Below are 115,343 nucleotides of genomic sequence, written 5' to 3'. Positions count from 1 at the left end.
TGCCCGTTATTCAGGATGTCTGGCTAGAAGATCAATTTTTTCAGGTATTTTCGAGTATTTTAAGTGAAACTCAGCTTGGGCAGCCGATTGGTCTAGTCGTGATTAAAGACCCACAAATTAATGCTTTCGCTGTTCCAGGTGGCTTATTTGCGCTCAATACAGGGCTTATTGCCTCAGCACGAAATATTGATGAAATTGCTGGTGTTATGGCGCATGAAATTGCGCATGTATCGCAAAGGCATTTTAGTCGCTCTGAAGAAGCCTTTAAAGGTCAAACATTGCTAAGTCTAGCAGGACTTTTAGCGGGGGTGGCTATAGCTGCACAGGGTGGTGGCGATGCGGGTGCAGCAGTGATGCTTGGAACTCAGGCTGCACTCATGGATAAGCAATTAACATATAGTCGAAATCAAGAGCGTGAAGCAGACCGCATCGGCATGCAATATATGTATGCAGCAGGTTATAACCCTCAAAGTATGGCTGATTACTTTGAAACAATGCATAGAGCTACAAGTCGGGTAAGTTTTTTACCGGATTTCTGGTTGACTCATCCATTGACGACTGAGCGTATGAGTGAAGCTAGGCTGCGTGCAAACCAGATGCCTCGAGTTAAAAACCGTATATATGATGCAGATTTTGAGATTTTAAAATGGTACACCATGGTGGTTGCCAATCAGGCAACTGAAAACCAACTACAAAGTTTGGCGTCCCAAAAAAATATTGCTGGTCTGATTGCTTTAGCAGCATTTTACACAAGACAAGGTGATTATGTGCAAGCGCAGTCTACTTTAGATCAAGCGAAATCTAGTGGAAAGCCTCTTGTCACATTGTTGCAGACAGATATTTATCTCGGCCAAAATAAATTAGATCAAGCTTATACAACAATTGCTTCTACACAAATGACGATGCCTGAAAATAAAGCTTTTAGTTATAAGTTGGCTGAGGTGCTGCTACGCCAAGGTAAGTTTGCGCAAGTTCAAACTTTGGTTCAAAGATTTATTAATAAGAATCCAAGAGATATACAAGGTTGGCAATTTTTACAGCAAGCTGCGAATTTGGATAAGAATGGACCTTTAAGAGCGGTTAATGTTCTACGCTATCGGGCTGAAGCAGAATATTGGTCAGGTAGTGAGGAAAATGCAATAAAATCAATGTTGCATGCTCAGCGATTGGCAAAAGATAATCAAGCAATGTCGGCAAGAATAGACAGTCGTTTGAAACAGATGCAAGATGAGCGAAGAATGAAGATTTAAAAGTTATATCTTACTTAATTTGCAGGTGTGCAAATATATACAAACTAAAGAAGCTTGATTAGAAGAAATATAAAATTTAAAAAAGGGGGGAATTAAGCTAACTTAGCTTTAATTTTTGCTGAAACTTGAGCAGGATCGGCACGCCCGGCTATGATCGGACGTAGAGAATTCATCACCTTACCCATATCTTTCATGCTAGTTGCTTCTTGAGCAGCAATCGTTTGCTCAATGATAGAATCAAGCTCTTCCTCAGTCATAGCTTCTGGTAGAAACTGAGAGATAATCTCAGCTTCGGCTTGTTCTTTACTAGCTAAATCATTACGACCAGCACCTTCAAAGGCTTTGATCGATTCTTTACGTTGTTTAATTTGCTTTTCAATGACCGCAAGAACCTGAGCGTCGTCAAGCTCTTTGCGCTCATCGACTTCGATTTGCTTAATTGCCGCTTGTAGACTACGCAAAACCGTCACTGTTGCCATATCTTTGGCACGCATAGAAGTTTTTAATGCATCAGTAATTTGGTTTTTTAAAGTAGTCATAATTCAGCAGTCAATCACAAATTAATTAGTAAAGGCGAGTAGTACGTACAGATTCGCGAGCCAATTTCTTTTGGTAGCGTTTAACTGCTGCAGCTTTTTTGCGCTTACGTTCTTGAGTTGGTTTTTCGTAGAATTCGCGTTTACGAACGTCAGCTAAAACACCAGCTTTTTCGCATGAACGTTTGAAACGACGGATAGCTACGTCAACTGGTTCGCCTTCTTTCAACTTAACTTGTGGCATGTAAAATCCTCTAGATTATGGATAAGATCAGGCACACCATTGCGCCAGATCACAAGTGAAGGTCAGTATTTTACTCATTTACAACTCATATCACAAGTCTATAATAGCGATTGCAATATTTTGACTCATATAAAAGGCAGTTTTGATGATTGTTTTAGGCTTGGAAACTTCTTGTGATGAAACAGGGTTGGCACTTTATGATAGCGAACTCGGCTTACGGGGACAGGTTCTTTATAGCCAGATTAAACTTCATGCCGAATATGGTGGCGTAGTACCTGAACTTGCTTCTCGTGACCATGTTCGTAAATTAATTCCTTTAATGAATCAATTGCTTGAACAAAGTGGTGTAACAAAACAAGAGATTGACGCGGTTGCTTATACGCGTGGTCCTGGCTTAATGGGAGCATTAATGACAGGTGCATTGTTTGGCAGAACTTTAGCTTTTTCTTTAAATAAGCCTGCAATTGGTGTTCATCATATGGAAGGTCATATGTTGGCCCCATTACTTTCAAGTCAACCACCTGAATTTCCGTTTGTAGCATTGTTAGTTTCAGGTGGACATACACAATTGATGGCAGCCCACGCTATTGGTCAATATGAACTATTGGGTGAGTCTATTGATGATGCTGCGGGCGAAGCTTTTGATAAAGTTGCAAAAATGATGAGCTTGCCATATCCAGGTGGGCCAAATATCGCAAAACTTGCATTGTCTGGAGATCCATTAGCTTTTGATTTTCCAAGACCTATGCTTCATCAGGGCCTAGATTTTTCTTTTAGTGGTTTAAAAACAGCTGTTTCTGTTCAATTGAAAAAATTGAATGGTGAAAATCGTGACGCTGACATTGCTGCTTCATTCCAAGAAGCAATTGTAGATACCTTGGTAAAAAAATCAGTAAAAGCTTTAAAGCAAACTGGACTTAAACGTTTAGTGATTGCAGGTGGAGTTAGCGCAAATTTAAGACTACGCGAGCAATTAGAATCTTCTTTGGCGAAAATTAAAGCGCAAGTTTATTATGCCGAGCCTGCTTTATGTACTGATAATGGGGCAATGATTGCTTTTGCTGGTTATCAGCGTTTAAAAGCAGGTCAGCATGATGGTTTAGCGGTAACGACCACGCCGCGCTGGCCGATGACTGAACTCACTATTCCTGAGTAAAATTATTCATCGTCAAAGGCCTGTTGGTTTTCAATATCAATGTATTCGATATAACCACGGCCTTGTACTTCATTACCAAAATAATGACCTGTAAATATATAGCTACTCGCATAACCTCGCCCATGACCATAACGGAATGGGCAGTCAATTTCTGCCTGAATGTTTAAGATAATTTGCTTTGCATCATTTCGAGCGATCCAAGAAAAATATTTTGGAAGTCGCATTTTTTGCCCAGTAGGTGAAATGAAGTCATCAACTTGATGCGAAATAATATCAAAGCTTACATCTGTGTAGATTTCAGCTGGCTGGTCTAGATATCGAATATGCAGGGTGTATGCAGCTGTTTGTCCTGCAATATCGGCTTTGGTAAGAAGAAGTTGGGTGGTTTCGTTTAAATTGATGATTTGATAAGTGAAAAAATCAAGTGGCAGTTTATATACATCAGGAATAAGTTTATTTGTAATGGAGTGAGGACCAACTGCTCGAGCATATTCGTAAGTGCAAAGTCCTTGGGTTTCAATGCGTTCTGCTTGATAGTTTAAAAAACCTTTAAACTTTGCCAATAAACTAAAGTGATCATAGATTGGTGTTTTTATAAACCATGAAACATGTGAAGTGATATCGATATCAAAGTTGAAATCAAACCCATCATAATGTCCATTAATATGAATTTGAGGGAATTTTCCTTGAATTGAAATTTCCTGACCTAGTTCTATTAAGGTCCCATCTTTATTAATTTTTGTATCTTCGGGAATGATATAGGCTTTCAGTAAAGCTTGTTCCAGAGCAGCTGTACTTGAAAAGAAAGTAGCTGTTTTTCTAGGATTTCCAGTGATGATATCATCATGGTCAAAAGCAAGTGCACCGGGCGTACCGATTAAAATCATAATATTTAAGTAACGATGCGGCTCTGGTAAAAGCGGGAAAAAGATACCGTAATGTGTCCAGCTATAATATTTTTCGTCAACTCGTGGACGGATGATATGGGCTTGAGTAAAAGGAAGAGTTGAATATTTTTTTGCTTGGTCTAAAACACCTTGTGCAAGTAATAAACTTTTACCAAGCGTTTTACTTGTTGTAGAAATTTTTGGCAATTGCTTTTTCATATATAAACCTAAAGAAGAACTATCTTTGTTTTAGGTTATGAAAAACAACTGCCAAAGCTAAGCGGTTTATAGGCCAAAGCTAAGGCTTTGCAGGACATTTTATTTAATTGTTAGACAAATCTTTTAATGCGTTTAAACCAATCCAATGCTTAGAAAACTGATAAGCAGCTCGACCAGAGCGCTGACCACGCATCTGACACCAACGTAGACTTTCTGCACGAACTTCATCATTGAAAGGCATGTTTGCTTTATCAAGATAATGCTTAACGATTTCTAAATATAGGTTTTGATCCATTGGATAAAAAGATAGCCATAGACCAAAACGATCCGATAAAGAGATCTTTTCTTCAATCGCTTCTTGTGGGTGTAATTCAGTATATTGGGGGACGTCCACCTTAGTTACAGGTGTATTTTCATGCATGAATTCTGGTAACAGGTGGCGACGGTTACTGGTTGCGTAAATAATAAAATTACTTGAACCTGACTGTAATGAACCATCTAATACACTTTTTAGACTACGGTAATTTTCATCTTCGGCATTAAAAGCCAAGTCATCACAATAGACGATATATTTTTCAGGACGATTTTGAATGAGTTTTTGAATTTTAGGTAAGTCTGATAAATCATCACGTTCAATTTCAATTAAACGTAATCCCTGAGGGGCATACTCAGTGAGTAAAGCACGAACAATAGATGATTTTCCTGTACCACGTGAGCCGGTTAACAGTACATCATTTGCTGGTAGGCCATTTAAAAATTGCAAAGTATTTTGAATAATTTTTTCTTTTTGACGCTCAATGCCTTTTAAGTCATCAAGATAAATATTTTTTGGTGCATGGATGGCATTAAGTTGCTGATTTTCCCATCTAAAAGCAGGTGCAGTAAAATCTGTTTCTTGTCGAGGCTCAGGCAAGACTTGCTGTAACTGATTTAATACAAGTGATAATGTTTGAACTAAATTGTCCGGTAAATCAATGGTAGCCATGGTAAGTCAATCATGTTAAACAGTGTTTGATAGGATACTAACACCGAAATTAATAGGCTGACAAAAAACTTATTGCCTATACACTTTATCGGTTTTGCAATTGATTGAAATGTTCAGACCGAGCATAGTGTTGTGATGTCTATTCAGTAAAATCATCTGTGAAGATGAGGACGAAATATGTTTGAAAAAATACGAAGTGATATGAATCCACATCAGGCTTACCGTATCAAAAAATTACAACGTCAATTAGACATGGCTGAATCTTATGAGGAATGGAAGTCTTTTGCATTAAAACTAGATGAAGAAACAGGTGTGCAAGAGTGGAAGTTTGATAATAGTTCACCTTACTTCGATGCCGAACTGATTTCTTATCGATACACTTTGCTCAAAAGATATCGTCAGCAACATCGGACATTAGACCTCATCTATTTACTTAAAGAAGGTCTAACTTACGATATTGCAAATATTGGTCATCCAATGCTTTTTGCCGCAACACATGTCGGTACAAAAAAGTTAATTGAAGACTATATTGAAGAAGTTAGCCAAAGCTTAGCTTACATTGCTTCAAGTGAATGCATTACGTTTCAAAGAAAAGAAAAAATAGAGTTTTTTGAAAACTGTGAAAAGGCATATGGACAACCCGCACTTATGTTTTCGGGTGGGGCGACTTTAGGCCTTTTTCATACAGGTGTATGTAAGGCTTTAATTGAACAAGACTTAATGCCTAAAGTGCTCTCTGGCTCAAGTGCAGGGGCAATTATGACAGGTATGCTTGGAACCTCTGCCAGTGAAGATATCCAAAACTTATTAAATGGTGAGCAATTTTTTAGTGATGCTTTTCATTTTAGGAAATTCCGTGAACTTATTAAAGGCAATGGTGGAATTGCCGATGTTCAATATTTGAAAAAATTCCTCATTGAGAATTTAGGTGATCTTACGTTTGAAGAGGCTTTCAAAAAATCAGGTTTAAACATTAATGTGGCAGTAGCGCCGTATGATGCAACAGAAAACCCAAGAATTATGAACGCCATTATGACGCCGAATGTTTTGGTGTGGAGTGCGGTATTGGCTTCATGTGCTGTGCCAATTTTATTCCCACCAGTACGCTTAACCAGTAAACGTTATGACGGTGAACATACACCTTATATGGCAAATACAAAGTGGGTAGATGGAAGTGTAAGAAGCGATTTCCCGCAAGAAAGAATGGCACGGCTTTATAATTTAAACTACACCATTGCGAGTCAAGTTAACCCACATATTGTTCCATTTATGCAAAATGATGCGGATCGCTTCCGTAAAGACGTTTTAAGCTGGCCTGAAAGAATTCTAAGACGCCAAGGTAAAGTGCTATCAATGGGTATCATGGATTTTACGCGTCAACGACTTGGTTCTATTTCTCCAGTTAGAAGATTGTTAGATCATGGATATGGAGTAATGGGACAGCGTTATTATGGTGATGTAAACATCATTGCTAAATATAGCCTAAGTCACTATACCTACACTTTGCAAAACCCGCGTCCGCATCTGTTTAAGCGTTTGCAAAGAGAAGGGGAACGTGCAACTTGGCCAAAAATTTCTTCAATTGAGACCCATGCTCGTATTGGTAAGACAATTCAGCATTGTTTAGAAGTTTTGCGTTTTGAAGAAAAGAAACAACAGCCTGAGTCTTATTATGCTGAAGCATGATTTTGCTTCGTATATAGAAAATTTAACATGTGTAACAAAGCCAACAAGTGCAGCGTTAGGGCGGTGTTTATGGACATGTACCATAGATACCAAGAATTACTGGTTAAAATATCATTTGCCTGAAACCCATGCTCAAAATGAGCAAGATTTCATGCATGAGCAATTATTTTACGAAGAAATTCACTTTAAAAAACCTGCATGGCTTTTACCTTATAAATTAATTGAGGTCAGTTTAATCCCTCAGCTAGGCCATTCTTTTGGTAAGGTTTTAATTTTACCTAATAGTGACGTGTGGTTCGGTTCATTGGTTCATGAAAGTGATTTAACTGATGTATACCGTAAGATTTGGTTCGCAATAAATAAGCTTGCAGAACTTCATGAAATTGGCTGGATTCATGGAGACGTTAAGGCAGAGCATTTTAGAAAGTTTCAGCAAAAGCCTTATTTAATTGATTTTGAGAAAACGAGACCGATCTCAAGTTGCGATACAGTCATGGATGCAACACCTCGTTATATGGCTCCTGAGCTATTTAGAGGAGGGCATAAGGGAATACAAAGTGATTTATATGCTTTTGGCATCATTTTATATGAATGGTTGACTCAAACTCGCTTAGAAGCAAGTAGTTATCGTGATTGGGCAGTCTTACACTGTCAAAATTTAACCATTCAATTACCCACGCAGTTTTTGATTTTTTTACCCTTACTTGTAGGTTTATTACAAAAACAGCAGCAAAATCGGTTTTCAAATGCTGATGAAGCAATAAATTGCTTAAAACAGATTCAAATTGATAAAAATCATTGATCTAGTATCTGTATACAATTTACACGGTTAGTTTTTTTTAGAAAAAAAACACTTGTCACTGTCAGATCTTATCGCTAATATACACAGCCATCGGGGGCGTGGCGAAATTGGTAGACGCACTGGATTTAGGTTCCAGCGCCGCAAGGTGTAAGAGTTCGAGTCTCTTCGCCCCCACCACTTTAAGTTAATAACTTAAAGTTTGATGTAGATGTTAGGTCATCTAGATCTTGGAAGAGGATTGGTGTAATGGTAGCATGACGGTCTCCAAAACCGTTCGTCAAGGTTCGAGTCCTTGATCCTCTGCCACATTTATTTTAAATAAATGTCCCAGATGGGGGCGTGGCGAAATTGGTAGACGCACTGGATTTAGGTTCCAGCGCCGCAAGGTGTAAGAGTTCGAGTCTCTTCGCCCCCACCACTTTAAGTTAATAACTTAAAGTTTGATGTAGATGTTAGGTCATCTAGATCTTGGAAGAGGATTGGTGTAATGGTAGCATGACGGTCTCCAAAACCGTTCGTCAAGGTTCGAGTCCTTGATCCTCTGCCACATTTATTTTAAATAAATGTCCCAGATGGGGGCGTGGCGAAATTGGTAGACGCACTGGATTTAGGTTCCAGCGCCGCAAGGTGTAAGAGTTCGAGTCTCTTCGCCCCCACCATTAAAAAAGCAAGATTATGATCTTGCTTTTTTTGTGATTAAATCTTGAGTGTTTAATCATGAATATAGAGGATTGGTGTAATGGTAGCATGACGGTCTCCAAAACCGTTCGTCAAGGTTCGAGTCCTTGATCCTCTGCCATAAAATAAGGCTCCTGATCAGGAGTTTTTTTATTATCTATATTTTTAAAAATAACTTTTCATTCGTGCTCAAGCAATTTTCTAAATAGATATTTTTATAGCAGTTGCTTTTCAATGTTTTTATCACATCATAGATTGTTTTTTAATTAAGCAATATACTGAATTTCTTAATCTTTTTATTAAGTTATTGTTTTATATTTATTTAACTTAAGTTTTGGAAATTATTTATATAAAAGCCTTGAATACAATTTTATTTCATGTATGATGCTGTTAACTAGAAAAAAGACTTGTTAGTAAATCTTCTTTTAAGTATCGTAGTTTTAGTCATAATCCTTCGTTTTTTAAGATATTAAGCTCAATTTGTTATTCTTTTTTCAAAGTTATGATAGGGTCATTATTTAATGATTCTAAAATATTAGAAATCAGTAGGATATATCATGTCTAATACAGTAAGTGGTACAGTAAAGTGGTTTAACGAAACTAAAGGTTTTGGTTTCATTCAACAAGACAACGGTCCAGATGTGTTCGCTCACTTCAAAGAAATCGCAGGTTCTGGTTTCAAAACTTTGCATGAAGGTCAACGTGTAACATTTACCGTTACTCAAGGGCAAAAAGGCCCAAATGCTGTAAATATTATTCCACAATAATATAACAGCAAGTAAAAAAAAGCACTTTTTAGTGCTTTTTTTTATTTTAGCTTTTAAAGCAATTTATTGTTCTTTTAGAGCATTAGAAGCCCTCAATAGTAGGGCTTTTTATTTTCTTGTGAATATAAATCATTAGTTATTAAGCTCTTATAGTTAATAATCAAACATATTTTTAAAATAAACTTTAGAATATGTGTGAAATATAAATTATTAGTAATAAAGATATGGTAGATTAAAAAATCTTTAAATAAAGAAATTTTATATTTCACGGAACTGCTAATGAACGTTCGCCTGTGTTATGCCAGTCAACGTAACGAAAAAAATGAAGATTTGTTGCAAGATTTACGTGATATTTTGACAGAAGCACGAGATTTCAATGATTTGAATCAGATCTGTGGGGTGCTCTATTATGCCGATAATGCTTTCTTTCAATGCTTGGAAGGTGAGCGAGAGGTGGTTGAACGATTATTTGAAAAAATTACAAATGATGAAAGACACCACAATGTTAAATGGTTGTGTACATATTCCATTGAACAAAACTCGTTTCAACGATGGTCAATGAAATATGTACAACGTAATACAAATATCGAATCTTTCTTTCTAAAAATGGGAGAAAGTACTTTTAATCCTATTCGTCTTGATGAGCAAAACTTAAAAGCTTTCATCAATGAATTAGTCATTGCCGAACAAACTAAAATTAACACAGTTAAGAAAGTGGGTATGGTGAATCGTGGGGTGAAACCATTTTAGCTATTTGGCTATCACGCCAATATGGATGGTCTTGAGTTTAGGTAATATTTTAGTCATGACTAAATATACAATAACTGAACTTGCGAGCATCCATATTACTTCTAAGCTTTGACTAATCACAAACATTGCCCAATAAAAAAAGCTAAATAGGGCGAGACATAGTCCACTACCTTTGAAATACCACGTAATAAATATGCCGAAAAGCGCGGATGAGAGAAGAAGATTAATCGTCTCGTTCATTCCTATGTAATTAAAGAAAATAATCAGTAAGCATAAAGCTAACATTGATAGTAAATATACAAATATATTTTTTGCAATAAACATTTTCTATACCCTATCTGATGATTAAAAAAGTATCTTTCCTCTGTTTCCAGAGGAAAGATAGTACATATTAATTTTTGAGATTCTTTTTCTATTATTAAGAGTTTTTATATTAATAAAGATGACTTTATCATTTTCTCCAGATCTCTTTATTAATATTCAGCTTTCTATTTAATAGTAAAGAGTGCTTATATGTACTGAAATTAATTATAAGAAAAACAATCATTTGAGTTGTAAGCTTTGGCTTACATAATTGTGAGAGATTGCCTACATTTGTATAAATAATGATCAAATTTTACAAAATTAAATTTATAAAAAAAATTGTTTAACAATAACTTAAGTAAATATATTGTTTAGATGAGCTTTACATAAATAACAAAAAGTAACATCAACTTTAAGAGGTACTTTTCTTAAAATTTATAAATATTAATAAGCGAAAATTAATTTATTTAAAAAATTTTAACATTTGATAAATATTGTTTTATTAAATTGTATTTCTAATAAATAAAATTTATGTGTTGAAGGGTTTTAATGTGATTAATAGTGAGGAAATTATATTTATATTTTTGTGTCATCTAGTAATGAGCTGCTTTTGAATTAAGAGAAAAAACTACTGCAATATAAATGAAACTAGAATATCAGATTTATAAAATTTAAATTTTGGCCAGCATAGAACTGACTACACTGGCTTTACTGCTTTTGAATTAATTATTCTGAACGAGTAGCTAACCAAGTACTCACTTCTGGCCAGACCGTAGTGGGTGCTTGACTACCTGAAACTACGCCCATATGACCCCCGGGTACCACCTTAAATGTTTTGTCTTGGCTACTAATTAAATCCATGAGTGGTTTAACAGCATCAGCTGTGACAATAATATCTGTGTTGCCACCAATAGCTAATACAGAGCATTTAATATCTTTTAGATAGGCGGTAAGTTCACCAAATTTAACTACACCTTTAGACAGTTCATTATCAATCCAGAAACGGAGAATAATATCGCGCATGACACCGCCCGGATAGGCCAACATATTATCGATAAATGAGCTTGAGGTTGCATGGTCGACAATAAACTCTCGGTTATCTAGATTCTTAAAAAGTTCCCAATATGTTTTCAGATTTCCAATCGGATCCGTTAATTTAAAACCAAGGGTATTTTGCCAGCCATGAATATGAAATGCTTCACTTGGTACATGATGGCGAATACGAAATGGCGTATGTTTACGAACCCACTCGGCAGGTTTGGTGAGGCTACCGTAGAGTTTCCCCATATAACCCGCTTTGTGTGTGTCGATAGGTGAAGCAAGAATAATTAGATTTTTAATATCTTTATCTTTAAACAATGCGGTATAGCAGAGTGAAAGTGCGCCGCCTAAACTCCAGCCATGTAAAGAAAGCTGTTGCTGACCGCTGTGCAAGCGAACTTGCTTTAACATCTCTGGCATGAAAACTTTAATATAAGTACCGAAGTTATATTTTGCTTGGTGTCGGGTTGGTACGCCCCAGTCAATTAAGTAAACATCAAACCCTTGGGCCAAAAAGAAACGTACAAAACTGCGAGTAGGGAACAAATCGTAAATGAGCATGTTCACTGCTAGCGGTGGAACAATAACTAAAGGTACGCGGTGTTTAGGAGTAGAGGTATCAGTCTCATTTTTATAATGGCGTAAGGTAATGATTTCATGCTTATGAATCACTTCAAAAGGTGTTTTTCCTGACAAAGCTATTTGAGGGCCTCGGAAAAATAGATCTGATGCATTGATCAGCATGTGAGGTATTTTTTGACCAGCACGTGTCTGAAGAGATTTTTTAATAGATTGTAGCTGTGGAACGTTCTGACGAACTTTAAGCAATAAACTCATTGAATATAAAACCTATAAAGATGTTGCCCAGAACAGTAAAGAGCTGGTCTTTGAAGGATATTAAAGTGAATGATGGAGAAGTTCAGTGACCCAAAAGACAGGATTTTTCTTTAAATGTATCAAGTAGAGCTTAGCTTAGCCCAACATACTCTTACTTAAAAAATCGGTAATAAGATTGAGGCAACCAGATGTCTTGATTTCATCGCTTGAGCATTTAAATGTTTAAAAAATTAATTATCAAAGCAATATAGAAATTTAAGAGAGGATACATTGTGATTTTTTACTAAATACTCAAAATAACAAATTGACTTATATGATTATTATTAAATAAAGATGGTTTTTGTAAAGTTTGTTTGTGTTTTTTTTAAATAATAAAAAATAAAATATAATTATTTTACAATCCATTAGGAATGTAATCAGAAAGTAGTATATATGGAATTTGTTTTTAATGGTTTTTATACACTAATTTCGGCGGTTATCGTCTTATTGTTGGGCCGCTTTCTTGTTAATCGTATTGATTTTTTAAAACGTTATAATATCCCTGAACCTGTAGCTGGTGGTTTGGTTGCTGCTGTAGTTTCTTTACTTGTCCACACTTTGTGGGGGTATAGCATTGTTTTTAGTAGCGAATTACAAACCAGCTTTATGCTCGTGTTCTTTGCTTCAATTGGTTTAAGTGCCAATTTTATGAAGCTTAAAGAAGGTGGTACTGCTTTAATCATCTTCTTAATTTGTGTAGCCTCATTTATTGTTGTGCAAAATGCTGTTGGTATGAGTCTTGCGACATTATTAGGTCTTGACCCACTTATTGGTTTGATTGCTGGTTCAATTACCTTAACCGGTGGTCATGGTACAGCTGGCGCATGGGGTGAAATTTTAGAAAGTCAGCATGGTATTCAGGGTGCTTTAGCATTAGGTATGGCGAGTGCTACTTTTGGTTTGATTATTGGTGGTGTGATTGGCGGGCCGTTAGCGAAACTACTTATTAATCGTTACAGTCTTGCTCAACCAAAAACCAATGCTGAAATCCAAAATCGCGACACTCATCTTGAACAAAATTCAGATGACCTTGCTCCGTTTGAAAACCCGCATCAAGTTCGTTTAATTACTGCCGATAATGCAATTACTACACTGGGTATGTTTGCAGCATGTTTAGCGTTTGCTGAATTTATGACTGGTTTTAGTAAGGGAACTTGGTTCGAGTTACCAACTTTCGTTTGGGCACTTGGTGGTGGCGTAATTTTAAGAAACATTTTAGAAAGCGTGTTGAAAATTGATATTTTTGACCGTGCGATTGATGTATTTGGTAATGCGTCTTTGTCACTTTATTTAGCCATGGCATTGCTTTCGTTAAAACTTTGGCAACTTGCCGACCTAGCTGGCCCGTTAGTTGTAATTTTAGGTGCGCAAACCATTACGATGGCTTTATATGCAGCATTCGTGACGTTCCGCGTTATGGGCAAAAACTATGATGCAGCAGTGTTAGCAGCAGGCCATTGTGGTTTCGGTATGGGCGCAACTCCAACCGCCGTTGCAAATATGCAGGCCATTACTAATATGTATGGTCCATCGCATAAGGCTTTCTTGATTGTTCCGCTTTGTGGCGCATTCTTTGTCGACTTAATTAATGCAACGGTTATTCAGCTCATGTTGAAATTCATTGCTTAATTTGAAAAAAGCCCGTTAGGGCTTTTTTTTATGGGTGTTTGTCTATGAATATTTGATTCCTATTTATAGGCTCAATTTTTATTTTCGTATGACTCAAGCCATTTTATTTTTAGGATGCTTTTTCTCAAAACTAATAATCGCCCTTAAACCTCGTTTCACATAGAATAAATTGCAGATAAATAAAATGAGAAATGTATGAGCTCAGAAGCACATTCAATTAGCTTGGTTGCCCCTGTGGTTTTATTGGCGGCTGCTGTCATTGCAGTTCCTATTTTTAAACGTATTGGTTTAGGTTCAGTACTTGGTTATTTAATTGCGGGTCTAATTATTGGCCCATTCGGTTTTGCTTTTTTTCAAGATTCTGCCGCAATTTTGCATATTGCCGAGTTAGGAATTGTGATGTACCTCTTTGTGATTGGTTTGGAAATGCAACCCTCACATTTGTGGAGTCTTAGACGCGAAATTTTTGGCCTTGGTACATTGCAGATTATTATTTGCGCGCTGGCTTTGACTGGCGTTGGGCTGTTATTTGGCTTTACATGGCAAGTTGCTTTTATTGGTGCCGCAGGGTTTGTATTAACCTCGACTGCGATTGTGATGCAGTTATTGGGTGATCGGGGTGATTTGACTCAGCCCCGTGGGCAAAAGATTGTAGCCATCTTACTATTTGAAGATTTATTGATTGTACCTTTGCTGGCTATTGTTGCTTTTATGGCACCGAATCATGTGGTCGAAAGCACATCGGTACGTCTAGAAAATATAGGGATTGGTTTGCTCGCAATTGCAGGACTTATTGCGGCAGGGTATTGGTTACTGAACCCATTATTTAGACTGTTGGCCGCTGCTAAGGCCCGAGAGGTCATGACGGCTGCGGCTTTACTGGTTGTGTTGGGAGCCGCGTTACTCATGCAAGTCAGTGGTTTGACTATGGCGATGGGTGCTTTCTTGGCGGGCGTGCTTTTATCTGAATCAACATTTAGACATCAAATTGAAGCGGATATTGAACCATTCCGAGGAATATTACTGGGCCTGTTTTTCCTTGGGGTCGGCATGTCGTTGGATTTGTCAGTTGTTGCTCAGAACTGGCAACTGATTGTGAGTGGTGTAATTGCCCTAATGTTTGCCAAAGCGCTCATGATTTATATGGTCGCCCGAGTAACGAAAAGCTCTCATACTGAAGCATTAGACCGCGCTTTACTTATGGCTCAAGGTGGAGAGTTTGCTTTTGTACTATTCTCGGCTGCGCTAAGTGCACAAGTTATTGATAGCACCGTTAAATCTAACTTAACCGCTATTGTTGTGCTTTCAATGGTGTTGACCCCAATTGTCGGTATTATTTTCAAACGTTTTACTCAAACAAAAACGAAGGTTTCATTAGAAAACATCGACATTGCTGACGGGCTAAGCGGTAGTGTTTTAATGATCGGTTTTGGGCGCTTTGGACAGGTCACCAGTCAATTATTATTAGCAAGAGGTGTCGATGTCACCATTATTGATAATAATACCGACATGATTCGAAACGCCGAAAAATTTGGTTTTAAAATTTATTATGGCGATGGTTGCCGTTTAGATATTCTGCATGCGTCTGGTGCTGCAACAGCACAAGCGATTGTGGTGTGTGTAGATAGTAAGGAAACGACCAATCGAATTGTAGAACTTGTCACCCATGAATTTCCTTTAGCAAAACTATTAGTCCGTTCATATGACCGTGAGCATTCACTGCATTTAGTTAAACAAAAAGTGGACTTTATGATTCGTGAAACGTTTGAATCTGCCATTAAGTTTGGCGGCGTGATTTTGCAAGAGCTTGGTGTGGATGAAGATGAGGTAGAAAGAATTACCGAGGAAATTCGTGATTTGGATAATGAGCGTTTTGAAACTGAAATCGCGGCAGATGACGTCAATGCGGGAGTAGGTATGCAATATACACATACTCATCACCCAAGACCAACTGCGCCATTGATTCGACCAAAACAAGAAGGGCGGATTTTAAATAAGGAAGATACCTCAGAGAATGAAAGCCTCAATTAGTATAAAAATATCTGTAAAAGCTTTGTTTAGCAGAGCTTTTACGGAATGACTATAAATGCTCTAAGGCTGTGCCTTTAACTGGGGAGTTATATAAATAAAATCGCAAATAGGAGAGTTGAAGAACTTTTTATTTTGAACTCTTAAAAATTTACTCAAGTTCCAACTGATTATCATCTTTGGTAATTTTAATTTTTAACTTTTTATATTTTCGCTTATTTGGATCTAGGGCTGAGTTCATCACTTCATCCGCGAAAGGCGGACACTGCATCAGTTTTGCATAAGCCCTATAGCCGATGCGTATTCGAGTAGGCGGGCAATCGGTTCTTTTTGAGTAGTATTCAATGAGTGAGTTCAGTTCTTGTAATAAAGTTTGCTGTTCCATCATACATACTTAACAATTAGATGACTTAAGCATAATAGACTTGGCCGTTTAGCGGAATATGCCTTTAAAATGTACAGCTCTGTAAATTGTGATTTAGTTCTCTAAAACACATATTTTATGTATGAAGTTTGTTTAGGAGAGATTTTGGATGTTTTTTTAATTGAAATGTCATAAAGAAAGGCTAATTTAGACTCATAACAAAAATGATGAAGATTGTTGCGAACAATAAAATCAAAAGCAATTTTCACAGACGTGGTCGTGAGGTAATTAGGGCTAATTCGAAAGAGTTGGCTTTTTTGTTTTAATCAATTTTTTGTTTGCAAATATGGTTTTGGTTTAAATGTTTAGCTTCTTTAAAGCAGAACTTCGCTATTATTAAGCTTTAGTATCTAATTGAATTTTAATAATAATGAAAGAGATATTTTATGTTCGGAACCAAATTGACGGTCTAAAAATTAAAGATTATCCTTCTTTTTTATGGCAAAACGGAAGTAGGACACTTTAGGGTGTGCTAGGGTCTAACTAGTCTGTCAACCTTCTTTCGTCTTGCCACCATTCGTTAGCAGTATTTGTATATCTTTAAATTTAAGTTGAATTAGAATTTAGCTTAACTATCTAATTGAATGAAAAACAATAATTATTTAACTATTTTCTATTCAACCTTACATTGACACTCTAAACCTTGCCGATTATCCTTTGCCTGCTGGCCTACATTGCCAGTCGGTTTTAGCAGACCGTCTACAAAAGGCGCACAACAATGCTGTTTTGGTTTTTGTGCGTTCTCTTAAGTCACGCCTTTATGGTGAGGCTAGGAGGGACACCTTCGGGTGTGCTGGTTTCCTTTTGTACCAGTCTGCTAACCCTTCTAGTCTTGCCACCATTATTTAGCAGTAATTGGTAAGACTCTTCTAAATCAAAAGGAGTCCGCCGTTATGCGTACTATTTCTTCTTTCTCGTTGGCAACCTTTGCCAAATTCTCTCTATCCATACCGTTTAAACAGTCTTTAAAACGATTTAACCGACTATAGGTTTCTACACCTTAAGAATCGTTACGACTAAAACATAGCAACAATAAACCAGAGATAGGCGAGCACATCATTATTGTGCGGCTTTTGCATGCCTGTATTTAGCACTCATTTTAAGAGTGACGGCATTTCTATCTCTTTTATATACAACAAAAAATTATTTTAAGCGGTATACATGAAAAATTTAGAAGTTTCATTTAGAGCGACGCGAGCGCTTAACACAGCAGCAGACTTATTTAAAAAATACGGCTTTAACAAGGTTGGGGTGGACCGAATTGTTAGTGAAGCCAAAATGACTAAAGCCACTTTTTACAACTACTTTCACTCCAAAGAAAGATTAATTGAAATGTGTTTATTAGTTCAAAAAGAGCACTTAAAAGAAAGAGTGAGGGCGGTAAGTGAGTCTCGTCAATATCCAGATTTGGCTCTTAAGCTTAGACAAATTTACCTTTTACATGCGGACTTAAAGGGGGCGTATTATCTGTTGTTTAAAGCGATTTTTGAAATTAAAAAGCTTTATCCAAACGCCTACCAAACCGCAATTCGGTATAGACGATGGCTTAAAAATGAAATTTTCTGGGTTTTGCGAGACTCTAAAAAAAGGGCTACGTATGAAGAGTCGGATATTTTTGTATTTATGATTGATGGTGCGATTTTGGGGCTTTTAGATTCAAGCCAAAATGAAGAGCCTGATCAGTTGCTGACTTACTTTTTAAAGATAAATGCTTAAATTGAACCATTAAATTGAAAAACTGAAATAGTAAATTAAAGAACAGAAAGGAAAAAGTGAGGCTGCTAGAGCCTCACTTTATATAGGTGCTTATTTGCCTTTTTTAGTTTTTAAATACTCTGCATAAGCTTCATCTGCAAAGCGTCTTAAAGAGTCACCAATTGCAGCATATTGATATTCATTCAGGTTAGCTAAAGATGCACGGGCAGAAGGGTGCTGCACACCGAAGCCAGAACCCGGTAATAAAACTACGCCCGTTTCATCGGCAACTCTAAACAATAGCTCGGTCGGATTTTTATTTTTCATGACCCAATCAGCAAACTCATCTCCATAGAGAGTCCGTGATGTGTTTTCAAGGTTGACTAGCGTGTAGTAGTCCACAGCATTTGGATCTGTTGGAACCTCGACACCAAGCTGTCTATAAAGTGCTGCGTCGCGTTCACGAACAACAGATTTAACAGCTTTTTTATAGCTCTGGCGTGAGTCCATCATATTAAACAAGGCAAATAAAACCATTTGAACTTGCTGCGGGGTAGACAGACCAGCGGTATGGTTCAACGCAACATTTCGGCTATCGGCAACTAAGCGGTCAATAAATTTAATGCTTGCTGGGTCGGTGGTTAAAGATGAATAGCGTTCTTCAAGCTCTTTCTTCTCTTTTTTCGATAAGTTCGCAATTTGTTTATCAAGCACATTGTTATTTGAAAGCGCAATGACACCAAGTCGCCAACCAGTCGCACCAAAGTATTTAGAGAATGAATAAACCAGAATCGTATTGTCAGGACAGATCGCAAATAGTGATTTGAAGTTATCGGCAAATGTACCGTAAACGTCATCTGTCAAAATGATCAGATCAGGGCGTTTTTTGACGATATCAGCCAAAATTGCAAGTCCTTCATCGCTCATTTTTACCGATGGCGGGTTACTTGGGTTGACTAAAAAGAACGCTTTAATAGACGGATCTTCTAACTTTCTAAGCTCCGACTCTGGATATTGCCAGTCGAGTTTAGGGTCTGCCGCAATTAAAACTTCTTCAAGTTGGTAGTCATTGAGTTTTGGAATCTCAAGATATGGCGTAAAAATAGGGCTACCAATGGCAATGCGGTCACCATTTTTTATAATTTTATTTTCTTTTAATGAGTTAAAAATATAGGCCATTGCGGCTGTTCCGCCTTCGACCGCAAACAAATCTAAGTCTCTTTTTTGCATGCCTTGTACGCCCATTTCTCGTAAGACGTACTCTTTAATAATTGTTTCACTCACTCGAAGCATTCGGTCTGGTACTGGATAGTTACAGCCTAAAATCCCTTCAACCATTTCAAGTAAAAAAAGATCTGGGTCTAAGCCTAACTGGTCGCGCACATAAGACACGGCTTTACCTAAAAAGACTACACCGGGTTTGTCACGGTTTTCCAAAATGAAGTTATCAAAACGTGACTGGAGTCCAACGGGGCGCGGGAAGCCACCTAAACCTTCCGGCATATAGGAAAATGAAAATTCGGATTCGGTCGCAGAAAACAAACCCAGTTGAAAGAACGCTCTACGTGGGATGGTAGCAAGAAAGTTCGGATTACCACGCCCAGCATTTAACATCATTCGGTCAGTTCTGCTTTGAGCTAATTCTATTAAATTATCTTTAAGTTCAAATGGGCTGAGTTTTGCGTATTTAGAATAATCGACTTTCCCCATGGGACGTCTCCTTAATTATAGTGAGATGAATAAAATTTCTAATTCAATGTATAAAATCAGGCCAAGCCTACAATCAGTGGTCCGAGCAAGGTTAAGAACACATTTGCCAAGGCATAGGTAATTGCAAATGGAACGGTCGGAATCGAGTTTCCTGCTTTGTCTAAAATTGCACCAAATGCAGGGTTTGCACTGCGTGAACCAGATAGTGCCCCTGCCATTACTGCAACGTTGTCATAACGCAGAACATAACGAGCAAAGAGCATGGAAAGTAGGAGAGGAACCAGTGTTACCACAACTCCAATCATAAAGAGTGAAAGACCACTTTCTTTAATGGTTTGAATTGCTTGCAAACCTGATTGTAAGCCGACAGCAGCAACGAAGCCTGCAAGTCCCAAATCTTTAAGAAGCTGTGAAGCCGCTAAAGGCATATTGCCATGCACTTGATTTCTGCTTCGAATCCAGCCAAACAGAAGACCTGATAGTAAAGCTCCGCCACCGGCACCAAGAGTTAAGGGCACATCACCTAAACGAATCACAAAAAGACCAATCACTAAGCCAACCATAAGGCCAGCACCATGGAAAATCCAGTCCGTTTTTAAGCTTTCAGGTAGGGCTTTACCTGCTTCTTTCACCAAACGGTCGAGGTCACTTTTTGTACCGTATACGGTGACCACATCGCCTTGTCGTAAAACGGTGTCATCACTTAAAGGTTGTGTCTCATCGTTACGCTTAATTGCAAGTACATAAATACCGTGCTTTAAATACGCAGGCGTATTGGCCTTAATGTCTCCTAAGGTGCGGTTGAGATATTTGGAATTTCTTAGGATGACATCGCTGGTATCCATAATCATTTCCATACCTTGCGATGACTGTAATTCGCTACCGATTTGCTCGGCAACTGAAACTACATTCGCACGGCGACCAACCAGTAAAATGACATCGTCTGTTTGTAAAGTTAGCTCGGGAGCGACATCAATAAACTGATCTTTACGTTTTAACCGTTCAATCGTAATACTCGGCTCTTTTGCTTCAATTTCCGCAATAGTTTGCCCATTGGCTTGTTTAACTTTATAAATACGGCCAACAATTTCGGGCATTGCCAGTTCTTGGCCTGGGGCTAATTCAAAAGCACCTTTCAGTCGTTCACTTTGAGCTTTTAAAGCATCGTCGTGAATTTCTTTACCCATAAATTTAGGCAAGATATTCACACAGACAATAATTGCTCCCAATGAACCGAAAATATAAGTGACCGCATAGCCAATCGCGACATTTGCTTGAAGTCTTTGAATTTCTGCGAGTGGGAGATCGAGTCTAGAAATTGCATCTCCCGCAGTCCCAATAATGGCTGATTGAGTCATGCCGCCCGCAGCGAGACCCGCAGCCAAGCCTTTATCGAGATGAAAAATTTTAGCCATTACTAAAACAGTGACTAAACCACACACTGCCATGAATACTGCTAATAAAATTTCTTTTATGGACTGTGGACCCAGTGATTTAAAAAACTGTGGACCACTTTCAAAGCCGACTGCGTAAATGAAGAGAGCAAATAAAATTGCTTTAACGCCGTTATCGACAGGTACGCCAATAAGGCTTAAAACAACTGCGACGAGTAAGGAGCCTGCGACTCCACCAAATTGAAATTTTCCAAACTGGAATTGTCCAATCCAGAAGCCTATTGCGAGTGATAAGAACAATAATATTTCGGGGCTGTGCTTTAAAACACCTTGTAACCATTCAATCATTTTGATCTCACTTTTATTATTAGCTCTATCTTTAATATATAAATTTATTTATTTTTCATTTTTAAAATACAGTATGAAAATTACTTAAGCAAACCTTCAGGTTTAGTGGTTTTCTTAAGTTTAATTATAAAAAATAATGTGCTTAAAATACGTGTGAACTAAGGTCTGGTGGTAATTCTGAGTGTTTAAATCAACTATTAATTTTTTAATGAAAGGTAAAATTTATTTACAATAATATAAAGAATATTTTATGAGATTAAAGCATCTTGCTTATATCTAATCTTGAAAATAAATTTTTAATATATTGATATTTAAATAATTAATTTTTAATTGTTAGGCTGGTCTTAATTTTTATATAAATTAAAAAACAATCTACTTAAAATTAATTTTTTGATAATTATGTCGCATAAATTAATTTTTAATATATTTAAATTAATCTTTATAATGACATTTATTTTTAAAGAAAAATATAAGATTTGAAATTGCTGTTCTTAAATGGAATGTATATTTGAATATAGAAGTGATTAATATTTTTGTTTTATATCTTAATTAAAATTATCATATTAAAAAGAGAGGGTTAAGGATTTATAACCTTGAGAGTACTCTATGAGTGCTCATATTTTTAAGTAAATCTCTGTCCGCGTGTATAACCAACACGCTATTCTTTTGTACTGTTTTCCCAATGACTCACATGCCGTACTGTTCAGAAATGCTAAATTTCTGATGATTCTGTGCTGTCACATGCTGATCTCAGATATTTTGGTCATAAAACTGTACTATCTCAGCTTAAGCCTTTGACTTTTAGGTTCTATTTTAATTTGGCCACAGAATTTGTACAGATTATTCAGCAGTTTCAATAATATATTGAACAGTACACGGTAATTTTCATCTCAAAATTTATGATGACTTGGATAGTTTTTCGATTGATTTATATTTTAATTTACCTTAGTAATAAAAAGAGTTTTGTGTGACACAGTTAAAACTATAAATCTCAGAGTATAACTATGAAGCTTAAAGAATTAGCAGGTTGTGAGGAATGCGATACTGTCTATCGTAGAACCCCGCTTGCTTATGGAAAAAGAGCTTATTGCTTATGCTGCGGTGCTGAACTCTATCGGCACACCAAACCTTTTTCGACGCTGTTGGCTTTAATATTAACGGCATTAATCGTATTTATTATTGCCAATAGCTTTCCTATTGTAAAAATTGAATTGCAGGGCAACATCTCTGAAACCACCTTACTGGGTGCGGTCTGGGTAATGTTTCATTATGATCGGGCTTTCGTTGGCATTCTTATATTAATCACCACTTTTATTGTGCCGCTTTCCTATCTGTTATTACTTTCCTATGTGTTGGGCACAGTAAGTATATTGAAGAAAAGACCCACATTTTTGGTGATTGCCTTACGTACACTTTTTTTTATGAGAGTGTGGGGAATGGTTGAGGTGTTCTTAATCGGGATTTTAGTTACGCTTGTGAAGTTAATAGGAATGGTGTTGGTGATTCCCGAGATTGCGTTATGGGCATTTGCGATCTTGAGTGTATTGTTGGTTTATATTACTTCCATCAAGGTGAGTGATATATGGAACGAAATTGATAGGTCACTGCCATGAAAACGATAAAAAATGTGACCCAAACACAAAGCTCGCAGCAAGGGTCAGTGCTTAAGCAATACCCAAGAGCCAAAGATCTCTCATTAATTGTGTGTCATTGCTGTGGTGTTGTAAATTCTGCTCAAAATGAAAAGAGACGAATCAACCAAAGCTATCAGGTGTTACGTTGTACTCGTTGTAATAGCGTACTGCATTCACGTAAGCCCGCGAGTTTAAATCGAACTTTTGCCTTAGTGGTGGCTGCGACCATTCTCTATATCCCCGCCAATGTACTTCCAATGACGGTGACAGACTCACTGTTGGGTAGCCAGCAAGATACCATCATGAGTGGGGTCATTTACTTTTGGCAAAGTGGAGACTATCTGGTTTCAGCGGTCATTTTCATGGCCAGTATTTTTATTCCCATGCTAAAGCTACTGATTTTGTATTTTTTATTGGTGGCGGTATATCTTCAACAATCGTCAGCTTGGAAGTTTTTACCTGAGCAATGCGTTAAATTATATCGAGTTGTCGAATTTATCGGCCGTTGGTCAATGATTGACGTATTTGTGGTGGCACTCTTAACAGCACTCATTCAGATTCAATCGCTTGCTACGATTTTAGCAGGGCCGGGTTCGATCGCTTTTGGTGCGGTTGTAGTGTTAACCATGTTTGCATCTTTAAGTTTTGACCCACGACTTATTTGGGATAACTTCTACGCATCTCAAAATACAAATAAGCCTTCTTCTTTTGCCTCAAACAAAACAAAGATTATTCAGGCAGACCCCCCGCCGTTGAATAATGATTCCATTAATCCCAGTCAATAAAAGAACAATGAGTATGTCTGAAAATGAAATAACCCCTGGTAACTCAGATCGTCGTGATCCGGATGTTGAACTGGATAGCATGAATGATTTGCCAGAACCCCAAGAAAAGAAAAGTCGATGGAAGCCTCTTTTAATTTGGCTCATTCCACTGATTGCTCTTTTAATCGCGCTTTCATTAGCGATAAAAGCGCTCTTGTCTCACGGCCCGACCATTGACGTGTCTTTTAGAACGGCTGAGGGATTAGTCGCAGGTAAAACAACGGTCCGTTATAAACAGGTGGATATTGGTGTAGTACGGCAGATTGATCTTTCAGAAGACCGTTCACACGTGATTGCCAGAATTGATTTGCGCAAAGATGCCAGTAACTTTGCCGCAAAAGATTCACGCTTTTGGGTCGTGCGACCACGTATTGGGACGAGTGGGGTTTCAGGAATAGACACATTATTGTCAGGTTCATATATTGAAGTGGATGGTGGCAAGTCGGAAGAGAAAAAGCTTGAATTTACTGGCTTAGAAATACCGCCAGTGATTACTTCCGATGTGCCGGGCAAAGAATTTTTCTTAAATGCAGATGACTTGGGGTCTTTAGATGTCGGTTCCCCAATTTATTATCGTCGAATTAATGTGGGGCAAATTACAGCCTATAAATTGTCTAACGATGGTAAAACTGTAGAGCTGCAAACTTTTATCCGTGCACCATATGACAAGTTTGTCACCACCGATGCACGTTTTTGGCAGGCGAGTGGTATCGATGTGAGTTTGAATGCTTCAGGATTTAGTTTAGATACTCAATCGCTGGCAAGTATTGTCGCGGGCGGTATTGCTTTTGGAATCCCTGAAAGCTCTCGTGCTACTACAGCGGCAAATCATAGTCGCTTTAATCTGTGGGACTCGAAATCTGAGGCATTAAAAGACCCTGACGGGCAACCTCGCGGTGTGATTATGTACTTTGATCATTCATTACGTGGACTGTCTGTTGGCGCACCAATTGATTTCATGGGCATTGAAATTGGTAATGTTAAATCGATTAATGCAGAGTTTTATAACAACTATAAGCAGATTCGTATGCGTGTTGAGGCGGTCATCTATCCGTCACGCGTTGAGAATGGACAGGCACTCAATCCAAACAGCAATATTTTCAAAGATTTTGTTGAACATGGATGGCGTGCTCAAATGAGAACAGGCAACCTTCTCACGGGGTCAAAACTATATTCCCCTAGATAAGTTCCCTAAACCCAACCCAGCCACATTACAAATTTTGAGTGATGACCGTGTGGTGATTCCAACTACACCAACTGAACTGAGTGGCTTACAAGCACAAGTTTCTCAGATTGCTGACAAGTTAACCAAATTCCCGTTAGTTGAGATTGGGCAAGATGTACGTAAAACGCTCAACAATATGAACACAGCCATTGAGTCTACCGACAAACTGGTTAAACAGTTAGATGGAAAAGTTGCACCTGGTTTACAAGCAACCTTAGACGATGTTCGTAAAACTGTAAGATCGTCTGAGTCTATTTTGTCGAGCGATGCGCCGTTACAACAAGACGTACGTAAAGCATTGCAGCAAATGACACGTGCGGCTGCTTCATTACAGTTAATGGCAGACTATATTGAGCAACATCCTGAATCAATTATTCGTGGTAAAACACCAGAGACCGATGATGAAAAATAAAAACATTCTACCTTTTCAACATCCTAAAGCAGCCAACTGGCTGCTTGGGAGCGGCCTGTTTTTAACGGCTGTTGCCATGACGGCATGTTCGAGTTCGCCAACGCCAAATTATTATACAATGTCCCCTAAAATTACTGCGGCTATAAAATCAACTGTGCAGGTGATTGAGGTATTACCCGTCGGGATTCCAGACCGATTGGACCGAGCGCCTTTGGTGCTCCAAGATAGTAGTGGTAAGTCTACGGTGTTAAACAATGAACGCTGGACATCGACCATGGGTACGCAATTACGCGATACCTTGTCGGCGGGTTTACAGCAAAAATTAGGGGCAATTGACAGTTATAGCAGTGGGCTAGCTGGAAACAATCAGCCTTTATATCGAGTTTCTACAGACTTTTCTCATTTTGATATTGTAGATAAAAGCTATATTAATATTGCGGTGTCTTGGGTGGTGAAGCGTCAAATACCGCCCACTCAATTAGAGTCAAATAATGCAAAAGTCATCACGAATGCAGGATCTCAGCTCAATTGTCGAATTGCTTTTAGGCAACCGATTGATCAAAAAGCTAAAAAGATGGAAGGTATTGTGAATGCTTCAAGTGAAGCGATGACCCAAATTATTAATACGGTTTCTTCTTCAATTGTGGCGCTAGATTCAAACAAAAAATTGGTTATTAGCAATGGTGTTTGTTCGTAGTTAAGAATTTTGAAATCACTTCAAATTAAAGCTCCTTACATTTAAGGAGCTTTTTTTAGTTAAAAGCACGTGAGGAAAAAATTACTCAATGTGAGTGTTTTAAATCCCATCCTTTTTCAATACAGATTTGATCAAATGATCTTGCAAGATCGGCTAGGGTAGTGTCTTTTAAACGCTGAATTAAAATCGCCTGTGCAGCTTGAATACTTGAATCTAGAGCTGCATTGACAACTTGTTCTACAGCACATTCCGGATTTTTTCTTTCATTGCCCATTGCAAAAATTTTTGGTTCACCAACAGCATTATAAATATCAAGAAGCGTAATTTTTTCGATATCTCCTATTAAGTGCCAACCACCACCAGGTCCTTTTTCTGACTGTACGAAGTTAGCCTGTTTTAATCCAACCATGGTACGACGGATAACTACAGGATTAGTTGATAGCATTTTTGCAATTTCTTCAGAAGTAAAACTGCGATTTTGCCTCGCCATATGTAAAAGCACATGAAGTATTCGGGAAAGTTTATTGTCGGTACGCATAAGCACAAAAAACAGCGCGATTAATAGAATATATAAAATGTAACATGAAAAGTTGCAAATTAAAATAAAAAGCATTAATGTAACTTCATAAGTTACTTATTAAGGGTGGACAAAATGCTGTACGACGTTGCGATTATTGGCGGCAGTTATGCGGGTTTATCGGCAGCAATGCCGTTAGCCCGTGCACGTAGAAACATTGCGATAATTGATGCAGGGCAAAGAAGAAATCGTTTTGCTGAAAATTCTCATGGATTCCTTACACAAGATGGAACTCAAGCTAGTGAAATTATTGAAATTGCAAAAAAACAATTAGAAGCATATAGCACTGTTCACTGGCAAAATGGAGGAGTTAAAAAAAATCGCAAAAATAGATGAAGGCTTTTGTATTTGTATTGATGGGGTGTATTCCATTCAAACTAAAAAAATTATTATTGCGGCAGGAGTGACCGACCAGTTGCCCGAAATACCGGGTTTAGCTGAAAGATGGGGAAAAACAGTTTTTCACTGTCCATATTGTCATGGATATGAATTAGAACAAGGAAAAATCGGTATCTTGGCCACTTCAGAACACAGCTTACAATTGGCAATGATGCTACCTGATTGGGGCCCAACCACGCTTTTACTTAATGGAAATGATCAACTCATTCATACAGAATGGCATACTTCCTTACAAAAACGTGGAGTGATTGTAGAGCCATGTCTTATTCAGGAAATCAGAGGTGAGGCAGAGATTGTGTTTACCGATGGAAAGGTTATTGCTCTGGATGGACTGTTTATTCCAACACGTACATATATTACTCAACCTTGGCTGGCCGAGCTTGGATGTGAAGTCGAAGACACGCCGTTTGGACAAATAATCAAAACAAACGCGACAAAAGACACCACGGTAAAAGGGGTTTTTGCTTGCGGTGATATTGCACGTTTAGGTGGTTCGGTACCATTCGCAGTTGCAGATGGAATGATGGCAGGGGTAAGCGCTCACCGTTCGCTTATTCTTAATGGTTCATCGTAAATTAGGAAAACTGCATTCTACTAAGATCATTACGAATGTAGGGTCTCAGTTGAATTGTAGAAATTGCTTTTAACCAACCCCTTTATTTTTGCATAACAGATAAAGGGGTTTTTTATTTTAATTGCCGCGATAAGTTGAATAACCGTAAGGGCTAAGTAGTAACGGAATATGGTAGTGATTTACGCTTCCATCGACTTTAAAAATTACAGGTACTTCGGCAAAAAAAGTTTGTTGTTTGTTCTTTTTAAACCAGTCTTCAGTTTTAAAAGTAACTTTATAAACACCTTGCTCTAGTTTTTTATTTTCTGGATAGAGCGCAGTAATACGACCATTTGAATCGGTCACTTGCTGGTTGAGCTTAACCCATTGGTTATTGGTGTTTTTCTCTAAAACGACTTCAACCTGAGAAGAGGGTAAACCCGTTTCTAGATTTAACACGTGCACACTTAGCGGATTAGTTTGTGCAAATGTAGCCGAAGCAATAAATAACGAAGATAAAGCAATAAATGATTTAGTCATGGTGAACTCCTTATGAATGAAAAACGGTTTCAATGGCTTTGCTTGCGCATTGATTGTCATTTTGTGCACCGCCAGCACCTGCAACCCCAATGGCTCCGATCACTTGGTTCCCAAAACGAACAGGTACGCCACCGCCTAACAAAAGTAAATTTGCTACGGTAGTTAAATTTTTTGCATCGGGGTTCTGGTTACTGTTTTGGCTTAAAACTAAGGTCGATGTTTTGGTTGTTAACGCGGTATAGGCTTTTTTCTCGGCAGCCATTAAATTATGTGGACCTACCAGCTCATGCCGTTCGGCAGTTAAAGGATTACCGCCGTGATCTACAACAACAACCGCAATATTTTGGTTTAGTTTTTTACATGCCTCTTTCGCACTGTCGGCTAACAGGTGGGCAGTTTTGAAATCTAATGAATAAACTTGATTCAAAGCAGGGGGCTGTGCAAAAGTACTATTACCGAATAGCACGACTGTTAACATCAGCCAGTTCAATTTTTTCATAATGATTGCCTCTAAGTCGCTTTGAAAATCTTAAACAAATTGCTTAATTTCAAGCATGACAATCACATTACAAAGTTGTCATCTTTCAAATGAGTCTCTACAAAATGCGTATCCTTATTATTGAAGACGAGATCAAGATCGCCACTTATTTGGTCAAAGGATTAAAAGAGTCTGGATATCAAGCGGAGTGTGTTCACTTAGGGCTGCAAGGTTTGGAAATGCTAAAGAGAGATCAATATGACTTGCTTATTCTTGACGTCATGTTGCCGGACATAGACGGCTGGAGCGTATTACAGGTTCTACGCCAGTTTTCAAAAATTCCGGTGATTTTCTTAACGGCGAAAGATCAGGTGATGGATAGAGTGAAAGGGTTAGAGTTGGGTGCAGATGATTACTTGGCTAAGCCTTTTTCCTATATTGAACTATTGGCACGTATCAAAAGTCTGTTAAGACGACAGCAATATCTGCAAGAAAATGAGCTATCTATTAGCGATTTAAAAATGGATGTGGTCAGTCATAAAGTATGGCGTAGTGGCAACTTAATTGAGCTGAGTAAAACCGAATTTAATTTGTTGCGTTATCTATTGCTCAACAAAGAGCAAATCGTGACACGCAGACAAATTGGTTCCGAAGTTTGGAACATTAACTTTGACACTGATACTAACTTTATTGACGTTGCAGTACGCCGTTTACGAAGCAAAATTGATGAGGGATATGAGTTAAAACTCATTCATACCATACGTGGCTTGGGCTATAAAATTTCGGTTAGCTTATGAACTTTAAATTTCTACGTTCTCTTGAAGTCCGTATTACATTACTGGTCACGCTTTGTTCTGCCTTAATTTTATGTTCCGTCGGCTTTATGACCTATTTGGGTATTAACCAGATTTTATTGAAGCAGCAAGATAAAGCTTTAGCAGAGCGAATTAACCGTTTGGAAATTTTGTTGCAAGATAGCGAAAATGTAGAGCAAATCATTGCGCGTCCTAAGCTGTATCAAAACATGCTCGGCAACCAAGACAACTTGTTTCTGCTCATCCATAAAGATAAAACTTTAATTAATATCAATCCGCTCCACATTCAACTGCCTGAACTTGCACAGCGCAACAGTCTTCAATTTCAAGATTTAGTTAACAACTCATATCCAACACGCATTGCTTGGAAAACCATAAAAATTAATAACGAGCCTTATCTGCTCATTGCAGGTAAACAGTGGTCGGAACGCATCAATATTCTTTTACCTTTTCAAGAAAGTCTCTTGATGTATGTGGTCGGGGGCGTGTTTGCAATCTTTGTGCTTTGTATTTTAGCGTGTCATTTAGGTTTACGGTCGCTACAACAGCTTCGTAAGCAAACTCATTCTATTAACGTAAATCAGCTCCAGAAAAGATTAAATCTATCAAATTCATCTTTAGAAGTTGAGCTACTTTCTAAAGATATAAACCACATGCTTGAGCGTATTGAGAAAGGCTATACCCAGCTCAACCGTTTTTCTGAAGATATCGCTCATGAGTTCCGTACGCCTTTAAATAATTTGATTGGGCAAACCGAGATTGCTTTAACTGGCGAACGTTCGATTGAGCAATATGAAGATTTGCTGGTGTCTCATTTAGACGACTACCACAGATTAAAACGCATGATTGATAGTATGCTTTTCTTGGCAAGAGCCGATCAGAAAATGGTTCTTGTAAACAAACAGGAAATAAACGTCCAAGACGTTATAGATGGTCTATGCCAGATTTTTGAATATCAAGCTGAAGATCAAGACTGTCATTTTAGTTTTAATCTAGAAGCTCAAAAGTTATTTGCAGATCCTGAGCTATTTCAACGAGCCGTTTATAACCTTGTTTTAAATGCGCTGGTTCACGGTGGTAACAAGCGAACTATTTATATCGCAACAAAACATAAAATGATTGAACATAGGCAATGGGTAAGCCTAACTGTGGTAACGGGTGGTATTTCAATTGCTGAACATCAACTTGAGCATCTTTTTGAAAGATTCTACCAATGCCATTCAAATCGAAGTGATGAGAATCAAACAGGTGGATTAGGCTTATCGATTGTTGCTTCAATTATGGACTTACATCATGGCTTCTATCGAGTTTATAACACGGTTGAGGGTGTGTGCTTTGAGCTTGATTTTCCAGTTGCCGATGCTCTAAAGAAATACAATTAAATCCTTATTAATGTTGCTTAATTTTTAAAATTCACACTTTGTTCACAGCCCTCTGACGTATGTTTAAACGTATTAAATAAACAGAAGAGGGCAATCATGAAATTATTATTTAAATCACTTGTCATTAGCAGTAGCCTTGCAGCAGTGAGCTTAATGCTTCCTTTGAGCACCTTTGCAGACACTAATACTAAACCTGTCGCTGTTGATTCTATCGATATTAATAAATACGCAGGTAAGTGGTATGAAATTGCACATTTACCTATGTTTTTTCAGCGTAATTGTGTAGCCAATACAACTGCAAACTATTCTATTAACGCGGACAAAACCCTTGGTGTTTTAAATAGCTGTACGACAAAAAAAGGCGAAATGATCTCATCTGAAGGAGTTGCTTATCCGCAAAATGAAGGCAACAGTAAATTGAAGGTGAGCTTTTTACCTTCTGGCCTCCGATGGATTCCTTTTACAAAAGGCGATTACTGGGTTTTAAGAGTTGACCAAGATTATCAGGTTGCTTTAGTCGGTGGCCCAAGCCATAAATATTTATGGATTCTTTCTCGTAGCCCTCAACTTGATGAGGCGACATTTCAGTCTTATCTGCAAACTGCAAAAAGCTATGGCTACGACGTTTCTAAACTCGTTAAGACAACACAGTCTAAATAGTGAAATGTTAGTTGCGTAGATGCTTATATTTATCTCGTAACCGAGTGAACTTCACATAAAATTCATTGCGCATTTTCTAAATTAGAACCAAAAGAAATGCTTTAGATCAGGAAGAATCAATGTCTAAATTTTTTCTGCGCTGGATCGATAGCTGGTCAGATTCAGAAAATGCGCAAGTGGGTGCTTCTAGCGAATATGTCATTGAAAAGAACATTCAATGGTTAAGAATTATTCCTTTTATTTTATTACATATCGCTTGTTTAGCAGTGTTTTGGGTGGGCGTATCTTGGTTCGCGGTTGTTTTCATGCTGGGTTTTTATTTTCTTCGCATGTTTGCAATTACCGCTTTTTTTCACCGTTATCTTTCGCATAAAACTTTTCAGACATCACGTATTGTTCAATTCATTTTTGTACTGATCGGGACCATGAGTGCGCAGCGCGGACCGTTATGGTGGGCAGCACATCACCGTTATCACCATCACTTTACCGACACCGACCAGGATCCACATTCAGCGAAAGCAGGCTTTTGGTATTCGCATGTAGGCTGGTTTTTAAATGAGCAAAATTTTGCTACTCGAAAAAAAGTCATTAAAGATTGGTTGAAATATCCAGAGCTGATTTGGCTAGACCGATTTAGTTTGCCTATTGTGATTTTGACGGCCTTAGCAATTTATGGATTAGGTTCATGGCTTGCGCAACATTTTCCTGACTTGGGTACCAATGGCTTACAGCTTTTGGTGTGGGGATTTGTGATTTCCACTGTTCTATTAACGCATGCAACCTTGTGTATTAATTCACTCGCTCATCGTTATGGCTCACGTGAGTTTAATACCCCAGATGATAGTCGTAATAATTTTCTACTTTCTTTAATTACCTTGGGTGAAGGATGGCACAACAACCATCACTTTTACGCAGGCAGTGTGCGTCAAGGCTTTTATTGGTGGCAGATTGATATCACTTTTTATGTGCTCAAACTGATGTCTCTATTTGGTTTGGTGTGGGGGTTAAAGCCAGTACCAGAGAAGGTTTATCAATATAAAAAGATTAAAAACCTATCGATAGAAAAAATTGAAAACGGTGAAGTGTTATGAAAATTGCCATTATTGGTTCAGGTATATCTGGACTTTACGCAGCTTGGAGATTGTCGGAACAACATCACGTCACTGTGTATGAAAAAAATAATTATTTTGGCGGTCATACTGACACTCACGAGCTAGAGATAGAAGGCACTAAAGTCGCGGTAGATAGTGGTTTTATTGTGTTTAACGACTATAACTATCCGTTATTTACTGACATGCTTAAAAAATTAGACGTAGAAACTCAAAGCAGCGATATGAGTTTTTCGGTGAATAATCTGGTGAGTGGACTTCAATATAACCCTTCAAAAAAATGGTCGCTCTTTGCCCGTCCGCAGAACTTTTTAAACCGAAAATTTCTGCAAATGCTCTCAGATTTGCTGCGTTTTTATGATGACAATAAAGATATAGATGTGGCGGATATCGATCCTAATTTATCGATTGAAGAGTATTTGGACCTTCACAAATATAGTCATGAGTTTCGTTATGAACATCTTTATCCGATGTGCGGTGCCTTATGGTCGGCACCCGTTGAGCAGGTAGGCCAAATTCCATATCGATTTGCCGTGAGCTTTTTTCAGCATCACCGCATGTTGCAGTTAAAAGACCGCCCACAATGGCAAACAGTTAAACATGGTTCGGCAAGCTATATTCGTGCTATTCAAAAAAAATGCCGATCCATTGAGTGGAAATTTGCAGAAGTAAAAGCTGTGAGTCGTTCACCAGAAACAGTTTTGATCGAAACCGTTGAAGGGCAAGCCCAATATGACTGGGTGATTTTTGCAAGCCACGCTGACGATAGCCTAAGTTTAATTAAAGATGCGTCAGAGCTTGAACAAGAAATATTAAGTCAATTTGGTTATCAAGATAATCGAATGGTCGTCCATCGTGATCTTTCAATTATGCCTAAAAGCCGTTTGCAGTGGGCAAGCTGGCATGTGCATGTAACGCCAACATCTCAAGTTCAAAACGATGAGTCCGACATACATTATGGTTTTACCTACTGGATGAATAATTTGCAGAATTTATCCTGCGCTACTCAAATTTTTTCTACTTTAAATCCGAATATGAAAATCAAATCCGAAGCCATCTTGGTTGAGCGGCAATATCGACATCCCGTATTTGATGCAAAAGCGATTAAAGCTCAATCTCTTTGGCACGAAATTAATGGGCAAAATCGTACTTCATTTTGTGGAGCATATTGGGGCTGGGGCTTTCATGAAGACGGCGCCCGCAGTGCAGCACGTGTTGTTGAGCAACTCTTAGCGTTATAAGAATAAATAAGGAGCTTTCAAATGTTATTAAATAAACTTGCTATCGCTCCTGCGCTTATTAGTCATCGGCGTTATAGCCCTAAACCGCATGAGTTTACATCGACCTTAAATTATTTATGGTTCGATCCAGATCAATTAGTTGATATTACAAACGATTGTTCACTCTGGTCGATGGATCACTGGAATGTATTAAAACTATCTAAAAATGATTTTTTAAACATGTATCACGGTTCTATAAGAGACAGAGTAGAGAAAGCGATACTGCAAAATAATCACTTACATCTTCGGCCAGACTGGCAAATTCGTGTCTTGGCTTTGCCTCGTTGTTTAGGCTTTCGGTTTAATTCGGTCGTATTTTATTTTGTTTTAAATAAAGTCGGAAAACCGTTATTTATTCTTAGTGAAATTACCAATACCCCGTGGAATGAACGAAAAGTCTATACACATGAATGTATAAAACAACAAAGTCAGGTAGGTGATTATCAAAGTTTCGATTTTAACTTTGAAAAATCATTTCATGTTTCGCCGTTCATGCCCATGCAGTTGACTTACCGTTGGCGATTTAGTTTTTCAGATCAGCAGAATGTCATTCATATGCAGCTTTTTGAAGAGCAAAAACAAGTCTTTGATGCCACTATGCGTTTTGAGCTTGTGCCCATCACATTTCCTTCACAGCAATATCGATATGCTCTTATAAACAGCCTAGCGCCTTTTAAAATGTTGTTTTCAATATATTTAGAGGCATTTAAGTTATGGCGAAAGAAAGTTCCATTTTATCGTCATCCTAAAAAGATCAAGGTAGATAAGACATGATAAAAACATTTCTTTATGGTGAAGATGACTCACTGCCGTTATTGCTCAAGAGTCTTCTCAAACTACGTCATGGACAGATCACTTTTCAGGGCGCATGGAATGGAACGGTCGGTGAAGTTTCAGACTTACATGCTGTGATTGAAGTTCACAATCCTTTATTGATGGATCTTATTTTAAAAAATGGTGTTTTGGGAGCAGCAGAAGGCTACATTCGTGGTGACTGGAGCAGCGAGCACCTTGTCGAGTTGATTCAGATCTTGGCACGTAACCGAGCTGTATTGGACCAAATCAACCAGAATGTTATTGCTCAAGCGAGCCAGTTTTTTCTTAAAGCTTGGTATCAAAATCGAAAGAATTCTATAAGTGGTAGCCGTAAAAATATTGCCGAGCACTACGACTTAAGCAACGACTTTTTTAAATTATTTTTAGATCCGTCTTTAATGTATTCGAGCGCCGTTTTTGAAAATGAAAGCATGACCCTCGAAGAAGCATCTGATTTAAAAAAAGAGATCATTTGTAAAAAGTTAGATTTAAAACCACTAGATCATTTGGTTGAAATTGGAAGTGGGTGGGGTGGTTTTGCAATTTATGCAGCTCAACATTATGGCTGTAGAGTAACCACCATTACCATTTCACAAGCTCAATATGATGAAGCCGTTACTCGTGTAAATGAAGCTGGCTTGGCGCATCGAATTGATGTGCAACTTAAAGACTACCGTTTGCTCGAAGGCAAGTTCGATAAGCTGGTTTCAATTGAAATGGTTGAAGCGGTTGGTGCGGAATATTTATCGACATACTTTGATCAATGTAAAGCACTTTTAAAACCAAAAGGTTTGGCATTTATTCAAGCCATTACCATTGAAGATTTCCGGTATAAAAAAGCATTAAATACAGTTGATTATATTAAGCGCTATATTTTCCCGGGTAGCTTCATTCCTAGTGTAAGTGTATTGACACAAACTGCTTCTGAAAGTGGTTTAAGGTTAAAACATTTAAATGATATTGGTTTAAGTTATGCGCACACACTTCATCACTGGCGAGTGCGGTTTTTAGCAGCGCGGGAACAAGTATTGGCTCTAGGTTTTGATGAAAACTTCATTCGCATGTGGGATTTTTATTTATGTTATTGCGAAGGTGGTTTTAAAGAAGGCGTGATAAGCAATGTTCACTTGTTGTTTGAAAGTACCAGTTACTAACTCAAACAGCTCAAGTAAGGAGACTGCTCATGTTTTGGAATTTACTGATTCTAGATTTAATGATCATGTTGCTGAGCTGGTTACTTGCCACTCTAAATGGCCGAGCTGGAATTGTAGATGCTGCATGGAGTTTCTGTCTGGCAGTAAACATTATCGTGTCTTCTTTACTCATTTCAGTTGCCCCAGTTGAAGTGCGTCTTTTTATCGGTATTTTTAGCGGCTTATGGTTTTTAAGATTATTTTGGCATCTGTTAAGACGTTATCAATCTGAACAAAAAGAAGATGGACGTTACGCGAGCATGCGTAAAGCGATGGGTAAGTTTCAGCATATTGGCTTTTTATTCTTTTTTATCTTTCAAACACTTTTAGTGCTTTTGTTCTTTTTACCGATGTGGACGCTACTCAATGTAGAGGCAACTGAATGGAATAGTGGATATAAAGTCGCTTTAGTAATTGCAGCTGTCATCATAGCAATTGCTTTCATTGGAGAGCAGCTCGCTGATCAGCAGTTATACCGATTTAAATTAAATCCAGATCATCATGGCAAAACGATGGATCAGGGTTTATGGCGTTATTCACGTCACCCCAATTATTTTTTTGAATGGTTACACTGGTTTGCCTATCCAATTATTAGTTTAGCGGCAGGCCAATATTTATTATGGATTTATCCGTTACTGATGTGGCTATTTTTATATTACGTCACGGGTATTCCATTTAGTGAAAAACAAGCAATTAAAAGTCGCGGTCAAAATTATCTTGATTATCAACAAAAAACGTCAATGTTTATTCCGCGAAAACCCAAAAAATAGGTGCGCATATGGATTTTATTGTTCATCAGTCTTTGAAAATTGTTGAAAGTGGTGTGATTCCAGATCATGCAATTCGAGCTGCAATTCGTGCTTTAAGTAAAAAGCGCTTAATCCAAGAAGGCCGTTGTGACCCTGAACAAGGGGCGCATCGCTACATGGATGTGCTTAATATGCTGAAGAAGAGCGAAATCGCGGTTGAAACGGATAAGGCAAACGAGCAGCACTATGAATTGCCGACCGAGTTTTTTCAGGCGGTGCTTGGAAAAAGACTTAAATATAGTGCGTGCTATTTCCCGACTAAAACCACAACTTTAGATCAGGCAGAAGAGCTGGCTCTTCAGCTTTATTGTGAAAGAGCACAGCTTAAAAACGGTCAACACATTTTAGAGTTAGGCTGTGGTTGGGGTTCTTTAACTTTGTGGATGGCAGAAAACTATCCACGCTCACAGATTACGGCTGTTTCAAATTCTGCTACTCAGAAAAAGCATATTCTTCGGCAAGCAGAGTTGAGGGGGTTAACCAATGTTGAAGTGCTTACCTGTGATGTGAATGTACTTGAATTAGACCAAGACACGTTTGATCGTGTTGTATCGGTTGAAATGTTTGAACACGTCCGTAATTACCAACGTCTTTTTGAAAAAATTCAGGGCTGGTTAAAGGCAGACGGCTTACTTTGGTGCCATATTTTTTGCCATCGCTTTTTACATTATCCTTTTGAAGTAAAATCAGATTATGATTGGATGTCCAAGTATTTTTTTACTGGCGGTTTAATGCCTTCGACTTCGACTTTTTTGCATTTTCAAGAGCATTTAGAGTTGGCTCAACAGTGGCAGTGGTCGGGTGAGCACTATATGAGAACGGCAAATGCTTGGCTTGATAACATGGATAATCAAGAAGTCGAACTGAAGCCCCTGTTTAAAAAAATCTATGGAAAAGATGCCAATATTTGGTGGCAACGCTGGCGTATTTTCTTCATGGCTTGTGCTGAGTTATTTGGTTTTGAGCAAGGTCAAGAATGGGTCATTGGTCACTTTTTATTTAAAAAGCGATCATAGTAATTTCTATAGCCTATCCCGGCGATAAAGATATGATAAAAACTCGACATGATGGCAAAGCGAGTCATCCATTAGCCCAAATGTTCAATCGATATTACTGGTTGCAGATTGGTCTGATTGCATTATCGATCGTGGTCGGGTTGGCTTGTAGTGCTTGGGTGATTAAGGGCTCTTTACTTAAAACCGCTTTAGAACAGGAAATGGAGCATTACTGGTTACGCATAGAACGTAATCCAAATGCTGATTTACCAGATACTAAAAATTTATATGGATATCGGTGGAATACACAGGTCGCGCCTCAACCTTTTCGGGGCATGCATTTAGAAAGTGGCGTGCACCGAGTATTTGTTGATGGTAAAGAACGAATGACGGTCTATGGTGAGCGTAATGGTCAGCATGTTCTGTTGGTATTTGGCGAAAGCAATGTTAATAAGCTGATCTGGTTATTTGGTCTTGCTCCACTCATGTTCAGCTTATCTGTTTTATATAGCTTTTTGTGGTGGTCAAACCGAAGAGCAAGACGCTATTTTTCCCCAATTACGCGTTTAGCGAATGCTTTAGAAAATATTGATTGGGCACATCAAGATACTCAGGCATCTCCTTTTAGAAATATTAATACTAATGGCAATATGGAAGCTGAATATCTCAAACAAGCTTTAGAAAAATATCATCAGGTTTTAAGTGATTTTATTCGACGCGAAAGAGAATTTACTGGAGATGTGAGTCATGAGTTACGCACTCCACTCACCATTTTGAAAGGTAATGTGCAACTGTGTCAGGCGAAATATGGAGACGATAAATCCCTAGTCCGTCTTCACAATACAATTGAAGATATGCAGTTGCTCGTTGATACCTTACTTGCGATTGCACGTAATACGGTACAGAGCTTGCCATCTGAGAAAAATTTATTATCCAAAACAGTAAAGGATTTAGTTGAAAGTTTAGAAGTGATGAGTGTGAGTAAAGGAATACATATTAGTATTCATCCAGACTCAGCTGAACAGCCACGCTGGTTATATCCTTCTATGACTCAAATGGTTTTAGGTAATATTTTACGTAATGCGCTTAATTATTCTCAAGGTTCACAAATCGACATCATTCAACAAAAAAACAGCCTGATTATTGCAGATAATGGAATTGGAATTTCTTTACCTAACGATGTAAAGGTGCAAGAGCTCAGCGACACACAACTTTCCTTAAAGGCTAAAGGTCATGGCATTGGTTTGCAATTGGTACAAAAGCTTTGCAAGCAATTAGGATGGCGAGTGGAGCTGTTTGATCGGCAGTACTATTTAACCACTCATCCTGAACTCGATTTGGAGCCAACCACAGGCTTAATTGTCGTGGTCTATTTAAGTTAAGTCGCAGAATCTTCCAAAGCAATTTTTAACCCGACCCCTGCCACTGTATGTAATAGTTTAGGATCAAAAGGTTTATCAACCATTTTTCTTAAGTTATAAATGTGACTGCGCAATGCATCGCTTTCAGGTTCTTCATCTCCCCATAATTCCATCATCAGTTCTTGCTTAGTCACTACTTTTGGAGACTGGCGCATCAAAATTTTTAATAATTTAAATTGAATAGGGGGTAACTCGATATTATTTCCGGCACGAACCACGGTTTGAGTTGCACTATCAAGAATTAAGTCGTGAATTTGAATTTTATGGTAAGTAACTTCGCCAGCTGCTCTTTTTATTAATGCACGAATCCGCATTACTAGTTCATTAAAATCAAAAGGTTTTACCAAATAATCATCTGTTCCAGCAGTAAAACCTTTAAGTTTGTCATCTAAAGTATCTCTTGCTGTGAGCATAAGAACGGGAATATCAACGCCTTGTTCGGTACGTAGCCAGTTGCATAGGTCATAGCCAGAGCCATCGGGCAAATTTATATCGAGCAACAAAAGATGATAATGCTGCGATTTGAGAAAAGTCCGTGCAGCATCTAAATTACGTGCATGATCGACAACATAACCATGCACTTCAAGAAATTCGCAGACTGTTGCTGCAAGTTCAAAATGGTCCTCAACCATGAGGATAAAGTGATTACCCATGAGATTTTATTAAGCCATTAATTTAATAATTGTTGTTTTAATTTAGCATTAAACGGTTCACTACCAAACCAGATTTTAAAATATTGATTTGCATTCGGATTGTTCAAAGAACCGAGTAGCTTCTGGTTTAATTTTAGTTCTAGTTTTTGATTTTCATGTTGATAATAGAGACTATAAAGATCTCCACTCTTAATTGGCCTATATAGTTCATTAATATGATTAAGCGGAGATTTCGCATCAAAGCCGCTAACATTTTTCTTCAAAAAGTGGGTGGCTGCGCGTTTAAATGCCCACTCGGGAATATCGCGGTTATAGCTAAAGTCCATTTTGATGCTTTGGCTTTGCCAATTTTTTAGGCAATCTTCAGCAAAATAACTGACATTTCCAACCTTCTTGCTCGTCACCATTAAAGGCGCTGAACTGCATTTTTTTAGTTCAGCCGCATTTGCCTGAGATACGATTAAGATTCCTAGAAATATCAAGATTCGACTTTTTTGAACGGCAATATCCATTTATATACTCCTCCAAATATTGGTAAAGAACGGTAGAGGCCATTCGCTGGATCCCAATAATCTTGCTGGAAAATAATTTTTTGTTGTTCATTAATCTTAATCTGACTAATTCCATAAGAAGCCATGGTTTTTGAACGACCTAGCATTTTAAAGTCATAGGACATGTACCAATGGATGTAAGCTGTATCTTGGTGATGAGTTGCACTAATGAGTTTTACAGTGACATTACTCACTCGGTCATTCATGCCTTCAAAATGCTGAATCAGATCTTTCTTTTGAGAGAACTGTGAGAGTGTATCGTTGATATAGAGCTGATCAGCGTAAAGATTGCTGGCATTATTTACAAATGAAGGGGTGCCGAGCGTATTAAATGCAGCGACAAAACGATTGCCGATTTCTAGCGCCTGTTGGTCATCTAATTCTATACCAGTAATTTTTTGTTCAGCTTTGCCATAGTCACCTGAGTAGCTAGGCACACTTTTACACGCCGTTAAACCTACCAAAGTAATCAACCCTAGGGCTGTAGTTATAATTTTCATGTCGATATCCAAGCCAACTTTATAAGATTAAATTAAAGAGCTGGTCGTGAATTTTGCGTGAATTCTTATGTTTTATGATTTGGCTTTAACACTGGTTTTCTTGAAGCCAATAGATATTCACTCACTTAAAGTTTTTAAGGTAATACGTTATTTTTATCAAAGAAATGACAAGTCTTTTTTGAAAAAGATAACATCCATATTCATGTAACTAGATGAATTTGTTTTTTCAAAACCCAGCTTATTTAATAGATTGTGGGCAGGTAAATTATTTTTTTCTGAAAAAGCGATCACATGCTTAAAGTTTCGATTTTGCATGTCTTCTAGTAATTTAAGTGAAGCTTCAACAACATAGCCTTTATTTCGTTCACTTTTAATGAGTCTAAAACCTAGTTCAGCTTCTGTCTTGCTATCAACCTCACAAGTTTCAAAACCACAATAACCAATAATTTTATGGGTATCTTTTAAAACGATAGCCATTTTGCCAAAATTATAATTTTTATAGTGCTCCAAAATTTCTAAAAATCGTCTCTTGGCGGCTTCAGTCGATAAGGCACCATGAGGTGAAAAGGCCATAAAATCTTTATCTTGAAACATCTCCAACATAATAGGTAAGTTTTCTTCAAGGAATGGCCGTAAAATTAAACGTTCTGTTTCTAACATAGAGTTCTTACTAAGTAGTTTAAAAAAATATAGCTTATAAGATAAATAATAATTTAATAAAGAAAGCAATTTTATTCTAGCTGCGCTTTACTCATAAGAGATATAGATAAGTTTTGAATAAATAGAAAGGTTCAATAATGAAAACAATCGGCTTATTAGGCGGAATGAGTTGGGAATCTACAGCGCTTTATTATCAACAAATCAATAAAATGGTTCATCGTAAATTAGGAAAATTGCACTCTGCTAAGGTCATTATTAATAGTGTTGATTTTGAAGAAATAGCAGCCTTGCAAGCGAAGGGTTTATGGCAAGAAGCTGGCGCATATTTAGCTGAGCAAGCGCTAAATTTAGAAAAAGCAGGGGCAGATTGTATTTTGGTGTGCACTAACACCATGCATAAAATTGCTGCACAGATTGAAGATTCAATTTCGATTCCTTTCTTACACATTGCTGATGCAACCGCAAAAGAAATTTTGGGTCAAAATATTGGTAAAGTTGCACTGTTAGGAACAGTTTTTACAATGGAGCAAGATTTCTATAAATCCCGATTGAGGGATTATGGAATTGATATTGTTATTCCAAATGAAGCCGACCGAAAGACAGTTCATCGCATTATTTATGAAGAACTTTGTTTAGGCGTGATTAACCCCGATTCTCAGCAAAAGTATATCGCTATTGTAGAAAGACTTATAGCTGAAGGTGCACAAGGCATTATCTTGGGTTGTACTGAAATTTGTATGTTAATTGGTGAGCTTAAATTCTCGGTTCCTTTATTTGATACTACGACCATTCACGCCAAAGAGGCGGTGAGTTTTGCTTTAACTTAAGAAGATAAATTAGAAACAATAAATTGTTAGGAATTAATTTTAAAGATGGAGGATAACTTTGAAATTTAGATCAAAAATTGATTGGTGGCTTTTATTAATATTTGTTGTGATCACTGCCAATATCGTTATGAAAATTTATGAAGCAAATTATCATTATTCTTTAGCTTCAAATTTTCAGCACCTCTTCATTTATAGTTTAGTCATTTTGGTTATTTGGCTTCCGGTCTTTAACACGTATTACGTAGTAGAAAACAACACATTAATCATTAAGAGCTTGGTATTTCGATGGAAAATTAATATCAATGATATTACTCAAATAGAACCTACCCATAATCCACTTTCTTCTCCAGCATTATCGCTAGATCGACTTAAAATTTATTATATGAAAGATGGAAGAATGGCTACAGTAATGATCTCGCCCAAAGATAAAGAGAGCTTTTTAAATACTTTAAACAATAGTTCTGGGACCAAGTTTTAATTGATAGTTAATGAAGAAAGTAAATTAAGTGCCTAATAAACACCCAGTTATGTATTAAAATTTTAAAAATATAGACTGTAATGCTCAGTACAGTTAAATAAATCAACTATAAGTCTCTCTTCTAAAGCATTAACCTGTATTTATTGCGAATAAATAAAATGGAGATAAAAGATGCTTAACGATTTTTTGAAGCCAACTTTAGGCATTACGGTTGTATGTGTACTTGCAGGATGTGCATCATCATCTCAATATCCGATTGCCGAGAGTTATGGCCCAGAACCAAAACTTCCTGAGCCTAAATCGAGCTTATTACCGACCGTTAATATAGCCCCAGCAGAGGGCTGGCCAAATGGCGCTATGCCAACTCCAGCAGAAGGTTTAAAGGTCAAAGCCTTCGCCAAAGGACTTGAGCACCCGCGTTGGCTTTATGTATTACCAAATGGCGATGTATTGGTTGCTGAAACAGATGCTCCGCCTAAACCGGAAGACAGCAAAGGTATTAAAGGTAAAATCATGACTTTTGTGATGAGGCGTGCAGGCTCATCTCATCCGAGTGCAAACCGTATTATTTTACTTCGTGATACCAATGGAGACGGCGTCGCTGACCAGAAAACGGTATTCCTTAAAAACTTAAATTCTCCATTTGGTATAGCATTGGTAAGTAATAACTTATATATCGCCAATACGGATGCACTGGTGCGTTTTCCTTACCAAGAAGGGGAAACTCAAATTACAGCCAGTGGAACCAAAGTATTGGACTTACCGGGTGGTGCTTTAAACCACCACTGGACCAAAAATGTAATTGCTAATCGCGAAGGTACAAAGCTCTACATTACTGTCGGTTCTAACAGTAATGTTGCTGAAAATGGTTTAGATCAAGAAAAAGGTCGCGCACAAATTACAGAGTTTGATATTGCAAGTGGTCAATCTCGCCCATTTGCAACAGGCCTACGTAATCCAAATGGTATGGCTTGGCAACCTCAAAGCGGTAAACTTTGGACGGTGGTTAATGAGCGCGATGAAATCGGTAGTGACCTAGTACCCGATTATATGACTTCGGTTCAAGACGGTGCTTTTTATGGTTGGCCTTATAGCTACTATGGTCAACATGTAGATGTGCGAGTAAAACCGCAAAATCCTGAAATGGTTGCTCGTGCAATTAAACCCGACTATGCACTAGGCAACCATACGGCTTCTTTAGGCCTTGCATTTTATGCAGCCGAACTGATGCCACAATTTAGAGGTGGGGCATTGATCGGTCAGCATGGTTCTTGGAACCGTAAACCACATAGTGGATATAAAGTCATTTTTGTGCCATTTAGAAGTGGTCAGCCCTCTGGTCCACCGCAAGATATTTTGACAGGGTTTTTAAGTGAAAAAGGCAAAGCGTATGGGCGTCCTGTTGGGGTAGCAATTGATTTTTCGGGTGCAGTATTAGTCGCAGATGATGTTGGTAATGCGATTTGGCGTGTCTCACCAGTTGCGGAAACAACTTATGAGAGTCCAACCCAGCAATCCATTCGTAGTTCAGTGACTCAACCTTAAAAAGGTTGGACAAAATAGGTTTATTTTATGCAAATATTACGGTTATCTGATTACCCTCAATACAAAGAAATGGCTGCCCAGTGGTTTTCTGAAAAATGGCAAATCCCTGTGGAAGCCTATCTTGAGAGTATTCAGATTTCCATTGATCAAAAGCATGCTATTCCACAGTGGTACATTGTTTTAAATAAGGATAAGCATTTAATTGCTGGAGCAGGAGTCATTGATAATGACTTCCATGAGCGTAAAGATTTAACACCAAACTTATGTGCTTTATTTGTAGAAGAGAACTATCGAAACCAAAACATTGCAAAACACATTTTAGATTTTGTACGTGAAGACTTGAGTAATCAGGGCATCCAAACACTTTATTTAATAACAGACCATACCGAGTTTTATGAAAAATGTGGTTGGCGGTTTTTAACGTTGGTAAAGGATGAGGAAGGCGAGATGGTACGTATGTATGTAGCAGATACTTTTTAATAGAACTTAAAGAGCATCTATTAAAAAAATAGCCTCTAGTGAGGCTATTTTTATGGCTTATTTATTTTTAAAATTTTTAATAATCATTAGAAGGGCGACCAGTGACAATAAGATAATAAAACTAATATAACTATTTGCCGTACTCATCAGCCCAATTTTACCTACAAAATAGCCAGCTAAAATCGCTGGAATACTAAAAGCCAAATAGCTTTCAACAAAAAAAGCAGCCATAAGACCCGCACGTTCTTCGGGAAGCGCCAATGGCATTACACTACGAATAGCTCCCATAAATGCTGTACCAAAACCAACTCCAGTAATAATAGAACCTAAAAATAGAACTACTGCATTGGTTAGATTAATGGCGATGAATAAGACAATGGCACCAATAGCAATCGATAGCGTACCGGTTAATAAAATACGGAAATTTGTCGACTTCCTAAGCGTTAATATACCTACCGCACCGGAAAGGGCGAGCGCCATAAACATAATCCCGTTTAGCCATGCCGATGACGTGTGGAAAATTTTTGCCAGTAAAGATGGCATAAGCGATAGAAAGAAACCACTGACCATCCAAAGTGCAATGTTAATTGGGCTAATACTCAATAAAGCACTTTTTGTTTGTGGAGGAATAGCCATATTGGGCTTTAAAGAGGCAAGAGCACCCGATCTCTTTTGGGCTGTTTCAGGAGTAAAAAAACTTAAAATGAGTTCACAAATAAGAAGAAGACATAAAAATTCAAAAACAAGCTGTAACGGTTGGGCAGAGAATTGCAAAATAGAACAAGTTAGAAATATACCAACAGCCATGCCGACCATTGGTGCGATACTATTAATAAGCGAACCCTGAAGCTTACTAAAATCTAAAATTGCTGCGCCTATAGCCGAGACAGCAAGCCCTGTTGCGATTCCTTGTAAGCCCCGTGCAATAAATAACATCGAAACATCCGAAGCAAATAAGAAAAAGCTCATCGAAATAATTTGCAGAAAAATGGCTGCAATAATGACAGGACGGCGTCCAATATAGTCAGACAAAGAACCAATAATCAGTAATGAACCCAGCAAAGTAAAAGCATAAGTTGCAAAAATTAAAGTCAAAGTGACAGGCGAAAATTGCCAAAGCTGTTGGTATAGACGATAAAGTGGAGTCGGTGCACTAGACGCCGCCATAAAGGTCATGAGCGTGATTGTATTAAGTGTCAATGCACTTGCACTATCTAACTGAAAAACTGATACAGACCGTTTTGAACTTGAATTGTTCATATAAGATGAATAACATAAAAGCGAATATTTAGCTTTTATATATTATTTTCACACTAAAGCAAATCCTTAGCTTTAGTGTATTTTGTATATAGATATAAATATTTATAAATTTTTTGATCCCTTTACAGAGTTTATAAATGGCAAAAGTTGTTACTGGCTTACGTCCTGGTGGTCGTAGTGAAAGAATTCAAACTGCGGTGCATCAAGCGGTAAAAGAGCTTCAAAAAACCTTAGAGCAGAGCCAAATTACCATACCTATGATCGCTCATGAGGCAGGAGTAACACCTTCAACAATTTACCGCCGTTGGGGCGATATTAATCAGCTATTTTCAGATGTAGCCCTAAATGAACTTAAACCTGATATGGAACCAAAAGATTTAGGTTCATTTCAGCTAGATATCACTGCATGGATTGAACAATATTTTGAGGAGTATTCTTCTGAAGTTGGTCAAACATTATTGCGTGATGTGCTATATACAGCCGACTCTTCAAATGCAAGAAAATGTGAAACCTTAATTATTCAACAACTTGATATTATTCAAGCCAGAGCTAAATCGCGTAATGAACCCACTATAAATAATGAAGAAATTATCGAAGCTGTTATTGCCCCTATGCTATTTCGCATCTTATTCACTGAACGTACATTAAGCTTAGATTACGTCCACATTTTATTGGAACGGTTATTTAACGCTCCTTAATTTGAATTAATTTCAAAGCCTATTAGTGTGATTTTTTTAACAAAAAAGAGACACTTTATCTTGTTAAAAAATTATATATCAATTTTTCTTATTATTTTTAAACTAAATTTTCATAATTTATAATTTACATGTTTTTTATAAAATCATTTATTTAATAAATGTTGTGCTGGTATGAGACAATTAAACTTCTACAGCCATTTTTGTGCATGTTTTTACTTAAAATATTAAGATTAAATAATGCTTTATAACGAATTTTGGTTGTTTTTTTATCTTTTAAAACTAGAAAATTAAAATGATTTTATATAATTTATTGCATGATTATTGAATTTGACATTTTTTAAATTTATAACACAGGCCGTTTTTTATTCTTTACAATGGCTTTTCCTTGATAAAGCAGCTTGTGGTGCACGCTTTATATTTTATTTTTTTATCCCCATCGAAAAGGTATTTAGATAATGGATTTCAATACCCTTGACCAAGAAACGGTACAGAAAAAACAGAAGTTTCACCAAATTTTGTATGTACAGGTCATCTTTGCAATTATTTTGGGCATTTTAATTGGTCATTTTTACCCAGAACTTGGCGAAAGTTTAAAACCGCTTGGTGATGCATTCATCAAGATTGTTAAAATGATTATTGCTCCCGTCATCTTTTTAACCGTTGTTACAGGCATTGCCAGTATGACAAACATGAGCCGAGTTGGCCGTGTAACTGGTAAAGCTATGCTTTATTTCCTTACCTTCTCAAGCTTGGCGCTAGTAGTTGGTATGATTGTGGCAAATATTATCCAACCAGGTAAAGGTCTTAATATTGACCCCGCTACCTTAGTCAACGATAAAGTAAATACTTACGTTGAAAAGGCGCATGCAACAAATATTACTGACTTCTTCATGAATATTATCCCGCAAACTCTAGTTAGCCCTCTGGCAGGTGGCGAGATTTTGCAGGTTCTGTTTGTGGCGGTGTTATTTGGTATTTCTTTGGCTGCATTGGGTGACCGTGCACGTCCAATTACCGACTTCTTAAATAACTTAACAGCTCCAGTTTTTTACCTTGTTGGTATGTTAATGAAGCTGGCTCCAATCGGTGCTTTTGGTGCAATGGCTTTTACCATTGGTGCGTATGGAATCGAATCAATTGGTAATTTATTGCTATTAATTATGACATTCTATATTACAGCGGTATTGTTTGTCATAGTGATCCTAGGAGCAGTAGCCCGTTACAATGGCTTCTCAATTATTCATTTAATTCGTTATATCAAAGATGAACTTTGGTTGGTTTTAGGAACAAGTTCTTCTGAAGCAGCTTTACCATCTTTAATGGATAAAATGCAAAAAGCAGGTTGTGAAAAATCGGTGGTAGGTTTGGTGATTCCGACAGGTTATTCATTTAACCTCGATGGTACAAATATCTACATGACTATGGCGGCTCTGTTCATCGCACAAGCGTGTAATGTTGACTTATCAATTAGTGAACAAATTGCATTGCTTCTTGTGGCAATGGTAAGTTCTAAAGGTGCAGCAGGGGTGACTGGCGCAGGCTTTATTACTCTGGCTGCAACTCTATCGGTTGTACCGGCGGTTCCTGTAGCAGGGATGGCTTTAATTCTTGGTTTTGACCGTTTTATGTCTGAGTGCCGTGCATTAACAAATTTAGTTGGTAATGCTTGCGCAACAATTGTTGTAGCACGATGGGATAAAGCTTTAGATAAAGATCTCTTAGACAAAGCTTTAAAGAATCCTAAAGCAGAATAATCTTATAAAAAATCTGTAGCTGAGGGCAATTTGGGAGAGTAGCCCCGCTACAGATTTTTTGTTTAATGTCTAACAATATATTTTAATTAAACCATTCTAAAGTTCTGCAATATTACTTATCTTTCAAAAAAGACAATACTGTAATTAAAATCGAGTCGTAAAAAATTATGCTTTTAAGTGATCCTCAAACTCTTCACCTAATTGCATCGCTAATGAATTACCTGCTAAATCACAGGTCACTAAACCATATTCTTTTTTAAAACTAAAAGTAAAACCTTTTCCATCAGCAAGATTTTTAACTGAATACCCTAACTTTTCTAACCAAATACGAAACGCAATCAAATTTTTAGCTTTAACAACCTTTTTCACGTGAGAACTCCTTCTATCCGTGGCATTACATCTTATTTATTAATAGGGTTTTAATTAGATTTTTTAAAGGGGGAAAACTTTGTTTTATTTTGCAACTTGTAAAAAAAGTAAGATAGAGAAAGAACAGTTTTCATTTTTATAAAAATATGGAGGTGTTATGTAACTAAAAAATAAAAACTTTTTATTTAGTAGATTGTTTGTTGGCGTGTTTTTAAGAAAATATAAATTTGAGGGAATTTTTAAAAATATGAATAAATATGAAGATAGTAAATGTAAAAAATAATTACGATCAACGTGCGCTATGCAAAAAGATACAGTTCTTAAAATGAAACTGTATCTCTTAAAAGGAGAAGCTTTAACTTTAAAAGTTATCTTTAAGTGCACGTAAATGAGCAAAGTCTTCAGCACTTTCTGCACGAAGAAAAGGATTGGTTGCTAATTCGAGTTCAATCGTACTCGGAAGGGTGATTGATCCTTTCTTACGTAGCTCACGGACTTCTTCGGCTCGTTCAGATAAGGCGTGGTTATGCGGCTCTACTGTTAAGGCAAATTCGGCATTTGAAAGAGTGTATTCATGCGTACAATAAACTTTAGTTTGTGTTGGTAGCGCTGCTAAACGACTAAGTGAGTGATACATTTGTTCAGCCGTACCTTCAAATAATCGACCACATCCCATTGCGAACAAAGTGTCGCCGCAGAATACAGCTTCTAGTTCCTCAATAAAATATACAATATGTCCTAAGGTGTGACCTGGGGTCGCGATAATCTCTACTTTTAAATCATTAAATTTTAGATGGTCGTCATGTTGTAAAGGATGAGTAATTCCCGGAATCTTTGTGAGCTCATCACGTGGACCATAGACAGTAATATTCTGAGCTGTTGTCAGATCTGCTACACCACCGATATGGTCTTTATGCCAATGAGTGAGCCAGATTTGTTTTAAAGTGAGTTGATGATTTTGACAAAATTGGGTCACAAGATCAGCTTCTGTTGGATCAACTGCAACAGCCTCTTGTGTTTCAGTATCTTCTAAAATCCAGATATAGTTTTGGAGGGCATTCTGTACATCAATAAAATGAATTCTATAACGCATTGTTTTATCCTAAAACCAAATCCAAAGAGTAAGTAATCACTGTTTTTGATAATAACAGAAAATGGTAGTAAGCCACTCACTCAACCTTTTAATGAAAATGATGTATATAAAACAAAAAAGCCCCCATTTAGGGAGCTTTTTATATGAGTAATTTAACGGATCTTAGAGAGCCAGTTACCTAGCGTCTGTACAATCTGTACTAAGAGCAATAGAACAATTACTGTTAAAATTACAACGCTTGTATCAAAACGTTGGTAACCATAAGAGATTGCTAAGTCACCAATACCCCCTGCGCCAACTGCACCAGCCATTGCTGTTGCACCGATCAAACTGATTGTCGCTGTTGTGAGGTTTAAAATGAGTGAACTGCGTGCTTCTGGCAAAATAAAGCGGTAAATAATTTGCCAAGGTGTAGCACCCATCGCCTGAGCAGATTCAATAATTCCTTCATTTACTTCGAGTAAGGAAGTTTCAATCAAACGTCCCATATATGGACCGACGTAAATTGTTAAAGGAACGATCGCTGCCCACGTACCAATTGAAGTACCTACCAATAACTTGGTAAGAGGAATCACTGCAATAAGTAAAATAATAAATGGGAGAGAGCGTAATGCATTTACAATTGGGTTGAGTAAATGATAGACGAATCTATTTGGCAAAATACCCTCTGGGCGAGTTACAAGCAGGATAACCCCTTGAATGAAACCCCAAATACCACCAAATAAAAGCGCAAAAAACACCATGTGAAATGTTTCTTGTAGAGCTGTTACAAACTGGTCAATTGAAAGAGAACTGTGCCAGAAAGGTTGAGTAAGTTCAGTTAACCACTGTACGATTAAATCTCTCATACTTGATCTCCTGATTGAACTACACTCACTTCATTTTTCTCTAAAAACTCGATAGCCTGCTTAATCAACTGTGGTTCACCTAGAAGCTGTACAAACATTTGACCAATGACAGTACCGTTAATTTCAGTCATGTTGGCGAATAAGATATTTAAACTAATATCAAATTGTTTAATCAGTGACTGAATTACAGGTTCTTGAGCAGAACGGCCCAAAAACTGTAAACAGTAGATGCTATGGTGATGCTGATTTTCGAGTTGGTTTAAAATATTCACAGGCAACTGTTGATGTAACACAGTTTGAATAAAGTTTTTAGTCGTCGGATGTTGAGGATTACTAAAGATATCAATCGTTGAACCTTGTTCAATGACTTTACCAGCTTCCATCACAGCTACATGATCACAAACAGTTTCAATGACATCCATTTCATGGGTCACCATAACAATTGTGATTTTTTGCTCTTGATTGATTTTCTTGAGTAACTCTAAAACAGACTTGGTTGTTTGCGGGTCTAGGGCAGAGGTTGCTTCATCACACAAAAGAATTTTTGGATGATTTGCCAAAGCACGAGCAATACCGACCCGTTGCTTTTGGCCGCCAGAAAGTTCATCAGGATAAGCATCTTTTTTATGCTTAAGATCAATGAACTCCAATAACTCATTTAAGCGCTTTTCACGTTCTGCTTTATTGTAATTCAGCAGACGCATTGGCATTTCGATATTTTCAGCAACCGTTTTGGTTTGTAGCAAATTGAAGTGCTGAAAAATCATACCAATATTTGCACGTTCCTGACGTAATGAACGCGCATCCAAAGCAGTGAAGTCCTTTTGATTAATGATAACCTGACCTTCATTTGGTCGTTCAAGTAAGTTAATCAGGCGTATTAAAGTACTTTTACCTGCACCACTATAGCCAATAATGCCAAAAATACTCCCTTCAGGAATTTCCAAATTAATTTGGTCCAGAGCTCGTATGGTTTGGCCTTTAAGCTGATAGTGCTTTGAAATGTTTTTAAATTGAATCATGTCGTCAAAAACTATGCTAAAAAGAAAAAACAGGCAAAGAGTCTTTGCCTGTTTCGCGTTGCAGCTATTATATTACTATTTAGCTTCCGTGAGGTAGCTGATTGGCTGATTCACGTCAACTTTTGTACCACCAAAGTGTTGTTCAACGTATTTTTTAACAGCTTCAGTGTGGTATAGCTGACCAACTTTCTGAAGAACTGGGTCATCTTTGCGAGATTCCGCTGTTGCAAGGATGTTTACATTCAGTTTAGTGCTTTGGTCAACAGGCTCATAGTAGATAGAATCTTTAAGTACGTTCAGACCACCTTCTAAAGCTAATGTATTACCTAAAACAATTGCATCAACTTCATCTTTTACGCGTACAGCTGTCGCCATTTGGATTGGTTTGATATCAATTTTTTTACTGTTATCGATAATATCGCTTGGTGTGCCTTTAGCAGGGTCGAAGTCAGCTTTAAGTTTGATTAAGCCAGCACTTTGTAATAACAATAATGCACGAGCTTCATTCGCTGCATCATTAGGAATTGCAATGCTTGCACCCTGTTGGAATTCTCCTACTTTTTTATGTTTACTTGAGTAGATCCCCATTGGCTCAAGATAAGTTGTAGCAACTGGAGCAATTTTATCTTTATTTGATGCATTGAAAGCAACTAAATATGCATAAGATTGGAAAGCATTTAAGTCAACTTCTTTATTTGCTACAGCTGTATTCATTGCAACATAATCAGTGAAATTTTTCACCTCAAGCTTAATACCAGCAGCTTTAGTTTCTGGTAAAGTCGAAATATAACGCCAGATATCAGCGTCAGAACCAGTTGAGGCAATAACCACAGTTTGAAGTTGTGATGAATCACCACTCTTTCCAGCTTGTGGTTCACTTTGTTGTTTACCGCAAGCTGCAAGTAATAGTACAGACACGCTTAAAAAAAGACTGATCAGCTTTTTCATGTAAAAAAAGTCCTGATTAAGAGAGATATCAACTATTTAGCTGGCTCTCTAGAAAAGAAAATGAGTTTTGTTGTCACGTCACAAAGTTTTGAATGCTAAAAGTTATAACTTTTAGCTCTTTTCTAATTCCTCAGATACTTGTTTTACCGTTTTGATCTGTACTGAATAAAACTATTTTCACAACAGTTCTATCATGAGTTCACAGTCTTTAAGCGATTTCTAAAAGTATTCAATGTTAAAAATAACTATTATCCCTAACAGAATTAGATGATGAGCCTCAATATTTAAAGGCACAATAACTTTGTGGAAAGTTCCAACGCTTTATCTAATCATATCAATAAAAACATATTCAATATAGTGGACATGTTTCGATCTTATTGATTGGGAGTAAATAAAAACCGAGATTTATATGAAATTTTCTGATAAATAAGAATGAAATATAAAAAGCCCTCTGTGATAGAGGGCTTTTTATTAGTTGAGAGTTTTTTACTCAGCTTTTTCTCGTGCAATTGCGCGATAGCCAATGTCACTACGATATTGCATACCTGTAAAGGTCACTTGTCCGCATACTTCAAGTGCATTAATTTGTGCTTCAAGCACGCTGTCGCCTAGCGCAGTTACACAAAGAACTCGACCACCAGAAGTCACGATGTGACCATCTTCACGAGTTGCAGTGCCTGCGTGGAAAATTTTAGTATCTTCAGGTGATTGTCCAATACCTGAAATTACATCGCCTTTGCGTACGCTATCAGGATAGCCTTCGGCTGCAAGTACGATACCGATTGACTTACGTTCATCCCATTCAGCTTCTTTTGGTAAATTGCCAGCAATACCAGCTTCTACCAATTCAACAAGAGATGACTTTAAGCGCATCATGATTGGCTGAGTTTCAGGATCACCGAAACGACAGTTGAACTCGATCACACGTGGTTGACCTTGTTCATCAATCATTAAGCCAGCATATAAGAAACCAGTGTAGACATGTCCGTCAGCAGCCATACCTTCAACAGTCGGACGCATGATTTCAGTCATAACACGTTCGAAAATTTCAGAAGTTACCACCGGAGCAGGAGAGTAAGCACCCATACCGCCAGTATTAGGACCTTGATCGCCTTCAAAAATACGCTTGTGATCTTGTGAAGTTGCCATTGGTAAAATGTTTTTACCATCAATCATACAAATGAAAGAAGCTTCTTCACCTGCAAGGAACTGTTCAATTACAACACGTGAACCAGCATCACCGAATTTGTTGCCTGCAAGCATGTCATCAATTGCTGCAAAAGCTTCTTCGTTGGTCATTGCAACGATTACCCCTTTACCAGCAGCAAGACCGTCTGCCTTAATTACAATTGGTGCACCATTTTTTTCAACATAAGCTTTAGCTGCATCAATTTCCGTAAATACTTCGTAAAAAGCAGTTGGGATGTTATGACGCTTTAAAAAATGTTTAGCAAATGCCTTTGAGCCTTCAAGCTGCGCAGCATATTGAGTTGGTCCCCAAATTTTTAGACCTGCTTCGCGAGCAGCATCTACCACACCATTCACTAAAGGTGCTTCTGGACCAACAATAATAAGTTCAACATTATTTTCTTTAGCAAAAGCGATAATTGCAGGGTTGTCTAAAATATCAAGCTGAACATTAACGCATTTGTCTTCAGTTGCAGTTCCCGCATTTCCCGGTGCAACGAAAACTTGAGTAACTTTGGTATCTTGCGCGATTTTCCATGCCAAAGCATGTTCACGACCACCACTACCTAAAACTAAAATATTCATTTTTAATTTGTTCCTTAACTTTAATCCTTTTCATCCCCCTCTATTCCTCAAGGTGGAGTTTAGCTCCATTATTGTGGAAAACCCTCCTGAATGAAAGGAGGGTTAGGGAGGACTAAATTTAAATTAGTGGCGGAAATGGCGCATACCAGTGAACACCATTGCAATACCAGCTTCGTCTGCTGCAGCGATTACTTCTTCATCACGCATAGAACCACCTGGTTGAATGATGCATTTAATGCCAGCTTTAGCAGCATTATCAATACCGTCACGGAACGGGAAGAATGCATCAGATGCCATTACAGCACCTTCAACAACCAAACCAGCATGTTCAGCTTTAATGGCAGCAATACGAGCTGAGTTAACGCGACTCATTTGACCTGCACCTACACCAATAGTTTGGCGGTTTTTAGCATAAACAATTGCGTTTGATTTTATATATTTCGCAACTTTCCAAGCAAAGATGAGGTCATCAATTTCTTGTTCAGTTGGCGCACGCTTAGTAACTACTTTAAGATCATCTTTAGTGATCATGCCCAAGTCTTGATCTTGAACAAGTAAGCCACCATTTACGCGTTTATAGTCAAGTTGCGGTGCACGTGCATCAATAGCAGGTAACTCGCCACATACTAAAACACGTACATTTTTCTTAGCGCCAGTTATTTCAAGTACGCCATCAGCAATACTTGGAGCAATAATCACTTCAACGAATTGACGCTCTACAATTGCTTGAGCAGTTGCAACATCTAATTCACGGTTGAATGCAATAATACCGCCAAAAGCAGATTCTGGATCAGTTGCATAAGCTAAATCATAAGCAGCTTTAATGCCGTCTAAAGAAACCGCAACACCACAAGGGTTAGCATGTTTCACGATGACACAAGCAGGTTTTGCGAATGATTTAACACATTCAAGTGCAGCATCTGTATCTGCAATGTTGTTATAAGACAATTCTTTGCCTTGTAACTGTTTTGCAGTAGAAACTGATGCTTCTTTTGCATTAGCTTCGACATAGAAAGCAGCCGATTGATGTGGGTTTTCACCGTAACGTAAATCTTGTGCTTTGTTCAATTGAGTATTGAATGTACGAGGGAATAAATCAGCTTCGCCTTCGGTCTTACCAACGCGAGCGCCTAAGTAAGAAGCGATCATGCCATCGTATTGAGCTGTATGTTCAAATGCTTTAACTGCTAAATCAAAACGTGTTTCATAAGAAAGTGAACCAGCAGTTTTTAATTCATTAATTACAGTGTCGTAATCAGAAGCATTAACTACAATACCTACTGAAGCATGGTTTTTAGCAGCCGCACGAACCATTGTAGGACCACCGATGTCGATATTTTCGATTGCATCAGGAAGAGTACAGTCAGGTTTTGCAACAGTTGCAGCAAATGGGTAAAGGTTTACAACAACAAGATCAATCGGATCGATGTTGTGTTCTTCCATAACTGCTTCATCTAAACCGCGACGAGCAAGAATACCGCCATGAATTTTTGGATGTAATGTCTTAACACGACCATCCATCATTTCAGGGAAGCCAGTATGTTCAGATACTTCTACAACCGCGATATTATTATCTTTAAGCAACTTATATGTGCCGCCTGTAGATAATAGTTCTACCCCTAGAGCTGCAAGGTTTTGAGCAAATTCGACAATTCCTGTCTTATCAGATACAGAAATCAAAGCACGTTTAATAGTCATGATGTTTAATTCAACAATTTCAAGTCTACGGATTAAAACCAATAAGCATAAAAAAATGCCCACGACGTCGTGAGCATTTTATCATTTATTCACTCATTAAACCGTGAGCTTTTAACTTTTTACGTAAAGTGCCACGGTTGAGTCCAAGAATTTCTGCAGCACGCGTTTGATTACCACGTGTATATTCAAGAACTACAGATAAAAGAGGTTTCTCCATTTCTGCTAGCACCATGTCATATACCTGAGATGGTTGCTCACCTTGCAATTGTGCAAAATAATGGCGAACTGCGCGATCCACGTGGATGCGAAGAGCAACATCAGATTGTGCAGTAAAAATAGGAGATTTGCTATTCATGCGAGTTAATCCGAAAATCAAATACTAGCTTGGGTAAAGTAGTATATAAATGTGGTCTAAAAATACGGAGTCCTGTTTTAGATCCTAAAACAGTGACTCTAAAACATAAGAACAATTAGCTTGCCATATTTCTTCGTATTGAATAAAAAATAAGCGTAACAATAATTAAATATTTGTTACAGCCCCCTCAAAAACAAAAAAAGTTAGGCTATGCGCTTAAAGTAGAAAAGCACACATGCTTAACAGTATTTTTTTTGGATTGAGAGCGAGGAGTATATGAGTCAAAGCTTTCGTGGCGCGTATCATACCATTGTCTAGGAAAAAGTGAGCAAATTAACTGCATTTTTTTTTATTTTTTTTTCACTTTTTTTACATTTTAGGGGTGGACAATTTCTAATCGATAATTTACTAGCCTTTTTTTGCTTTTGTTTAGCTCAAATTCGAATCGGAAAGGGGTATTTGATGGAATACGTTGAATACCCCTTAAGTTTTCAACTAGATATTGTTGAGGAGTTAATATGATTTCCTCTGTTTTGTCTGGCTCTGTTGCAAAAATCAACTTTAGATTAGGAAGCTCAATACTTTTATCATTCTGATTGAGCAATATGCCTGAGAACTGGGTATGGTTTGCGTCGATTTTGCGGACTTTTAACTTTTCTATATAGATAAGTTGATAAAGTTCTGCTGATTTGTTGCAGTGTAGTATTTGGCAAACGTAATTAAAAGCATGGCTAACGGTTGGGCTTGCATGCATGAGCTTAGGGTTAAACCAGAGAATTTGAAAAGTAAAAACTAAAATTAAAATAAGGTTGGCAGAGCTCCAGAGCGTATAGTAAAGCCAACTATGCTTTTTATTGTTGTCTTGTTCTTGTGGGGATGCCTGCTCAGCTAAATTAAGGTTTGGTAGAGCATTAATAGGTTCGTTGTGAAAGTAATTTAAGTTGTTGAGGTAAGTTAAAAGATCAATATTAGAGTTTTCTACTTTTTGGTCAAAGATATCTAATACGTGAGAATGCGTCATATATCTTGTCTGCATTGAACCGTTGGCTAACGTCGTTGAGTTGACCATAACTGGCTGTTCAATATTGATTAGATGGGTTAAGGCATTAAAGCTTGAATTACATTTAGGGCAACAAACCATACCCTGAGCAACAGTCAATTGAGTAAGAGATACTTTATAAACTGTTAAACACTTAGGGCAGCGGGTTTGTTTTTCATTCATGAGTTAAAAATCTCAATTTATTGTTTTACGTTTTCCTGAAATGCGACACCAGTTTTCTTCGCGCTTTTCGACATCTAATATATCAAAAAATTCAGAATAAACACGTGAAACATCAGCAACTTGCTCTTCAATCACACCAGCAAGTGCGAACTCGCCCTCAGATTTGATTAAATTTGCAAATTCAGGCGCAAGCATCATTAAAGGTCCTGCTAAAATGTTTGCAACTAAAACATCGGCTTGTTTAGGTTTGAATTCTTGATCAAACTCTTCAGGAAGACCTACATATAGTCGATCTAATACACCATTGAGCTCTGCATTTTGTTTTGTTGCTAAAACAGCCTGAGGATCAATATCGGTAGCGTATACTTTTTTAGCGCCTAATAATAAAGCTGCTACGCCTAAAATGCCTGAACCACAGCCATAATCAATCACGATTTTATCTTTAACGTCAGTTTTACCCAGCCATTGTAAGCATAGGAAAGTACTTGCGTGATTACCTGTACCAAATGCAAGACCTGGATCTAACTTAATGTTAGTTGCGACTGCTTCTGGTGGCTCTAGCCATTCAGGCACGATCCAGAACTTTTCCCCAATCTGAATTGGCTCATAGTAATCCATCCATGCGCGTTCCCACACTTGATCTTCAAGTTCTTCATGACGCATAGGGACATCTGGAAGTTGAGCTTTTAAAAAAGCTTCTAAAGTGTCGACATCAATAGGGTCTTGTTCGTCTTGTTGATAGATGCCTGTCACAATAACTTTGTTCCATAAAGGTGTTTCACCCGGTAATGGTTCAAGTAAAGCCTGATCTTCAGCATCATCCAGCGTTACGCTTACCGCACCTAGAGACATTAAAAGTGTTTCTGTGAACTCAACTTGTTCTTGATCAACGGTAATGTGTATTTGTAACCACTTCACGAAAAGGACCTAAAAATTTTATTTAAAGGCGTATTGTAGCGGACTAGACCATTTTAAAAAAGAAAGCGGCCCATCTTTAATGGACCGTCTTTGAAAATACTGATGAGATATAGCGGAAAATAAATGACTTCTTCTATACCTATGTCAAAACAGATTAAGGAGCAGGGGCCTTAAATTGTAACTTGCCATTTTCGTTTGGTTGGCAAGTACCGTTAAAGGTTACACCATTGTGATTGTATGAAACCCATTCACCTTGCTGTTTTTTTGCACAGACTCGAATTTGTTTTTGCATTTCAGCTTTGCTCGTGTCAGCAGCATGGGTAAAAGTTACGCCTGAAAAACAAATTAGAGATGCAGTTAAGATTTTTAACATGGTCGTTTTCATTTTGTATTCCTTCTCGTTGCGTTAATTTTAAAGTCATAGAAGTGCTGTACATTTTTTATTCTAAGATGAATTAATTTTAAAAACATTCACTTTGTATTGAATTCATGAAACAAAATGTCAAATCATGTGGCATAGCGTAAATTATGTGAAGACAATTTTGTAATTATGTACATCAATAAGCAGATAATTTTGCTATAATGTTCCGTCTTTTTTTTCTGGTGTTTTTGTACTCATGCACTATCCTAAAGTTTATGATGTTATCGTTATCGGTGGCGGTCACGCAGGTACGGAAGCGGCCCTTGCTGCTGCGCGTATGGGACGACAGACTTTGCTTTTGACCCATAACATTGAGACTTTGGGCCAAATGAGTTGTAACCCAGCAATTGGTGGTATTGGTAAGTCTCACTTAGTCCGTGAAATTGATGCACTTGGCGGTGCAATGGCTCTGGCTGCCGATAAAGGTGGTATTCAGTTCCGTATTTTAAATTCGCGTAAAGGTGCAGCTGTGCGTGCAACACGTGCTCAAGCTGACCGTGTTCGTTACAAAGCTGCCATTCGTGATACTTTGGAAAATCAAGCAAATCTTGACATTTTCCAGCAAGCAGCTGATGATCTGATTGTTGAAGGCGATACCGTTAAAGGTGTTGTTACCCAAATGGGTATTCGCTTTGATGCTAAAACTGTTGTGTTGACTACAGGTACATTCTTGGGTGGTGTCATCCACGTTGGTTTAGAAAAATCAAGCGGTGGCCGTGCGGGAGATCCTCCTTCTATTGCACTTGCTCAGCGTTTACGTGAATTAAAATTACCAGTGGGACGTTTAAAAACCGGTACTCCGCCACGTATTGATGCACGTTCAGTTGATTTTTCAGTCATGATTCCGCAGCCGGGTGATTTTCCATCTCCAGTGATGTCATTCATGGGTGATGCTTCTATGCACCCTGAACAAGTAAACTGTTATATCACTCATACAAATGAAAAAACCCACGACATTATTCGTGGTGGTTTAGATCGCTCACCAATGTACACTGGTGTTATTGAAGGTGTAGGTCCGCGTTATTGCCCGTCAATCGAAGATAAGATTCACCGTTTCGCTGATAAAGACTCACATCAAGTATTCTTGGAACCAGAAGGTCTAGATACACACGAGCTTTATCCAAATGGTATTTCGACGTCTTTACCATTTGATGTTCAGTTCGAACTTGTACGCTCAATTCGTGGTATGGAAAACGCTCATATCTTACGTCCAGGCTATGCAATTGAATATGATTATTTCAACCCGCAAGCTTTGAAATTTACCCTCGAAACTAAAGCGATTAATGGCTTGTACTTTGCTGGTCAAATTAATGGTACAACAGGTTACGAAGAAGCTGGTGCCCAAGGTTTACTTGCAGGTTTAAATGCTGCGCGTCGTGCATGGGAGCAAGAAGAGTGGACGCCTAAACGTGACCAAGCTTACATGGGCGTGTTAGTTGATGACCTCATCACGTTAGGTACTAAAGAACCATACCGTATGTTTACCTCACGTGCTGAATATCGTTTGATGTTGCGTGAAGATAATGCGGATCAGCGCTTAACTTCTATTGGTCGTGAACTTGGTTTGGTTGATGATGTACGTTGGGCTGCTTATTGCGAGAAAATGGAAGCGGTTGAGCGTGAAACCTCTCGTTTACAACATTTATGGGCAGCACCAAATAACCCTATGGGTAAAAAATTCGTTGAAATGACGGGTGCTGATTTGAGTAAGGAATGTAGTGCGATTGATTTGCTTAAACGTCCTAATATCACCTTCGGTCAAATTGCTGAACTTACTGGTTCTGAAGTTTCAGAACAAGTGGGTGAGCAAATTGAAATTGCTGTGAAATATGAAGGTTACATTAACCGTCAGCATGAAGATGTTGCTCAATTAAAGCGTCTTGAAGAAACCAAAATTCCTGCCGATTTTGACTATGATGTCGTGTCTGGTTTATCACGCGAAATCACGCAGAAGTTAAAAACAGTGCTTCCAGAAACTTTAGCTCAAGCAAGCCGTATTCCTGGTGTTACACCAGCAGCAGTTCAGCTTGTGATGATCACAATTCGTAAGAACAATATGATTAAGAAAACAGCTTAATCATTTAAATGTAGAAAAAGCCCAGTTAAGACTGGGCTTTTTTGTGAGTCGAAATTTGTAAAAATCAGTGATTTGTATTGTAAAAGTATGTGAATTATTAAGATGGAATTATAATTGAAAGTGAAATTTTTAAGTTTTTATAATTAATGTTAAAAATTTTTTATTATTAAATGTTTGAAAATTAATATTATTTTTATTTATTTGGTAATGATTATTATTTTCTTCATTTTTTATCCATTTTTCCATGCTTATGGATGAGTAAAATGTATGCGACAAAATCGATAGACATTTGGAATGATCAAGAATGAATCACCTATGCAGAATGGCAAAGGTGCGGTTTGAGTTTTCAACATATGTGGAAGGGGTAATCAACAGTGCAAGTATTGTGATCAACATATCAGTAAGCATTATTAAACTTACACAGTAAAACAAGCATATGTTAAACGTGCTATTAGTGTGAAGTCTAATATTACTGGAACTGTTATTAACAACAATCCTAAATAATATATCTGATTTTCTTTTTCTTATTTAAGAACAGGAATATTGATAAAAGAAGCGGGCTCATAAATCATTAAGCTTGCTATTTTTGTTTTGATTTTAAAAATATAATTTTATATATATTAAGCTATTGAATTTTAATAATTAAATAAAATAAATGAGAACGATTATCTATTTTATTTGTATTTATATTTTTATTTGTTACTATGCGTTAACTCATTATTTGCAGTTGCAACTCATCATTAATCTCTGAGGGGAGGCATAGTATGTCCGCATTCAATATTCCACGTTCTGTTTTAGCTGCTTCAATTTTATTTAGTATGTGCTCCATGGCTGAGTCGGCAGAGGCAACGGACAAGGAAGTAGAAACGGAAACTGTCAAGTTGAATACCATTGTCGTAACTGCTGAAGAACAGGTGAAGCAATCTTTAGGTGTGTCGGTAGTCACCTCTGAAGATTTAGAAAAAACACCTGTTGTAAATGATATCTCTGAGATTTTACGTCGCATGCCAGGTGTTAATCTCACTGGAAACAGTTCTACAGGCCAACGTGGAAACAATCGTCAAATTGATATTCGTGGAATGGGGCCAGAAAACACACTCATTTTAATTGATGGTAAACCCGCGACTTCACGTAATTCAGTACGTTACGGTTGGCGTGGAGAGCGTGATACTCGTGGTGATTCTAATTGGGTCCCTGCCGATGCGATTGAATCGATAGAAGTTTTACGTGGCCCTGCTGCTGCTCGTTATGGAAATGGGGCAATGGGCGGTGTGGTTAATATTATTACCAAAAAAGTCACCAATGAAACACATGGCTCAGTCGAGGTATATACCAATCAACCAGAAGACAGCAAAGAAGGTAGCAGTAGCCGCGTGAGTGCAACACTTAGTGGCCCAATCATTAAAGATGTTTTGTCCTATCGCGTATATGGAAATTTCAACAAAACTGATTCGGATGATCCCGATATTAATCCTGTAACTGAAAGCGGTACTCGAGCAGGGGCGCGTGAAGGAGTAGAAAACAAAGATATTAATGCACGTTTAGCGTGGCAGATGACAGATCAGCAAACCGTTTTATTAGATGTCGCATCAAGTCGCCAAGGTAATGAATATACAGGTGATACTCAAAATAGTAATGTTGATGCAACAGATCCTGAAGCGAATGCTTTATTAAATTCACTATTAGGTACCGAAACCAACACGATGTACCGTGATAGTTATGCATTAACGCATGAAGGGAATTGGACTTGGGGTAAAAGTAAATTTGTAGCTTCATATGATCAAACGAAAAACAAGCGTTTGACAGAGGGGCTTGCGGGTGGACCGGAAGGGCGTATTAACAGTACTGATCGTTCAACTTCACTTCTGGAAACATTACGTTTTAATGCTGAGGCAAATATTCCTTTTGAAGTTTGGCGCCCACAAAATCTAACTGTTGGTGCTGAGTGGGTTGAAGACGATTTTACCGATTCGGCTAATACTACACAAACCGATGCATCAGGTATTATTCATTTACCAGCAGACCGTACAAAGATGAATTCGCGGATTGCTTCGGCATATGTTGAAGACAATGTACAGCTGACTGATAGTACCAATGCGGTATTGGCGGTACGTTTTGATGATCATAGTAAATCTGGCAGTAACTGGAGCCCTAGCTTAAACCTTACTCAAAAGCTTGGTGAATATTTCACTTTAAAAGGTGGTATTGCAAAGGCATACAAAACTCCAAACTTATATCAAACAGCTGAAGGATATTTATTATTTACCCGAGGAAATGGTTGCCCTATATCTGTAGATAGCGGCAGTTGCTATTTATTAGGTAACCCTGATCTAAAACCTGAAACATCTATTAATAAAGAGTTGGGAATCCAGTTTGAGAAAGATATTGTCAATGCTAGCTTGGCATGGTTCCGTAACGACTATAAAGATAAGATTACCTCAGGTACATCCGTATTAGATTCTGTTGAAGTTGGGGGGGCAACATATCGACTTCTACAATGGACAAATATTCCTAAAGCGCTGGTACAAGGTCTTGAAGGAAGTATTGGTTTAGATTGGGGGAATATTCGTTGGACAAACAACTTTACTTGGATGAAAGACTCAATTAATAAAGAAACTGGGAATCCCTTGTCAATTGTACCGAGCTACACTATTAATTCTATTCTTAACTATGACATTACCGATGCTTTGGATGTCAATTTCGTATATACCCAATATGGTCGTCAAAAGCCAATGCAATATGAAGAAACTCGTAATGCTTCGCTGAATCGGGAGACAATCAAAAGTTACAGTATTGCTGGTATTAATTTTGGTTATAAATTTAATCAAAATCTAAGCGGTCGTCTTGGTATTAGCAACTTGTTTGATGAGCAGAAGTTGCGCGATACGTCTATAAATCAAACTTATAATGAACCAGGGCGTGCTTATTATGCATCCTTGAAGTATTCATTCTAAACTTATAAAAGCTAGCTATATGTTCTAGCTAGCTTTTTCATATCAAATTGCAAAATGAATATTGCCTCTAAACTAAGATCAAATGGATTAACTGCTACACGTACACGTGTTGTACTTTTCCATTTGCTTATAGAAAATCCGCAAGGTTTAACTGCAGAAGATATGTATGTGCTGCTTGCTGGAAAAGAAAAGATCAGTATAGGTTCTATTTATCGTATTTTAGCCGATCTAGAAAATCATGGCTTAATCAAGCGAATATTCTACGGTAAAAACAAAAGTATTTATAAATCTGCAGATCAACGAGTAGGTATTAATATTTTTGATTCAAAAACAGGCTTATCTGTTTTATTTCATGATGAAAATATTAATAAGAAACTTGAAAAAATACTTGAAGATTTACCTCCGGATATTATAGGTCTAGAACTGACTTTATATAAGCAATAGTTTTAAATTAAAGTTATCTCGGTGTCTCATATGTTAACGACTGAACCATGCAATTTAATTGCAGAAGAAAGTTCGATTAAAAGAAAAGTAAAACATAAAGTAGTTCCTGCAAAATATAGATGGATGATTTTTTATCGATTTATCTTAGCTGGTATCGGTGGATATATTCTTTCGGCTTTAGCCTGTGTTGTATTGAGTTATTTATTCAAAGCTCATCCTGTAGATGCTGTTTTATCTGCAACAATGTTAGCCTTCATTATTTATGTTTCTGTATTTATATGGGTTTTTATAAATCATAGTACGCAAAGAGCAACATGGGGAGTTGTGATTCCATCAGTACTCTTATTTATATTTTATTGGGGATTGAAAGGAATAATATAATGCGTATTGATGGAAATACAGAAAGCCCACGTCAGTCAATGTCATGGTTACATACTTGGGCGAGTCTAATTCTAGGTTGGTTGCTATATGCAATTTTTGTAACGGGAACATTAAGCTTTTTTCAAAATGAAATTTCCATTTGGATGAAGCCTGAACTACATCAGTCCATAAATCGTAAAGATCAGTCTCAGCAATTACAATCAGCTATCGTTTATTTACAGCAAAATGCTCCAAATGCTTCTGCATGGAATATCAATTTGCCAAATGCACGGAGTACCACGACTGATATTACGATTCGTGGTGAAAACGAAGATCCAAGAGCACGTCGAGGTGGTGAGCGTGTCATATTGGATTCAGTCACTGGTGAAAAACTTCAGCCACGTGAAACTCGTGGAGGTAGTTTTCTTTACCGTTTTCATTTTGAGCTTTATGGCCTGCCTCGTAGCTGGGCACGTTGGATTGTAGGTATCGCGACAGTACTTATGTTTGTCGCGATTATCAGTGGTGTGATTACACATAAAAAAATTTTTAAGGATTTTTTTACATTTCGTTCAGGCAAAGGGCAGCGTTCTTGGTTGGATGGCCATAATGCAACAGCAGTACTAGCTTTGCCATTTCATATTATGATTACATTTAGTGGCTTACTATTATTGATGTATTCACTAATGCCTTACGGTGTTTCTGCTTTATTTCCAGAGGGAAGGCTGCATTTTTTACAAGCACAGCGCGCGCAGCTGAATGGAGAAACTATCCGATCTGTTGAATTCGCTTCTAGTTCACAAAAACTTGATAGCAGTAAACGCAATGGACATGGTGAAGGGGAAAAGGGTCGATTAAATAAAGAAAGAAGTCGTTTGGAGGTTAAAAATGTACCTCTTGCTGATTTAACAGCAATGTTAGCTCAAGCACAAAAATTATGGGGTGATAATACAGTTGCATCCTTCAATATCATTTCACCAAACCGTCAAAATAGTGAGGTAGAAATCCGTGCTACATATTCAGAAAGTATTTTAAATCGAGCGATTGTTCCAACACTAATTTTTAATGGTGTTACAGGTGAGTTAATCTCTCAGCCTCAACAGCTCAAAATTAGTTTTCCTATCGGTATTTATAATACTGTTACTGTATTGCATGAAGCCCGCGGCGTTGATTTGGTACTACGTTGGTTATTATTCTTTTCAGGAATTTTAGGAACAATGATGGTTGCATCAGGATTAATTCTCTGGTGTGTCAAACGTGCACCTCAGCAACAAAAGCAGGGCTATAAAAATTTTGGCTATCGTTTGGTTGAGGTTTTAAATATTGCATCAATTTCTGGTTTATTAATTGCGACAGCTGGTTATTTTTATGCAAACCGTTTAATTCCAGTTACCACTGAAAATCGTAGTTTTTTAGAAATTAAAATTTTCTTTATCGTATGGCTGTTAACTCTGCTACATGCAGCTTTACGCCCACATCGAAATGCTTGGTTAGAGCAACTTTTGTTCGGTGCTATTTTATTTTGTGTTATTCCTCTATTAAATGCTTTAACAGGTGGACGAGTAATCTGGAGCAGTATTGCAGAGGCTCAATGGGTGGTAGCAACTTTTGATTTGATGAGTTTGGCTCTTGGAATGATTTTGTTATTTATTTTTTATAAAGTAAAAAATCACAAAGTAGCTGGTATTCACAAAACTAAAAAAAATATAAACCTTGAAAGTGCTGCTATGCGAGGAGAAGGCCAATGATTGATTTTTTCCTTATTTATTTTTTGTGTCTGCTTGGTTTTTTACACATTTGTTTTTCTATGTCTCGTCATCAACAACAAGTGTTTCAAAAAGTTTTGCAAGAAAAATACAATATTTGGTATTTGATCACTGGTTATAGCATTTTAGTAATTGCATTGGCTCTTTCAGTTTATCAGTGGGGAAAGTCTATCGGTATATGTTATTGGATCGGCACACTGAGCTTTGCTGCTTTATTAATTCTTTGGTTATTAAGTTATTATCCTATTCATTTAAAGCTAGTGAATCAGTTTTCAAGAGTGATCATATTGGCTTTATTAGTGTTTAATCTTTTAGCGTAATTTTCTAGCCCAGTTGAGACTGGGCTTTTTTATTTTCTATTCAAAAAATATATGGAAACTTCCTAAGGAAGAAAAGAGATTTCGCTTCCTTTTTTTCTTATTTCACATATTTTAAGTCGCCAGTTATATTGAATTCACGTTCAAACAAGAGGGCTTTAATGATGACAATGAAATCAATTCGCTACAATGGATATGAAATGGCATGCCAATGCTCATGTTCAAAATAGCGCAAAAGAAAGAGTAGATCAGTTTTGGTGGGGGAAAACACATTGGTCTGAAAACAAGTAAAAATATAAGAACAATATAAAATTAAGAAAATTATAATTCAAAATCTAAAGAGAACCTTACGGTTCTCTTTTTTATATCTATTTATTCTCAGTTTCAATTTCTCGCACAGCATTATGTACTTGTACTGGCTCAATATGCAGTAATTTCTTACCAAAACTACGTAGCCACCATACTAGTTGAGATGTAAAAGGTACGGTCGCTGAAACTTCTACAATATTTTCTTCAAGTGGAGTAATGGTTTGGTCTTTACTTAACTGACTTTCATAAAAGGTTTTCGCAGTTTGTTCCGTTATGGTTAAGGTGAGCTGAATTGATTCAGTTGGTTGGTTATAGTCCACTCTAAAGCCTAAAGCCCCCGAGTCAATATAATGATCAATATCAAAATTAACTGGATGCAGTGCTCGACTGTCTAATACTTTTGCTGATTTAAAACGGTGCAGAGCAAATGTTTGTACTTCAGTTTTGTCATGTCGTGTGCAAATTAAATAAATGACTGCACCTTTTTGTACCAAAGCCAAAGGATTTAAAACATAAGTTCTGTCTTCACCCTGATTGACTCGTGCCCGATAAACACATTCTATTTGCTTGTCTTGGAGCAAGCCTTCATAAATTGCTTGTTGAGCATTTCGGTCAACTACAGGTGGAATTAACGGTTGGCTTGCCGGAACAATACGTACACGGTTAATCCACTGTCTCACATTATTTTGTGTAGAGAGACTACGTTTGGCCAAATCGAACCATGGGCCCATCTCATCAAGCAGGCTCGGAGGAAGGAGGGGCTTAAGGTGCTCCTCAACCATCATAAAGGTTACCGCTTGAGAACTTGTCATGTGAGGTAAGCTTTGAATAGGTGCATCTGATTGCCACCGCCAGCCTTGAGGTACGGCTTTATTGCTCTCTATCGGAAAACGCTGAGCAATTTGATTTAAGTCACGCTGAATAGTCCTTAAACTAATATCAATACCTTCACGCTCAAGCATTTCTTGCAATTCTCGAGTCCCGATCCATTTGCCGGTCGGTAGGCGAGACAAGATCTGCCATTGGCGATACAAACTATTCGAAGTTTCTTTTTCTATTACAGACATAAGCGTAATACATCTATATCCAATTGCTTTGGTGTCAACACAATAAAAAATCTTTACAGATTTAGCAAGTTTGTCAGATTCAGTTTATAGCCCATTGGGTAAACGATGATAAGATTTAGAAGAAAGTTATAACAATGATGCCGTACAAGTATTACAGATATATAAGTGGCACTGAAATTGCTTATTTAAAAATGAAATATAGATAAATGATAAGACGAGGTGGTTATGTCAGAACAAGAGCATGAATTACATCTAGATAATGATTTTTTTATACAAGAGCAGACAACAACAGCACTCATTAACCCAACCTCTTTTTTAGAACATATTTCTGTGCAAACTAATCTCTTTGAGCAACTTAAATCACAGTTCTTTAATGAGATGCTTGATGATGTAACATCAAATGGTGCAGCTTCTAAAAAAATTGAACAATGGTTGAGCATCCGTACTTTAGATGAGTTAAAGGAGTTAAATACCCAAGCAAAACAGCATTTTCTTTATCATGGGATTACTTTTAATGTTTATGGCGATAAAGAAGGAACGGAGCGCACTATTCCTTTTGATTTAATTCCAAGAGTAATCGAGAAAAAACAATGGGAAAAAATTGCCTCAGGCTGTGCACAGCGTGTTAAAGCATTAAATTATTTCCTAGATGATATTTATCATGGACAACATATTTTAAAAGAACAAATCATTCCCGAAGAACAAATTATGGGAAATGATGCTTTTCAACCCCATATGCTTAAACATTCTTTAAAAGGAAAAATTTATTCACAAATTAGCGGGATCGATATTATCCGTGATGGTGAAGGGGAGTTTTTTGTATTAGAAGACAATTTGAGAACACCTTCTGGGGTGTCTTATATGATTGAGAGCCGAAATATTAGCCAGAAATTAATGCCTGAGCTATGTACAGCTAATAATTTACAGGGGATTGAGCATTATCCAAAACTTTTAAAAGAAATATTGCAAGAAAATTCTTCTGCAGATCAACCTTTTATTGTGGTGCTAACACCAGGGCGTTTTAATAGTGCTTATTATGAGCACGCTTTTCTAGCACGTGAAATGGATGTGCCATTGGTTACAAATCGGGATTTATTTGTAGAAAATGATCAAGTATTTGTCAAAACTATTCGTGGGCGTCAAAAAGTAGACGTAATTTACCGCCGTTTAGATGATGACTTTCTAGATCCTTTAGCATTTCGACCAGACAGTGCTTTAGGCGTAGCAGGTCTTATGTCTGCTTATTTACAAAAAAATGTCGTGATTGCAAATGCACCTGGAACGGGTGTGGCTGATGATAAATCTATCTATCCTTATGTAGATCAAATGATTCAATATTATTTAGATGAAACACCAATTCTAAAAAATGTACCCACTTATCAGTGCCGTAAAGAAGAACACTTAGACTATGTACTCTCTAATCTTGATCAATTAGTCGTTAAGGAAGCACAAGGTTCGGGCGGATATGGCATGTTGATTGGACCTAAAGCAAGCTCATGCGAAATTGATGACTTTAGAAAAAAATTGATTGCGATGCCTCATATGTATATTGCACAACCTACCTTAGCTTTATCTGTCGCTCCAACTTTAACAACAGGCGGAGTAGCGGAACGTCATATTGATTTGCGTCCATTTGTGTTGAGCTCACCTTATCGTACAGAGATTGTACCCGGTGGTTTAACACGCGTAGCTATGCAAGCTGGCTCTTTGGTCGTAAATTCATCTCAAGGTGGCGGTATAAAAGATACATGGGTTGTTGAAACATTACATTCCTGATTGTGGGTTAAAGAGGAACTTTATGGTTTTACTCAATTCGAGTGCGCATCAAATATATTGGTTGGGTCGATATTTGATGCGAGTTAAATTTGCAGCCTCTCATTTACCCTTTACAGAAGATGAGAAAGCAACAAGATTTGCAGCAGCATTTGGTTTGGTCATAGAAAATGCTGAATTACTAAATCACTATATGTTAGACAAGAAGCAAACATTTTCATTACTGAACCAGCTCATTATTGCTAAAGATAATATTCAGGAACTAAGAGGTATTTTGTCATCACATGCTTATGCAGAATTAAATAATGTGATTAATACGCTTCAAGCTCAACCTGATGCATTGAGTAAAGCAGTCGAACAATGCACACGAATACTAGAAGCGGAACATGAAGATGTTCGTTTATTTTTGCATTTAGGCCAAAAAATAGAGCAATTTGATATAGAACTGCGTTTTGGTGAAGATTTATCTGTTCTCATATCAGAGCTAGATACTATGGTGCAACAGCTCGCTAATTTGAATTGGGAAAATATAAATGAAAATTGGCAAGCACTAAAGCAGCAACTTACGTGGGACGCTTATTATACTTTTACACAGCAGTTGGAAAATATGTTTGAGGGCTGATTATGAAATTGATGGTTAATCATCAAACGCATTATAGCTATACTGAAACTGCTCGGAACAGCATTCAGTATATTAAAATGATGCCTCAAACATCGCCTCACCAACATGTTATGAATTGGGCAATTAGCGTGCCGGGTGATAAAACAATAAAGAGAGATATATTTAACAATGTATGGATGACGGCTAGTCAGCGTTATCCATATCAACATCTTACATTTATGGCCCAAGGAATTGTTGAGCTTCGAAATGTAGAACTAGGTTGTGTAGATCTCTCTACACCTACAAATTTGTTTTTGCAGATGACAGGTGCAACTCGATGTGATTCGGAAATGTTGGACTTTGCTAAAAATATTGTAGTGGTTAGGGATCGACAGCATATTGCGTTATTAAGCGAATATATCTTGCAAAAAATACTTTATCAGCCTGAAAGTACTTCGGTTCAGACAACTGCGATCGAAGCATTTCATGCTGGTCAAGGTGTATGCCAAGATCATGCTCACATTTTAATTGCGATGTGTCGTGCGCTACAATTACCTGCACGTTATGTCTCTGGTTATCTATTTGATCAAAACTATCCGCACCTTGCCAGTCACGCTTGGGCGGAGGTATTTTTAGAAAATCAGTGGTATTGTTTTGATGTAAGCAATCAGTTGTTTACACCCAAACATCATATCTACCTTGCAGTAGGACGTGACTATCTTGATGTGGCACCTATTCGTGGCATAAGAGAGCAAGGTGGAGTTGAGAATATGATGTCTGTGGTTCAAGTGTTGGCATGTTGAATGTAAAGAGAATGAAATGACCTATTGTTGTGCGTTAAGATTGGAACAAGGTTTAGTGTTTATTAGTGACACAAGAACCAATGCAGGAGTTGACCATATTTCTGTGTTCCGAAAACTGCATACTTTCGGCGTTACCGGAGAACGTTTTATTGCCTTGCAAACTGCAGGTAACTTAGCAACAACGCAAGCTGTTATAGGTCATTTACAAAATGCCCTGACTTTGCAGCAAGAGCCTAATTTATATAGTGTTAATACGATGTTTGAGGCGGCTGAACTAATTGGTAAAACCTTAAAAACTGTTTTAGAGGATATTAGTTCGGACACCCAAGAACAAATGAATTATGCCTGTAGTATTTTGGTGGGTGGGCAGATTAAGGGTGGTGACATGCAACTTTATAATGTTTATCCACAAGGCAATTTCATTTGCGCAACTACAGATACACCTTATTTCCAAATAGGTGAAAGTAAATATGGAAAGCCTATTCTGGATCGAGCTTTATATTATGCAATGCCACTAGACGACGCATTACGTTGTAGCCTGATTTCTTTTGATTCGACTTTGCGCTCAAATGTTTCGGTTGGCTTACCACTTGATGCATTGGTATACATTAAAGATAGCTTTGTTATCCCTATGGGAAAACGAATAACTGAAGATGATCCTTATTTCTCACAGATTAGTAAACAATGGTCAGATACTCTTCGTCGGGGATTACAGGAAATGCCAAAGCCTACAGATGATTACTGGCGATAAATTTTGAATGTTTACATAAAAAAATCCAAGCATGCTTGGATTTTTTTATATTTTATTATTTAAGTGCTTTTACGAGTGGGGCGATTGCTTAATCGACAGAGTAACTCATATCCTATCGTTCCGTTTGCATCCGCAACATCATCAACTAGGCGATGCGGACCCCAGAGTTCAACTGGAGTGCCTAATTTTACTTGCTTGCCTGTCACGTCAATTGCAATCATATCCATGCTCACGCGCCCTACAACCGCACAGAGTTGTTTATCGATAGCGACATAGTTTTGTTTAATATAAGCTCGTGGATAACCATCACCGTAACCTATAGAAACAATTGCAATATCCATTGCTTGCGTGGCGCAGAAAGTTGATCCATAACCGACATGTTCATTAGTTTGAATATGATTGAGTGCAATCACTTCTGCTGAAAAAGTCATCACTGGTTTTAAGTCAAGATCATGGACTGTTTTATCTGCAAAAGGCGAGGCGCCGTAAAGCATGATACCCGGACGAACATAATCAAAATGTAACTCTGGCCATTTATAAATAGCAGCAGAGTTACAGCAAGAAGCTAACACTGGATCACAAGCTTGTTTAACCTGTAGAAATTGTTGTTTTTGTTGCTCGTTAAGTGGATGGTCTACATCTGCATTTGCGAAATGCATCGCAAGTACACAAGTAAATCCTTCAGATTTTAAAGTCTTAATAACTTCAATAATTTCTGGATTTTTAAAACCTAACCGGTTCATCCCACTATTAAGTTTCACCCAGACTTTTAAGCCTTGGCTGATGTATGCTTGTTTGTGTTTAATCAACCATTCAAATTGTTGTGGATGGTGAATGACACATTCAAATTTTTGTTTAATCGCAATTGGCATTTCATCTTCAGAAAATACCCCTTCAATTAAAGTAACAGGTTGTTGAAATCCGAGTTCACGGATTTCCAGACCTTCTTGTAGGCAGGCGACACCAAAGGCATCTGATGCATTTAAGGCTGCTAAACAGTCTTTGATTCCATGTCCATAAGCATTGGCTTTTACCATACTTACAATTTTTGAATTTGTTGCAAGTTGTTTGACACGGTTTAAGTTATATTGAATTGCATTGCGGTCAATATAAACTGTTGCTTGGCGCACCCTCATTTACTCCTTTGGGCTAGAGATAGAGCTTATTCTTCATCATCATATTGGCTGTAATACTCAGGAGAGAGATTACTAAATCGAGTATATTGACCTTCAAAAGCAAGACGAACTGAACCAATTGGACCGTTACGCTGCTTACCAATAATAATTTCTGCAGTGCCGGCTTCTTTTGATTCTTTGTTATAAACCTCATCACGGTAAATAAACATAATTAAGTCGGCATCCTGCTCGATCGCACCGGATTCACGTAAGTCGGACATTACAGGACGTTTATTTGGACGGTTTTCCAGACTTCGGTTAAGCTGGGAAAGTGCAATAACAGGACATTGCATTTCTTTCGCTAACGCTTTTAAGCTACGTGAAATTTCCGAGATCTCGCCTACACGGTTATCACCCATGCCTGGGACTTTCATGAGCTGCAAGTAATCGACCATGATACAACCGATTTTACCATCATGCATTTTGGCAACACGACGAGCACGGGCACGGAGTTCAGTTGGAGGTAGGGCAGATGAGTCATCAATATACAGATGCATTTGCTGAAGCTGCAAAATTGTACCAGTCACTTTGGTCCATTCATCTGCATCGAGGTTACCAGAGCGTAAATGTCCTTGATGGACTTTACCCATTGCGGAAATAAGACGCATCGCAATCGAGTCTGCTGGCATCTCCATTGAAAAGACCAGAGCAGGTAACTTGTTATATTGCAAAACACTCTCAACCAGATTCATGGCAAAAGTAGTTTTACCCATCGATGGACGTGCAGCAACAATAATTAAGTCACCAGGTTGCATACCAGATGTTTTATTATCAAGTTCTAAGAAGCCAGTCGTTAAACCTGTAATATTGCCATCTAATTTTGAAAGCTCATCAAGCTTACTAATTACGTCTGCGGTAACAGAACTAATAGATTTTGGACCAGCATCTTTTTTATTGTTATTGTGCTGTTCTGCTAATGAGAAAATACTTGTTTCAGCTAAGTCTAAAATTTCACTAACACCGCGGCCTTTCGTGTCATAAGCATTTTGTAAAATTTCAGTACTAACTTTAATCATGCTACGAAGCGTAGAAAATTCTTTAATTTTAGTAGCATAAGTTTCTAAGTTATAGAAACTTGAAGGTGAGTCAGCCATGAGCTGCATTAAATATTCTTCGCCACCGATAGCATCAAGTAAATTTTGTTTTAAGAGCCAGTCACTTACTAAGACAGCATCATAGGGTGAGTTTTCTTGTGCTAATTTCTCGATTGCACGAAAAATATATTTATGGCGAGTCGCGTAAAAATCATTTTCTTTGAGTACATCGTTAACTTGTTCGAAAGATTCGGCAACTGTCATCAGGGCAGCTAGAACAGCCTGTTCAATAGCTAAATTGTGTGGGGGAGTGCGAAACTCTTTAAGTTGGCCTGATTCACTCGTTTTATTTTCTGTTGGAGATGAAAGCGCTAAAGAAGTGGCATTCGCCTGAGACATAATTAGACCTGATGATAAAGAAAGGTGTACACAAAGAGGCTATAAAGCCGAGAACTATCTTAAAACAAAATTAAATAAACTACCTAATTAAAAAACCAATTAAACTGAAGAACTGATCAGGAATTAATATATCTTATTTTAAAATTTGAAACATAAAAAAAGAGCATGCAAAAGCATGCTCTTTTTTTGATGAGAAATTACTCAGATACGATAGTAACGAGAACTTCTGCAACAACATCATGGTGCAATTGGATTGCGATGTTGAATTCACCAGTGTGACGAAGCGCGCCATTTGGTAAACGAACTTCTGCACGGTCAACTGTAAGACCAGCATTCGTTAATGCGTCAGCGATGTCACGAGTACCGATAGAACCGAAGAGTTTACCTTCGTCACCAGCTTTAGCAGTGATAACGATGTTAACTTCATTCAATTGTTCAGCACGTGCTTGAGCAGCAGCTAAAACTTCAGCTTCTTGCTTCTCAAGTTCAGCACGACGAGCTTCAAAAGCAGCAGTGTTAGCTTCAGTAGCTGCAACTGCTTTACCTTGAGGGATAAGGAAGTTACGGCCGTAACCAGCTTTAACTGATACTTTATCGCCTAATTTACCAAGGTTCTTAATGCGTTGTAATAAGATAACGTCCACAGATCACCTCACTTATGGTTGTCAGTGTACGGAATCAAAGACAAATAGCGAGCTTGTTTGATAGCAAGTGCTAATTGACGTTGATAACGAGCTTTAGTACCAGTGATACGGCTAGGAACAATCTTGCCGTTTTCAGTGATGTACTGTTTTAAAGTGTCGATATCTTTGTAGTCGATGTACGCAACATTCTCAGCTGTAAAGCGGCAGAACTTGCGACGACGGTAAAAACGTGCCATTGATGTTCTCCTTATTCAGCTTCTTGAGCAACTTGCTGTGCTTCTTCGCGTTGAGCTTTACGCGCACGCTTTTCTTCAGCACTCTTAGCAAGCAATGACTCTTCAGTGATTGCGTGTTCACGACGGATGATAAGGTTACGAATGATCGCGTCGTTATAACGGAATAATTCTTCTAACTCATCAAGCGTAGTTTGACCACATTCAACATTCATAAGAATGTAGTGCGCTTTGTGAATTTTGTTAATTGGGTAAGCCAATTGACGACGGCCCCAATCTTCTAAACGGTGAATTTGACCTTCAGCTTCTTTGATCTGAGAGATATAGCGTTCAACCATACCTACCACTTGATCGCTTTGGTCTGGGTGTACCAAAAGTACGATTTCGTAATGACGCATTGTCAGCTCCTTACGGTTTAAACAGCCCCTAATAAAAAAATTAGAAGCAAGGAGTCATAACTTAATAAGTTATGTCGCAAAAATTGCGAAGGCTGAATTATAGGTAAAAGTTCGACTAAAAACAAATCTTTTGATCAGAAAAGTAAAACTTCTTTACTATAAAGAGGAAATCCTCTCTTGTTTAAAAGAGAGGAAGATTTGGAGCAGGGGATTGATAGGTAAAGCTAAAGCTCAAACTTAACAGGGTAATTAATATGACCGAGTACAGGAAAAAACGTTTAGCCCACAATTGATCATTTACGGCTTTAAATCCAATAACTGATAAATATAACCAATATGCAGTCAAAGCATTAAAGGTAATTAAAAAGAATACATTGGTATAGCCAAAACAATATAACCCATTTAAAACAGCTGCAAATAATAGGATATAGATTACACATTCAATTTTCGTACGATAAATAGAACGTGCTACAGGCAAAATTGGAATTCCCGCATTTTTGTAATCATCAAAACGATAAATTGCAATTGCCCAAGAGTGAGGCATTTGCCATAAAGCGTATGCTAAAAACAAAAGCAAGGCTGCCACATCAAATTGATGAGTTACTGCTGTATAACCAATAACAGGAGGGCTCGCTCCGGAGATACTACCAATGACGGTTTGATGGATTGAAGTACGTTTGGTCCACAAGCTATAAAAACCGACATAGACAATAAAACCAATCATTGCAAACAAAAATGCATAACCATTTACACCGAACCACAAAATGCTAAAACCAATTACTCCAAGCACTAATGCATATATCAGCGCAACAGTAGGAGAGATTGTTTTTTTAACAAGTGCACGGTTTTGAGTGCGCTGCATCTTTGTATCAATATCTTGATCTATAACATTATTAACTACACAACCAGAAGCCACAACTAAAGTTGTTCCAAGTAGGGTGAGAAGTAATAATAAGATGTCTATAGAGCCTTGGGCGGCTAAGAAAAAGCCGCCCAAGGTGGTAATGAAATTACCGAAGAGAATTCCTGGTTTAGTCAGGAATAGATATTTTCTCAACATGACAATCAGTTTAGATCATCATATTGTAGTGAAGGTAATTCATAATCCACACAGAACCGATTAAAAGTACGGCGATACATAGGATTGTGTAGATGAATGCAATCATATTCCAACGTTGTTCAGATGATGTATTCATGTGTAGGAAGTACACAAGTTGTACAAGAACCTGAGCAACCGCAGTGATTGCAATCACTGTAACTAAAAGACCACGACTGAAACCACCCGCCATCCCCATCCCGAAAGGGATGATGGTGAGGATAACAGAAAGGATAAATCCAACAGTGTATTGCTTAAAGTTACCGTGTGACGCACCAGCAGCATTATGCTCATGACTACTCATTAGAGAACTCCCAGTAAGTAAACGACGCTGAATACACAGATCCAAACGATGTCAAGGAAGTGCCAGAACAAGCTTAAGCAAGCAAGACGACGTGTATTCGGTAAAGTCAAACCTTTAGTTTTAATTTGATACATTAATACAAGCATCCACACTAAACCAGAAGTTACGTGGATACCGTGTGTACCAACCAAAGTAAAGAACGATGATAAGAATGCACTGTGAGTTGGACCGTGGCCTTCATGTACAAGGTGATGGAATTCATAGACTTCCATTCCAATGAACGATGCACCAAAAAGGAATGTAATAAATAACCAAGTGATAACTTGATTTACATTCTTTTTATAAGATGCAAGTACAGCAAAACCAAAGGTTACCGATGAAATCAATAAGGCAAATGTTTCAGTTAACACGAAGCCTAATGAGTCATGGAATAGGTCATATGCGCTTGGAGTGCCTGCTGGAACATGACTGCTTAATACAGCGAACGCAATGAAGAGTGATCCGAAAAGAATCAAGTCACTCATCAAGTATGTCCAGAAACCAAAAACCGTTAAGTCGGTATCATCATGTTCATGATGACCGTCATGGCCGTGGTTGTCGTGATGAAGTACTTCAGCCATTTCCTTAGTCCTTCTTCAAGTGTTTTTCAAGTAAAGCATAGCGTTCGTTTTCAATACGCTCAACTTCAGCAGCAGGAACGTAGTAGTCAACATTCTTAGTGAATGAGCTTACGATCAAGCTAACAACAGCTGCAACGAATGAAACAACAACGAGCCACCAAATATGCCAGATGAGTGCAAAGCCAAGAAGAGTAATGAACATTGCAATGACAAAACCAGCAGCACGATCAGTCGGCATGTGGATGTCTTCATATTTAGTGTTACGTGCGTATGCTACACCATTTTCTTTGTCAGTCCAGAAACGGTCGATACCGCTTGCATCTGGTTCATGCGCAAAGTTATAGAACGGAGCAGGGGAAGAGGTCGCCCATTCAAGCGTACGAGCATCCCATGGATCGCCAGTAAGGTCCATGTTGTCTTTACGTTGTAAGAAACCAACGATGATTTGCATTAAGAAACATGCAATACCAATCGCAACAAGAACAGCACCAAATAATGCAATCGCAAGGTACGGATCCCATTCAGGGTTGTCATATGTATTCAAACGACGAGTCATACCCATGAAACCAAGGATATAAAGTGGCATGAATGCAAAATAGAAACCGAAGAACCAGAACCAGAACGCAGCTTTACCCCATGCTTCGTTGAGCTTCCAACCAAACATTTTTGGCCAGTAGTAAATGATGCCGGCAAACATACCAAACACCACACCACCAATAATTACGTTATGGAAGTGAGCGATCAAGAATAATGAGTTGTGTACCAAGAAGTCCGCAGGTGGAACAGCCATAAGTACACCAGTTAAACCACCGATACCGAATGTTACAAGGAAGCCAAGCGTCCATAACATTGGAGTAGTAAAGGTGATGCGACCTTTATACATAGTGAATAACCAAGAGAAGATTTTCACACCAGTAGGAATCGCAATAACCATGGTCATGATACCGAAGAACGCGTTAACGTTCGCACCAGCACCCATGGTGAAGAAGTGGTGAAGCCATACAACGAACGCAAGAACAGTAATCGCGATAGTTGCATACACCATAGACTTGTAACCGAACAACGCTTTACGAGAGAAGGTTGCAACGATTTCTGAGTATAGACCAAATGCTGGTAATACCAAGATATATACTTCAGGGTGACCCCATGTCCAGATCAAGTTCACATAAAGCATTGGGCTACCGCCAAGCTCATTTGTGAAGAAATGGAAGCCGAAGTAACGGTCAAGAGTAAGCATTGCAAGAGTACCTGTTAATACAGGGAATGATGCAATGATTAATACAGCCGTACAAAGTGAAGTCCATGTGAAAATAGGCATGTCCATTAATTTCATGCCAGGCGCACGCATTTTGATGATGGTAACGAAGAAGTTAACACCAGATAAAAGCGTACCTAGACCAGAAACCTGAAGTGCCCAGATATAGTAATCGACACCTACACCAGGAGAATATTGAATGCCAGATAGAGGAGGGTAAGCCATCCAACCAGTCGCAGCAAATTCACCTAATACAAGTGAAAGCATCATTAAACCAGCAGCACCAGCGAATAACCAGAAGCTTAAAGAGTTCAATAATGGGAAAGCAACGTCGCGAGCACCAATCTGTAAAGGTACAGAGATGTTCATCATACCTACAACGAGACCCATTGCTACGAAGAAGATCATGATTACACCGTGTGCGGTGAAGATCTGGTCATAGTGGTCAGGATGTAGATAACCTTCGCCGCCGCCTTTAGCGAGGAAAAGTTGTAAACGCATCATGATCGCATCGGCGAAACCACGCAGAAGCATGACAACAGATACGATGATATACATGATACCAATCTTTTTATGGTCTACCGTAATAAACCACTCATTCCACAAATATCCCCATTTTTTGAAATAGGTGATACCGCCAAGCACTGCAATTGCACCAATTGCCATAAGGACCATGGTGACAAGTACGATTGGCTCTGTCGGGATAGAGTCCCAACCCAGTTTACCAAAAATCATATCCATGTCTTATTCCCCTTGAGCAGCGTGTTCAGCTGCAGCATGAGTGTCAGCTGTTGCGTGTTCAGCAGAGTGGTCAACACCATGATAGTTACTCATATAGTGGTTGATAATTGTTTCAAACAATTTAGGCTCAACAGTAGAGTAATAAGTCACAGGGTGTGGCTTAGTCGGGAACGGTTTCATAGCTTCAGCTTCAGCAACTGCTTTTTCATCACCAGCAGCTTTAGCACGATTTACTAAATGCTCGATCTGATGCTTAGAACGGTTACCATCACGTAAGGTTGCCAATTCAGCTTGGTCAAGCGTAGTTTTTTGAACTGCTTCTGGGTTAATGGTTGAACCATTACCTGCTTTAACCGCTGCTACCCATTCGTTGAATTGTTGCTCTGTAACACTATGCGCCTTGAAACGCATTTGAGAGAAACCGTAACCTGAGTAGTTAGAAGAGAAACCACGATATACACCAGTTTCATTTGCTAACAAATGAAGGTGAGTTTGCATACCTGCCATTGCATAAATCTGGCCGCCTAACTGTGGAATGAAGAATGAGTTCATTGTAAAGTTAGAAGTGATTTTAAAGCTTAACGGAGTTTTTTCAGGGAAACGTACTTCGTTAACTGTTGCAATGTTTTGTTCAGGATAAATAAAGATCCACTTAAACTGTTCAGCAATAACTTGAATAGTTAAAGGTGCTTTATCTGATTCTAAAGGACGGTATGGGTCATACTTGTGGGAACCCCACCAAGTTAACCAAGCTAAAATACCAATAATAATGACAGGGATACCCCATACTACAACTTCAATTGCAGTTGAGTGTGCCCATGTAGGTTTATAGTCTGCATCTTTATTTGACGCGCGATATTTCCAACCAAACCATAATGCCATGATGATTGAAGGAATCACCACAAGTAACATTAAATAGATCGCAGTCATCATAAGGTCACTTTGACCTTGACCAACTGGACCTTTAGAGTTTAGAAGTACCATATCACCACCACACCCAGTCAAAAGTGCGGCAAGCGTTGATAAAGACAATACAGCTAAAATCGTTTGTCTCATTTTACAACCTCGGTGAAGAGTCCCATTCCCTAATTAAATATGGGATAGCGATTAAAGTGTCGCATGATTGAGAACGCTAATCCTTAAATTTAGACTTCTCAATTATATGACACCGCTACGTTGTAGGGCATTATGCCTCATATCGACAAACTAAGCTATACATAAAGTAGGCTGAAATAATTGTTTTAAAACCCGATTTTTTTTGTAGGGTATCTAATTTCAATAGAGCTTTTATTTAAATATCAACTCACTATAGAAAAAAGGAGGCAGGGTGCCTCCTCTTTTTTTAGACATTAAATGAATGAGTCATTCACTATCATTTGATCACTTTTGTTCTTGCAATTTTGTCATGTAAAGCTTGTCGCTTTTGTCCTAATGCAAAAGCATAGTCAATAATTGTACTGATCGGCATAAACAGTAAGTTTAATATGATAAAAACAATACTTCTTAATAAGAAGATGCGAGTTAAATTAACCTTGCTATTGTCCTCAGCATCTACAATTTTAATTCCAACGATTTTCTTACCTATACTCTGACCAAACTTTGTTAAAAGAACGGCTTGAATTGCAAGCATAATTACGACGTAAAGAAGCATTGAATGCCAAGCTTCTATTGGAATTAAAGTAAAAAGTTGCTGTTGCAATTCTGCAGCTTTAGTCGATGCGACTTCGGCAGATTGCATCTGTTTTTGTAACTCGAATAATTGCTTATATTGAGCTTCATTAAAGAAAAAAGAAGGAATTGCAGCGATTGGTAACCAAAGCAATAAATCAATAATTTTTGCTAAAGCCCGAGCCGGAATAGACGCAAGTTCATGAACTTTAGGTTCTACACGAATTTGACGAATAGTTTCATTAGTTGATGTATTCGTATTTATTGTAGGTACAGAATAACCGATAGGTTGATATACAAGTTTACCTTGGGTTAATTCTCCTAAAGCTTTCCATTCTGTCATGCCTTCATGCCAAGCTAAATCAGTTAACAAAATTTGTTGGCTAGCCAACATTTGATTTACTTGTTCTAAAGTATAAGGCCCAGCTTGTTGATTATTACGTGCCAAGTAAATTTGCATAAATAAAAATTCTCTATTCTAAAGATGAAAAAAGACCCACGGATGGGCCTTTTTTTATAACATATTAGATTTGCTTGATTTTTTCTTCAGCAAGGAAGAACCATGTATCTAAAACTGAGTCTGGGTTAAGAGAGACAGATTCGATACCTTGTTCCATTAACCATTTTGCAAGATCTGGATGGTCTGAAGGACCCTGACCACAGATACCTACATATTTACCTGCTTTACGGCAGGCATGGATTGCCATTGAAAGAAGAGCTTTAACAGCTGCATCACGTTCATCAAATAAGTGTGAAACAATACCTGAGTCACGGTCAAGGCCTAACGTTAACTGAGTTAAATCATTAGAACCAATAGAGAAACCATCGAAGTGCTCTAAGAATTGTTCAGCTAACAGAGCGTTAGTTGGTAATTCACACATCATGATTACTTTTAAGCCGTTCTCACCACGTTTTAAGCCATTTTGTGTAAGTAATTCAATAACACGTTTCGCTTCAGATACTGTGCGTACAAAAGGAATCATGATTTGAATATTGGTTAGACCCATTTCATCACGAACTTTCTTAAGTGCGCGACATTCTAATTCGAAACAATCACGGAAGTTATCAGATACATAACGGCTTGCACCACGGAAACCAAGCATCGGGGTTTCTTCTTCAGGCTCGTATAACTTACCACCAATTAAGTTTGCGTATTCGTTTGACTTGAAGTCAGACATACGAACGATAACTGGCTTGTCACCAAATGCAGCAGCAAGAGTTGCAATACCTTCAACCAATTTTTCAACATAGAAATCTACAGGTGATGCATAACCTGCGGTACGAGTTAAAACCGCAGCACGAGTTTCACGAGGTAGGCTATCAATATTGAGTAAGGCTTTAGGGTGCACACCGATCATGCGGTTAATGATGAACTCAAGACGAGCAAGGCCAATACCTTCGTTTGGAATTTGAGCAAAGTCAAATGCACGGTCAGGGTTACCTACGTTCATCATAATTTTAAACGAAAGCTTAGGCATAGATTCGATTGAGTTGCGTTGAACTTCGAAATCTAAAGCACCTTCGTAAATGAAACCTGTATCACCTTCAGCACAAGAAACAGTTACTTCCTGGCCATCAGTTAATACTTCTGTTGCGTTACCACAACCTACAATCGCTGGTACACCAAGTTCACGTGCAATAATTGCTGCGTGACATGTACGACCACCACGGTTAGTGATAATTGCAGCAGCACGTTTCATTACCGGTTCCCAGTCAGGATCGGTCATATCAGATACAAGAACGTCGCCTTCTTGAACTTTGTCCATTTCTTTAATTGAGTTAACAATACGGACTTTACCAGAACCAATACGTTGACCAATTGAACGACCTTCACAAAGAACAGTACCTCTTTGTTTGAGAAGGTAGCGCTCCATAGTACCTACATTTTGGCGGCTTTTTACAGTTTCAGGACGAGCTTGAACAATATAAATTTGACCGTCATCACCGTCTTTTGCCCATTCGATGTCCATTGGCGCACCGTAATGCTGCTCAATGATAAGCGCTTGTTTAGCTAACTCTTGTAACTCATGGTCATTTAAAGCGAATTGTTGACGATCTTGTTTTTCAACATCAACAACAACAACAGATTTACCCGCAGAACCTTCTTCACCATAAATCATTTTTTGGTGTTTAGAGCCAAGGTTGCGACGTAAAACAGAATGTCTTCCTGCATTTAATAATGGTTTAGATAAGTAAAACTCATCTGGGTTAACGGCACCTTGTACAACCATTTCACCTAAACCGTAAGATGCAGTAATAAATACAACATCACGGAAACCAGATTCTGTATCAAGTGTAAACATTACACCCGCAGCGCCAGTTTCAGAACGAACCATACGCTGAACACCCGCTGAAAGTGCAACGATGTCATGATCAAAACCTTGATGCACACGGTAAGAAATTGCACGGTCATTATATAAAGAAGCAAACACTTCTTTAATCGCAATAAGTACGTTATCAATACCGCGAATATTCAAGAAAGTTTCTTGTTGACCCGCGAATGAAGCATCTGGTAAATCTTCAGCAGTTGCAGATGAACGAACGGCAACCGCGATATCAGGGTTGCCGTTAGAAAGTGCTGTAAAAGCGGCGCGAATTTCTTGTTCTAAGGTTGCAGTGAGTGGAGTCTCTACAATCCATTGACGAATTTTTGCGCCTGTTTCTGCAAGAGCATTTACGTCATCGACGTTGAGTTGAGCAAGTTCTGCTTGAATTCGAGCGTTAAGACCACTTTGGTCTAAGAACTCACGATAGGCAGCAGCAGTAGTTGCAAAGCCACCAGGTACCGATACACCAGCATTTGATAAATGGCTGATCATTTCACCCAAAGATGAGTTTTTCCCACCTACGAGTTCGACATCGTGTTTCCCTAATTTTTCTAGACCGATTACGCGCGCTTCCAAAGTTTTCACTCCACTTTTGCAGTATTAATGTCTATCTTGGCATGAAATTATAAAAATAAAGTGCTTAGTTGAGAATTATACTAAGCGACAGTCATGTAAGATCAGTTTACTATAAAGATTATATAGCACTAAGACAAATGTTTAAGGAGAATTTTAATGTCAGAAAGTAAACAATTTAAGCGGAGTGTTTTTTTTATTTCTGATGGAACTGCAATTACTGCCGAGACTCTTGGACATTCGTTATTAGCACAATTTCCCAATGTAGATTTTGATATTCACATCATGCCGTATATTACAACTGAAGAGGCGGCAATGGATGTGGTGGTTGAGATTAATCGATGCCAAACTAAAGACGGTTGCCTACCTTTAGTATTTGATACTTTAGTCGATCCGCATGTGCGAGAGATTATTAATACGGCTAAAGCGGTTAATCTGGATGTGTTTGAAGGTTTAATTAGTAAACTTGAACAAGAGCTTGGAACACCACCAACAACATTGGTTGGGCAGACTCATGCTGTAACCGATTCTGAATATTATAAAGCCCGTATCGATGCTGTTCATTTTGCGCTTGATAATGATGATGGGGCACGTACTCGTCATTACGATAAAGCGGATTTAATCTTAATTGGAGTTTCCCGTTCGGGTAAAACACCGACTTCTATTTACTTATCTCTTCAATTCGGTATTCGTGTTGCAAACTATCCGTTAACTGAAGAAGATTTAGATGACAACCGGTTACCAGCAGTATTAAGAGCTCATCGTAGCAAGTTATTTGGTTTGATGATTGATGCTGAGCGTTTGGTCGCAATTCGTAGTGAACGTAAAGCGAATAGCCGTTATGCAAGTTTTAGCCAATGCCAAATGGAGCTAAGAGCAATTGAAGGGATTTATATTTCAGAAGGCATTAAATATTTAAACGTGACCGAAATGTCGATTGAAGAGATTTCAACTCGTATTTTACAAATGACGGGATTAAAACGTCGTATTGGTTAATTTAATCAATTGTTTATTTTAACCATTCAATTTTTGTATATTAATTTGTAGATAAGTTGAATGGTTTTTTTTATATATATCACAGAGAAAAATTAAAGTTTTATATATAAAACTAAATATTATTAAATAGTTCTTATTGGTTATAAGCCCGTAGTTATTTTGAAACTCGTTTGTAAATTTAAATAACACTATTGAAAAGAAGTGTATGTTTTTTATTGCACATAAAAATAGTAATTCTTTATTTTTTATAAATATTTTAGAAAAGCATTCATGAAAAATCCATAATTTATAAAATGTTAAATGTATCACACTTTTTTGATGTTATGTGATTGGTTTTTGATTTTAATTATAATTTCCCACCTCGATATGGGACTATCCGATTATCAAAATGCTAAAAAAATGTGTTTTTTCATTGGTATATATCTTGCCTCTTAATTTATATGCTGCTCAAGTAGATGAATTGCGAGAGCAAGCTATTCACACTTACAAAACTGGGCAAACTCAACAAGCAATATTGCAATTAGAACAATTGCTAAATAAGTACCCGCATGACCAAAAATTACTAGCTGATTATTTAGTTGTCATGTCAAGTGAAAAAAGAGATTTATTAACCTTTTCTCAGCATTTAGCAAATGTTAATTATGTGAATTTTCCAGAATATGGGCAAGTACCATTAATACGTAATTTTCGTGATTTTAAACACTTTAAAGATGCAATTGAGTGGTCGAATAAATTTAATATTCAAAAGACATCTGATGGGCAGATTTTATTAGCGGTTCTATATGCTGAGGCTAAAGACCCTGTAAATGCTAAGGTGCATTTATCAGGTATTAAGAGTAAAAATCTTACAGCTGATCAATTTGTTCAAATTGCTTATGCATATCGACTCATTAATTCACCTGTAGATGCTTTATCTGCAATCGAGCAAGCTTATCAACAACAACCAAAATCTTTTGCGGTTTTGCAAGAATATAGTTACGACTTGGCGGCTGTAGGCGCTTATAAAAAAGCTCAGCAGTTGCTACTTGCCAGCGATAAAAATACGCAAACAGAATCGTTACAACACTGGTTAAAAGTCAGTGAGTTTTCTCAACGTGTAAATAACGCAATTACTCGCTACAAATATTTGAATCGGGAAGGCATGTCGGACAGTGAAGGCTTTGCCGAGCTTGATGCTGTATTGAAACAAGGTGAGCAAATACAGCCTTTGATTCAACCGTCAGACCCTAATTATTTAAGATTTCATTATGACTATTTGTATGCTTTGGACTTTCGTGGGCGTAGCCGTACGGTACTAGATGAATTTACTAAATTAAATGTACCGTTAGAAAAGCTACCGGCTTATGTACGTCATGCGATTGCTGATAGTTATTTAGCTGAAAGACAACCGAAGCAGGCTGAACTCGCTTTTAAAACCTTACTTACCGAAAAAAACTACTCAGATATGACGGTATATACGGGGCTTTATTATTCTTATATTGAACAAGAAAAATATAAACAAGCTGATCAACTTTTGAATGATGTTGATAGGTTGATCCCTATGTATAAATATAGTCAAGCCAAAGGGGTGGATAAATCAAGCCATCCTGATCGTGATGATTATATCGCTTTACAAGGCATGCATTTAGCTTATGCAAATCATTTGGATCAATCAGAAAAGCATTTCCAAAAACAAGTAGATCTTGCACCTGCTAATGAAGGTTTAATTAACAACCTTGCTCGTGTTGAGCGCTGGAGAGATAAACCTTTACAAGCAAAGCAAACAATTGCTCGTTTAAATGGTTTAACACCCGTTGCTAAAGATACGCGTATTAACCAAATGCAAAATGCTCAGGCTTTAGGAGATATTCCTGAATGGCGCAAAAGTACAGAAAGTCTTTTGCAATATTATCCTGAAGATAGCGGTGTAGTTAAAAGTCGAAAAGAGTTGGATGATCGTGATAGAGCAACCATCTCGCACTCAACGACTTGGGGCCAGAGTAAAGCAGAAAATAGTGATTCTGTGAGTGGGCAAAATGGCTTAAAAGATCGAGAAATGGAAACTCGTATTAATAGCCCTTGGATTAAAGATAATTATCGTCTATTTGCTTGGCATCAAGATCGTTACGGTGAGTACCGTTTTGGTGATGTGCATGACCAACGTTATGGTGTTGGTGCCGAGTGGCAAGCAAACCGTAAGGCATTGTCGGCAATCTTGTCGCAAAGTACTGATGGTGGCCAAGCAGGTGTTCGTCTTGATTGGTCGCAATGGTTAAACGACCACTGGCAATATCAATTGCAATATGACAGTCAGGCTAATATTCCATTACAAGCAATTGATGCTGGTGAGGATGGACAAGCTTACCGTGCTGCTTTGACATGGCAAAAAGATGAGTCACGCCAAATTGGAGCGAGCTATGGCTTAACCGATATAAGTGACGGTAATAAACAACAAGAATTTTCTACTTTTTGGCGTGAGCGATTATTCGATGCGCCTCACCATATTACTTACGGAACCGTTCGTGGATTTTATGGCAGCAATAGCCAAGATCAGACTGCTTACTTTAGCCCAAGCAATCATTACAGTGCCGAGTTGAATTTAAGCCATGACTGGGTCACTTGGCGAGAGTACGAACGCTCATTTAAACAACATTTTGAAGCTGGAGTAGGGCTATATAAACAAGCAGATTACTCAGCTCGACCAACATACTCTTTGCAATATCAACATCAATGGCAGCTCTCACGGACTTGGCAACTTAATTATGGAATTGGTTGGCAATACCATCCATACGATGGTCATGATGAACAACATACCTACGGTATTTTCGGATTTGAAGGGCGTTTTTAATGAATAACATGATGTCAAAAATGTTGAGCTGTGTGTTTGCCTCAACATTATTACCCGTACAATTTGCCTATGCCCGCATTGAAACTGAACTACCAAAAAATCATACGGTTTCGTTAACTTTTCATGATGTACGAGATGACGTACTCAAGGAAGGTGATCGTGATATTTATGCGATTCAGACCAATAATCTGGCGCAGTTTCTCGATTGGCTTAGTCAGTCGGACTGGAAACCGATTCGACTAAAAGACATTGAAGAGGCGCGCAAGCAAGGTAAAGAATTACCTCATAACTCTATTCTACTGACCTTTGATGATGGTGCTTTAAGTAGTTATAGCCGAGTATTTCCTTTGCTTAAGCAATATAAAATCCCAGCAGTTTTTGCACTTCCAACCAGTTGGTTAAATGGTAATATAAAAGCGGGTTATGAAGCCTATGGTCAAGGTAATTTGGTGAACTGGGCTCAAGTTCGTAAAATGCAAGAATCTGGTTTAGCCGAGTTTGAAAGCCATAGCGATGATTTACATCATGGTGTATTAGCCAATCCTCAAGGCAATGAGCAACCTGCTGCTACTTCTTATGCCTATTTAAAATCGCAATCACGTTATGAAACCGATGCGGAATATCAACAGCGCATTTTGCAGGATTTAAAAAAATCTTATGCAGTTTTAAAAAAAGAAGTAGGGGTTAATCCTAAAGCAATTATTTGGCCTTATGGCGCCGTGAATGAACAGTTAGAAAAGCTAGCACAACAGGCGGGTTTCCAGTTTTCATTCAGTTTGGGACGTGATGGTATGAATCGCGTGAGTGACTCAACTTTTAAGCGTAGCTTAGTCATTGATAACCCTACAGCCGAACAACTGACAGAAGGCATGTTAAATATTCTGAGCTTTGAAGAGTCAGATTTATTTAAGCAATCGCGTCATTTTGTGAGTATGGATTTAAAGCATTTGACAGCACAACAAAATGCTCAAACTGATGAAAAACTTGGGCAGTTGTTATCAAAATTGTATAGCTTAAAAAACAATGCTTTAATCTTAAAGCCTTTAGAAGACAAAGATGGAGATGGGCAATATGATGTTGCTTATTTCCCTACAAATAAAATGTCTGTTCAACAAGATATTTTAAATCGTAGTTTATGGCAGGCTCAAACTCGTGCAGGCCAATCGGTAATATTAGAATTGCCTGTTTATCCGCAAAAAGATAAACCATTTTTAACTGTAGATTTAGCTAAAGATATTGCGCGTTTTAACAGTAATTTAAGTGGTATTCAGCTTAATGCAGGGTCATCTTTAAATTGCGCAATGCAAAAAATAACAGTGCAAGAAAGTTGTATTGAGAAATCAAAACAGCTCGAACAACTGAGTCAACTGACTAAAAAAGCGGTCAAGCCTTATTTAAATATGAGTAATCAGGCGCAGTTTAGTTTATTGCTTACACCAGATTTAGATCATGTGGAAAATCTACCTGAGCTTATCAAAACGCTTTTAATGCAACATGACTTAGTCAATTTGAAGTTTGATGTGATTGGTAAGAAAAAACAATTTAATCAGTTGTTAACGCTCTTAAATACACTCGATAAAAATGATAAGCAAAGAATAATGCTGACTTTAGTATTACCAGAAAATTCGCAAAAAAATGCTTGGGAAGAGGTTCAGCAAGGACTCTTTTATATTCAGCGAGTAGGAATCCAGAAATTCGGTATTGATGGCTATGATTTTGAAAAATCAAAAGATGTTCATCAATATTTATATAATCCGCTTAGTCTGAATGCTAGCCCTGTGATGTATCAGCCTTTTGCTGGATTGGTAGAGGGGAAAAAGTAATGAGGGTATTACTCGATATTCTGTTTGCTTTTGCCTTTTTATATCCCTTACTGATGGCTTGGACATGGATGGTAGGCGGACTTTGGTTTTTCTTTAAAAGAGAATACCGCGAACAAGCGCTCCCTGAACCCACAAATGAAGGGTGCAGTATCATTATTCCGTGTTTCAACGAAGAAGCACAAGTGCGCCAAACTATTCGTTATGCGCTACAAACCAAATATCCTAATTTTGAAGTCATTGCTGTTAATGACGGAAGTAGTGATAGGACCGCCGAAATTCTAGATGAATTATCAGCGCAAGATTCACGACTTCGGGTTGTACACTTGGCAGAAAATCAGGGGAAGGCTGTAGCTTTAAGATCGGGAGTACTGGTTAGTAAATACGAATATCTTGTTTGTATCGATGGAGATGCGTTGTTGCATCCGCATGCGGTACTTTGGTTAATGCAACCATTTATTAACTTCCCGCGAATTGGTGCTGTAACTGGTAATCCACGAATTTTAAACCGATCTAGTATTTTAGGAAAATTACAAGTTGGTGAGTTTTCTTCGATTATTGGTTTGATTAAACGTGCACAACGTACATATGGTCGTATTTTTACCGTATCTGGTGTGATTGCAGCATTTCGTAAAACTGCACTCGCTCGAGTCGGGTTTTGGTCAGACGATAAAATTACCGAAGATATTGATATTTCATGGAAGTTACAGCTCGACCATTGGGATATTCAGTATATTCCACAAGCGCTTTGTTATATCTATATGCCTGAGACATTTAAAGGTCTATGGAAACAGCGTCTTCGCTGGGCGCAAGGTGGGGTAGAGGTTCTTATAGAATATATTCCACAAATGTTCAAACTGCGTGTTCGCAGAATGTGGCCGGTCATGATTGAGGCGCTAGTCAGCATTATCTGGTCTTATGTGATGATCATGATCTTCACGCTATTTTTTGTGGGATTATTTGTTGAACTGCCTCAGCAATGGCAGATCAAAACGCTTATGCCACAGTGGTACGGTGTAATATTAGGCGGAACATGTTTGATCCAGTTTTTAGTGAGTTTGTGGATTGATCATCGTTATGACCGAGGGCGTTTTTTTAGAAATTACTTTTGGGTGATTTGGTACCCGTTGTTTTTCTGGTTACTGACTTTGTTTACAAGTGTTGTGGCGGTACCAAAAACTTTATTTAACACAAAAAAACGTGCCCGTTGGGTAAGTCCTGACCGAGGCTTCCGTGGAGATAACCCATGAAACTTGAGGAAAATAAGGATATAGAGACTTTAGATATTCCTGAATATATTGATCAGCCGGAATATGTCAAAAATAAAACAGCAAACTATACATTACAAACCATTGGCTGGATTTGTTTAATGTGGCTGCTTTTCCCATTGGTTTCACTGTTTTTATGGGTTTTTGAAGGTCACTTAATTTATGATTACGTCTGGGTAGACCACTTATCAGAAGTTAAGACCTTATTACATCTAGCATTAATGATCGGAATTAGCGCACTTATTTTAATTTTATGGGCAAGTTATAACTGGATTAGGTTTAGTGGTGAGGACCGACGTGCTAAGGCACCTAATAGTTCTGTAGAATTATTAGCGGCCCAATTTTCAGTTACTTCCGACATGCTAAATGATTTGCAAGAAAAACAGCGCATCATTTTGCATTACGATGATCATGGTAATTTGCAAAAATATGAGTAAATAAAAAAGCATGGCCTAAAACCATGCTTTTTTACTTTTATGGGATTGCTCTGATAATAATATCAACAGGTTGTTCTATACCATCCATGCTGTGAACAGATGTATTGGTAATTTTAACAATTGGCCATGTTTGCAATTTACAGTTGGGTTTCTGAAGTGCCGCATAATAACTGTCCGATTTAAAAAATACTTTTTTTGTGGTTGCAGTATTGGGAGTCAAAAGACGCTTAAGCCATGGTTCATTTACTTGAGTTTCTAGAAAACGTAATGCCAGAATGCTTTTAACACGATTGTTAAATAACCTGCGGTTTTTGATAATAAGTGGGTGGGTAATTAACTTATGCGTACCCATCTGACTATGGGGCAAAATAAAATGAGGGGTGATTTGGAAGACAGTCACAAATTTTGCTTGCTGGCAGATTTTTTCAAGATGAGTCACGCTATCTTGATTTGTACCAATAATCGCGACAGATGAATGTGAAAAGTCAAACTCTTTAATTGATGTTGAGGAAATCACTTGACCAGTAAAGTCTTCGAAATCTTGAGAGATATTCTGAAAAATTACTGATTTTGAAGTGTTATTTTTAATATTAATACTCATTTTCCAAAAGTCCTTTTGGTTTTTTAAATCATGATGTTTTTATCGTTTTAATATAAATAACCAAGCAGGAAGTTGGGGTAAAGTCTTTTCAGATAGATGGTCATCCCATACTCGAAATCAATTCAAGTATGGGAGCTTGAAGTAGAGTTTAATGTTCTGTTTTTACACTCATGAGTTGTGTAAAGCTTTCTAAACGTTTAGCTGTATCGTATACATCACATGTAAAAATAAATTCATCAACATCATACGTCGCTAATAACTTTTGTAAGCCAGAGCGAACCGTATCTACAGAACCAATTTGCGCCATTGCATAGAAGTTTTCGACAGAAAGTTGTTCTGCTGTATTCCATAATCCCTGCATTGATTCAACTGGTGGTTTCAGCTTCAAGCTTTCACCACGGATTAAACCTAATACGCGTTGGTAAGCACTAGTTGCTAAAAATTGTGCTTCTTCATCTGTATCTGCTACAACAACAGGCACACCCATTGAAACATACGGCTTATCTAGATACTCAGAAGGTTCAAAGTTCTCTCGATAGAGTTGAATCGCTTGACCTAACATACGTGGTGCAAAATGTGATGCAAATGAGTAGGGAAGTCCAAGTTTTGCCGCGAGTTGTGCACTAAATAGGCTAGATCCAAGTAACCAAACAGGAACATGGGTGCTTTGTCCTGGTGTTGCAATAATTTTTTGTCCTGCTTGAGGTACATCGAAATATTTTAAGATTTCGACAACATCTCTCGGAAACTGATCTTCTGTTTCTTGATGGCCACGACGTAAAGCTCGCATGGTAAGTTGGTCTGTACCAGGAGCACGGCCTAAACCAAGTTCAATACGATTTGGATATAAAGTAGCAAGTGTCCCGAACTGTTCTGCGACAACTAAAGGGGCATGGTTAGGAAGCATAATTCCGCCTGAACCTAAGCGAATATGCTGTGTATGTGCTGCAATAAAACCGAGTAAGACAGCGGTAGCTGAACTTGCGATTCCATCCATGTTGTGATGTTCAGCAAGCCAGAAACGTTCATAACCTAGTTTTTCTGCATGTTGTGCCAATTCTAATGCGTGACGTAATGAGAATTCGATGGTTTTATCATTACGAATAGGAGCAAGTTCCAAAATGGAGAACTTGGTATCTTGAAGTGATCGCATGCGATATTCTCGAATAAGGATATATCGAAATAATACGATATATGGGGTGTGATGTATATCGTTTTTTTTCGATATTAATTTTTAGCTATAAATAAAAAAGCACCCGAAGGTGCTCTTTTGATTCATCTGTGAATTAGCGGTTTTTATACCAACCACGGTGTAAGCCATTGTCATGGCGACGGCTACCACCTTTATAATAACGACGGTCACCATCGTAATATCTGCGGTCATCACGATCGTAACGATCACGGTCATAACGGTCATCGTAATTACGATCTTCAGCAACTTTACGACCTAATGCAGAACCACCAGCTGCACCTACTGCTGCACCGATGTATCCACCGTTGGTGCCGCCCATATTTTTGCCGACTGTATAACCAGCACCACCACCTAAAGCACCACCAATTGCAGCTTCTGTACGATTACGACGATCACTTGCTGCTGCTGCACCACCAGCACCACCTAAAGCAGCACCGATTGTTGCACCTGAGGTACCACCAATACTTTTACCAATTGCAGTACCCACTACACTACCTAAAGCAGAGGTTGCAGCAACACGTGTACCATTGTCAGCATGTGCAACTGTTACCATAGAAGATGTTGCAATTAATGCACTAGCCAACCAAATATTCATTTTCATCGTAGAACTCCATGTCCTTTTTACTGGAAGGACAGTTATCTTTATCTTGGGGTAAATGTAATAAAAAATTTCGTGATAATTATGGAGAACCCCAAGGGTGATACAAGTGTTTTGTGTCTGTTTGTAGTGTTTGTATTAATTTGTGGATAAATCATGAGCATACGAAATATGAGTGTATAACTTCATCACAATAAAAAAGCCCCCGAAGGTGCTTAAAATTGTTTCATCAGCTTAATTAGTGATGACGACGGTGTTTTTTCTTCCAGTGCTTAGAAGATCTGTCTGCATCACGGTCTTTAGAGATTTTATTACCCAAAGCAGAACCACCCGCAGCACCTAAAGCAGCGCCTACATAACCACCATTTGTACCGCCCATGCTTTTACCAACCGTATAACCAGCACCACCACCTAAAGCACCGCCAATCGCAGATTCAGTACGGTTACGACGATCGCTTGCAACAGCTGCACCACCAGCACCACCTAAAGCAGCACCAATTGTTGCGCCAGATGTACCGCCCATGCTTTTACCAATTGCAGTACCTGCTACGCTACCTAAAGCAGAAGCGGCTGCTACATGTGTTGTATTGTCAGCATGTGCCACAGTAACCATTGAAGTTGCTAGAACAGCGCTACATAACCAAGCATTTAATTTCATTTTTGACTCCGTGTCCCTAGTTGCAGGACCCTATATCTTTTGTTACGGCAAATGTAACAAAACACTTCTCCCCAAATATGGAGAACCATCTTTTGATTATTGCAGTTTAGTGTCTGGTTTGTATGTTTTCTATTAAAATAGAATATTTAATACTCATATAGATAAATTAAGCTTTATTTAGTTTTGACGGGGTTAGTCACGATCAGAACATAGAAAATTTATTAAAGCTCTTGTCGCAGACGACATATGTTTATGTTGTGCGTACAGTAAAGAAAAGGGCCGTGTGTGACCTGCATAACCCTCAAGTAGGGGCTGCAATTTTCCTTGCCGAATCTTTTCATTAACAATAAAGCTATAACTCTGACATATTCCTAATCCACTTTCAGCAAGAGAAACTACTCCCAAAATATCTTCTTTCACTAAAATCCGATTTGATGGTATCCATTGAATTTCATTATCACCATTTTTAAAAAACCATGGAGTAACCTTACCCGTGCTCGGTAATTCAAAGGCAATACATTGGTGATGGTTTAAGTCTTCCAAGGTTTGAGGAACACCCAAACGTTTTAAATATTCGGGTGAAGCAACAAGTTGAAGAGGGGCAAGCTCCAAAGGTCTGGCAATGAGAGTGCTATTAGGAAGCTGACCTTGACGAATAGCTAAATCAAATCCTTCCGCAATTAAATCGACATTTCGATTAGAAATACTGACTTCAATTTGAATATCTGGATATTGCAAAAGAAATTTTTGTAGTAAGTCAGGAAGGCGATAGTGTCCATAGGTGGTGGGTACACTTAATTTAATTTTGCCGGAAATTTGCAGTTGCTTACCTTGAATAGCACGCTCTGCATGGTCAATTAACTGAAATGCATGTTGCATCTTTTCATAATAAAGTTGACCAGCTTCAGTCAGGCTCAAATGACGAGTTGTTCTTCTAAAAAACTGAATACCAAGTTTTTTCTCTAGCCGCGTAATTGTTCTACTAATGACTGAAGGAGTTGTTGCTAAATATATTGCAGCTGCACTTATAGAAAGCTTCTCAGCCACAATTAAAAACACTTCAATATCGGCAAGATGGTCAAATTGACGTGACATTTAGTCCTCAAACGCAAAAAAGATTTGTGAAATGAGTTGTTTTTCTACCTCTGGGGTAAAAATAGAATATATCTATCCAAAATATAAATCCAGCAAATGGTTGGAATGAAGGTCGAATAATGAAGAAGTTAAATCAAATAATGTTTGCAATAATTGCAGCTTCGGCAGCATTAAGTGCAAATGCCGCTCATGTATTGGTTGTATTGTCTGATGAGGCGCATTTAGAGCTAAAAAAAGGTCATATTTTTAAAACAGGCTTTTACTTAAATGAGTTGATGCAACCTACAAAAATGCTTTTAGATGCAGGTCATACAGTAACTTTCGCTACACCAAAAGGGAAAGCTCCAACCTTAGATGAATCATCAAATAATGCGATGTATTTTAACCAAGATGAAAAAGCATTAAGGCAATATGCAAATTTATTGCATGATCTAAAATTAACATCTGCTCAAGATTCTCAAGTTGTGAGCCTTTCTCGTATTGAGCAAATTGGTGCGGGTCAGTTTGATGCTATTTATATTCCAGGTGGGCATGCACCTATGCAAGATCTATTAAAAGATAAACAACTTGGAAAAGTACTTACAGCTTTCCATAAAGCTGGTAAACCTACTGCGTTGGTCTGTCATGGTCCTATTGCATTAATGTCTACTTTACCTAATGCCTCGGAAGTAGTTGGTCAACTCGAACAAGGCAAGCCAGTAAAAACTGGCGAATGGATTTATAAAAATTATCGAATGACGGTGATTAGTAATCAGGAAGAAGAGCAGGCTAAAGCTTTATTAAAAGGTGGAGAAATGAAGTTTTATCCACAAACGGCTTTACAGTCACTTGGCGGTAAGTATCAAAGTAATACCACTGCATGGACTCCAAATGTGGTGGTGGACCGTGAACTTATTACAGGACAAAATCCAGCGTCGGCTGTTTTGGTGGGCAAAACCTTATTAGAAAAATTAAAATAAGTAGGCTGGCAAAGAGGTTTTTTAAACAAAGCCTCTATTGTCATATAGAGGGAAAATATAACTTATTATTTTCTACAGAACAGCCAAATTATAGGCAAGTAATAAATCTTATTCGAAATCATTATATTTATACGCCTCTACTTATTGGGAAAGTTGATGAATTGGCTGATTATATATGTCATTTAAGCAGCATAATCTGTAAACTATGCGCTATTTTTACGATTTTGCTTATCTTCTATACTTACATAGCCTTCGATAAGCTTTTTGGACTTTTGAGATATTTCCTCTTATGAAAGCGTCACTCCGTTTACGACTTGATCAACTCTGTGATCGACATGAAGAACTTACTGCATTGCTTGCAGATGCTGAAGTGATCTCCGATAACAAACGTTTCCGTAAATTGTCTCGTGAACATAGTGATTTATCTGAAATTACCGAAGTTTGGGGCAAATACCGTCAAGCAGAAGAAGATATTGAAACTGCTGAAATGATGAAGTCGGACCCAGACTTTAAAGATATGGCAGAAGAAGAAATTCAAGCCAATAAAACATTGCTTGAAGAATTAGAAAGCCAGCTCAACATTTTGATGATTCCAAAAGATCCGAATGATTCTAATGCGGCTTATTTAGAAATCCGTGCTGGAACAGGTGGTGATGAAGCTGCGATTTTCTCTGGTGATTTGTTCCGTATGTACAGCAAATATGCCGAGACACAAGGCTGGCGTATTGAAGTCCTTTCTGAAAATGAAGGCGAGCATGGTGGCTTTAAAGAAGTTATTTGCCGTGTAGATGGTGATGGCGTTTATGGTCGCTTAAAGTTTGAAAGTGGTGCTCACCGTGTACAACGTGTGCCAGCAACTGAATCACAAGGTCGTGTGCATACATCAGCGTGTACAGTTGCGATCTTGCCTGAAATTGATGTTGATACCAACGTTGAAATTAATCCGGCAGATTTACGTATTGATACTTACCGTGCGTCAGGTGCGGGTGGTCAGCACATTAACAAAACCGATTCGGCCGTGCGTATTACTCACATTCCAACCGGTACAGTCGTTGAGTGCCAAGAAGAGCGTTCACAGCATAAAAACAAAGCTAAGGCGATGGCATTGTTAGTATCGCGTTTAGAAAATGCTAAACGTGCAGCAGCAGATGCAGCAACTTCTGAAATGCGCCGTGATTTGGTTGGTTCTGGTGACCGTTCTGAACGTATCCGTACTTATAACTACCCACAAGGTCGTATGACGGACCATCGTATTAACCTAACTTTATATAAGTTAGACGCGATTATGGAAGGTGATTTAACTGAACTACTTGATAGCTTACATCGTGAATATCAGGCAGATCAGCTTGCGATGCTTGCACAGGAAAATGGCGGCTAATGAATATTGCTCAAGCGCTTGCAATTCGTGGTGAGCCTGACAGTTATGAACGGCAAGAAAATGCTTGGTTACTTGAGCATTTTCTAAAAATCAATTCGCTTGAATTAAAGTTTAGACTTGAGCAAGAGTTAAGTGCCCAACAAAAGCAAGATTACTTGACTGGTCTAGAACGTATCCGAAATGGTGAGCCTTTAGCTTATGTGACGGGTTCACAGCCATTTTGGACGCTCGATTTAAAAGTAACGTCTGATACTTTAGTGCCAAGACCTGATACTGAAATTCTAGTTGAAACCGTTTTAAATCTAAATTTGCCAAATACTGCAAATATTGTTGATTTGGGAACGGGAACAGGTGCAATTGCGCTTGCATTAGCAAGTGAACGTCCAGATTGGCAAGTCACGGCAACTGATATTTATGCGCCTACTTTAGAAGTCGCAAAAGAAAATGCACAAGCACATGATTTGCAACGTGTGAAATTTGCCTGCGGCGCTTGGTTTGATGCACTTGAATCACAAAAGTTTGATTTAATTGTTTCTAATCCGCCGTATATCGACCCTGACGATGAACACATGCAAGCTTTGGCTACAGAACCACGCCGTGCATTGGTTGCAGATCATCAGGGACTAGCTGATATTGAAATTATTATTTCCCAAGGTAAAAACTGGCTAAAACCACAAGGCTGGATTGCACTAGAGCATGGTTATGATCAGGGGCAAGCTGTTCGAAATATATTTGCTGAGCATGGTTTTAGCCAAATTAAAACTATTCAAGACTATGGCCAAAATGATCGAGTCACTTTGGCATGCTGGATTTAAAGTTATTTTTGTAGTGTATCTCGCCAGCGTAACAACCAGTTTTCTATAAGTTTCATTAAGGCATCGGTCATTTTACCCAATAGCGCCAATAAAATAATTGCAATGATAACAATATCAGGCCGAGACGTTTCTCGGCCATCACTGAGTAAGTAGCCAATCCCTTGTGTGGCTGCAATCAGTTCTGCTGCAATCATAAACATCCAAGACAAACTTAAGCTGTTTCGTAAGCCAGTTAAAATGCCTGGAGATGCTGCTGGTAAAATAATAGATATAATCCGCTGAAAAGCATTAAGCTGATAAACTTTTCCAACTTCAATGAGCTTTTTATCTACATTATGAATTGCTGCAACTGTATTGGTATAGGTTGGAAAGAATGCTCCGATTGCAATCAATGTAATTTTAGAACCTTCATCAATTCCTAACCAAAGCAATAATAGGGGAATCCAAGCAAGACTTGGAATTGATTTAATTGCTGAAAAAGTTGGTTCTAAATATGCTTCTGCTTCTTTACTTAATCCCACCCAAATCGCAAAAACTAAACCTAAACTGCTTCCTATAATAAAGCCCAACAGAACACGCCATGTACTAATATAAATATGGGAAAACAGGTCGCTATGAGCTAAATCTAAAAAAGATTGCCATAAACTCGACGGTGCAGGGAGTAGATAAGCATCGATATAGTCATTTCTAACTAAAAACTCGCAAGCCGTTAAAAAGATGAGGGGGATGAGTAGCGCTTTAAACCAACGAGTAAATTTGTGGTTTAAATACTTTTTCTGAGATTTTAAAGCCTGCTGAGCTAAGAACTGATTTAGCTCAGCTTTGTTAAGTGAATCACTCATATACTATTTCACGACTTTTTGAGCAAAACGTGGGTCTAACAGCTGTTCAACCACTTGATTGACGTTGGTACCTTTTCTAACCAAGTCTTCTTCTGTCAAAATTTTCCCAGAACGTTTTAGCGCTTGTGTTTGAGTTGCTGATGGAATGCTTTGATCGAAGTTGGTTCGGCTCAGTTGTAGTTTAGCCACAGGTAGAGGAAGTTTTGATTCTTGAGCTAAAAGTGCTGCCACTTTATCTGGATTGGCTTTTGCCCATTTTCGGGCTTGTTCATAGGCTTTAATAACGGCCTCTACCGCTTCAGGGCTTTGCTTTGCAAAATCTTCTTTAACGCTTAGTACGCTATAGCTATTAAATCCAACATTACGATAAAGCAATTTGGCACCCGATTGAATTTGAGCTGAAGCCATTAATGGATCAAGTCCAGCCCAAGCATCTACTTGACCACGCTCTAATGCAGTTTTGCCGTCTGGATGTTGTAGATGAACCAGTTGTACATCGCGTTTACTCAAACCGACAGTATCTAGTGCTTGTAGTGTAAATAAGAAAGGATCTGTTCCTTTGGTAGCTGCAATTTTCTTACCTTTTAAATCTTTTAGGCTTTTAATTGGTGAATTTTTTGTGACAACAAGCGCGGTCCATTCCGGTTGGCTTTGTACATAAACCGTTTTAATTGGACTACCATTCGCTCGACTTAATACAGCAGCTAATCCAGCGGTAGAAGCAAAATCGATGCTGTTACTGTTGAGATATTCTAATGAGCGGTTACTACCTTGACTAAAAACCCATTTAATTTGGGTATTTGGTAGTGCTTTTTCGAGAAGTTTTTGATCTTTAACGACTAAACTGGTCGGTGCATAGTAAGCATAATCAAGTTTAAGCGTAGTCGGAATTGCTGCAAAAGCAGATGAAGCAAATACAAACCCCAATGTTGATGCCAACAAAGTCTTTGGTAGAGAAAAATTTGATTTTAAAGACATGATAAAAATAAAACCGAAATGAAATAGGAGATCATCCTTTCACGTGTTTAGAGGCTTATGAACTTAGTTATTTTGATTTATAAATCAGTTTGAAAGATAAAAGTTTGAATAAAACTATAAAACACTGTTTTTATGACCATTGTTAAATTTTAAATAAAACGTTTATCTGAAATATTGAATTTAAAATACATAAATATCATAAGCTTAAACTCTAATGCCTTAAGCTTTATTCGATATATATGTTATTGCTTGTGTCCAGTTAAATTATCTCGATATGCACCTGGGCTGACACCTGTCCATTTTTTAAAAGCGCGGTGAAATGCACTTGGGTCATGGAAGCTTAAATCTTCACTAATATCTTGAATTGAGTCATTCGTTTTGCTTAAGCGTTGAACAGCAATATCACAGCGGATTTCATTTTTAATTTGTTGATAGCTTACACCTTCATGTTTCAGTCTACGTTGAACGGTGGCTTCTGAAATATTGAGTTGGTGAGCTACATCTTTAAGTTCGGGCCATTGTGCAGGGTGGAGTTTCAATAAATGGCGACGAATAAGTACACTTAAGGCATTTTCATTTTTAAAGCGAACTAAAAGATTTTGCGGAGTTTGCTCTAAAAAATCATAAAGCGCTTTTTTATCTTTCTTAATTTTAATATCTAAATAGTGGGCATCGAACTCAACTCGATTTATCTCAGCATTAAATTGAATATCTTCACCAAAACGAACTAAATAGTCCTGAATATCTTGAGGTTTAGCACAACGTACCATAATAGTATTTAAACCAATTCGCTGGTCTACCAACCAGCACATAAGTCCGTGTACTAATATTAAAAAGGTTGCGTAGGTAAACATACGTTTAGGTTGTTCATGATCATGAATCACTAAATAAGCTTTTTCTTGTTCTCGAATGAGTTCTCCATGCATGTCATCTAGAACAAAGTTAAAAAACTTCAAAATATCGTAGAGTGCTTTTTCTAAAGTTTCAGCCGTACTGACGAGTTTAGTCAGTAATTTATAGCTTCCACGACGCATGGGGTGGCTATCCATCCCAAAAAACTCATCATTCATGGCATTGGCAAGCTCTATCCACAATTGGGCATATGTCGTAACAGGCACACGTGCCTTTGGAGACATCAGTAATTCAGCGGGGATGCCTGCTTTATTTAGAATTATTTGTGTATTTAGGCCTTTGGCATAAGCCGCACTCAGTGCTTCATGTACTAGTGCAATCGAAATTGTGCCTTTACTTAAAGAAGATTGGACAACCATGTCAAAGACTCATATTTTCTTCATATATTTCAAGTGAAATACTGAATATTTAAAATTTGGATTGATCAAAAGCTGCAAACATTTTGAAGCTTTTTGAAATTGTATCGGAAAACAACAACTTTTACTCTCATTACTAAGTTTAAAGAACATTTCTATAGGACATTACATAATGAAAATTCAAGGAAAACATTTCGTAATTACAGGTGGTGGCTCTGGTTTGGGTGCTGCAACAGCTGAGTATTTAGTCCAGCAAGGTGCTTCAGTTACCTTGGTCGACATGAATATAGAAGCAGGTGAGCAGCAGGCGAAACAGTTAGGACCAAAAGCTGACTTTGTAAAACTTGATGTAACCGATGAAGCAGCTGCTGAGCAGTTCTTTAAAGATGTGTTGGTTAAACATGGTCATTTGCATGGTTTGGTTAATTGTGCCGGTATTGGCCCTTCTGCAAAAGTAGTTGGCCGTGAGGGCGTTCATGACTTGGGGTTATTTGCAAAGACTTTAAATATTAATGTCACAGGTACATTTAACATGTTGCGTTTTGCAGCAGATGCAATGAGCAAAAACACGGTTGAAGAAGGTGAAGAGGACCGTGGCATCATTGTGAACACTGCTTCTGTTGCAGCATTTGACGGTCAAATTGGACAGGCAGCTTATTCTGCATCAAAAGGCGCTATTGTGGCGATGACTTTGCCGATTGCTCGTGAGCTAGCACGACATGCCATTCGTATTATGACCATTGCACCGGGAATTATGGAAACTCCAATGCTTAAGGGTATGCCACAAAATGTACAAGATGCTTTGGGGCAAATGGTGCCGTACCCATCTCGTTTAGGAAAACCAGAAGAGTTTGCTCGTTTGGTTGCCCATATTGCTGAAAACTCTTACTTAAATGGTGAAGTCATCCGTTTAGATGGTGCAATTCGCATGGCAGCAAAATAATAAAATAAGGATGTTGAAATGATTCTAAATGCTGAACAAAGTATGGTTCAGGAGATGATGCGTAACTATGCGCAAAATCAGTTAAAACCAACTGCTGCACATCGCGATAAGACCCATGAATTTCCGGCTCAGGAATTAAAAGACTTAGGCGCCCTAGGCGCTATGGGGATGACTGTGCCCGATGAATGGGGCGGTGCCGGAATGGATTATGTATCTTTGGTACTCGCAATTGAGGAAATTGCCGCAGGCGATGGTGCTATTTCAACTATCGTCAGTGTACAAAATTCCTTGATTTGCGGTATTACACTGGCATACGGTTCAGAGCAGCAAAAACAAACATATTTACCAAAATTTGCCTCTGGCGAATGGCTAGGATGCTTTTGTTTAACTGAACCACATGTCGGTTCAGATGCAAGCGCGATTTTATGTAAAGCTGAACGCGATGGCGACCATTGGGTGCTCAATGGCGTCAAACAATTTATCACTAGTGGTAAAAATGCCCAAGTGGCTTTGGTGTTTGCGGTTACAGATAAACAAGCTGGTAAAAAAGGGATTTCGTGTTTTCTTGTACCTACCAATACACAAGGTTACTTGGTCACTCGTATTGAAGATAAAATGGGCCAACATGCTTCAGACACAGCAACCATTACTTTTGAGGACTGCCGAATTCCTTTGGAAAATTTGGTGGGGCAAGAGGGTGAAGGTTATAAAATTGCATTATCTAATTTAGCGGCTGGACGTATTGGTATTGCTGCTCAATCGGTGGGTATGGCAAGAGCGGCTTTTGATGCAGCTGTACAATATGCAAATGAGCGTAAAGCTTTTGGAGTCGAATTAGTTCAGCATCAAGCAGTTGGTTTCCGTTTAGCCGATATGGCGACCCATATTGAAGCTGCGCATCAGTTGGTTTTGCATGCTGCAACTTTAAAAGATGCTGGGCTGCCTTGTTTAAAAGAAGCCTCAATGGCAAAGCTATTTGCATCTACTATGGCTGAGCGAGTATGTTCGGATGCGATCCAGATTCATGGTGGTTATGGCTATGTAAGTGATTTCCCAGTAGAGAGAATTTATCGTGATGTTCGTGTAAGCCAAATTTATGAAGGTGCTTCTGATATTCAACGTTTGGTGATTGCTCGTGAAGTGGCTCAAGTTTAAGTATTAGATTTTAAAAAATGTCGTTGACTGCAAAAAACCGCAATTGTTATGCGGTTTTTTGCAATTAAATGAAACTCGCTTTTTAATGATTAAATTTGAGCTTTGACTTCCTCACCAATCAAATAAAAAGTTCCACCTGCAATATAATGCAGGCTGCGAAGTTCTTTCGGCGCATCTTGAAAGTGCCAGTGCCCATCTCTAAAAACGCGGCTATCTGCCCATGCACCTACAACAGAACCAATAAATAAATCATGAGCTGACTGATTATGTGGTTCTGGAATAAGTTTACAGACAAGCCATGCAATGCAACCTGATACAAGCGGGCTGGTAAGGCCTTCTTGATAGAATAGCTCAACACCGCAATGCTCAAGTTTTTCTGGATCATCCAACTTACTAATGGTTCCAAGTTGATGAGTCAGATCGAGCTGTGCATAGCAGGGAACTTGTAGTGTGAAATAGCCACTTTGCTCAACGAGTTGTCGGGTTTTAGTGCTTTTGTCGAGAACTACGGACACTTTAGCTGGTTTGAACTCTAAGGCACATGCCCAAGCGGCAGCCATCACATTGCGGTCATCACCATGTTGTGCAGAAACAAGCACAGTTGGGCCATGATTTAATAAACGATAAGCTTTTTCTAACTCTACAGGTGCAATATATGATTGCGTCATATTTAGCCTAAGTAATAAAGAAAATAGATATTTCTATTGTTGCAGAAAGCTTGATAGATGCAATGTTGATAAATAAGCTTTATTAGAATAAAAAAGTTGTTTCTATTTTATAGCTTTCCTAATGACGAACTTAGTCATAAAATCATTTGGCTTCTAAGTGAAAGGATTAACGTGTGACCGAGCTTCAAGATATCGATTTTGTAGAGTTAAGTGATGAAGAAATGTATCTCTATAGCCGTCAGATTTTACTTGATGGATGGGATATTGAAGCTCAGGAAAAACTCAAACTTGCCAATGTACTGATTGTTGGTGCTGGCGGAATAGGATGTAGTAGTGCAGAGCTACTAGCGCGAGCAGGGATTGGGAAAATTACACTGATTGATGCAGATACGATCGAGATAAGTAATTTACAACGACAAATCGCATTTGGTCATGAAGATGTTGGTCGCTATAAAGCAGAAATTCTAGCTAAACGGTTACAGAAAATTAACCCTTATATCTGTGTTGAATACTACAACGAACGTTTAGACGAACATAACATTGATAGACTTGTTGAACACCAAGATGTGGTTTTAGATGGCTGTGATAATTTTACAACTCGCTATTTGGTAAACGCAGCTTGTAAGAAACATCAAGTCGCATTAATTAGCGCTTCAGCAATTGGTTTTCAGGCGCAAATGTTCATGGTTGAAGGAGATTCAGCTTGTTATGAATGTCTTTTTCCGAAAGAACAGCATACCAATGAAGGGCTGCGCTGTGCAGAGTCAGGGGTACTTGCAACCACTCCTGTAATGATAGCGTCATTACAAGCACATCACGCTTTGCTGTATTTAGGTTTAAATCGTGTACCTTTAAAGCAGAAACTATTATTGTGGGATGGCTTAAATATGACACAACGTATTGTTAGTTTTGATAAAGATGTAAATTGCCCACTTTGTCAGGCAAGCTAATCAGTAAATTAAACAAAATTTGCTACACTCAACCTGAATGATTTGGTTTTGAAGAAATATGAAAAAAAATATTTTGTTTGATGGGCTGCGTTCAGTCGCCCGCATTGGTGAAACAGCAGTGGTTGCGGCCAAAGCTGGAATTAAATACGCAACTGAAAAACCAAGTAATGCCAAACTCATGCGAGAGACTTTTGAGTCACTTGGTTCAACTTATATTAAGCTTGGTCAGTTTATTGCGAGTACGCCATCGCTTTTCCCGCGAGAATATGTAGAAGAATTTCAAGGTTGTTTAGACCAGACACCAACACTCCCATTTAGTTATATTCAAGGTGTGCTTGCATCTGAGTTTGAAGGGCGCGATTTAAGCCAGATTTTTAGCTATATCGATGAAAAGCCATTAGCTTCTGCATCAATTGCTCAGGTTCATGCAGCTAAACTGACGACAGGTGAAGATGTTGTTATTAAAGTACAAAAGCCTGGCGTTGAAACCATTTTATATACAGACTTAAGTGTGGTGCATTGGGCTGCCAAGCTACTTGAACGTGCAGTACCAAAGATTAAATTTGCTGCTCTTTCTGAAATTGTTGATGAAATTAAAAGTCGTATGGTTCGTGAAGTCGATTTCATTGAAGAAGCACAAAACTTAGATGATTTTGTGGAATATCTTAATATTTCACAAAATAAAGCAGCGACAGCACCTAAAGTTTATCATCAGTTTTCTACACGTCGTGTCTTAACTATGCAACGTCTATATGGTGTGTCTTTGACAGACTTTAGTGTTGTAAAACAATATGCTAAAGATCCTTCGCAAGTACTGATTACTGCCATGAATACATGGTTCGGTAGTCTCATGCTGTGTAAGAGTTTTCATGCTGATTTACATGCTGGGAACCTAATGTTGCTTGAAGATGGGCGTATTGGTTTTATTGATTTTGGTATCGTCGGCCAGTTAAAACCTGAAGTTTGGACTGCATGTATTGCATTTATGGATGCCTTACAAAAAACTGATTATCAGGCAATGGCTGAAAATATGCTGAAAATGGGTATGACCCATAACAAAATTGACGTTCAGGTGTTGGCTCAAGATCTAGAACGTTTGTTTAATGGCGTATTAATGGCCGATCCGCAACAGATCTTGTCTTCAAATCCAGCCGATTTAAATGACATCATGATGGATATGGTAGGTGTAGGCGAACGCCACGGGATTAAATTCCCACGTGATTTTGCTTTATTATTTAAGCAAATGCTTTATTTCGATCGTTTTATGCGCGTACTCGCACCATATACTGATATTTATGCAGACCAGCGTTTGAAAATGGTTCAAAATATGGAACCTGCTTCGTTATTAAAGCACTAAGGTCAGTTTAAGTTTATGGATGCCATTATTATTGAAGGCTTGAAAGTTGAGACAGTGATTGGCTGTTTCAACTGGGAAAGACAAATCATTCAACCTTTAATGTTGGATTTAACCATCCATAATGATTTGAGCCGAGCAGCAGAGTCTGACAAGCTTGAGGACACTCTCAACTATGCGCAGATTTGTGAGTTATCGGCTCAAGCCATTCAACAAGCTAAACCTGAATTAATCGAGCATGCAGCAAATTTGGTTTTACAATGTTTGTTTGAAACCTTTCCATCAATTGAAAAAATTACCATAACCATCCGTAAGCCAGCCATCATTGCAGAAGCAAATGCTGTAGGAATTCGTCTTGAACGCACCAGAAACAATTTTTGCGCTCGCCCTAGCGAGTAATTTAGACGCAGATCAGCACTTTACTTTTGCTTATACGCAATTGGCAACATTGGGGAAAGTGCAGTTTTCATCTGTTTATCAAATTCCATGCCGAGATGGTATTGGAGATGATTATTGGAATTCGGCATGTCTATTAAAAAGCAATTTATCGTGTGACCAAATTGAATCTTTTCTAAAGAAACTTGAGTCAGATTCGGGGCGTGTTCGTCCGTCGCATCATATTTCTTTAGATGTAGATTTGATTGCATGGGGAAGTGATCTGGACCATATGCAATTTAATTCTAAAAAGCTACCTTTGGCACTCGATGTAAAAATTCCTTTATATGAACTTTGGCATTGTGAAACCTTAAAGGTTGATAGCATGATTTATCCAGTCGTTAATTTTAAAGTTTAATACCCTTCAAACTAAATTTTACGCAAACTTTACGCGGGCTTTGACTTCCTCAATAGAGAATTTACGGGCATTTTATCGATACTGAAATTCACTAAATTAGTGTTATTTCAGGACAATAAAGATGCTTATAAATTCTCAAATGCGCATCTTGCATCAGTCTGGCATTGTCTTATGCGGACTTAAAACAAATGATATTTCTCCATCTCTCCTTATTTCCAGTTTGGCAAATCAAGCCAAGGGGTATAGAGGAGAATAGCCATGTTAGAACTTATACTTGTTTTATTTATTGCTATTTTTCTAGCATGGTGCCTCAGTAAATATCTATCCAAAGTGATGGCAAATCAGCCGATGTGGGGTGATGGATTATTTCGTTGGATTGAAAATCCTGTATACCGCTTATTAGGTGTATCTCCACAACAACAAATGAATTGGAAACAATATTCTCTAGCATTTGTTGTGAGCTGTATTTTTCTTGCAGTGGCTATTCTTGCTATTTTTATGACGCAAGCATGGCTACCATTAAACCCGAACCATGCACCAAATATGAGTTGGGATTTAGCGCTACACACTGTTATTTCATTTTTAACAAACACCAACCAACAGCATTATTCTGGTCAGGCTCAATTATCTTATTTGTCGCAAATGACAGGTATTGTGGGCTTGCAAGTCATTACTCCAATGATGGGACTGGCTTTGGTGGTCGCGACCTTAAGAGCTTTTTTTTATCAACGTCCAAGCCATATTGCAGCCGATGTTGCCGAGCAGCCAGATCAAATTTTAATTGGTAACTATTGGGCGGATGTAATTCGTCCTACAGTTCGCTTTTTGCTTCCACTCTGTTTTGTCTGGTCTTTATTGCTTAACAGCCAAGGTGTGCCAGCAACTTTCCAGGGTGGGCCAGAAGTACAGCTTATTGATAAAGCCAATAGCATTGAAACTCAAAAAATTCCTTTAGGGCCAGTTGCACCAATGGTAGCGATTAAGCAATTGGGCAGTAATGGTGGTGGTTGGTATGGTCCAAATAGTAGTGTGCCTTTAGAAAATCCGACACCACTTTCTAATTTATTAGAAATGATTGCGATATTACTTATTCCAATCACAGTCATTTTTATGGTCGGGCATTTTACTCAGCGTAAAAAATTTGCCTACTTTGTCTTTGGCAGCATGCTTTTCATGTCGATTATTTCAGGTGCAGCGGCTGTCTGGTCTGAGAGTATGTCATCGACAGCATTTCAATTTGCCGTAATGGAAGGTAAAGAACAACGATTTGGACCAGCAGCATCAGCAGTTTGGGCAGCGCTTACTACACAGGTAAATAACGGCTCGGTCAATATGATGCATGATTCTTCTGCACCGCTTACCGGTTTAGTCGAACTCATTAACATGCTGATTAATGCCATTTGGGGTGGTGTGGGCTGTGGTCTGCAACAGTTTATGATTTATCTTTTACTCGCAGTATTTATTGCAGGTTTAATGACAGGTCGTACCCCTGAATTGTTTGGGCGCAAGATTGAAGCGGCAGAAATTAAGTTGCTCGCGATTATTATCTTGATTCAACCTTTAGTCATTCTTGCATTTACCGCATTAAGCCTCAGCATTCCAGGCATATCTGGAATTAGTAATCCGGGACCACATGGGATTAGCCAAGTATTCTACGAATATGTCTCTGCATTTGCCAACAATGGTTCAGGTTTTGAAGGTCTTGGAGACAACACTGTATGGTGGAATGTCACTTGTAGTATTGCTCTTCTTTTAGGACGTTTCCCGACATTAATTTTGCCATTAATGATCGCAACACGTTTAGCAGCAAAAAGAAAAGCACCTGAAACAGCAGGTAGTCTTCAGGTTGAAACTCCAACTTTTGCTTTAACGCTGATTACGATTGTTGTGTTGCTTACCTTATTACAATTTATGCCAGTTCTTGTCCTTGGGCCAATTGCCGATCAACTTTTGTTGGTTAAAGGCTAAGGAGGCGAGTGAAAATGAATACACAATCTCATGTAAATAGCCATAAACAAACCATGGCAGTGCCAAATTTTGAAGTTTGGAAAAATGCATTTGTGAAACTGCTACCGCAGCATGCAATTAAAAACCCTGTGATGGCAATTGTATGGCTTGGAACAGTGGTTACAGGCATTAGTACAGTCTTGGGTTACACCACGCTGTTATTTGGTTTCGCAGTTACAGCAATTCTGTTTATTACCATTTTATTTGCTAACTATGCTGAAGCAGTTGCAGAGGCCAGAGGTCGTGGACAGGCATCTTCATTACGTGCAGCAAGAGAAAATTTAACAGCTCGAAGACTCAACTCTTTGACAGACCGTCAAGCGACTCAAGTTGCAGCGACTGAACTTCATTTAAATGATTTCATTGAAGTACATGCAGGAGAGCTTGTTCCAGCTGACGGTGAGATTGTAGAAGGCTTTGCAACTATTAACGAATCGGCTGTTACAGGTGAGTCTGCACCTGTGCTACGTGAAGCTGGAACAGACCGTTCAGGTGTTATTGGCGGAACCAAAGTTCTTACAGATCGTATTGTTGTGCAAGTGACTGCTGAATCTGGTCAAAGTTTCTTAGACCGTATGATTGCTTTGGTTGAAGGTTCAAATCGCCAGAAAACTCCGAATGAGATTGCGCTTGGCTTCTTGTTAATGGTAATGACAATCACGTTTTTAATTGTCGTGATTAGCTTGCCATTTATTGCCAAGTATTTGCATATTGAGCTTGATCCAGTTGTGCTCGTGGCGTTACTGGTCTGCTTGATTCCTACAACCATTGGTGGTTTGTTACCTGCGATTGGTATTGCGGGGATGAACCGTGCACTCAAAGCCAATGTTTTGGCGAAATCAGGTAAAGCGGTAGAAGTTGCAGGTGACATTGATGTGCTTTTACTCGATAAAACAGGAACCATTACCTATGGTGACCGTCAAGCGACCTCATTTTATCCTTTAACTTCGGTAACTGAGTCTGAGTTAAGAGTGGCTGCTTGGGTAAGTTCACTTGCCGACCCAACACCAGAAGGGAAATCGATTGTTAAGTTAGCAAAAGAACAAGGTTTAAAACAGCAAGAACCTGAGCAAGCTGAATTTATCTCTTTTAGTGCTTCGACTCGAATTTCTGGCGTGAATTTACCGAATGGTGACCAAATTCGTAAAGGTGCTTTAGATGCAATCTTGAAGTTTGTAGATGAAGATTATTCTCAAGATTTAGAGTTAAAAGCACGTGTTGAGCAAGTTGCCAAAAAAGGGGCAACACCATTGGTTGTCGCAAATCAACATCATGTATTAGGTGTGATTGAACTCTCTGATGTAATTAAACACGGCATTAAAGAACGTTTTGCTCGTTTAAGAGAAATGGGCATCAAAACCGTTATGGTTACAGGTGATAACCCATTAACTGCGGCCGCGATTGCTGCTGAAGCTGGTGTAGATGATTATATTGCCGAAGCAAAACCAGAAGACAAATTAGCTTGTATTCGCACCGAACAACAACAAGGTCGTTTAGTTGCAATGGTCGGTGACGGAACCAACGATGCACCAGCATTAGCTCAAGCCGATATTGGCTTAGCCATGAATTCAGGTACACAAGCTGCAAAAGAAGCTGGCAATATGGTCGATTTAGACTCAGACCCAACCAAACTACTTGCTGTGGTCGAGATTGGGAAACAGCAGCTGATTACCCGTGGCGCTTTAACAACATTTTCGTTGGCAAACGACGTCTCTAAATACTTTGCCATTTTGCCTGCATTGTTCGCTGCTGCGATTCCACAAATGCAAGTATTGAATGTAATGCACTTGGCAAGTCCAAACAGCGCGATTTTATCTGCATTAATTTTTAACGCGATTATTATCCCGCTATTAATTCCAATCGCACTACGAGGCGTCAAATTTAAACCTTCAACTGCAACTCAGTTATTACGTCGAAATATGTTGATTTATGGTGTGGGCGGTGTGGTTCTGCCATTCCTTGCCATTAAAGCAATTGATGTAGTGATTGTTCAATTATTTGGTTTGTAATCTGGAGTTTGAAATGAAAACTTATGTACAAAATTCAGAAGCAAATTTGGGTCAGACCTTAAGAGCATCTTTGGGATTATTAATTTTTACCTTAGTTGGCTGTGGTGCTGCTTATAGTGCGATTGCTACAGGTGCGGGACAGGTGTTATTCAACAATCAAGCGAATGGTAGTTTGATTGAAATAGATCATAAAGTTTTAGGGTCAAAATTAGTTGCTCAGCCATTTGTTGGAGAGGCTTATTTTCATCCACGTCCTTCAGCAGTCGCTTATGACCCGATGGCGATAGCAGGTACAAACTTAGCGCGTACTAATCCTGAGCTACAGCAACAAATTGATGCTCAGATTCTTGCGGTAAAAAAACAAGATCACACAGGTAATACACCTATTCCAAGTGATTTGGTGACTAAATCTGGTAGTGGTATTGATCCGCATATTAGTCCTGAATCTGCTCAGTTACAGGTTGCTCGAGTGGCTCAAGCTCGTCATTTAGACCCTAAGATTGTGGAAGAGCTTTTGCAAAAGTATGTTGAACCGAAGCAGTTTGGTGTATTGGGGCAAGCTCGTGTTAATGTATTACAGCTCAATATTGCTTTAGATCAATTACAATCTACACATTAACTTAAAAATAAAGTTGTTAGTTTACCGGATGATATCAAGTGCAAAGCAATCGCGAAAATCAGGCTGAGGCCTTATTAAATCATGTCAACAGATATCAAGCCGGTCGACTAACGGTCTTTCTTGGTGCGGCACCTGGTGTAGGAAAAACTTATGCCATGCTTGCCCGCGCCAAAGAATTATTTCAACAGGGCACAGATGTTGTTGTTGGTATTGTTGAAACCCATGGAAGAATCGAAACTCTAAAAATTTTGGAAGGGTTGCCTCAGATTGCTAGAAAAGAAATGCAATATCAGGGGCATATTTTAGAAGAAATGGACTTGGATGCTATTTTACTTAGGCATCCGCAAATCGTTTTGGTTGATGAATTGGCTCATCGCAACGTTCCAAATAGTCGTCATGAACGACGGTGGCAAGATGTTAATGAGTTGCTAGACGCAGGTATTGATGTATTTACCACTATAAATATTCAACATTTAGAAAGCCTGAATGATGTGGTCTACCAAATTACGGGCATTCGAGTAAATGAAACGGTGCCAGATCGGGTATTTGATCGTATTCGAGATATTCGCTTAATTGATTTACCCGTCAGTGAACTCATTGAAAGGCTCCATCAAGGAAAAGTCTATGTACCAGAGCAAGCAAATCTGGCATTACAAGGCTTTTTTAGCATTTCAAATTTAACGGCATTACGTGAACTGGCAATGCAATGCGTTGCTGAGCATGTCGATTCAGACTTAAAAGAGAGTTATACCTCAAAGGGTTTGAAATCTATATCGTTGCAAAATGAATTGATGATTGCGATAGATGGGCAAGGCTCTTCTGAATATTTAGTGCGAGCAGGCTGCCGCTTAGCAGAACGTAATGGGGCTACATGGACTGTAGTGAATGTTGCTAAAAGTCTGGACTTTGGACAGAGTTCAGTGAGTTCTTATAAAAAAGAATACATTGAGATTGACCGTGCGTTTGAGCTGGCTCGGCAACTCGGTGGTCGAACAGAAGTCTTATATGGGCATCGAGTTGCGTCAGTGTTAATGGATGCCGCCGTTGACCGAGGAATTTCGAATCTAGTCATTGGCAAAAGTATTTCGCCGTGGTGGTTAACGTTATTTAAGAAAAATTTAGCTCAGCAATTATTAAATCAAGAAAACTCGATTGCTTTAACCATTTTGCACCCAGAACAGGGCACTAAAAAGATTAATCAGCTTGAAAAGCCTTCATTTTTATCATTAAAAGAAAGCATTTTTGTTTTAGCTGTGACGTGCGGTAGCATTTTTCTAGCTCACTTCGCCGAAGTTCTATTTGGTATTGAAGACTTCTCTGTCATTTTTATTATTTCTGTTTTAATTGTTGCAACTAAGACCCGAATGTTAGCTGCAGTAGTGGCAGCCTTAATATGTTTCTTAGCCTATAATTTTTTCTTTATTGCCCCGCGTTATACCTTTCAGATTTCAGCACACCAAGGGGTAGTCACCGTTGTGGCTTTTTTTGCAGCAGCTTTAATTGCCGGGCGTTTGGCCTCTCAATTACGCCAGCAAGTTTTATCTTTAAAAGCTGCCAATGCCTACACTACGGTAATGCAAGACTTGGCACGTAAGCTTTCTAGTGCTGTCAACCTTGAAGAAGTCATGCAAACAGGACGTATGACTTTAGAAACACAACTTCAAACTAAAGTGTGGATTTCTATTCGAGATAAGGTAATTTCATCTGATATTGAGCTAAATGATAAAGAAAAAGTAGCCGCAGAATGGTGTTTGAAACACAAGCAGCCATGTGGGCGTTTTACCGATACTCTGAGTCAGTCAAACTGGTGGTTTTTACCTCTTTTAGAACAAAAAAATAGCCTAGGTGTTGTGGGAATTTACTTTAAGGATGAAGTGGTTTCCTTAAATTTTGAGCAAAAAAAATTGACTGAAAGTGTAATTGAGTACATTGCACAGGCAGTACTTCGAACCCAATTGGTGAATGAGCTTGAACAAGCAAAAGTCACCAGTGAAACAGAGCGCTTACGTTCTGCTTTATTATCTTCGGTATCGCATGATTTACGTTCGCCACTTGCTTCTATCATTGGCGCAGCAGACACGCTTGCTAATTTTAAAGCTGATATGTCAGAACAAGACCAACAAG

Annotated in this window: 106 protein-coding genes, 6 tRNA genes and 2 pseudogenes (2 of these 114 cut by a window edge); 64 read left to right on the top strand and 50 right to left on the bottom strand. The window is 38.2% G+C overall.

The window, feature by feature from the left end:
* Positions 1 to 1,250 carry the 3' portion of a M48 family metalloprotease gene (locus J690_RS10165; protein WP_081405130.1) on the top strand. It extends 178 nt beyond the left edge of the window, so the window shows 1,250 of its 1,428 coding nt (coding positions 179-1,428); the start codon falls outside the window, past its left edge; its stop codon occupies positions 1,248 to 1,250.
* A gap of 92 nt (positions 1,251 to 1,342) precedes the next feature.
* Here the strand turns inward: J690_RS10165 and J690_RS10160 are convergent, their stop codons facing one another.
* Together J690_RS10160 and rpsU are read right to left on the bottom strand one after the other, a co-directional pair.
* A complete protein-coding gene (locus J690_RS10160; RefSeq protein ID WP_002115302.1) occupies positions 1,343 to 1,789 on the bottom strand; it encodes a GatB/YqeY domain-containing protein in 447 nt (148 codons plus the stop codon).
* A 25-nt stretch (positions 1,790 to 1,814) separates the two neighbouring features.
* Positions 1,815 to 2,030: a 30S ribosomal protein S21 gene (rpsU, locus tag J690_RS10155; RefSeq protein ID WP_001136722.1), complete on the bottom strand. Its 216-nt coding sequence runs from the start codon at positions 2,028 to 2,030 to the stop codon at positions 1,815 to 1,817.
* A 145-nt stretch (positions 2,031 to 2,175) separates the two neighbouring features.
* Between rpsU and tsaD the strand changes: the two genes are divergently transcribed.
* Positions 2,176 to 3,186: a tRNA (adenosine(37)-N6)-threonylcarbamoyltransferase complex transferase subunit TsaD gene (gene tsaD, locus J690_RS10150; RefSeq protein ID WP_032035624.1), complete on the top strand. Its 1,011-nt coding sequence runs from the start codon at positions 2,176 to 2,178 to the stop codon at positions 3,184 to 3,186.
* Positions 3,187 to 3,188: 2 nt separating this feature from the next.
* Here tsaD and J690_RS10145 read toward each other — a convergent pair whose 3' ends face one another.
* Together J690_RS10145 and J690_RS10140 are read right to left on the bottom strand one after the other, a co-directional pair.
* Positions 3,189 to 4,292 (bottom strand): DUF6670 family protein, encoded by a 1,104-nt coding sequence (locus J690_RS10145; protein ID WP_032035622.1) that lies wholly within the window; start codon positions 4,290 to 4,292, stop codon positions 3,189 to 3,191.
* A gap of 103 nt (positions 4,293 to 4,395) precedes the next feature.
* Positions 4,396 to 5,277, bottom strand: coding sequence for an ATP-binding protein (locus tag J690_RS10140; RefSeq protein WP_032035621.1), 882 nt, complete (start codon positions 5,275 to 5,277; stop codon positions 4,396 to 4,398).
* Between the two features lie 177 nt (positions 5,278 to 5,454).
* Here J690_RS10140 and J690_RS10135 point away from each other — a divergent pair, with 177 nt between their 5' ends.
* The 10 genes from J690_RS10135 (at position 5,455) to J690_RS10090 (ending at position 9,960) form a co-directional block, all read left to right on the top strand.
* Positions 5,455 to 6,963, top strand: a complete 1,509-nt coding sequence (locus tag J690_RS10135) for a DUF3336 domain-containing protein (protein ID WP_005073515.1) — start codon at positions 5,455 to 5,457, stop codon at positions 6,961 to 6,963.
* On the top strand, positions 6,950 to 7,765 hold the full coding sequence (locus J690_RS10130; protein ID WP_032035620.1) for a protein kinase domain-containing protein: 816 nt from the start codon (positions 6,950 to 6,952) through the stop codon (positions 7,763 to 7,765). The genes J690_RS10135 and J690_RS10130 overlap by 14 nt, the downstream gene beginning before the upstream one ends.
* 92 nt (positions 7,766 to 7,857) lie before the next feature.
* Positions 7,858 to 7,942: transfer RNA gene (locus tag J690_RS10125), tRNA-Leu, on the top strand.
* Positions 7,943 to 7,997: 55 nt separating this feature from the next.
* Positions 7,998 to 8,071, top strand: a tRNA-Trp gene (locus tag J690_RS10120).
* A 27-nt stretch (positions 8,072 to 8,098) separates the two neighbouring features.
* Positions 8,099 to 8,183, top strand: a tRNA-Leu gene (locus J690_RS10115).
* Positions 8,184 to 8,238: 55 nt separating this feature from the next.
* Positions 8,239 to 8,312: transfer RNA gene (locus J690_RS10110), tRNA-Trp, on the top strand.
* 27 nt (positions 8,313 to 8,339) lie between these two features.
* Positions 8,340 to 8,424: transfer RNA gene (locus tag J690_RS10105), tRNA-Leu, on the top strand.
* Between the two features lie 66 nt (positions 8,425 to 8,490).
* A tRNA-Trp gene (locus J690_RS10100) sits at positions 8,491 to 8,564 on the top strand.
* Positions 8,565 to 9,000: 436 nt separating this feature from the next.
* The gene (locus J690_RS10095; protein ID WP_002115279.1) at positions 9,001 to 9,210 is read left to right on the top strand and encodes a cold-shock protein; all 210 of its coding nucleotides are present in this window, start codon (positions 9,001 to 9,003) and stop codon (positions 9,208 to 9,210) included.
* Positions 9,211 to 9,489: 279 nt separating this feature from the next.
* Positions 9,490 to 9,960 (top strand): AnBLUF65 family BLUF photoreceptors, encoded by a 471-nt coding sequence (locus J690_RS10090; protein WP_005073517.1) that lies wholly within the window; start codon positions 9,490 to 9,492, stop codon positions 9,958 to 9,960.
* Here the strand turns inward: J690_RS10090 and J690_RS24265 are convergent, their stop codons facing one another.
* A complete protein-coding gene (locus J690_RS24265; protein ID WP_005073518.1) occupies positions 9,961 to 10,284 on the bottom strand; it encodes a hypothetical protein in 324 nt (107 codons plus the stop codon).
* Between the two features lie 705 nt (positions 10,285 to 10,989).
* Positions 10,990 to 12,141, bottom strand: coding sequence for an alpha/beta fold hydrolase (locus tag J690_RS10085; protein ID WP_032035619.1), 1,152 nt, complete (start codon positions 12,139 to 12,141; stop codon positions 10,990 to 10,992).
* A 432-nt stretch (positions 12,142 to 12,573) separates the two neighbouring features.
* Here J690_RS10085 and gltS point away from each other — a divergent pair, with 432 nt between their 5' ends.
* Both gltS and J690_RS10075 read left to right on the top strand, forming a co-directional pair.
* Complete coding sequence (gene gltS, locus J690_RS10080) at positions 12,574 to 13,809, top strand: sodium/glutamate symporter (protein WP_014207191.1); 1,236 nt, start codon at positions 12,574 to 12,576, stop codon at positions 13,807 to 13,809.
* Positions 13,810 to 14,004: 195 nt separating this feature from the next.
* A complete protein-coding gene (locus J690_RS10075) occupies positions 14,005 to 15,840 on the top strand; it encodes a monovalent cation:proton antiporter-2 (CPA2) family protein (RefSeq protein ID WP_032035618.1) in 1,836 nt (611 codons plus the stop codon).
* A 148-nt stretch (positions 15,841 to 15,988) separates the two neighbouring features.
* On the opposite strand, the gene J690_RS24470 is transcribed toward J690_RS10075, so the two are convergent.
* Complete coding sequence (locus tag J690_RS24470) at positions 15,989 to 16,222, bottom strand: hypothetical protein (RefSeq protein WP_016806139.1); 234 nt, start codon at positions 16,220 to 16,222, stop codon at positions 15,989 to 15,991.
* A 1,200-nt stretch (positions 16,223 to 17,422) separates the two neighbouring features.
* On the opposite strand from J690_RS24470, the gene J690_RS10070 reads away from it, so the two are divergent.
* Positions 17,423 to 17,977, top strand: a complete 555-nt coding sequence (locus J690_RS10070) for a TetR/AcrR family transcriptional regulator (protein ID WP_032035617.1) — start codon at positions 17,423 to 17,425, stop codon at positions 17,975 to 17,977.
* Between the two features lie 90 nt (positions 17,978 to 18,067).
* Here J690_RS10070 and J690_RS10065 read toward each other — a convergent pair whose 3' ends face one another.
* Together J690_RS10065 and aspT are read right to left on the bottom strand one after the other, a co-directional pair.
* A complete protein-coding gene (locus tag J690_RS10065; RefSeq protein ID WP_005073522.1) occupies positions 18,068 to 19,666 on the bottom strand; it encodes a bifunctional aspartate transaminase/aspartate 4-decarboxylase in 1,599 nt (532 codons plus the stop codon).
* Positions 19,667 to 19,722: 56 nt separating this feature from the next.
* Positions 19,723 to 21,408 carry an aspartate-alanine antiporter gene (aspT, locus tag J690_RS10060; protein WP_032035615.1) on the bottom strand — a complete coding sequence of 562 codons (1,686 nt, stop codon included), beginning with the start codon at positions 21,406 to 21,408 and terminating at the stop codon, positions 19,723 to 19,725.
* 1,004 nt (positions 21,409 to 22,412) lie between these two features.
* Here aspT and J690_RS10055 point away from each other — a divergent pair.
* The 4 genes and pseudogenes from J690_RS10055 to J690_RS10045 all read left to right on the top strand — a co-directional run bounded on the left by J690_RS10055 (position 22,413) and on the right by J690_RS10045 (position 26,200).
* Entirely contained in the window at positions 22,413 to 23,021 is a 609-nt protein-coding gene (locus tag J690_RS10055) for a paraquat-inducible protein A (protein WP_017480802.1), read from the top strand.
* Positions 23,018 to 23,827, top strand: coding sequence for a paraquat-inducible protein A (locus J690_RS10050; RefSeq protein WP_032035613.1), 810 nt, complete (start codon positions 23,018 to 23,020; stop codon positions 23,825 to 23,827). The genes J690_RS10055 and J690_RS10050 overlap by 4 nt, the downstream gene beginning before the upstream one ends.
* Before the next feature lie 7 nt (positions 23,828 to 23,834).
* Positions 23,835 to 25,503 (top strand): annotated as a pseudogene (locus tag J690_RS0104200) (PqiB family protein).
* On the top strand, positions 25,493 to 26,200 hold the full coding sequence (locus J690_RS10045; RefSeq protein ID WP_032035610.1) for a PqiC family protein: 708 nt from the start codon (positions 25,493 to 25,495) through the stop codon (positions 26,198 to 26,200). The pseudogene J690_RS0104200 and the gene J690_RS10045 overlap by 11 nt, the downstream one beginning before the upstream one ends.
* An 85-nt stretch (positions 26,201 to 26,285) precedes the next feature.
* Here J690_RS10045 and J690_RS10040 read toward each other — a convergent pair whose 3' ends face one another.
* Positions 26,286 to 26,738 carry an Rrf2 family transcriptional regulator gene (locus J690_RS10040; protein ID WP_032035607.1) on the bottom strand — a complete coding sequence of 151 codons (453 nt, stop codon included), beginning with the start codon at positions 26,736 to 26,738 and terminating at the stop codon, positions 26,286 to 26,288.
* A gap of 105 nt (positions 26,739 to 26,843) precedes the next feature.
* Between J690_RS10040 and J690_RS0104195 the strand changes: the two are divergent.
* Positions 26,844 to 27,750, top strand: a pseudogene (locus tag J690_RS0104195) (NAD(P)/FAD-dependent oxidoreductase).
* A 117-nt stretch (positions 27,751 to 27,867) separates the two neighbouring features.
* Here the strand turns inward: J690_RS0104195 and uraH are convergent.
* Together uraH and J690_RS10030 are read right to left on the bottom strand one after the other, a co-directional pair.
* Entirely contained in the window at positions 27,868 to 28,269 is a 402-nt protein-coding gene (uraH, locus tag J690_RS10035; RefSeq protein WP_000167347.1) for a hydroxyisourate hydrolase, read from the bottom strand.
* Positions 28,270 to 28,279: 10 nt separating this feature from the next.
* Complete coding sequence (locus tag J690_RS10030) at positions 28,280 to 28,747, bottom strand: GlcG/HbpS family heme-binding protein (protein WP_081309271.1); 468 nt, start codon at positions 28,745 to 28,747, stop codon at positions 28,280 to 28,282.
* A gap of 125 nt (positions 28,748 to 28,872) precedes the next feature.
* Between J690_RS10030 and J690_RS10025 the strand changes: the two genes are divergently transcribed.
* The 10 genes from J690_RS10025 (at position 28,873) to J690_RS09980 (ending at position 39,188) form a co-directional block, all read left to right on the top strand.
* Positions 28,873 to 29,544 carry a heavy metal response regulator transcription factor gene (locus J690_RS10025; RefSeq protein WP_005123675.1) on the top strand — a complete coding sequence of 224 codons (672 nt, stop codon included), beginning with the start codon at positions 28,873 to 28,875 and terminating at the stop codon, positions 29,542 to 29,544.
* Positions 29,541 to 30,944 carry a heavy metal sensor histidine kinase gene (locus J690_RS10020; protein ID WP_032035602.1) on the top strand — a complete coding sequence of 468 codons (1,404 nt, stop codon included), beginning with the start codon at positions 29,541 to 29,543 and terminating at the stop codon, positions 30,942 to 30,944. The genes J690_RS10025 and J690_RS10020 overlap by 4 nt, the downstream gene beginning before the upstream one ends.
* 96 nt (positions 30,945 to 31,040) lie before the next feature.
* Complete coding sequence (locus J690_RS10015; protein WP_032035600.1) at positions 31,041 to 31,604, top strand: lipocalin family protein; 564 nt, start codon at positions 31,041 to 31,043, stop codon at positions 31,602 to 31,604.
* A 119-nt stretch (positions 31,605 to 31,723) separates the two neighbouring features.
* The gene (locus J690_RS10010; protein WP_032035597.1) at positions 31,724 to 32,695 is read left to right on the top strand and encodes an acyl-CoA desaturase; all 972 of its coding nucleotides are present in this window, start codon (positions 31,724 to 31,726) and stop codon (positions 32,693 to 32,695) included.
* Entirely contained in the window at positions 32,692 to 33,954 is a 1,263-nt protein-coding gene (locus J690_RS24260; protein WP_032035595.1) for an NAD(P)/FAD-dependent oxidoreductase, read from the top strand. Before J690_RS10010 ends, J690_RS24260 begins: the two co-directional genes overlap by 4 nt.
* A gap of 21 nt (positions 33,955 to 33,975) precedes the next feature.
* Positions 33,976 to 34,767 (top strand): DUF1365 domain-containing protein, encoded by a 792-nt coding sequence (locus J690_RS10000; protein WP_032035592.1) that lies wholly within the window; start codon positions 33,976 to 33,978, stop codon positions 34,765 to 34,767.
* The gene (locus tag J690_RS09995; RefSeq protein ID WP_032035590.1) at positions 34,764 to 35,963 is read left to right on the top strand and encodes an SAM-dependent methyltransferase; all 1,200 of its coding nucleotides are present in this window, start codon (positions 34,764 to 34,766) and stop codon (positions 35,961 to 35,963) included. The genes J690_RS10000 and J690_RS09995 overlap by 4 nt, the downstream gene beginning before the upstream one ends.
* 29 nt (positions 35,964 to 35,992) lie before the next feature.
* Positions 35,993 to 36,772: a DUF1295 domain-containing protein gene (locus J690_RS09990; RefSeq protein ID WP_032035588.1), complete on the top strand. Its 780-nt coding sequence runs from the start codon at positions 35,993 to 35,995 to the stop codon at positions 36,770 to 36,772.
* An 8-nt stretch (positions 36,773 to 36,780) separates the two neighbouring features.
* The gene (locus J690_RS09985; RefSeq protein WP_032035585.1) at positions 36,781 to 37,827 is read left to right on the top strand and encodes an SAM-dependent methyltransferase; all 1,047 of its coding nucleotides are present in this window, start codon (positions 36,781 to 36,783) and stop codon (positions 37,825 to 37,827) included.
* 32 nt (positions 37,828 to 37,859) lie between these two features.
* A complete protein-coding gene (locus J690_RS09980) occupies positions 37,860 to 39,188 on the top strand; it encodes a sensor histidine kinase (RefSeq protein WP_032035582.1) in 1,329 nt (442 codons plus the stop codon).
* Here the strand turns inward: J690_RS09980 and J690_RS09975 are convergent.
* The 4 genes from J690_RS09975 to J690_RS09960 all read right to left on the bottom strand — a co-directional run bounded on the left by J690_RS09975 (position 39,185) and on the right by J690_RS09960 (position 41,591).
* Entirely contained in the window at positions 39,185 to 39,880 is a 696-nt protein-coding gene (locus tag J690_RS09975; protein ID WP_032035579.1) for a response regulator transcription factor, read from the bottom strand. The genes J690_RS09980 and J690_RS09975 overlap by 4 nt on opposite strands.
* Positions 39,881 to 39,897: 17 nt before the next feature.
* Positions 39,898 to 40,392 carry a chalcone isomerase family protein gene (locus tag J690_RS09970; protein WP_017398543.1) on the bottom strand — a complete coding sequence of 165 codons (495 nt, stop codon included), beginning with the start codon at positions 40,390 to 40,392 and terminating at the stop codon, positions 39,898 to 39,900.
* Positions 40,359 to 40,931, bottom strand: coding sequence for a nuclear transport factor 2 family protein (locus J690_RS09965; protein WP_032035576.1), 573 nt, complete (start codon positions 40,929 to 40,931; stop codon positions 40,359 to 40,361). The genes J690_RS09970 and J690_RS09965 overlap by 34 nt, the downstream gene beginning before the upstream one ends.
* 156 nt (positions 40,932 to 41,087) lie before the next feature.
* Positions 41,088 to 41,591, bottom strand: a complete 504-nt coding sequence (locus J690_RS09960; RefSeq protein ID WP_032035575.1) for a GNAT family N-acetyltransferase — start codon at positions 41,589 to 41,591, stop codon at positions 41,088 to 41,090.
* A 137-nt stretch (positions 41,592 to 41,728) separates the two neighbouring features.
* Here J690_RS09960 and J690_RS09955 point away from each other — a divergent pair, with 137 nt between their 5' ends.
* The 4 genes from J690_RS09955 to J690_RS09940 all read left to right on the top strand — a co-directional run bounded on the left by J690_RS09955 (position 41,729) and on the right by J690_RS09940 (position 44,921).
* Complete coding sequence (locus tag J690_RS09955; protein WP_032035573.1) at positions 41,729 to 42,418, top strand: aspartate/glutamate racemase family protein; 690 nt, start codon at positions 41,729 to 41,731, stop codon at positions 42,416 to 42,418.
* A gap of 58 nt (positions 42,419 to 42,476) precedes the next feature.
* Positions 42,477 to 42,896: a PH domain-containing protein gene (locus tag J690_RS09950; RefSeq protein ID WP_032035571.1), complete on the top strand. Its 420-nt coding sequence runs from the start codon at positions 42,477 to 42,479 to the stop codon at positions 42,894 to 42,896.
* Between the two features lie 171 nt (positions 42,897 to 43,067).
* Positions 43,068 to 44,441 carry a PQQ-dependent sugar dehydrogenase gene (locus J690_RS09945; RefSeq protein ID WP_032035568.1) on the top strand — a complete coding sequence of 458 codons (1,374 nt, stop codon included), beginning with the start codon at positions 43,068 to 43,070 and terminating at the stop codon, positions 44,439 to 44,441.
* A gap of 27 nt (positions 44,442 to 44,468) precedes the next feature.
* On the top strand, positions 44,469 to 44,921 hold the full coding sequence (locus J690_RS09940) for a GNAT family N-acetyltransferase (protein WP_001166562.1): 453 nt from the start codon (positions 44,469 to 44,471) through the stop codon (positions 44,919 to 44,921).
* A 57-nt stretch (positions 44,922 to 44,978) separates the two neighbouring features.
* Here J690_RS09940 and J690_RS09935 read toward each other — a convergent pair whose 3' ends face one another.
* Complete coding sequence (locus tag J690_RS09935; protein WP_032035566.1) at positions 44,979 to 46,181, bottom strand: MFS transporter; 1,203 nt, start codon at positions 46,179 to 46,181, stop codon at positions 44,979 to 44,981.
* A gap of 137 nt (positions 46,182 to 46,318) precedes the next feature.
* Here J690_RS09935 and J690_RS09930 point away from each other — a divergent pair, with 137 nt between their 5' ends.
* A complete protein-coding gene (locus J690_RS09930; protein ID WP_014207150.1) occupies positions 46,319 to 46,879 on the top strand; it encodes a TetR/AcrR family transcriptional regulator in 561 nt (186 codons plus the stop codon).
* Positions 46,880 to 47,334: 455 nt separating this feature from the next.
* A complete protein-coding gene (locus J690_RS09925) occupies positions 47,335 to 48,633 on the top strand; it encodes a dicarboxylate/amino acid:cation symporter (RefSeq protein ID WP_032035564.1) in 1,299 nt (432 codons plus the stop codon).
* Between the two features lie 165 nt (positions 48,634 to 48,798).
* Here the strand turns inward: J690_RS09925 and J690_RS09920 are convergent, their stop codons facing one another.
* From J690_RS09920 to J690_RS09870, 11 genes are all read right to left on the bottom strand, one after another.
* Positions 48,799 to 49,002, bottom strand: coding sequence for a hypothetical protein (locus J690_RS09920; protein ID WP_002119766.1), 204 nt, complete (start codon positions 49,000 to 49,002; stop codon positions 48,799 to 48,801).
* Positions 49,003 to 49,363: 361 nt separating this feature from the next.
* Positions 49,364 to 50,095: a hydroxyacylglutathione hydrolase gene (gene gloB / locus J690_RS09915; protein WP_032004693.1), complete on the bottom strand. Its 732-nt coding sequence runs from the start codon at positions 50,093 to 50,095 to the stop codon at positions 49,364 to 49,366.
* 152 nt (positions 50,096 to 50,247) lie between these two features.
* Positions 50,248 to 50,943: a methionine ABC transporter permease gene (locus tag J690_RS09910; RefSeq protein WP_002119707.1), complete on the bottom strand. Its 696-nt coding sequence runs from the start codon at positions 50,941 to 50,943 to the stop codon at positions 50,248 to 50,250.
* Positions 50,940 to 51,965, bottom strand: coding sequence for a methionine ABC transporter ATP-binding protein (locus J690_RS09905; protein ID WP_002119636.1), 1,026 nt, complete (start codon positions 51,963 to 51,965; stop codon positions 50,940 to 50,942). Before J690_RS09905 ends, J690_RS09910 begins: the two co-directional genes overlap by 4 nt.
* A gap of 75 nt (positions 51,966 to 52,040) precedes the next feature.
* Entirely contained in the window at positions 52,041 to 52,913 is an 873-nt protein-coding gene (locus J690_RS09900; RefSeq protein WP_032035562.1) for a MetQ/NlpA family ABC transporter substrate-binding protein, read from the bottom strand.
* Between the two features lie 486 nt (positions 52,914 to 53,399).
* Positions 53,400 to 54,686, bottom strand: coding sequence for a phosphoribosylamine--glycine ligase (gene purD / locus J690_RS09895; protein ID WP_032035559.1), 1,287 nt, complete (start codon positions 54,684 to 54,686; stop codon positions 53,400 to 53,402).
* 123 nt (positions 54,687 to 54,809) lie between these two features.
* Positions 54,810 to 56,384 (bottom strand): bifunctional phosphoribosylaminoimidazolecarboxamide formyltransferase/IMP cyclohydrolase, encoded by a 1,575-nt coding sequence (purH, locus tag J690_RS09890; protein ID WP_032035556.1) that lies wholly within the window; start codon positions 56,382 to 56,384, stop codon positions 54,810 to 54,812.
* 85 nt (positions 56,385 to 56,469) lie between these two features.
* The gene (fis, locus tag J690_RS09885) at positions 56,470 to 56,739 is read right to left on the bottom strand and encodes a DNA-binding transcriptional regulator Fis (RefSeq protein WP_001086304.1); all 270 of its coding nucleotides are present in this window, start codon (positions 56,737 to 56,739) and stop codon (positions 56,470 to 56,472) included.
* Positions 56,740 to 57,115: 376 nt separating this feature from the next.
* Entirely contained in the window at positions 57,116 to 57,961 is an 846-nt protein-coding gene (locus tag J690_RS09880) for a zinc-ribbon and DUF3426 domain-containing protein (protein WP_032035554.1), read from the bottom strand.
* Positions 57,962 to 57,973: 12 nt separating this feature from the next.
* Entirely contained in the window at positions 57,974 to 58,879 is a 906-nt protein-coding gene (prmA, locus tag J690_RS09875) for a 50S ribosomal protein L11 methyltransferase (protein ID WP_032035552.1), read from the bottom strand.
* 154 nt (positions 58,880 to 59,033) lie between these two features.
* Positions 59,034 to 59,264, bottom strand: a complete 231-nt coding sequence (locus J690_RS09870; RefSeq protein WP_002119672.1) for a hypothetical protein — start codon at positions 59,262 to 59,264, stop codon at positions 59,034 to 59,036.
* Positions 59,265 to 59,496: 232 nt separating this feature from the next.
* Between J690_RS09870 and mnmG the strand changes: the two genes are divergently transcribed.
* From mnmG to J690_RS09845, 6 genes are all read left to right on the top strand, one after another.
* Positions 59,497 to 61,377 carry a tRNA uridine-5-carboxymethylaminomethyl(34) synthesis enzyme MnmG gene (gene mnmG, locus J690_RS09865; RefSeq protein WP_017385460.1) on the top strand — a complete coding sequence of 627 codons (1,881 nt, stop codon included), beginning with the start codon at positions 59,497 to 59,499 and terminating at the stop codon, positions 61,375 to 61,377.
* Positions 61,378 to 62,141: 764 nt separating this feature from the next.
* A complete protein-coding gene (locus J690_RS09860) occupies positions 62,142 to 64,331 on the top strand; it encodes a TonB-dependent siderophore receptor (protein ID WP_032035549.1) in 2,190 nt (729 codons plus the stop codon).
* 54 nt (positions 64,332 to 64,385) lie between these two features.
* Positions 64,386 to 64,775, top strand: coding sequence for a Fur family transcriptional regulator (locus J690_RS09855; RefSeq protein ID WP_032035546.1), 390 nt, complete (start codon positions 64,386 to 64,388; stop codon positions 64,773 to 64,775).
* Between the two features lie 30 nt (positions 64,776 to 64,805).
* The gene (locus J690_RS0104190; protein ID WP_064785204.1) at positions 64,806 to 65,156 is read left to right on the top strand and encodes a hypothetical protein; all 351 of its coding nucleotides are present in this window, start codon (positions 64,806 to 64,808) and stop codon (positions 65,154 to 65,156) included.
* Complete coding sequence (locus tag J690_RS09850; protein ID WP_032035541.1) at positions 65,156 to 66,883, top strand: PepSY-associated TM helix domain-containing protein; 1,728 nt, start codon at positions 65,156 to 65,158, stop codon at positions 66,881 to 66,883. Before J690_RS0104190 ends, J690_RS09850 begins: the two co-directional genes overlap by 1 nt.
* Positions 66,880 to 67,221 (top strand): DUF3325 domain-containing protein, encoded by a 342-nt coding sequence (locus J690_RS09845; RefSeq protein ID WP_050688037.1) that lies wholly within the window; start codon positions 66,880 to 66,882, stop codon positions 67,219 to 67,221. The genes J690_RS09850 and J690_RS09845 overlap by 4 nt, the downstream gene beginning before the upstream one ends.
* A gap of 365 nt (positions 67,222 to 67,586) precedes the next feature.
* Here J690_RS09845 and J690_RS24465 read toward each other — a convergent pair whose 3' ends face one another.
* On the bottom strand, positions 67,587 to 68,594 hold the full coding sequence (locus J690_RS24465; RefSeq protein WP_032035536.1) for a helix-turn-helix transcriptional regulator: 1,008 nt from the start codon (positions 68,592 to 68,594) through the stop codon (positions 67,587 to 67,589).
* A gap of 225 nt (positions 68,595 to 68,819) precedes the next feature.
* Here J690_RS24465 and J690_RS09835 point away from each other — a divergent pair, with 225 nt between their 5' ends.
* The 4 genes from J690_RS09835 to J690_RS09820 are packed head-to-tail and all read left to right on the top strand — an operon-like array spanning position 68,820 to position 72,522.
* Entirely contained in the window at positions 68,820 to 70,370 is a 1,551-nt protein-coding gene (locus J690_RS09835) for a circularly permuted type 2 ATP-grasp protein (RefSeq protein ID WP_032005405.1), read from the top strand.
* Positions 70,371 to 70,392: 22 nt separating this feature from the next.
* Entirely contained in the window at positions 70,393 to 70,989 is a 597-nt protein-coding gene (locus J690_RS09830) for an alpha-E domain-containing protein (protein ID WP_032035534.1), read from the top strand.
* Positions 70,990 to 70,991: 2 nt separating this feature from the next.
* The gene (locus tag J690_RS09825) at positions 70,992 to 71,771 is read left to right on the top strand and encodes a transglutaminase family protein (RefSeq protein WP_017480828.1); all 780 of its coding nucleotides are present in this window, start codon (positions 70,992 to 70,994) and stop codon (positions 71,769 to 71,771) included.
* 16 nt (positions 71,772 to 71,787) lie between these two features.
* Positions 71,788 to 72,522, top strand: coding sequence for a proteasome-type protease (locus J690_RS09820; protein ID WP_002119721.1), 735 nt, complete (start codon positions 71,788 to 71,790; stop codon positions 72,520 to 72,522).
* A 59-nt stretch (positions 72,523 to 72,581) separates the two neighbouring features.
* Here J690_RS09820 and alr read toward each other — a convergent pair whose 3' ends face one another.
* The 12 genes from alr to ppsA form a co-directional block, all read right to left on the bottom strand.
* On the bottom strand, positions 72,582 to 73,652 hold the full coding sequence (gene alr, locus J690_RS09815) for an alanine racemase (protein ID WP_017480829.1): 1,071 nt from the start codon (positions 73,650 to 73,652) through the stop codon (positions 72,582 to 72,584).
* 32 nt (positions 73,653 to 73,684) lie between these two features.
* Positions 73,685 to 75,130 (bottom strand): replicative DNA helicase, encoded by a 1,446-nt coding sequence (gene dnaB / locus J690_RS09810; protein WP_002119718.1) that lies wholly within the window; start codon positions 75,128 to 75,130, stop codon positions 73,685 to 73,687.
* A 197-nt stretch (positions 75,131 to 75,327) separates the two neighbouring features.
* A complete protein-coding gene (rplI, locus tag J690_RS09805; protein ID WP_000382591.1) occupies positions 75,328 to 75,774 on the bottom strand; it encodes a 50S ribosomal protein L9 in 447 nt (148 codons plus the stop codon).
* A gap of 8 nt (positions 75,775 to 75,782) precedes the next feature.
* Positions 75,783 to 76,010 (bottom strand): 30S ribosomal protein S18, encoded by a 228-nt coding sequence (gene rpsR / locus J690_RS09800; RefSeq protein ID WP_000090661.1) that lies wholly within the window; start codon positions 76,008 to 76,010, stop codon positions 75,783 to 75,785.
* A gap of 11 nt (positions 76,011 to 76,021) precedes the next feature.
* Positions 76,022 to 76,405: a 30S ribosomal protein S6 gene (rpsF, locus tag J690_RS09795; RefSeq protein ID WP_002119610.1), complete on the bottom strand. Its 384-nt coding sequence runs from the start codon at positions 76,403 to 76,405 to the stop codon at positions 76,022 to 76,024.
* 181 nt (positions 76,406 to 76,586) lie between these two features.
* Entirely contained in the window at positions 76,587 to 77,465 is an 879-nt protein-coding gene (cyoE, locus tag J690_RS09790; RefSeq protein ID WP_005073589.1) for a heme o synthase, read from the bottom strand.
* Positions 77,466 to 77,475: 10 nt separating this feature from the next.
* Positions 77,476 to 77,805, bottom strand: coding sequence for a cytochrome o ubiquinol oxidase subunit IV (locus tag J690_RS09785; protein ID WP_032035530.1), 330 nt, complete (start codon positions 77,803 to 77,805; stop codon positions 77,476 to 77,478).
* Positions 77,805 to 78,425, bottom strand: coding sequence for a cytochrome o ubiquinol oxidase subunit III (gene cyoC, locus J690_RS09780; RefSeq protein WP_002119759.1), 621 nt, complete (start codon positions 78,423 to 78,425; stop codon positions 77,805 to 77,807). Before cyoC ends, J690_RS09785 begins: the two co-directional genes overlap by 1 nt.
* A 4-nt stretch (positions 78,426 to 78,429) precedes the next feature.
* Positions 78,430 to 80,421, bottom strand: a complete 1,992-nt coding sequence (gene cyoB / locus J690_RS09775) for a cytochrome o ubiquinol oxidase subunit I (RefSeq protein ID WP_005068497.1) — start codon at positions 80,419 to 80,421, stop codon at positions 78,430 to 78,432.
* A gap of 3 nt (positions 80,422 to 80,424) precedes the next feature.
* The gene (cyoA, locus tag J690_RS09770; RefSeq protein WP_002119579.1) at positions 80,425 to 81,477 is read right to left on the bottom strand and encodes a ubiquinol oxidase subunit II; all 1,053 of its coding nucleotides are present in this window, start codon (positions 81,475 to 81,477) and stop codon (positions 80,425 to 80,427) included.
* A 316-nt stretch (positions 81,478 to 81,793) separates the two neighbouring features.
* Positions 81,794 to 82,549 (bottom strand): RDD family protein, encoded by a 756-nt coding sequence (locus tag J690_RS09765; RefSeq protein WP_002119677.1) that lies wholly within the window; start codon positions 82,547 to 82,549, stop codon positions 81,794 to 81,796.
* Between the two features lie 64 nt (positions 82,550 to 82,613).
* Positions 82,614 to 85,001, bottom strand: a complete 2,388-nt coding sequence (gene ppsA, locus J690_RS09760; protein ID WP_171073726.1) for a phosphoenolpyruvate synthase — start codon at positions 84,999 to 85,001, stop codon at positions 82,614 to 82,616.
* Between the two features lie 147 nt (positions 85,002 to 85,148).
* On the opposite strand from ppsA, the gene ppsR reads away from it, so the two are divergent.
* The 5 genes from ppsR (at position 85,149) to pgaD (ending at position 92,337) form a co-directional block, all read left to right on the top strand.
* Entirely contained in the window at positions 85,149 to 85,985 is an 837-nt protein-coding gene (gene ppsR / locus J690_RS09755) for a posphoenolpyruvate synthetase regulatory kinase/phosphorylase PpsR (RefSeq protein ID WP_002119749.1), read from the top strand.
* A gap of 388 nt (positions 85,986 to 86,373) precedes the next feature.
* The gene (gene pgaA / locus J690_RS09750) at positions 86,374 to 88,812 is read left to right on the top strand and encodes a poly-beta-1,6 N-acetyl-D-glucosamine export porin PgaA (RefSeq protein ID WP_032035525.1); all 2,439 of its coding nucleotides are present in this window, start codon (positions 86,374 to 86,376) and stop codon (positions 88,810 to 88,812) included.
* A complete protein-coding gene (gene pgaB / locus J690_RS09745; RefSeq protein WP_032035522.1) occupies positions 88,812 to 90,635 on the top strand; it encodes a poly-beta-1,6-N-acetyl-D-glucosamine N-deacetylase PgaB in 1,824 nt (607 codons plus the stop codon). Before pgaA ends, pgaB begins: the two co-directional genes overlap by 1 nt.
* Complete coding sequence (gene pgaC / locus J690_RS09740) at positions 90,635 to 91,882, top strand: poly-beta-1,6-N-acetyl-D-glucosamine synthase (protein ID WP_032035519.1); 1,248 nt, start codon at positions 90,635 to 90,637, stop codon at positions 91,880 to 91,882. The genes pgaB and pgaC overlap by 1 nt, the downstream gene beginning before the upstream one ends.
* Complete coding sequence (pgaD, locus tag J690_RS09735) at positions 91,879 to 92,337, top strand: poly-beta-1,6-N-acetyl-D-glucosamine biosynthesis protein PgaD (protein WP_005073598.1); 459 nt, start codon at positions 91,879 to 91,881, stop codon at positions 92,335 to 92,337. Before pgaC ends, pgaD begins: the two co-directional genes overlap by 4 nt.
* A gap of 37 nt (positions 92,338 to 92,374) precedes the next feature.
* On the opposite strand, the gene J690_RS09730 is transcribed toward pgaD, so the two are convergent.
* From J690_RS09730 to J690_RS09710, 5 genes are all read right to left on the bottom strand, one after another.
* A complete protein-coding gene (locus J690_RS09730) occupies positions 92,375 to 92,938 on the bottom strand; it encodes an NAD(P)/FAD-dependent oxidoreductase (protein WP_017398520.1) in 564 nt (187 codons plus the stop codon).
* A gap of 148 nt (positions 92,939 to 93,086) precedes the next feature.
* Positions 93,087 to 94,091 carry an LLM class flavin-dependent oxidoreductase gene (locus tag J690_RS09725; protein ID WP_032035517.1) on the bottom strand — a complete coding sequence of 335 codons (1,005 nt, stop codon included), beginning with the start codon at positions 94,089 to 94,091 and terminating at the stop codon, positions 93,087 to 93,089.
* 133 nt (positions 94,092 to 94,224) lie between these two features.
* Complete coding sequence (locus tag J690_RS09720; protein ID WP_002119687.1) at positions 94,225 to 94,731, bottom strand: hypothetical protein; 507 nt, start codon at positions 94,729 to 94,731, stop codon at positions 94,225 to 94,227.
* A 235-nt stretch (positions 94,732 to 94,966) separates the two neighbouring features.
* Positions 94,967 to 95,386, bottom strand: coding sequence for a glycine zipper domain-containing protein (locus tag J690_RS09715; protein WP_005068514.1), 420 nt, complete (start codon positions 95,384 to 95,386; stop codon positions 94,967 to 94,969).
* A 192-nt stretch (positions 95,387 to 95,578) separates the two neighbouring features.
* Entirely contained in the window at positions 95,579 to 96,481 is a 903-nt protein-coding gene (locus J690_RS09710; protein WP_032035514.1) for a LysR family transcriptional regulator, read from the bottom strand.
* 119 nt (positions 96,482 to 96,600) lie between these two features.
* Between J690_RS09710 and J690_RS09705 the strand changes: the two genes are divergently transcribed.
* From J690_RS09705 to prmC, 3 genes are all read left to right on the top strand, one after another.
* Entirely contained in the window at positions 96,601 to 97,440 is an 840-nt protein-coding gene (locus J690_RS09705) for a type 1 glutamine amidotransferase domain-containing protein (protein WP_032035512.1), read from the top strand.
* A gap of 289 nt (positions 97,441 to 97,729) precedes the next feature.
* Positions 97,730 to 98,818 carry a peptide chain release factor 1 gene (gene prfA / locus J690_RS09700; protein ID WP_002119588.1) on the top strand — a complete coding sequence of 363 codons (1,089 nt, stop codon included), beginning with the start codon at positions 97,730 to 97,732 and terminating at the stop codon, positions 98,816 to 98,818.
* On the top strand, positions 98,818 to 99,633 hold the full coding sequence (gene prmC, locus J690_RS09695) for a peptide chain release factor N(5)-glutamine methyltransferase (RefSeq protein WP_032035510.1): 816 nt from the start codon (positions 98,818 to 98,820) through the stop codon (positions 99,631 to 99,633). The genes prfA and prmC overlap by 1 nt, the downstream gene beginning before the upstream one ends.
* A 2-nt stretch (positions 99,634 to 99,635) precedes the next feature.
* On the opposite strand, the gene J690_RS09690 is transcribed toward prmC, so the two are convergent.
* The 3 genes from J690_RS09690 to J690_RS09680 all read right to left on the bottom strand — a co-directional run bounded on the left by J690_RS09690 (position 99,636) and on the right by J690_RS09680 (position 102,724).
* The gene (locus tag J690_RS09690; protein WP_032035509.1) at positions 99,636 to 100,475 is read right to left on the bottom strand and encodes an ABC transporter permease; all 840 of its coding nucleotides are present in this window, start codon (positions 100,473 to 100,475) and stop codon (positions 99,636 to 99,638) included.
* Positions 100,476 to 100,478: 3 nt separating this feature from the next.
* Complete coding sequence (locus J690_RS09685; protein WP_032035507.1) at positions 100,479 to 101,453, bottom strand: aliphatic sulfonate ABC transporter substrate-binding protein; 975 nt, start codon at positions 101,451 to 101,453, stop codon at positions 100,479 to 100,481.
* A 242-nt stretch (positions 101,454 to 101,695) separates the two neighbouring features.
* Entirely contained in the window at positions 101,696 to 102,724 is a 1,029-nt protein-coding gene (locus tag J690_RS09680) for an AraC family transcriptional regulator (RefSeq protein WP_032035506.1), read from the bottom strand.
* A gap of 169 nt (positions 102,725 to 102,893) precedes the next feature.
* On the opposite strand from J690_RS09680, the gene J690_RS09675 reads away from it, so the two are divergent.
* The gene (locus J690_RS09675; RefSeq protein WP_032035504.1) at positions 102,894 to 103,664 is read left to right on the top strand and encodes a 3-hydroxyacyl-CoA dehydrogenase; all 771 of its coding nucleotides are present in this window, start codon (positions 102,894 to 102,896) and stop codon (positions 103,662 to 103,664) included.
* Between the two features lie 18 nt (positions 103,665 to 103,682).
* Entirely contained in the window at positions 103,683 to 104,819 is a 1,137-nt protein-coding gene (locus tag J690_RS09670) for an acyl-CoA dehydrogenase family protein (RefSeq protein ID WP_032035502.1), read from the top strand.
* A gap of 89 nt (positions 104,820 to 104,908) precedes the next feature.
* Here J690_RS09670 and J690_RS09665 read toward each other — a convergent pair whose 3' ends face one another.
* Positions 104,909 to 105,487, bottom strand: coding sequence for a flavin reductase family protein (locus tag J690_RS09665; RefSeq protein WP_017385442.1), 579 nt, complete (start codon positions 105,485 to 105,487; stop codon positions 104,909 to 104,911).
* Between the two features lie 173 nt (positions 105,488 to 105,660).
* On the opposite strand from J690_RS09665, the gene J690_RS09660 reads away from it, so the two are divergent.
* The 8 genes from J690_RS09660 to J690_RS09625 all read left to right on the top strand — a co-directional run.
* Positions 105,661 to 106,437: a HesA/MoeB/ThiF family protein gene (locus J690_RS09660; RefSeq protein WP_032035501.1), complete on the top strand. Its 777-nt coding sequence runs from the start codon at positions 105,661 to 105,663 to the stop codon at positions 106,435 to 106,437.
* 58 nt (positions 106,438 to 106,495) lie between these two features.
* Complete coding sequence (locus J690_RS09655) at positions 106,496 to 107,794, top strand: ABC1 kinase family protein (protein WP_002119658.1); 1,299 nt, start codon at positions 106,496 to 106,498, stop codon at positions 107,792 to 107,794.
* Positions 107,795 to 107,809: 15 nt separating this feature from the next.
* On the top strand, positions 107,810 to 108,190 hold the full coding sequence (gene folB / locus J690_RS09650; protein ID WP_014207120.1) for a dihydroneopterin aldolase: 381 nt from the start codon (positions 107,810 to 107,812) through the stop codon (positions 108,188 to 108,190).
* A complete protein-coding gene (locus tag J690_RS09645) occupies positions 108,147 to 108,584 on the top strand; it encodes a 2-amino-4-hydroxy-6-hydroxymethyldihydropteridine diphosphokinase (protein ID WP_032035500.1) in 438 nt (145 codons plus the stop codon). Before folB ends, J690_RS09645 begins: the two co-directional genes overlap by 44 nt.
* A 258-nt stretch (positions 108,585 to 108,842) precedes the next feature.
* The gene (kdpA, locus tag J690_RS09640; RefSeq protein WP_032035498.1) at positions 108,843 to 110,552 is read left to right on the top strand and encodes a potassium-transporting ATPase subunit KdpA; all 1,710 of its coding nucleotides are present in this window, start codon (positions 108,843 to 108,845) and stop codon (positions 110,550 to 110,552) included.
* Between the two features lie 8 nt (positions 110,553 to 110,560).
* A complete protein-coding gene (kdpB, locus tag J690_RS09635; RefSeq protein WP_081405118.1) occupies positions 110,561 to 112,600 on the top strand; it encodes a potassium-transporting ATPase subunit KdpB in 2,040 nt (679 codons plus the stop codon).
* 13 nt (positions 112,601 to 112,613) lie between these two features.
* On the top strand, positions 112,614 to 113,219 hold the full coding sequence (gene kdpC / locus J690_RS09630; RefSeq protein WP_032035495.1) for a potassium-transporting ATPase subunit KdpC: 606 nt from the start codon (positions 112,614 to 112,616) through the stop codon (positions 113,217 to 113,219).
* 38 nt (positions 113,220 to 113,257) lie between these two features.
* On the top strand, positions 113,258 to 115,343 hold the 5' portion of the coding sequence (locus tag J690_RS09625) for a sensor histidine kinase (RefSeq protein ID WP_032035493.1). It continues 569 nt past the right edge of the window; only the first 2,086 of its 2,655 coding nucleotides appear in the window; the start codon lies at positions 113,258 to 113,260; the stop codon falls past the right edge of the window.

This window comes from Acinetobacter sp. 742879, assembly GCF_000588535.1.
In the GTDB taxonomy this organism is placed as follows: domain Bacteria; phylum Pseudomonadota; class Gammaproteobacteria; order Pseudomonadales; family Moraxellaceae; genus Acinetobacter; species Acinetobacter pittii.
Note: the sequence above shows the minus strand (reverse complement) of the source record. Positions and strands in the feature narration are given on the sequence as shown.

What these genes read in the sequence shown, in the direction of transcription:
- J690_RS10135 (WP_005073515.1), top strand. Translation starts at nt 5,455, where the DNA reads ATGTTTGAAAAAATACGAAGTGATATGAATCCACATCAGGCTTACCGT.
- J690_RS24470 (WP_016806139.1), bottom strand. Translation starts at nt 16,222, where the DNA reads ATGGAACAGCAAACTTTATTACAAGAACTGAACTCACTCATTGAATAC.
- J690_RS09725 (WP_032035517.1), bottom strand. Translation starts at nt 94,091, where the DNA reads ATGCGATCACTTCAAGATACCAAGTTCTCCATTTTGGAACTTGCTCCT.
- J690_RS10025 (WP_005123675.1), top strand. Translation starts at nt 28,873, where the DNA reads ATGCGTATCCTTATTATTGAAGACGAGATCAAGATCGCCACTTATTTG.
- J690_RS10095 (WP_002115279.1), top strand. Translation starts at nt 9,001, where the DNA reads ATGTCTAATACAGTAAGTGGTACAGTAAAGTGGTTTAACGAAACTAAA.
- J690_RS10160 (WP_002115302.1), bottom strand. Translation starts at nt 1,789, where the DNA reads ATGACTACTTTAAAAAACCAAATTACTGATGCATTAAAAACTTCTATG.
- J690_RS09990 (WP_032035588.1), top strand. Translation starts at nt 35,993, where the DNA reads ATGTTTTGGAATTTACTGATTCTAGATTTAATGATCATGTTGCTGAGC.
- J690_RS09820 (WP_002119721.1), top strand. Translation starts at nt 71,788, where the DNA reads ATGACCTATTGTTGTGCGTTAAGATTGGAACAAGGTTTAGTGTTTATT.
- J690_RS10000 (WP_032035592.1), top strand. Translation starts at nt 33,976, where the DNA reads ATGTTATTAAATAAACTTGCTATCGCTCCTGCGCTTATTAGTCATCGG.
- J690_RS10130 (WP_032035620.1), top strand. Translation starts at nt 6,950, where the DNA reads ATGCTGAAGCATGATTTTGCTTCGTATATAGAAAATTTAACATGTGTA.
- J690_RS09870 (WP_002119672.1), bottom strand. Translation starts at nt 59,264, where the DNA reads ATGAAAACGACCATGTTAAAAATCTTAACTGCATCTCTAATTTGTTTT.
- J690_RS09685 (WP_032035507.1), bottom strand. Translation starts at nt 101,453, where the DNA reads ATGTCTTTAAAATCAAATTTTTCTCTACCAAAGACTTTGTTGGCATCA.
- J690_RS09710 (WP_032035514.1), bottom strand. Translation starts at nt 96,481, where the DNA reads ATGTCACGTCAATTTGACCATCTTGCCGATATTGAAGTGTTTTTAATT.
- J690_RS09665 (WP_017385442.1), bottom strand. Translation starts at nt 105,487, where the DNA reads ATGACGCAATCATATATTGCACCTGTAGAGTTAGAAAAAGCTTATCGT.
- rpsU (WP_001136722.1), bottom strand. Translation starts at nt 2,030, where the DNA reads ATGCCACAAGTTAAGTTGAAAGAAGGCGAACCAGTTGACGTAGCTATC.
- aspT (WP_032035615.1), bottom strand. Translation starts at nt 21,408, where the DNA reads ATGATTGAATGGTTACAAGGTGTTTTAAAGCACAGCCCCGAAATATTA.
- J690_RS10045 (WP_032035610.1), top strand. Translation starts at nt 25,493, where the DNA reads ATGAAAAATAAAAACATTCTACCTTTTCAACATCCTAAAGCAGCCAAC.
- ppsR (WP_002119749.1), top strand. Translation starts at nt 85,149, where the DNA reads ATGTCAGAAAGTAAACAATTTAAGCGGAGTGTTTTTTTTATTTCTGAT.
- J690_RS10040 (WP_032035607.1), bottom strand. Translation starts at nt 26,738, where the DNA reads ATGCGTACCGACAATAAACTTTCCCGAATACTTCATGTGCTTTTACAT.
- J690_RS10090 (WP_005073517.1), top strand. Translation starts at nt 9,490, where the DNA reads ATGAACGTTCGCCTGTGTTATGCCAGTCAACGTAACGAAAAAAATGAA.
- J690_RS09680 (WP_032035506.1), bottom strand. Translation starts at nt 102,724, where the DNA reads ATGGTTGTCCAATCTTCTTTAAGTAAAGGCACAATTTCGATTGCACTA.
- kdpC (WP_032035495.1), top strand. Translation starts at nt 112,614, where the DNA reads ATGAAAACTTATGTACAAAATTCAGAAGCAAATTTGGGTCAGACCTTA.
- J690_RS10085 (WP_032035619.1), bottom strand. Translation starts at nt 12,141, where the DNA reads ATGAGTTTATTGCTTAAAGTTCGTCAGAACGTTCCACAGCTACAATCT.
- mnmG (WP_017385460.1), top strand. Translation starts at nt 59,497, where the DNA reads ATGCACTATCCTAAAGTTTATGATGTTATCGTTATCGGTGGCGGTCAC.
- J690_RS09825 (WP_017480828.1), top strand. Translation starts at nt 70,992, where the DNA reads ATGAAATTGATGGTTAATCATCAAACGCATTATAGCTATACTGAAACT.
- purD (WP_032035559.1), bottom strand. Translation starts at nt 54,686, where the DNA reads ATGAATATTTTAGTTTTAGGTAGTGGTGGTCGTGAACATGCTTTGGCA.
- J690_RS10145 (WP_032035622.1), bottom strand. Translation starts at nt 4,292, where the DNA reads ATGAAAAAGCAATTGCCAAAAATTTCTACAACAAGTAAAACGCTTGGT.
- prfA (WP_002119588.1), top strand. Translation starts at nt 97,730, where the DNA reads ATGAAAGCGTCACTCCGTTTACGACTTGATCAACTCTGTGATCGACAT.
- pgaD (WP_005073598.1), top strand. Translation starts at nt 91,879, where the DNA reads ATGAAACTTGAGGAAAATAAGGATATAGAGACTTTAGATATTCCTGAA.
- J690_RS10020 (WP_032035602.1), top strand. Translation starts at nt 29,541, where the DNA reads ATGAACTTTAAATTTCTACGTTCTCTTGAAGTCCGTATTACATTACTG.
- J690_RS09905 (WP_002119636.1), bottom strand. Translation starts at nt 51,965, where the DNA reads ATGATTCAATTTAAAAACATTTCAAAGCACTATCAGCTTAAAGGCCAA.
- J690_RS24465 (WP_032035536.1), bottom strand. Translation starts at nt 68,594, where the DNA reads ATGTCTGTAATAGAAAAAGAAACTTCGAATAGTTTGTATCGCCAATGG.
- purH (WP_032035556.1), bottom strand. Translation starts at nt 56,384, where the DNA reads ATGACTATTAAACGTGCTTTGATTTCTGTATCTGATAAGACAGGAATT.
- cyoB (WP_005068497.1), bottom strand. Translation starts at nt 80,421, where the DNA reads ATGGATATGATTTTTGGTAAACTGGGTTGGGACTCTATCCCGACAGAG.
- J690_RS09690 (WP_032035509.1), bottom strand. Translation starts at nt 100,475, where the DNA reads ATGAGTGATTCACTTAACAAAGCTGAGCTAAATCAGTTCTTAGCTCAG.
- J690_RS09945 (WP_032035568.1), top strand. Translation starts at nt 43,068, where the DNA reads ATGCTTAACGATTTTTTGAAGCCAACTTTAGGCATTACGGTTGTATGT.
- J690_RS09715 (WP_005068514.1), bottom strand. Translation starts at nt 95,386, where the DNA reads ATGAAATTAAATGCTTGGTTATGTAGCGCTGTTCTAGCAACTTCAATG.
- J690_RS09910 (WP_002119707.1), bottom strand. Translation starts at nt 50,943, where the DNA reads ATGAGAGATTTAATCGTACAGTGGTTAACTGAACTTACTCAACCTTTC.
- J690_RS09980 (WP_032035582.1), top strand. Translation starts at nt 37,860, where the DNA reads ATGATAAAAACTCGACATGATGGCAAAGCGAGTCATCCATTAGCCCAA.
- J690_RS10140 (WP_032035621.1), bottom strand. Translation starts at nt 5,277, where the DNA reads ATGGCTACCATTGATTTACCGGACAATTTAGTTCAAACATTATCACTT.
- cyoC (WP_002119759.1), bottom strand. Translation starts at nt 78,425, where the DNA reads ATGGCTGAAGTACTTCATCACGACAACCACGGCCATGACGGTCATCAT.
- J690_RS09900 (WP_032035562.1), bottom strand. Translation starts at nt 52,913, where the DNA reads ATGAAAAAGCTGATCAGTCTTTTTTTAAGCGTGTCTGTACTATTACTT.
- J690_RS09995 (WP_032035590.1), top strand. Translation starts at nt 34,764, where the DNA reads ATGATAAAAACATTTCTTTATGGTGAAGATGACTCACTGCCGTTATTG.
- uraH (WP_000167347.1), bottom strand. Translation starts at nt 28,269, where the DNA reads ATGACTAAATCATTTATTGCTTTATCTTCGTTATTTATTGCTTCGGCT.
- J690_RS09705 (WP_032035512.1), top strand. Translation starts at nt 96,601, where the DNA reads ATGAAGAAGTTAAATCAAATAATGTTTGCAATAATTGCAGCTTCGGCA.
- J690_RS10050 (WP_032035613.1), top strand. Translation starts at nt 23,018, where the DNA reads ATGAAAACGATAAAAAATGTGACCCAAACACAAAGCTCGCAGCAAGGG.
- J690_RS09860 (WP_032035549.1), top strand. Translation starts at nt 62,142, where the DNA reads ATGTCCGCATTCAATATTCCACGTTCTGTTTTAGCTGCTTCAATTTTA.
- pgaC (WP_032035519.1), top strand. Translation starts at nt 90,635, where the DNA reads ATGAGGGTATTACTCGATATTCTGTTTGCTTTTGCCTTTTTATATCCC.
- prmC (WP_032035510.1), top strand. Translation starts at nt 98,818, where the DNA reads ATGAATATTGCTCAAGCGCTTGCAATTCGTGGTGAGCCTGACAGTTAT.
- J690_RS09845 (WP_050688037.1), top strand. Translation starts at nt 66,880, where the DNA reads ATGATTGATTTTTTCCTTATTTATTTTTTGTGTCTGCTTGGTTTTTTA.
- J690_RS09785 (WP_032035530.1), bottom strand. Translation starts at nt 77,805, where the DNA reads ATGAGTAGTCATGAGCATAATGCTGCTGGTGCGTCACACGGTAACTTT.
- pgaA (WP_032035525.1), top strand. Translation starts at nt 86,374, where the DNA reads ATGCTAAAAAAATGTGTTTTTTCATTGGTATATATCTTGCCTCTTAAT.
- J690_RS09730 (WP_017398520.1), bottom strand. Translation starts at nt 92,938, where the DNA reads ATGAGTATTAATATTAAAAATAACACTTCAAAATCAGTAATTTTTCAG.
- rpsR (WP_000090661.1), bottom strand. Translation starts at nt 76,010, where the DNA reads ATGGCACGTTTTTACCGTCGTCGCAAGTTCTGCCGCTTTACAGCTGAG.
- J690_RS09940 (WP_001166562.1), top strand. Translation starts at nt 44,469, where the DNA reads ATGCAAATATTACGGTTATCTGATTACCCTCAATACAAAGAAATGGCT.
- J690_RS09955 (WP_032035573.1), top strand. Translation starts at nt 41,729, where the DNA reads ATGAAAACAATCGGCTTATTAGGCGGAATGAGTTGGGAATCTACAGCG.
- J690_RS10030 (WP_081309271.1), bottom strand. Translation starts at nt 28,747, where the DNA reads ATGTTAACAGTCGTGCTATTCGGTAATAGTACTTTTGCACAGCCCCCT.
- J690_RS09880 (WP_032035554.1), bottom strand. Translation starts at nt 57,961, where the DNA reads ATGAATGAAAAACAAACCCGCTGCCCTAAGTGTTTAACAGTTTATAAA.
- J690_RS09675 (WP_032035504.1), top strand. Translation starts at nt 102,894, where the DNA reads ATGAAAATTCAAGGAAAACATTTCGTAATTACAGGTGGTGGCTCTGGT.
- J690_RS09850 (WP_032035541.1), top strand. Translation starts at nt 65,156, where the DNA reads ATGCGTATTGATGGAAATACAGAAAGCCCACGTCAGTCAATGTCATGG.
- pgaB (WP_032035522.1), top strand. Translation starts at nt 88,812, where the DNA reads ATGAATAACATGATGTCAAAAATGTTGAGCTGTGTGTTTGCCTCAACA.
- J690_RS24260 (WP_032035595.1), top strand. Translation starts at nt 32,692, where the DNA reads ATGAAAATTGCCATTATTGGTTCAGGTATATCTGGACTTTACGCAGCT.
- J690_RS09765 (WP_002119677.1), bottom strand. Translation starts at nt 82,549, where the DNA reads ATGCAAATTTACTTGGCACGTAATAATCAACAAGCTGGGCCTTATACT.
- kdpA (WP_032035498.1), top strand. Translation starts at nt 108,843, where the DNA reads ATGTTAGAACTTATACTTGTTTTATTTATTGCTATTTTTCTAGCATGG.
- J690_RS09855 (WP_032035546.1), top strand. Translation starts at nt 64,386, where the DNA reads ATGAATATTGCCTCTAAACTAAGATCAAATGGATTAACTGCTACACGT.
- J690_RS09930 (WP_014207150.1), top strand. Translation starts at nt 46,319, where the DNA reads ATGGCAAAAGTTGTTACTGGCTTACGTCCTGGTGGTCGTAGTGAAAGA.
- dnaB (WP_002119718.1), bottom strand. Translation starts at nt 75,130, where the DNA reads ATGTCTCAGGCGAATGCCACTTCTTTAGCGCTTTCATCTCCAACAGAA.
- J690_RS09670 (WP_032035502.1), top strand. Translation starts at nt 103,683, where the DNA reads ATGATTCTAAATGCTGAACAAAGTATGGTTCAGGAGATGATGCGTAAC.
- gltS (WP_014207191.1), top strand. Translation starts at nt 12,574, where the DNA reads ATGGAATTTGTTTTTAATGGTTTTTATACACTAATTTCGGCGGTTATC.
- gloB (WP_032004693.1), bottom strand. Translation starts at nt 50,095, where the DNA reads ATGCGTTATAGAATTCATTTTATTGATGTACAGAATGCCCTCCAAAAC.
- J690_RS09835 (WP_032005405.1), top strand. Translation starts at nt 68,820, where the DNA reads ATGTCAGAACAAGAGCATGAATTACATCTAGATAATGATTTTTTTATA.
- J690_RS09970 (WP_017398543.1), bottom strand. Translation starts at nt 40,392, where the DNA reads ATGGATATTGCCGTTCAAAAAAGTCGAATCTTGATATTTCTAGGAATC.
- J690_RS10075 (WP_032035618.1), top strand. Translation starts at nt 14,005, where the DNA reads ATGAGCTCAGAAGCACATTCAATTAGCTTGGTTGCCCCTGTGGTTTTA.
- J690_RS09720 (WP_002119687.1), bottom strand. Translation starts at nt 94,731, where the DNA reads ATGAAAATGAATATTTGGTTGGCTAGTGCATTAATTGCAACATCTTCT.
- J690_RS09655 (WP_002119658.1), top strand. Translation starts at nt 106,496, where the DNA reads ATGAAAAAAAATATTTTGTTTGATGGGCTGCGTTCAGTCGCCCGCATT.
- fis (WP_001086304.1), bottom strand. Translation starts at nt 56,739, where the DNA reads ATGAATAGCAAATCTCCTATTTTTACTGCACAATCTGATGTTGCTCTT.
- J690_RS10065 (WP_005073522.1), bottom strand. Translation starts at nt 19,666, where the DNA reads ATGGGGAAAGTCGATTATTCTAAATACGCAAAACTCAGCCCATTTGAA.
- cyoE (WP_005073589.1), bottom strand. Translation starts at nt 77,465, where the DNA reads ATGTTGAGAAAATATCTATTCCTGACTAAACCAGGAATTCTCTTCGGT.
- tsaD (WP_032035624.1), top strand. Translation starts at nt 2,176, where the DNA reads ATGATTGTTTTAGGCTTGGAAACTTCTTGTGATGAAACAGGGTTGGCA.
- folB (WP_014207120.1), top strand. Translation starts at nt 107,810, where the DNA reads ATGGATGCCATTATTATTGAAGGCTTGAAAGTTGAGACAGTGATTGGC.
- J690_RS09925 (WP_032035564.1), top strand. Translation starts at nt 47,335, where the DNA reads ATGGATTTCAATACCCTTGACCAAGAAACGGTACAGAAAAAACAGAAG.
- J690_RS09965 (WP_032035576.1), bottom strand. Translation starts at nt 40,931, where the DNA reads ATGAAAATTATAACTACAGCCCTAGGGTTGATTACTTTGGTAGGTTTA.
- J690_RS09960 (WP_032035575.1), bottom strand. Translation starts at nt 41,591, where the DNA reads ATGTTAGAAACAGAACGTTTAATTTTACGGCCATTCCTTGAAGAAAAC.
- J690_RS10015 (WP_032035600.1), top strand. Translation starts at nt 31,041, where the DNA reads ATGAAATTATTATTTAAATCACTTGTCATTAGCAGTAGCCTTGCAGCA.
- rpsF (WP_002119610.1), bottom strand. Translation starts at nt 76,405, where the DNA reads ATGCGTCATTACGAAATCGTACTTTTGGTACACCCAGACCAAAGCGAT.
- J690_RS10010 (WP_032035597.1), top strand. Translation starts at nt 31,724, where the DNA reads ATGTCTAAATTTTTTCTGCGCTGGATCGATAGCTGGTCAGATTCAGAA.
- cyoA (WP_002119579.1), bottom strand. Translation starts at nt 81,477, where the DNA reads ATGAGACAAACGATTTTAGCTGTATTGTCTTTATCAACGCTTGCCGCA.
- J690_RS09985 (WP_032035585.1), top strand. Translation starts at nt 36,781, where the DNA reads ATGGATTTTATTGTTCATCAGTCTTTGAAAATTGTTGAAAGTGGTGTG.
- J690_RS10070 (WP_032035617.1), top strand. Translation starts at nt 17,423, where the DNA reads ATGAAAAATTTAGAAGTTTCATTTAGAGCGACGCGAGCGCTTAACACA.
- J690_RS10055 (WP_017480802.1), top strand. Translation starts at nt 22,413, where the DNA reads ATGAAGCTTAAAGAATTAGCAGGTTGTGAGGAATGCGATACTGTCTAT.
- J690_RS09935 (WP_032035566.1), bottom strand. Translation starts at nt 46,181, where the DNA reads ATGAACAATTCAAGTTCAAAACGGTCTGTATCAGTTTTTCAGTTAGAT.
- J690_RS24265 (WP_005073518.1), bottom strand. Translation starts at nt 10,284, where the DNA reads ATGTTTATTGCAAAAAATATATTTGTATATTTACTATCAATGTTAGCT.
- J690_RS0104190 (WP_064785204.1), top strand. Translation starts at nt 64,806, where the DNA reads ATGTTAACGACTGAACCATGCAATTTAATTGCAGAAGAAAGTTCGATT.
- J690_RS09975 (WP_032035579.1), bottom strand. Translation starts at nt 39,880, where the DNA reads ATGGGTAATCACTTTATCCTCATGGTTGAGGACCATTTTGAACTTGCA.
- J690_RS09830 (WP_032035534.1), top strand. Translation starts at nt 70,393, where the DNA reads ATGGTTTTACTCAATTCGAGTGCGCATCAAATATATTGGTTGGGTCGA.